This is a genomic window from Pseudomonas sp. 1928-m (assembly GCF_029269135.1).
In the GTDB taxonomy this organism is placed as follows: domain Bacteria; phylum Pseudomonadota; class Gammaproteobacteria; order Pseudomonadales; family Pseudomonadaceae; genus Aquipseudomonas.
In genome coordinates this window covers 228,086-340,778 of sequence record NZ_JARIXO010000004.1, presented here as the reverse complement: position 1 = coordinate 340,778, position 112,693 = coordinate 228,086, and the positions used below count along the sequence as shown (strand labels likewise).

At 60.2% G+C, this 112,693-nt stretch carries 104 protein-coding genes and 1 pseudogene (1 of these 105 only partly in view); 57 read left to right on the top strand and 48 right to left on the bottom strand.

Translation table 11 applies throughout. The annotated features are described in order from the left end of the window. Together P3C18_RS15375 and P3C18_RS15370 are read left to right on the top strand one after the other, a co-directional pair. Window positions 1-2,333 (top strand): annotated as a pseudogene (locus tag P3C18_RS15375) (efflux RND transporter permease subunit); the annotation flags it as partial. After that, window positions 2,330-3,733 (top strand): TolC family protein, encoded by a 1,404-nt coding sequence (locus P3C18_RS15370; protein WP_275962718.1) that lies wholly within the window; start codon window positions 2,330-2,332, stop codon window positions 3,731-3,733. The pseudogene P3C18_RS15375 and the gene P3C18_RS15370, both read left to right, overlap by 4 nt. A 155-nt stretch (window positions 3,734-3,888) precedes the next feature. Here the strand turns inward: P3C18_RS15370 and P3C18_RS15365 are convergent, their stop codons facing one another. The 13 genes from P3C18_RS15365 to P3C18_RS15305 form a co-directional block, all read right to left on the bottom strand. After that, a complete protein-coding gene (locus tag P3C18_RS15365) occupies window positions 3,889-4,413 on the bottom strand; it encodes a YciI family protein (RefSeq protein WP_275962717.1) in 525 nt (174 codons plus the stop codon). Window positions 4,414-4,475: 62 nt separating this feature from the next. Further along, entirely contained in the window at window positions 4,476-4,916 is a 441-nt protein-coding gene (locus P3C18_RS15360; RefSeq protein WP_275962716.1) for a hypothetical protein, read from the bottom strand. An 86-nt stretch (window positions 4,917-5,002) separates the two neighbouring features. Further along, the gene (locus P3C18_RS15355; protein WP_275962715.1) at window positions 5,003-5,527 is read right to left on the bottom strand and encodes a GNAT family N-acetyltransferase; all 525 of its coding nucleotides are present in this window, start codon (window positions 5,525-5,527) and stop codon (window positions 5,003-5,005) included. Between the two features lie 49 nt (window positions 5,528-5,576). Continuing rightward, window positions 5,577-6,131, bottom strand: coding sequence for a YdeI/OmpD-associated family protein (locus tag P3C18_RS15350; protein ID WP_275962714.1), 555 nt, complete (start codon window positions 6,129-6,131; stop codon window positions 5,577-5,579). A 53-nt stretch (window positions 6,132-6,184) separates the two neighbouring features. Next, complete coding sequence (locus tag P3C18_RS15345; protein WP_275962713.1) at window positions 6,185-6,403, bottom strand: DUF6500 family protein; 219 nt, start codon at window positions 6,401-6,403, stop codon at window positions 6,185-6,187. Between the two features lie 29 nt (window positions 6,404-6,432). Then, complete coding sequence (locus P3C18_RS15340) at window positions 6,433-6,741, bottom strand: hypothetical protein (RefSeq protein WP_275962712.1); 309 nt, start codon at window positions 6,739-6,741, stop codon at window positions 6,433-6,435. Window positions 6,742-6,822: 81 nt separating this feature from the next. Beyond that, window positions 6,823-7,254, bottom strand: a complete 432-nt coding sequence (locus P3C18_RS15335) for a hypothetical protein (RefSeq protein WP_275962711.1) — start codon at window positions 7,252-7,254, stop codon at window positions 6,823-6,825. A gap of 104 nt (window positions 7,255-7,358) precedes the next feature. Further along, window positions 7,359-8,009, bottom strand: coding sequence for a hypothetical protein (locus P3C18_RS15330; RefSeq protein ID WP_275962710.1), 651 nt, complete (start codon window positions 8,007-8,009; stop codon window positions 7,359-7,361). A 148-nt stretch (window positions 8,010-8,157) separates the two neighbouring features. Next, window positions 8,158-8,508 (bottom strand): hypothetical protein, encoded by a 351-nt coding sequence (locus P3C18_RS15325; protein WP_275962709.1) that lies wholly within the window; start codon window positions 8,506-8,508, stop codon window positions 8,158-8,160. A gap of 90 nt (window positions 8,509-8,598) precedes the next feature. Next, window positions 8,599-9,039 carry a hypothetical protein gene (locus P3C18_RS15320; protein ID WP_275962708.1) on the bottom strand — a complete coding sequence of 147 codons (441 nt, stop codon included), beginning with the start codon at window positions 9,037-9,039 and terminating at the stop codon, window positions 8,599-8,601. An 81-nt stretch (window positions 9,040-9,120) separates the two neighbouring features. Further along, the gene (locus P3C18_RS15315) at window positions 9,121-9,408 is read right to left on the bottom strand and encodes a hypothetical protein (protein WP_275962707.1); all 288 of its coding nucleotides are present in this window, start codon (window positions 9,406-9,408) and stop codon (window positions 9,121-9,123) included. A 110-nt stretch (window positions 9,409-9,518) separates the two neighbouring features. Next, window positions 9,519-9,800 (bottom strand): hypothetical protein, encoded by a 282-nt coding sequence (locus tag P3C18_RS15310; protein ID WP_275962706.1) that lies wholly within the window; start codon window positions 9,798-9,800, stop codon window positions 9,519-9,521. 116 nt (window positions 9,801-9,916) lie between these two features. Then, window positions 9,917-10,228 (bottom strand): hypothetical protein, encoded by a 312-nt coding sequence (locus P3C18_RS15305; RefSeq protein WP_275962705.1) that lies wholly within the window; start codon window positions 10,226-10,228, stop codon window positions 9,917-9,919. Between the two features lie 404 nt (window positions 10,229-10,632). Here P3C18_RS15305 and P3C18_RS15300 point away from each other — a divergent pair, with 404 nt between their 5' ends. Genes P3C18_RS15300 through P3C18_RS15285 form a run of 4 tightly spaced genes read left to right on the top strand, consistent with a single transcriptional unit; the run spans window position 10,633 to window position 13,757 of the window. Then, a complete protein-coding gene (locus tag P3C18_RS15300) occupies window positions 10,633-11,157 on the top strand; it encodes a transporter suffix domain-containing protein (RefSeq protein ID WP_275962704.1) in 525 nt (174 codons plus the stop codon). A gap of 60 nt (window positions 11,158-11,217) precedes the next feature. Next, on the top strand, window positions 11,218-12,348 hold the full coding sequence (locus P3C18_RS15295) for an HlyD family secretion protein (protein WP_275962703.1): 1,131 nt from the start codon (window positions 11,218-11,220) through the stop codon (window positions 12,346-12,348). Then, window positions 12,338-13,381, top strand: a complete 1,044-nt coding sequence (locus tag P3C18_RS15290) for a hypothetical protein (protein WP_275962702.1) — start codon at window positions 12,338-12,340, stop codon at window positions 13,379-13,381. The genes P3C18_RS15295 and P3C18_RS15290 overlap by 11 nt, the downstream gene beginning before the upstream one ends. Before the next feature lie 31 nt (window positions 13,382-13,412). Then, on the top strand, window positions 13,413-13,757 hold the full coding sequence (locus tag P3C18_RS15285; protein ID WP_275962701.1) for a hypothetical protein: 345 nt from the start codon (window positions 13,413-13,415) through the stop codon (window positions 13,755-13,757). A 7-nt stretch (window positions 13,758-13,764) separates the two neighbouring features. Here P3C18_RS15285 and P3C18_RS15280 read toward each other — a convergent pair whose 3' ends face one another. After that, entirely contained in the window at window positions 13,765-15,096 is a 1,332-nt protein-coding gene (locus P3C18_RS15280; RefSeq protein WP_275962700.1) for a sensor histidine kinase, read from the bottom strand. Then, a complete protein-coding gene (locus P3C18_RS15275) occupies window positions 15,093-15,788 on the bottom strand; it encodes a response regulator transcription factor (RefSeq protein ID WP_275962699.1) in 696 nt (231 codons plus the stop codon). The genes P3C18_RS15280 and P3C18_RS15275 overlap by 4 nt, the downstream gene beginning before the upstream one ends. 175 nt (window positions 15,789-15,963) lie before the next feature. Here P3C18_RS15275 and dsbD point away from each other — a divergent pair, with 175 nt between their 5' ends. The 4 genes from dsbD (at window position 15,964) to P3C18_RS15255 (ending at window position 20,173) form a co-directional block, all read left to right on the top strand. After that, window positions 15,964-17,724, top strand: a complete 1,761-nt coding sequence (dsbD, locus tag P3C18_RS15270) for a protein-disulfide reductase DsbD (protein ID WP_275962697.1) — start codon at window positions 15,964-15,966, stop codon at window positions 17,722-17,724. Beyond that, window positions 17,724-18,533, top strand: coding sequence for a TlpA disulfide reductase family protein (locus P3C18_RS15265; RefSeq protein WP_275962696.1), 810 nt, complete (start codon window positions 17,724-17,726; stop codon window positions 18,531-18,533). Before dsbD ends, P3C18_RS15265 begins: the two co-directional genes overlap by 1 nt. Before the next feature lie 29 nt (window positions 18,534-18,562). Continuing rightward, window positions 18,563-19,306: a thiol:disulfide interchange protein DsbG gene (dsbG, locus tag P3C18_RS15260; RefSeq protein WP_275962726.1), complete on the top strand. Its 744-nt coding sequence runs from the start codon at window positions 18,563-18,565 to the stop codon at window positions 19,304-19,306. 117 nt (window positions 19,307-19,423) lie between these two features. Next, window positions 19,424-20,173 carry a 3-oxoacyl-ACP reductase family protein gene (locus P3C18_RS15255; RefSeq protein ID WP_275962695.1) on the top strand — a complete coding sequence of 250 codons (750 nt, stop codon included), beginning with the start codon at window positions 19,424-19,426 and terminating at the stop codon, window positions 20,171-20,173. A gap of 85 nt (window positions 20,174-20,258) precedes the next feature. Here the strand turns inward: P3C18_RS15255 and P3C18_RS15250 are convergent, their stop codons facing one another. Together P3C18_RS15250 and katG are read right to left on the bottom strand one after the other, a co-directional pair. Beyond that, window positions 20,259-20,810 (bottom strand): ATP-dependent zinc protease, encoded by a 552-nt coding sequence (locus P3C18_RS15250; protein WP_275962694.1) that lies wholly within the window; start codon window positions 20,808-20,810, stop codon window positions 20,259-20,261. A 158-nt stretch (window positions 20,811-20,968) separates the two neighbouring features. Beyond that, entirely contained in the window at window positions 20,969-23,179 is a 2,211-nt protein-coding gene (gene katG, locus P3C18_RS15245) for a catalase/peroxidase HPI (protein ID WP_275962693.1), read from the bottom strand. A gap of 221 nt (window positions 23,180-23,400) precedes the next feature. Between katG and P3C18_RS15240 the strand changes: the two genes are divergently transcribed. Both P3C18_RS15240 and P3C18_RS15235 read left to right on the top strand, forming a co-directional pair. Continuing rightward, a complete protein-coding gene (locus P3C18_RS15240; protein ID WP_275962692.1) occupies window positions 23,401-23,592 on the top strand; it encodes a hypothetical protein in 192 nt (63 codons plus the stop codon). A 25-nt stretch (window positions 23,593-23,617) separates the two neighbouring features. Continuing rightward, complete coding sequence (locus P3C18_RS15235; RefSeq protein WP_275962691.1) at window positions 23,618-24,016, top strand: cupin domain-containing protein; 399 nt, start codon at window positions 23,618-23,620, stop codon at window positions 24,014-24,016. Window position 24,017: 1 nt separating this feature from the next. On the opposite strand, the gene P3C18_RS15230 is transcribed toward P3C18_RS15235, so the two are convergent. After that, window positions 24,018-24,518, bottom strand: a complete 501-nt coding sequence (locus P3C18_RS15230; protein WP_275962690.1) for a DUF1203 domain-containing protein — start codon at window positions 24,516-24,518, stop codon at window positions 24,018-24,020. A gap of 158 nt (window positions 24,519-24,676) precedes the next feature. On the opposite strand from P3C18_RS15230, the gene P3C18_RS15225 reads away from it, so the two are divergent. The 4 genes from P3C18_RS15225 (at window position 24,677) to P3C18_RS15210 (ending at window position 28,166) form a co-directional block, all read left to right on the top strand. Then, on the top strand, window positions 24,677-25,081 hold the full coding sequence (locus P3C18_RS15225) for a hypothetical protein (protein ID WP_275962689.1): 405 nt from the start codon (window positions 24,677-24,679) through the stop codon (window positions 25,079-25,081). 74 nt (window positions 25,082-25,155) lie between these two features. Next, window positions 25,156-25,656 carry a disulfide bond formation protein B gene (locus P3C18_RS15220; RefSeq protein WP_275962687.1) on the top strand — a complete coding sequence of 167 codons (501 nt, stop codon included), beginning with the start codon at window positions 25,156-25,158 and terminating at the stop codon, window positions 25,654-25,656. Between the two features lie 316 nt (window positions 25,657-25,972). After that, on the top strand, window positions 25,973-26,977 hold the full coding sequence (locus P3C18_RS15215; RefSeq protein ID WP_275962686.1) for a TRAP transporter substrate-binding protein: 1,005 nt from the start codon (window positions 25,973-25,975) through the stop codon (window positions 26,975-26,977). Between the two features lie 181 nt (window positions 26,978-27,158). Beyond that, the gene (locus P3C18_RS15210) at window positions 27,159-28,166 is read left to right on the top strand and encodes a DctP family TRAP transporter solute-binding subunit (RefSeq protein ID WP_275962685.1); all 1,008 of its coding nucleotides are present in this window, start codon (window positions 27,159-27,161) and stop codon (window positions 28,164-28,166) included. Window positions 28,167-28,223: 57 nt separating this feature from the next. Here the strand turns inward: P3C18_RS15210 and P3C18_RS15205 are convergent, their stop codons facing one another. The 9 genes from P3C18_RS15205 to P3C18_RS15165 all read right to left on the bottom strand — a co-directional run bounded on the left by P3C18_RS15205 (window position 28,224) and on the right by P3C18_RS15165 (window position 45,905). Then, on the bottom strand, window positions 28,224-29,669 hold the full coding sequence (locus P3C18_RS15205; RefSeq protein ID WP_275962684.1) for an efflux transporter outer membrane subunit: 1,446 nt from the start codon (window positions 29,667-29,669) through the stop codon (window positions 28,224-28,226). 71 nt (window positions 29,670-29,740) lie between these two features. Continuing rightward, window positions 29,741-32,848: a multidrug efflux RND transporter permease subunit gene (locus tag P3C18_RS15200; RefSeq protein WP_275962683.1), complete on the bottom strand. Its 3,108-nt coding sequence runs from the start codon at window positions 32,846-32,848 to the stop codon at window positions 29,741-29,743. 133 nt (window positions 32,849-32,981) lie between these two features. Beyond that, on the bottom strand, window positions 32,982-36,074 hold the full coding sequence (locus tag P3C18_RS15195) for an MdtB/MuxB family multidrug efflux RND transporter permease subunit (protein ID WP_275962682.1): 3,093 nt from the start codon (window positions 36,072-36,074) through the stop codon (window positions 32,982-32,984). Continuing rightward, window positions 36,071-37,297 (bottom strand): MdtA/MuxA family multidrug efflux RND transporter periplasmic adaptor subunit, encoded by a 1,227-nt coding sequence (locus tag P3C18_RS15190; protein ID WP_275962680.1) that lies wholly within the window; start codon window positions 37,295-37,297, stop codon window positions 36,071-36,073. The genes P3C18_RS15195 and P3C18_RS15190 overlap by 4 nt, the downstream gene beginning before the upstream one ends. Before the next feature lie 193 nt (window positions 37,298-37,490). Next, on the bottom strand, window positions 37,491-37,991 hold the full coding sequence (gene tpx / locus P3C18_RS15185; RefSeq protein WP_275962679.1) for a thiol peroxidase: 501 nt from the start codon (window positions 37,989-37,991) through the stop codon (window positions 37,491-37,493). A gap of 142 nt (window positions 37,992-38,133) precedes the next feature. Next, window positions 38,134-39,477, bottom strand: coding sequence for a sodium:alanine symporter family protein (locus P3C18_RS15180; RefSeq protein ID WP_275962678.1), 1,344 nt, complete (start codon window positions 39,475-39,477; stop codon window positions 38,134-38,136). Between the two features lie 294 nt (window positions 39,478-39,771). Next, a complete protein-coding gene (locus P3C18_RS15175; protein WP_275962677.1) occupies window positions 39,772-43,440 on the bottom strand; it encodes a translocation/assembly module TamB domain-containing protein in 3,669 nt (1,222 codons plus the stop codon). Further along, complete coding sequence (locus tag P3C18_RS15170) at window positions 43,437-45,164, bottom strand: autotransporter assembly complex family protein (RefSeq protein ID WP_275962676.1); 1,728 nt, start codon at window positions 45,162-45,164, stop codon at window positions 43,437-43,439. The genes P3C18_RS15175 and P3C18_RS15170 overlap by 4 nt, the downstream gene beginning before the upstream one ends. Window positions 45,165-45,263: 99 nt before the next feature. Continuing rightward, a complete protein-coding gene (locus P3C18_RS15165) occupies window positions 45,264-45,905 on the bottom strand; it encodes a GNAT family N-acetyltransferase (protein ID WP_275962675.1) in 642 nt (213 codons plus the stop codon). A 143-nt stretch (window positions 45,906-46,048) separates the two neighbouring features. Here P3C18_RS15165 and xthA point away from each other — a divergent pair, with 143 nt between their 5' ends. The 5 genes from xthA (at window position 46,049) to P3C18_RS15140 (ending at window position 50,540) form a co-directional block, all read left to right on the top strand. Further along, window positions 46,049-46,864 carry an exodeoxyribonuclease III gene (gene xthA / locus P3C18_RS15160; protein WP_275962674.1) on the top strand — a complete coding sequence of 272 codons (816 nt, stop codon included), beginning with the start codon at window positions 46,049-46,051 and terminating at the stop codon, window positions 46,862-46,864. Between the two features lie 104 nt (window positions 46,865-46,968). Then, window positions 46,969-48,351: a phosphate ABC transporter substrate-binding/OmpA family protein gene (locus P3C18_RS15155; RefSeq protein WP_275962673.1), complete on the top strand. Its 1,383-nt coding sequence runs from the start codon at window positions 46,969-46,971 to the stop codon at window positions 48,349-48,351. 106 nt (window positions 48,352-48,457) lie between these two features. Continuing rightward, window positions 48,458-49,210 (top strand): transporter substrate-binding domain-containing protein, encoded by a 753-nt coding sequence (locus tag P3C18_RS15150; protein ID WP_275962672.1) that lies wholly within the window; start codon window positions 48,458-48,460, stop codon window positions 49,208-49,210. A 147-nt stretch (window positions 49,211-49,357) separates the two neighbouring features. Next, window positions 49,358-50,341 carry a TerC family protein gene (locus tag P3C18_RS15145; protein ID WP_275962671.1) on the top strand — a complete coding sequence of 328 codons (984 nt, stop codon included), beginning with the start codon at window positions 49,358-49,360 and terminating at the stop codon, window positions 50,339-50,341. A 4-nt stretch (window positions 50,342-50,345) separates the two neighbouring features. Continuing rightward, window positions 50,346-50,540, top strand: a complete 195-nt coding sequence (locus P3C18_RS15140; RefSeq protein ID WP_275962670.1) for a hypothetical protein — start codon at window positions 50,346-50,348, stop codon at window positions 50,538-50,540. A gap of 169 nt (window positions 50,541-50,709) precedes the next feature. On the opposite strand, the gene P3C18_RS15135 is transcribed toward P3C18_RS15140, so the two are convergent. After that, window positions 50,710-51,939, bottom strand: a complete 1,230-nt coding sequence (locus tag P3C18_RS15135) for an acyl-CoA dehydrogenase (protein WP_275962669.1) — start codon at window positions 51,937-51,939, stop codon at window positions 50,710-50,712. Window positions 51,940-52,098: 159 nt separating this feature from the next. Here P3C18_RS15135 and P3C18_RS15130 point away from each other — a divergent pair, with 159 nt between their 5' ends. From P3C18_RS15130 to P3C18_RS15080, 11 genes are all read left to right on the top strand, one after another. Beyond that, on the top strand, window positions 52,099-53,016 hold the full coding sequence (locus P3C18_RS15130; RefSeq protein WP_275962668.1) for a LysR family transcriptional regulator: 918 nt from the start codon (window positions 52,099-52,101) through the stop codon (window positions 53,014-53,016). Window positions 53,017-53,148: 132 nt separating this feature from the next. Further along, window positions 53,149-53,370 (top strand): hypothetical protein, encoded by a 222-nt coding sequence (locus P3C18_RS15125; RefSeq protein ID WP_275962667.1) that lies wholly within the window; start codon window positions 53,149-53,151, stop codon window positions 53,368-53,370. Window positions 53,371-53,427: 57 nt separating this feature from the next. Continuing rightward, on the top strand, window positions 53,428-53,766 hold the full coding sequence (locus P3C18_RS15120; RefSeq protein ID WP_275962725.1) for a low molecular weight protein tyrosine phosphatase family protein: 339 nt from the start codon (window positions 53,428-53,430) through the stop codon (window positions 53,764-53,766). Between the two features lie 205 nt (window positions 53,767-53,971). Beyond that, on the top strand, window positions 53,972-54,373 hold the full coding sequence (locus P3C18_RS15115) for a MerR family DNA-binding transcriptional regulator (RefSeq protein WP_275962666.1): 402 nt from the start codon (window positions 53,972-53,974) through the stop codon (window positions 54,371-54,373). Between the two features lie 29 nt (window positions 54,374-54,402). Then, window positions 54,403-55,566, top strand: coding sequence for an isovaleryl-CoA dehydrogenase (locus tag P3C18_RS15110; RefSeq protein WP_275962665.1), 1,164 nt, complete (start codon window positions 54,403-54,405; stop codon window positions 55,564-55,566). Between the two features lie 109 nt (window positions 55,567-55,675). Next, window positions 55,676-57,283: a carboxyl transferase domain-containing protein gene (locus tag P3C18_RS15105; RefSeq protein ID WP_275962664.1), complete on the top strand. Its 1,608-nt coding sequence runs from the start codon at window positions 55,676-55,678 to the stop codon at window positions 57,281-57,283. Between the two features lie 96 nt (window positions 57,284-57,379). After that, window positions 57,380-58,174, top strand: a complete 795-nt coding sequence (locus P3C18_RS15100) for a gamma-carboxygeranoyl-CoA hydratase (RefSeq protein ID WP_275962663.1) — start codon at window positions 57,380-57,382, stop codon at window positions 58,172-58,174. 64 nt (window positions 58,175-58,238) lie between these two features. After that, window positions 58,239-60,200, top strand: coding sequence for an acetyl/propionyl/methylcrotonyl-CoA carboxylase subunit alpha (locus P3C18_RS15095; protein ID WP_275962662.1), 1,962 nt, complete (start codon window positions 58,239-58,241; stop codon window positions 60,198-60,200). Between the two features lie 208 nt (window positions 60,201-60,408). Further along, a complete protein-coding gene (locus P3C18_RS15090) occupies window positions 60,409-61,311 on the top strand; it encodes a hydroxymethylglutaryl-CoA lyase (RefSeq protein WP_275962661.1) in 903 nt (300 codons plus the stop codon). A 307-nt stretch (window positions 61,312-61,618) separates the two neighbouring features. Continuing rightward, window positions 61,619-63,574, top strand: a complete 1,956-nt coding sequence (locus tag P3C18_RS15085; protein ID WP_275962660.1) for an acetoacetate--CoA ligase — start codon at window positions 61,619-61,621, stop codon at window positions 63,572-63,574. Window positions 63,575-63,646: 72 nt separating this feature from the next. After that, window positions 63,647-64,378, top strand: a complete 732-nt coding sequence (locus tag P3C18_RS15080; protein WP_275962659.1) for a transporter substrate-binding domain-containing protein — start codon at window positions 63,647-63,649, stop codon at window positions 64,376-64,378. A gap of 28 nt (window positions 64,379-64,406) precedes the next feature. On the opposite strand, the gene P3C18_RS15075 is transcribed toward P3C18_RS15080, so the two are convergent. Next, window positions 64,407-65,642: a PilT/PilU family type 4a pilus ATPase gene (locus P3C18_RS15075; RefSeq protein WP_275962658.1), complete on the bottom strand. Its 1,236-nt coding sequence runs from the start codon at window positions 65,640-65,642 to the stop codon at window positions 64,407-64,409. A 143-nt stretch (window positions 65,643-65,785) separates the two neighbouring features. Between P3C18_RS15075 and P3C18_RS15070 the strand changes: the two genes are divergently transcribed. From P3C18_RS15070 to sph, 3 genes are all read left to right on the top strand, one after another. Continuing rightward, entirely contained in the window at window positions 65,786-66,064 is a 279-nt protein-coding gene (locus P3C18_RS15070) for a peptidylprolyl isomerase (RefSeq protein WP_160014225.1), read from the top strand. An 18-nt stretch (window positions 66,065-66,082) separates the two neighbouring features. Next, window positions 66,083-66,451, top strand: a complete 369-nt coding sequence (locus P3C18_RS15065) for an MmcQ/YjbR family DNA-binding protein (RefSeq protein WP_275962657.1) — start codon at window positions 66,083-66,085, stop codon at window positions 66,449-66,451. Between the two features lie 133 nt (window positions 66,452-66,584). Next, entirely contained in the window at window positions 66,585-68,099 is a 1,515-nt protein-coding gene (sph, locus tag P3C18_RS15060) for a sphingomyelin phosphodiesterase (protein ID WP_275962655.1), read from the top strand. Window positions 68,100-68,203: 104 nt separating this feature from the next. Here sph and P3C18_RS15055 read toward each other — a convergent pair whose 3' ends face one another. Continuing rightward, entirely contained in the window at window positions 68,204-69,400 is a 1,197-nt protein-coding gene (locus P3C18_RS15055) for a type II toxin-antitoxin system HipA family toxin (RefSeq protein WP_275962654.1), read from the bottom strand. Further along, window positions 69,397-69,648 (bottom strand): helix-turn-helix domain-containing protein, encoded by a 252-nt coding sequence (locus tag P3C18_RS15050; protein WP_275962653.1) that lies wholly within the window; start codon window positions 69,646-69,648, stop codon window positions 69,397-69,399. The genes P3C18_RS15055 and P3C18_RS15050 overlap by 4 nt, the downstream gene beginning before the upstream one ends. A gap of 308 nt (window positions 69,649-69,956) precedes the next feature. On the opposite strand from P3C18_RS15050, the gene P3C18_RS15045 reads away from it, so the two are divergent. The 3 genes from P3C18_RS15045 to P3C18_RS15035 all read left to right on the top strand — a co-directional run bounded on the left by P3C18_RS15045 (window position 69,957) and on the right by P3C18_RS15035 (window position 73,883). Further along, on the top strand, window positions 69,957-70,898 hold the full coding sequence (locus P3C18_RS15045; RefSeq protein ID WP_275962652.1) for a LysR family transcriptional regulator: 942 nt from the start codon (window positions 69,957-69,959) through the stop codon (window positions 70,896-70,898). An 89-nt stretch (window positions 70,899-70,987) separates the two neighbouring features. After that, window positions 70,988-72,190 carry an MFS transporter gene (locus P3C18_RS15040; RefSeq protein ID WP_275962651.1) on the top strand — a complete coding sequence of 401 codons (1,203 nt, stop codon included), beginning with the start codon at window positions 70,988-70,990 and terminating at the stop codon, window positions 72,188-72,190. A gap of 106 nt (window positions 72,191-72,296) precedes the next feature. Continuing rightward, window positions 72,297-73,883, top strand: coding sequence for an ABC-F family ATPase (locus tag P3C18_RS15035; protein WP_275962650.1), 1,587 nt, complete (start codon window positions 72,297-72,299; stop codon window positions 73,881-73,883). A gap of 69 nt (window positions 73,884-73,952) precedes the next feature. On the opposite strand, the gene P3C18_RS15030 is transcribed toward P3C18_RS15035, so the two are convergent. Then, the gene (locus P3C18_RS15030) at window positions 73,953-74,561 is read right to left on the bottom strand and encodes an FMN-dependent NADH-azoreductase (protein WP_275962649.1); all 609 of its coding nucleotides are present in this window, start codon (window positions 74,559-74,561) and stop codon (window positions 73,953-73,955) included. A 123-nt stretch (window positions 74,562-74,684) separates the two neighbouring features. On the opposite strand from P3C18_RS15030, the gene P3C18_RS15025 reads away from it, so the two are divergent. Next, entirely contained in the window at window positions 74,685-75,584 is a 900-nt protein-coding gene (locus P3C18_RS15025; protein WP_275962648.1) for a LysR substrate-binding domain-containing protein, read from the top strand. Window positions 75,585-75,588: 4 nt separating this feature from the next. Here P3C18_RS15025 and P3C18_RS15020 read toward each other — a convergent pair whose 3' ends face one another. From P3C18_RS15020 to P3C18_RS15010, 3 genes are all read right to left on the bottom strand, one after another. Then, window positions 75,589-76,308 (bottom strand): DUF1294 domain-containing protein, encoded by a 720-nt coding sequence (locus P3C18_RS15020; protein ID WP_275962647.1) that lies wholly within the window; start codon window positions 76,306-76,308, stop codon window positions 75,589-75,591. 33 nt (window positions 76,309-76,341) lie between these two features. Then, window positions 76,342-77,310: an alpha/beta hydrolase gene (locus P3C18_RS15015; protein WP_275962646.1), complete on the bottom strand. Its 969-nt coding sequence runs from the start codon at window positions 77,308-77,310 to the stop codon at window positions 76,342-76,344. An 86-nt stretch (window positions 77,311-77,396) separates the two neighbouring features. Further along, window positions 77,397-78,227, bottom strand: a complete 831-nt coding sequence (locus P3C18_RS15010) for an undecaprenyl-diphosphate phosphatase (RefSeq protein WP_275962645.1) — start codon at window positions 78,225-78,227, stop codon at window positions 77,397-77,399. A gap of 330 nt (window positions 78,228-78,557) precedes the next feature. Between P3C18_RS15010 and P3C18_RS15005 the strand changes: the two genes are divergently transcribed. The 4 genes from P3C18_RS15005 (at window position 78,558) to P3C18_RS14990 (ending at window position 83,589) form a co-directional block, all read left to right on the top strand. Further along, a complete protein-coding gene (locus P3C18_RS15005; RefSeq protein ID WP_275962644.1) occupies window positions 78,558-80,192 on the top strand; it encodes a methyl-accepting chemotaxis protein in 1,635 nt (544 codons plus the stop codon). Window positions 80,193-80,199: 7 nt separating this feature from the next. After that, window positions 80,200-80,817 carry a hypothetical protein gene (locus tag P3C18_RS15000; protein ID WP_275962643.1) on the top strand — a complete coding sequence of 206 codons (618 nt, stop codon included), beginning with the start codon at window positions 80,200-80,202 and terminating at the stop codon, window positions 80,815-80,817. Window positions 80,818-81,449: 632 nt separating this feature from the next. Next, complete coding sequence (locus tag P3C18_RS14995) at window positions 81,450-83,108, top strand: nitrite/sulfite reductase (RefSeq protein WP_160086800.1); 1,659 nt, start codon at window positions 81,450-81,452, stop codon at window positions 83,106-83,108. Next, window positions 83,092-83,589 carry a DUF934 domain-containing protein gene (locus P3C18_RS14990; RefSeq protein WP_275962642.1) on the top strand — a complete coding sequence of 166 codons (498 nt, stop codon included), beginning with the start codon at window positions 83,092-83,094 and terminating at the stop codon, window positions 83,587-83,589. Before P3C18_RS14995 ends, P3C18_RS14990 begins: the two co-directional genes overlap by 17 nt. 43 nt (window positions 83,590-83,632) lie before the next feature. On the opposite strand, the gene P3C18_RS14985 is transcribed toward P3C18_RS14990, so the two are convergent. Beyond that, window positions 83,633-84,211: a TetR/AcrR family transcriptional regulator gene (locus tag P3C18_RS14985; RefSeq protein ID WP_275962641.1), complete on the bottom strand. Its 579-nt coding sequence runs from the start codon at window positions 84,209-84,211 to the stop codon at window positions 83,633-83,635. Window positions 84,212-84,324: 113 nt separating this feature from the next. Between P3C18_RS14985 and P3C18_RS14980 the strand changes: the two genes are divergently transcribed. After that, window positions 84,325-84,762: a hotdog fold domain-containing protein gene (locus P3C18_RS14980; protein ID WP_275962640.1), complete on the top strand. Its 438-nt coding sequence runs from the start codon at window positions 84,325-84,327 to the stop codon at window positions 84,760-84,762. A gap of 54 nt (window positions 84,763-84,816) precedes the next feature. Here P3C18_RS14980 and P3C18_RS14975 read toward each other — a convergent pair whose 3' ends face one another. Both P3C18_RS14975 and sohB read right to left on the bottom strand, forming a co-directional pair. Further along, entirely contained in the window at window positions 84,817-85,806 is a 990-nt protein-coding gene (locus P3C18_RS14975; RefSeq protein WP_275962639.1) for a YhdH/YhfP family quinone oxidoreductase, read from the bottom strand. Window positions 85,807-85,831: 25 nt separating this feature from the next. Further along, a complete protein-coding gene (gene sohB / locus P3C18_RS14970) occupies window positions 85,832-86,851 on the bottom strand; it encodes a protease SohB (protein ID WP_275962638.1) in 1,020 nt (339 codons plus the stop codon). 210 nt (window positions 86,852-87,061) lie between these two features. On the opposite strand from sohB, the gene P3C18_RS14965 reads away from it, so the two are divergent. The 4 genes from P3C18_RS14965 to P3C18_RS14950 all read left to right on the top strand — a co-directional run bounded on the left by P3C18_RS14965 (window position 87,062) and on the right by P3C18_RS14950 (window position 90,365). Then, window positions 87,062-87,772, top strand: a complete 711-nt coding sequence (locus tag P3C18_RS14965; RefSeq protein WP_275962724.1) for a histidine phosphatase family protein — start codon at window positions 87,062-87,064, stop codon at window positions 87,770-87,772. Window positions 87,773-87,831: 59 nt separating this feature from the next. After that, on the top strand, window positions 87,832-88,143 hold the full coding sequence (locus P3C18_RS14960; RefSeq protein ID WP_090255840.1) for an SCP2 sterol-binding domain-containing protein: 312 nt from the start codon (window positions 87,832-87,834) through the stop codon (window positions 88,141-88,143). Window positions 88,144-88,494: 351 nt separating this feature from the next. After that, entirely contained in the window at window positions 88,495-89,562 is a 1,068-nt protein-coding gene (locus P3C18_RS14955) for a phosphotransferase family protein (RefSeq protein WP_275962637.1), read from the top strand. Between the two features lie 35 nt (window positions 89,563-89,597). Further along, on the top strand, window positions 89,598-90,365 hold the full coding sequence (locus tag P3C18_RS14950) for an SDR family oxidoreductase (RefSeq protein WP_275962636.1): 768 nt from the start codon (window positions 89,598-89,600) through the stop codon (window positions 90,363-90,365). 59 nt (window positions 90,366-90,424) lie between these two features. Here P3C18_RS14950 and P3C18_RS14945 read toward each other — a convergent pair whose 3' ends face one another. After that, a complete protein-coding gene (locus P3C18_RS14945) occupies window positions 90,425-91,072 on the bottom strand; it encodes a hypothetical protein (RefSeq protein ID WP_275962635.1) in 648 nt (215 codons plus the stop codon). Window positions 91,073-91,174: 102 nt separating this feature from the next. On the opposite strand from P3C18_RS14945, the gene P3C18_RS14940 reads away from it, so the two are divergent. Beyond that, the gene (locus P3C18_RS14940; RefSeq protein ID WP_275962634.1) at window positions 91,175-91,960 is read left to right on the top strand and encodes a TSUP family transporter; all 786 of its coding nucleotides are present in this window, start codon (window positions 91,175-91,177) and stop codon (window positions 91,958-91,960) included. Here P3C18_RS14940 and nudC read toward each other — a convergent pair. The 7 genes from nudC to P3C18_RS14905 form a co-directional block, all read right to left on the bottom strand. Beyond that, window positions 91,928-92,755 carry an NAD(+) diphosphatase gene (nudC, locus tag P3C18_RS14935; protein WP_275962633.1) on the bottom strand — a complete coding sequence of 276 codons (828 nt, stop codon included), beginning with the start codon at window positions 92,753-92,755 and terminating at the stop codon, window positions 91,928-91,930. The genes P3C18_RS14940 and nudC overlap by 33 nt on opposite strands. A 2-nt stretch (window positions 92,756-92,757) precedes the next feature. Beyond that, entirely contained in the window at window positions 92,758-94,437 is a 1,680-nt protein-coding gene (locus tag P3C18_RS14930; protein WP_275962632.1) for a ferrous iron transporter B, read from the bottom strand. Between the two features lie 50 nt (window positions 94,438-94,487). Then, window positions 94,488-95,300, bottom strand: a complete 813-nt coding sequence (locus tag P3C18_RS14925; RefSeq protein WP_275962631.1) for a crotonase/enoyl-CoA hydratase family protein — start codon at window positions 95,298-95,300, stop codon at window positions 94,488-94,490. Window positions 95,301-95,539: 239 nt separating this feature from the next. Then, window positions 95,540-97,798 (bottom strand): Orn/Lys/Arg decarboxylase N-terminal domain-containing protein, encoded by a 2,259-nt coding sequence (locus P3C18_RS14920; protein ID WP_275962630.1) that lies wholly within the window; start codon window positions 97,796-97,798, stop codon window positions 95,540-95,542. A 130-nt stretch (window positions 97,799-97,928) separates the two neighbouring features. Further along, window positions 97,929-98,672: a DNA polymerase III subunit epsilon gene (dnaQ, locus tag P3C18_RS14915; protein WP_167144553.1), complete on the bottom strand. Its 744-nt coding sequence runs from the start codon at window positions 98,670-98,672 to the stop codon at window positions 97,929-97,931. Beyond that, window positions 98,665-99,117, bottom strand: coding sequence for a ribonuclease HI (gene rnhA, locus P3C18_RS14910; protein ID WP_275962629.1), 453 nt, complete (start codon window positions 99,115-99,117; stop codon window positions 98,665-98,667). Before rnhA ends, dnaQ begins: the two co-directional genes overlap by 8 nt. 50 nt (window positions 99,118-99,167) lie before the next feature. Then, the gene (locus tag P3C18_RS14905) at window positions 99,168-99,929 is read right to left on the bottom strand and encodes a methyltransferase domain-containing protein (RefSeq protein ID WP_275962628.1); all 762 of its coding nucleotides are present in this window, start codon (window positions 99,927-99,929) and stop codon (window positions 99,168-99,170) included. A 177-nt stretch (window positions 99,930-100,106) separates the two neighbouring features. Between P3C18_RS14905 and gloB the strand changes: the two genes are divergently transcribed. Continuing rightward, on the top strand, window positions 100,107-100,880 hold the full coding sequence (gene gloB, locus P3C18_RS14900; protein ID WP_275962627.1) for a hydroxyacylglutathione hydrolase: 774 nt from the start codon (window positions 100,107-100,109) through the stop codon (window positions 100,878-100,880). Between the two features lie 98 nt (window positions 100,881-100,978). After that, a complete protein-coding gene (locus P3C18_RS14895; RefSeq protein ID WP_275962626.1) occupies window positions 100,979-102,556 on the top strand; it encodes a LysM peptidoglycan-binding domain-containing protein in 1,578 nt (525 codons plus the stop codon). Here the strand turns inward: P3C18_RS14895 and P3C18_RS14890 are convergent, their stop codons facing one another. Continuing rightward, entirely contained in the window at window positions 102,557-103,981 is a 1,425-nt protein-coding gene (locus P3C18_RS14890; RefSeq protein WP_275962625.1) for an HDOD domain-containing protein, read from the bottom strand. It lies immediately after the preceding gene. Between the two features lie 167 nt (window positions 103,982-104,148). On the opposite strand from P3C18_RS14890, the gene P3C18_RS14885 reads away from it, so the two are divergent. The 6 genes from P3C18_RS14885 (at window position 104,149) to fabI (ending at window position 112,502) form a co-directional block, all read left to right on the top strand. Further along, window positions 104,149-105,978: an extracellular solute-binding protein gene (locus P3C18_RS14885; protein ID WP_275962723.1), complete on the top strand. Its 1,830-nt coding sequence runs from the start codon at window positions 104,149-104,151 to the stop codon at window positions 105,976-105,978. Then, the gene (locus P3C18_RS14880; RefSeq protein WP_275962624.1) at window positions 105,975-107,828 is read left to right on the top strand and encodes an extracellular solute-binding protein; all 1,854 of its coding nucleotides are present in this window, start codon (window positions 105,975-105,977) and stop codon (window positions 107,826-107,828) included. The genes P3C18_RS14885 and P3C18_RS14880 overlap by 4 nt, the downstream gene beginning before the upstream one ends. Before the next feature lies 1 nt (window position 107,829). Further along, window positions 107,830-108,903 (top strand): microcin C ABC transporter permease YejB, encoded by a 1,074-nt coding sequence (locus P3C18_RS14875; protein WP_275962623.1) that lies wholly within the window; start codon window positions 107,830-107,832, stop codon window positions 108,901-108,903. A 1-nt stretch (window position 108,904) separates the two neighbouring features. Further along, window positions 108,905-109,924: an ABC transporter permease gene (locus P3C18_RS14870; protein ID WP_275962622.1), complete on the top strand. Its 1,020-nt coding sequence runs from the start codon at window positions 108,905-108,907 to the stop codon at window positions 109,922-109,924. A gap of 1 nt (window position 109,925) precedes the next feature. Beyond that, entirely contained in the window at window positions 109,926-111,533 is a 1,608-nt protein-coding gene (locus tag P3C18_RS14865; protein WP_275962621.1) for an ABC transporter ATP-binding protein, read from the top strand. 174 nt (window positions 111,534-111,707) lie between these two features. Then, window positions 111,708-112,502, top strand: coding sequence for an enoyl-ACP reductase FabI (gene fabI, locus P3C18_RS14860; protein ID WP_275962620.1), 795 nt, complete (start codon window positions 111,708-111,710; stop codon window positions 112,500-112,502). Window positions 112,503-112,571: 69 nt separating this feature from the next. Here the strand turns inward: fabI and P3C18_RS14855 are convergent, their stop codons facing one another. Beyond that, window positions 112,572-112,693: the end of a SurA N-terminal domain-containing protein gene (locus P3C18_RS14855; RefSeq protein ID WP_275962619.1), read on the bottom strand. The gene runs 1,756 nt beyond the window's last position; only the last 122 of its 1,878 coding nucleotides appear in the window; its start codon lies beyond the right edge, outside the window — the gene reads right to left on this strand; it ends in the stop codon at window positions 112,572-112,574.

Below are 112,693 nucleotides of genomic sequence, written 5' to 3'. Positions count from 1 at the left end.
CCATGAGCTGAAAGCCCGCTGTCGCCATCCCGGTATTCCAGCGCCCCGGCTCCAACGCCATCGAGATTTCCGATGCGGTGCGTGAGCGCATGGCCGAGCTGAAGCAGAGCTTCCCGCAAGGCGTGGACTACGAAATCGTCTATGACCCGACCATCTTCGTGCGTGGCTCCATCGAGGCGGTGGTACACACCCTGCTCGAAGCCATCATCCTGGTGGTGCTGGTGGTGATTCTGTTCCTGCAAACCTGGCGCGCCTCGATCATCCCGCTGGCCGCCGTGCCGGTGTCGTTGATCGGCACCTTTGCCGTGATGCACATGTTCGGCTTCTCGCTCAACGCGCTATCGCTGTTCGGCCTGGTGCTGGCCATCGGCATCGTGGTGGACGACGCCATCGTCGTGGTGGAAAACGTCGAGCGTAATATCGGCCTGGGCAAAACCCCGGTGGAAGCCACCAAGCAGGCGATGAAGGAAGTGACCGGGCCCATCGTCGCTACGGCACTGGTGCTCTGTGCGGTGTTTATCCCTACAGCCTTTATCTCCGGGCTGAGCGGGCAGTTCTATCAACAGTTCGCCCTGACCATTGCCATCTCAACGGTGATCTCGGCGATCAACTCGCTGACCCTGTCCCCTGCCCTGGCCGCCATATTGCTGAAAAGCCATGACGCGCCGAAAGACCGCTTCTCCAAACTGCTCGACCGGCTGTTCGGCGGCTGGTTGTTCAAACCGTTCAACCGCGCATTCGACCGTGCCAGCCATGGCTATGTCGGCACCGTAAAGCGCGTGCTGCGCGGCAGCGGCATCGCCCTGTTCGTCTATGCCGGGCTGATGGGCCTGACCTACCTGGGTTTTGCCACGACACCGAGCGGTTTCGTGCCGCCGCAGGACAAGCAGTACCTGGTGGCCTTCGCCCAACTGCCGGACGCCGCCACCCTGGATCGCACCGAAGGTGTGATGAAACAGATGTCGGAAATCGCCGGCAAGCACCCTGGCGTGGCCAACACCATCGCCTTCCCGGGCCTGTCGATCAACGGCTTCACCAATAGCCCAAATAGCGGCATCGTCTTCGTCGCGCTGAAGGATTTCGATCAGCGCAAAGACGAAAGCATGTCCGCCGGAGCCATCGCCGCTGAGCTTAACGGCCAGTTCGCAGGTATTCAGGAAGCCTATCTGGCGATCTTCCCACCACCACCGGTACAAGGCCTGGGCACCATCGGCGGCTTCCGCCTGCAGGTGCAGGACCGTGGCAACCTGGGCTATGACGAGCTGTACCTGCAAACCCAGAACGTTATCGCCAAGGCCCGCCAGCTGCCGGAGCTGGACCCGATGTCGGTGTTCACCAGCTATCAGGTCAATGTGCCGCAGATCGATGCAACCATCGACCGCGAGAAGGCCAAGACCCACGGCGTGGCGATCAGCGACATCTTCGACACCATGCAGATCTACCTGGGCTCGCTGTACGCCAACGACTTCAACCGTTTTGGCCGTACCTATCAGGTCAACGTGCAGGCTGAGCAGCAGTTCCGCCTGGAGCCGGAGCAGATCGGCCAACTCAAGGTGCGCAACAACCGTGGCGAAATGGTGCCGCTGTCAGCCTTCCTCAAAGTCAGCGCTAGCTCGGGCCCGGATCGGGTGATGCATTACAACGGCTTCCTCACCGCCGAGATCAACGGTGCGGCAGCCCCCGGCTACAGCTCCGGTCAGGCCGAGGCGGCGATTGCCAAGCTGCTTAAGGAGGAACTGCCCAACGGCATGAGCTTCGAATGGACCGACCTGACCTACCAGCAGATCCTCGCCGGTAATAGCGCGATCTTCATCTTCCCGCTCTGCGTGCTGCTGGCCTTCCTGGTGCTGGCCGCCCAGTACGAAAGCTGGAGCCTGCCGCTTGCGGTGATCCTGATCGTGCCGATGACCCTGCTGTCGGCCATTACCGGGGTAATCCTGGCGGGAGGCGACAACAACATCTTTACCCAGATCGGCTTGATCGTACTGGTGGGATTGGCCTGTAAGAACGCCATCCTGATCGTCGAATTTGCCAAGGAAAAACAGGAAGAAGGCATGGACCGCGTCAGCGCGGTGCTGGAAGCCTGCCGCCTGCGTCTGCGGCCGATTCTGATGACCAGCTTCGCCTTTATCATGGGTGTGGTGCCACTGGTACTGTCCTCCGGCGCCGGCGCAGAAATGCRCCATGCCATGGGTGTTGCGGTGTTCAGCGGCATGCTCGGCGTAACCTTCTTCGGTCTGCTGCTGACCCCGCTGTTCTATGTACTGATCCGCGCCTTTGTGGAGAAGCGTGAAGCGAAGAAAGTCGCGCGTTTGCAGGAGGTACAGGCATGAAGACCATTACCGCCAAACCTCTAGCTATTAGCCTGTTAGCACTGGCGCTGACGGCATGCGCCGTCGGCCCGGATTACCAGGCGCCGCAGACTGCAGATGCCCAGCTGAGCAGCGCGCAAAGCAGCAGCTACGACCGCTCGCGTTTCGAAACCAGCTGGTGGCAGCAGTTCGACGACCCGATCCTCAACCAGTTGGTGCAACAGTCGCTGCAGGAAAACCGTCAACTGCGCGTGGCCTTTGCCCGCCTGCTGGCGGCCCAGGCGATCCGTGACGACCTCGGCAACGATCAGTTACCGACCATCACCAGCCGTGCCAGCGGTGAATTCGGCAAGACCCAACAACCTGGCGTCACCGAGCAGCGCGTGCGCGGCGAACGTTACGACCTGGGCCTGGACATGCTCTGGGAGCTGGACCTGTTTGGCCGCATCCAGCGTCAACTGGAAGCCAGCGACGCCGAGTTGGACGTGGCCGAAGCGGATTACCAGCAGCTGCAGGTCAGCCTGATCGCCGAACTGGTGGATGCCTACGGCAGCCTGCGCGGCGCACAACTGCGTGAACGCATTGCCCGCGCCAACCTGCAAAACCAGCAGGAATCCCGCGCCATTACCGAGCAACTACGTGAAGCCGGCGTCGGTAGCCAGCTCGATGTACTGCGCAGCGATGCGCGCCTGGCTGGCACCGAAGCCAGCTTGCCGCAACTGCAGGCCGAACAGCAGCGCGCCAAGCACCGCATCGCCACCCTGCWCGGCCAGCGTCCGGACCAACTCAGCGTCGACCTCTCGACTCAGGAGCTGCCCGCCATCGCCAAAGCCCTGCCAGTTGGCGACCCCGGCGAGTTGCTGCGCCGSCGCCCGGATATCCGCGCCGCAGAACGGCAATTGGCCGCCGCCACCGCCAATATCGGCGTGGCCACGGCGGACCTGTTTCCACGGGTGAGTATGTCCGGCTTCCTCGGCTTTACCGCCGGGCGTGGCTCGCAGCTAGGCTCGTCAGCAGCGCAAGCCTGGGGCCTGGCACCGACCATCAGCTGGGCGGCGTTTGATCTGGGCAGCGTGCGTGCWCGCCTGCGTGGGGCCGAAGCCGAAGCCGATGGCGCACTGGCCAACTATGAACAACAGGTGCTACTGGCCCTGGAAGAATCCGCCAACGCCTTTAGCGACTACGGCAAACGCCAGCAGCGCCTGCTCGCCCTGCTGCGCCAATCCGACGCCAGCCGCGCCGCAGCCGAACAAGCCCGCGTGCGCTACCGCGAAGGTGAAGTGGACTTTCTCGTGCTGCTCGACGCCGAACGCGAACGCCTAAGCGCCGAAGACGCCCAGGCCCAAGCGGAAGTCGAGCTGTATCGCGGCATCGTCGCCATCTACAAGGCCCTTGGCGGCGGGTGGCAGCCTAACGCTTAACCTTGAGAACCTGTTTACGATCTCGCGAGCTAGAGACCTGCAAGGCAAAAATAGGCGAGATAYGCAGCGCAGCGGAGTAACAGCCGTAGGTTGGCCCGCTGGGTGAGCGCAGCGAATCAAGCGGAGTTTACTGGTGTAAATGAGCATTACTCGTTTCACTCGCCCTTCGGGTCGCGCTGAAGCGCGTTAGCCGCAAGCGGCTTACCGAGCCTGTTTTTAACGCAGCAGGGCCGAAGCGCAGCAGATTGTAAGCAGGTTCTTACAGACTCTCCCCCCGGTTGGCCTAGCCAACCCCTTCCCGCCCCCACGGCATCCGCTCCTTGCCGTGGGGCTTTTTTATGAGTGAAACGGCCGCACCTCAATCGGTGCCCGGCAGGCAATGGCGGCCTGCGCCCCCAGGCCAGCGCCTCATCCATATCAGCCGTTTCCAGCACCCAGAAACCACCTACGTGTTCCTTGGTCTGCAGGTATGGCCCGTCACTAACAAGCACCTCGCCGTTGGGCTGCGCTCGTAGCGATTTTGCGCAGCGCGCCGGGTGCAGACCGCCGACGAAAACCCAGACACCGGCCGCCACCATCGCGTCATTAAGCACGTCGATATCGCGGGTCATTGCCTCATCCTCGGCAATGGCCGGGTCGTAGTCATCGGGATGGTGGATCGCCACCAGATACTGCGCCATAACGCCTCCTGCTAAGGGCTTTAGTCGCCTGGATAAATATGCTGAGCGCGCTCAGCCCTGCGTCATATGCGCTCTTGCGTCGTGAATGAGCGCAATCCGCCGAGCGCACTTGCAAACAGCAATGCAAAACCGGCATTGAGCAGCGCGTTTTGCCAGAAGCCAGAGAGCAGCGAATAGGCTGTGTCAGGGATAAACCAGGCGAGCAGTGACACAACAAACATCCACCATGCGTCTTGGCTGCCTCTGCGCACGGGGCCAAGCGCGAGAAACATCAGCACAGCGCCCCAGCCGAACATCACCGAGCCCAGCACGGCATGCACCAGGCGGATATAAGCCAAGGCTTCAGGGCCGAATGTATTGAGGTGTGCCGCCGATGCGTAAACCAGCAGGCTGAATGCTTGCAGGGTAAAGCCCGGCATCAACACAAGCGCAAGCCCGAACAACATCAGCCCTGCGGTGGCTGCAACGAGTAAACGCCAGCAAAAAAGCTGAATACGGTTCACGGCTTCTCCAGATATCTAATGCCTGTACCGAGGCCGTAAACACTGGTTTGTGCCCACGCGGTACGGGTGTCCATGGGCATGATTCGTTAGCCCGCCGCGCGAGCGCCACTGAGCCTTTTTTGCATAAACACGCTCAGCGGATGTTCAGGGTAGTCGCCGAATGCGCCGCAGGTCTGGAAGCCATGCTTCCGGTAAAACGCCAGCGCCTCTGCTTGGTAAGGGCCCGTTTCAAGTTGCAACATCCGACAACCGCGCTTTATCGACTCGACTTCAAGCTGTAGCAACACCTGCGCAGCCGCACCTTGCGCGCGGTTGGCTGGGCGCACAAACATGCGCTTTAGCTCCCCCGCCCCATTGCCAAGCACCACCGCAGCGCAAGCAATGGCCGCCCCGTCGTTGCCTCTGGCCACCGCAAACAACACGTTGTCCTGCTCCAGCGTGGTCAGGTCCAGCGCATAGCGCGCTTCGGCCGGGTACAAGGTGTCCTGATRCGCATCCAACTCCGCGATAAGCGCAATAACTTCAGGCTGGTTTGGAGGCTCTAGCTGCACGCGCATGCTTGTATTCTCTGCGGTTTGTACTGTGGTTAAGCGAATGAACGAATCGAGCATGCCCCAATAAGCAAAGCAAACGCGTTAAGCATTCAACGCCATGGCCAATTTATAAATCTGCGGCATCGGGCGCACGGAAGGCTTTGCTGTAGTAGCCCGACTGGTCGAAACAGCAAACATGCTTCTTGCCGGACGCGAGCATATCGCAGGCATCACCAATTCGTTTGCTGCGCGTCTTAAGTTGCTTGGCTGAAGTAATCCAATGTATCCAGTCCAATCGGGCGATGGTCGTCGTATCGGTCCAAACCTTATGGGCCTCAGGTGTGGCTGCCAGCGCCTCCTGAAAATCAGCTGGAATTTCAGGCTCTGGCTCCTTCTCCACCGGGGTTAACTCTACCGTGACGATATCCCCAACCACCGCGCCTGCACCTTCGTACAACGCTCTACTGACCTGCAGCCAATGGCTCAGCTGACCATCAGGCTCAAGAGTCGCCTGGAAATGCTGTCCATTAATTGTGCCCTCAACTGTCGTTCTTCCTCGCCTCGGAAGCTTTTCACTGGCATCTCTCGGCAGTACTACGAACGCCCACGATGTATCACTACCAGGCTTTGCCGGACGAAGAAGCTTTGCTTCAAATCGGGATGTCACATCGACTTTGCTCATTGCCACTCCGCCCAACATATGCGCTTGGTTAAACTGGCCACGGCCTGAATTAATCAGACGCCGGCTTCAATCATTAACTTAATTTTTGTTGCCTTCTCGAAATGATCAAGCTTGTGAGTTTCTATCCACCACGTTGCAGCTTCCATAAGAAGCTCCGGATCATTATTTTTATTTGCGAAGAACGCATAAAAAGAAACGCCAACGACCTCACCTTTGGCAAGTATCTTCTTTGCACAAACCCTGATGATTTTATCTCTTAGATCTTGCCGCATTAACTTGAGCCACCTTTTAATTAACGCTTTTAACTAAACAGGCTAGCTATTGCACTTGCTATGCCCTCGATAACTGCCACCACTCCATCAATCATGGCCTCGAAGGTTCCGACTACCATCTCCCAAATTCCTTCGTTGCTTTGAGCAAGAGGCGCAGCTGCTCCGGCAACGGAAATAGCGATAGCGGCCATAGCAACAGAGTTGAAACCCATCACGACAATGTAAATTGCAGCCCCCATAAACAATGCTGCACAAAGTGAATTTAAGACCCTCAGCAATTTTGACTTTTCTAATTTATTTTTCATTTGCGGCACCATTTGCGGCTGGATGAAAAACATTCCGAGCATGCATAACGTTTGGTTAAGGGGCAGGCTTTAGCCTGTTCCAGTGAGCGAAGCGAACGATTTGTTATACGAGGCTCACAATTTCGCTTCCAGTTTTTGACGTTTTTCCGCAAGCTTTTCTTTGGCCAGCTTTACATTATTTAACCGCGCCAGGGATTTAAAGTATGAGAAACAGCCGGCGGCGGCAGCAGCCCAGGCGGCAACTGCAAACATATAAATAATTCTTTCCAATACATCAGGAAATGGGAATAGTTTTGTTGAGAGGACCATAGAGCCTGACAGCAGCACGATAAAGAGAGCAAGTGATAGAACCCGAAAGCCAGAGCGTATTAGCTCGACGTTACCCCTACTTATTTTATCAATGAATTGTTCCTCATATTCTAGTTCTGCAATAGCGGATTTAATGCGTTTTTCCCTGCCGCGCAGATACCAAAAAAAGGCGAGACTGCCCAAGAAAGATGTGAGCACTGAAAATATAAGAGCGAATAGAGAGAACTGTTGATCCATGGATATTTCTCTTTCGTATAACGTTTTCTAAGGGGCAGGCTTTAGCCCGTTCCAGTGAGCGAAGCGAACGATTTGAGCCTGTTGTCATGTTTCGGCACAACTCTCTAAATTATGCCAGCTTCTTTTTGTAGTTTTTTAATATAGCCATTCAATGATTTATTAAAAACAGGGATGGTATCGCTCACAAAATCCCAGTTAAAAGTCAATAAGGCGCTGCTCCAGCCTACGCTATAAATAACCCCGTCTTCGTCGGGTTTTTTATTGCCATGCGTCATGATAAAACCTTCTTGATCAAAGTGCGCGCCGCGTTTGTTGCGGTAAGCTCTGGCATCTTCTATAAATTTATTGAATTTGACTTTAATTTCACCAGAAAATGCATCTGAAATTATCTCATCAAGAATCGGCTCCCAAAATTGTTTGTTGTTGGCGGCAATAACCCCTTCCTTCCCATAGCCGCCGTTAAAAACAGTGCAAAATTTAATAATTATTTCTTCAGTTGTTAGCTCGTCAATGAGATGGATGTCATGAATGTCAGGAAATAAAGAGCCATGTTTTTCTTCAAAGCTATTTAATTCCTCTCCATCAAGTCGCAAACCAGTTTTCAATCTTCTGCGCTCAATATCATATAGTTCGGTAATATGTAAAGGCCTTCCGGTGTTGAAAAAGCGGTGCACTCGCTGCCTAAGCGCTAAAAGATCAATGATTCTATTTAGGGCTATTTGCCACAGATATAATCTACCAAGAATTTCTTTCACTATTAGCATTGCCTTTATTTAGCATTGATGACGAAATTGAAATAACCCAATCAAACTAAGTAAACATAACGTTTGGCTAAGGGGCGGGCTTTAGCCCGTCCCGGCGAGCGAGGCGAGCGATTTGAACCACTTGCTAGAGCGGGCTAGGCTATTTTTTAACCAGTTTTTTGCCGGCTGGCAGCACAATCGGAACACTAAACTTAACCTTTGTTACGGCCACGCTTTCAGAATCAGAGTTGTTTCTTTTGCCCAAGGATATACTCCCTAGAAACACTCCAATTCCTTCACTTGAACCCGATTTATCAGTTGAAGTTAGGCCGACATCAAATTCTACTTGCTGCGGCATTGCATGATGATAAATGCTCCGCTGTCCATCTTTGAAATAATCCATGCCTGCCGGATTGACTATGCCACCTTTGGCATCAATGCTTTCTTGAGCCTGATAAACTCCTTCAACTATCTGTTCAAGGGTTGCTCTGACAAAATCCTTTAGTTCCATTGTGACCTCGTGCTTTGTAGCTCTAACGTTTGGTTAAGGGGCGGGCTTTAGCCCGTCCCAGTGAGCGAAGCGAACGGTTTGAACCAGTTGTTAGGTGCATTGCTGCTCAAAACCACTGCACCAAAACAACATTGTTTGAATGCTTTTTATAGTTTCTTTATCTTCTATGTCCGGCAGTAGATCGTTTAGGAAATTAACTACAACGTTTGTGCCAAACGCTTTGCACCAATACCATGGTAGTTCTTCAATGCTGTAATCCCAAATTTTTGCTGCTGCATAAATTGAGCCCTCCAGCTCAAGGGCTGATGCGGGCGCCAGTTCAAATAGCAATGTTCCGGCAACTTGTTGTCGTTGAAATTTGTTTACCTGCAGGGATGGGTCGTAAAAGAAAGAAAATAGTGCGAAATACACATTGCGCTCAGGCGCTTTTTGGCAATAGGAGATAAGCTTTTTAATTTCTTGCGGGTTGGACGGGCCAAATCTATCAGCAGTATCTCTGACCATATCCACAATTTTTTTGCGATCCCGCATTTTGAATATGCACCTAACGTTTGGTTAAGGGGCGGGCTTTAGCCCGTCCCAGTGAGCGAAGCGAACGATTTGAACCTATTGTTAGAGCATGTTTTTGTTATTGAGCTTTTTAAACATTAAGCCGCACAAAAAACCAATCAAAACAATAAAAATACTTGAAGCTATCAATGTGTTTTCCGGTCTTTCTTTTGTATTAATCTCGCCAAGCACGCCTGCAAATAATATTAGCGAAAAGCTAGTTGCGATATATATAAGCCATTTTTTAATGTTGGACGTGTGTGACTGATTTTTCTTCATAAGTGCCACAAGCGCTAGACCGCTGATGAGTCCATATAGGTAGCTTGTTACAATATATAAGGTAGCCAGCATGGTGTCTCGATTTTGCTCTAACGTTTGGTTAAGGGGCGGGCTTTAGCCCGTCCCAGTGAGCGCAGCGAACGGTTTGAACCAATTGTTAGAAGCCAACACGCGGTTGTTTTCTAGCTTACGCAACGCCGCGATGCTGTTACTGATATTTCATTGTTTTCGCTAACTTCAGCCTGAGTGCTGAGTTGTACAGTGCTTTTTTCTTTGGTGTCGTAACCGGTGTGGGTAATAACAACAGAATAACCGTTGCGGTGGTATGGGATGACGGAGCCACTTTCGTAGTTCCACCCATACTTGGATTCGAGTGGTTCGTTTTCTTTGACGTGCTTCATGATTGCAGTTGTGGCTTCCGGCCATTCGCACCAAAGATCGTCTAGAGTTTCGTACTTTTGCACCATACTTTCTTTGGCCTTCTAACGTTTGGTTAAGGGGCGGGCTTTAGCCCGTCCCAGTGAGCGAAGCGAACGATTTGAACCTATTGTTAGGCGGAATTGAACAGTAATAGTGAGCATTAAATATGGCGAAAGTAGAAAGAAATTTGTTTGTCGTTTAGCAAATCAATAGCTGGCGTGCTGGGTGACACTTTAAACTCTGGCTCCCTGTTATTGGTAAAGTGCTGGCTGAAGACCACAACAATTTCCTTGCCGTCAATCTCGCCAGTTATGCGGTTGTGGCTTGACGAAAACTGAAGAAAGTTTGATTTAACTACATCTTGGATAAATGAAGAAATAGTTGTATTCGCACCAATGTTAAATTCGGCTTCCAATGGCCCTAGCTGATCATCTTGTGAGCAGCAGGCTTGGCGATACACTGTGGTTTTCATGATGTTGCCTAACTATAATTAGACGACGTTCCCGTCGCATAACACCCCATAGGATGTCGTATAAAGTCCCGGACTAGCACTACCCGTTTGAGCAATCCAAAAAATTGCCAAATGCCAAACCGACACAACTCAACACCAACCAGAACCTACGTCTTTGCCGCCGCACTGTCTAGCAGCCCTCGATCAATTCCTCAGTAGCGTCAGCCCAATGCCAAGCCTCGGTTTTTCACGTTAAAAACAAGCGCCCCCCTTAAGAAATGTTCACCAAGCCAGCAGCGTGCGGGTGTCGAGCAGGCATGGGCTGATAAAGCTGCGCCACGCTGGTTTTGTGCTAGATATTTAGCTGATGGTTTTGCCGTTTTTTAAAACCCCAAAACAATAATCGCAAGGGACGGTACGTGCATATGAGTACAGAGCTGAACACAGCCCAGCCCAAGTCCGCCCATTGGCGGTTTAAGTTGGGTATCGCGATTATCTGTTTGATTCCGGTTTTGTGGCTTCTGGTGCCGCTGGCAGCGGCGGCGGATGTGCCGGGGTCCAAGGTGGCTGCGCTTTCGGGGGCGCTGTTTATCCTTAACAAGATTCTCTTGCTGCTGGTTATCGCCATCATGGGCAAGGCGGGTTTCCAGGAGCTGAAGCAGCATATCTACGGCTATATGTCTTCGATGGTGCCGAGCACTGAGGATGAGATCAGCCCGATGCGCCATCGCATTGGCTTGGTGATGTTCTGTCTGCCGCTGATTTCGTCCTTTCTTGAACCCTATATCGACGCTATCGCGCCGGGCCTGCGGCCTAATAACTGGGCGCTGCAGATGCTCGGCGATGCCATGCTGATTGGCAGCTTCTTTGTTTTGGGCGGCAACTTCTGGGAGAAGCTGCGTGCGTTGTTTATTCGCACCGCACGGGTTAGCGGCCCCGACGCTGCGTGATTTACCCCGCACTGCCGAGTCAACCTTGGTGCTTGCTCCATCTGCCTTACGGGAACCCTTATGTCTGAAGCATTAGAGCAGCCTGACAGCCCACCACCGGCCGAGACGCCGGTGGCCGTCGATAAATCCGCGCCGCCAACCAACCCGCTGCGACGTATTGCGTTGATCGTGGTGTCAGTTGCCGCCGCGCTGTTTGTGCTGTCCATCCTGATGGAGCGCAGCACCCCGTCCACCTCGCAGGCGGTGGTGCAGGGTTATGTGGTGCAGATGGCATCCGAAGTGGGTGGCCGCGTGGTGGAAATCGCGGTGCTCGACAATGCGCGGGTGGAGGCTGGGCAGCTGCTGTTTCGCATTGATCCGCAGCCTTACAAGATCGCCATTGCCGAAGCCGAGGCGCGCCTTGAGCAAACAGGCCAGTCGTTGGGGGCCAACACCGCATCGGTAGATGCGGCCCAGGCTCAGCTCGTTTCTGCCCGCGCCCAGCGTGACAATGTGCGCGAGCAAGCGCGCCGGGTAATGCAGCTGGTTGAACGCGGCGTTTATGCGCGGGCGCGTCTGGATGAAGCCACCGCGTCGCTGAACTCCGCCGAAGCTGCCGTGGTCAAGGCGCAGGCCGATTTGCAACGTGCCCGTCAGGAACTGGGGCCAACCGGTACGGATAACCCGCAGTTCAAGCAGGCCCTCGCGCAGCTGGAGAAGGCCCGACTTGATCTTGTGCGTACGGAAATTACCGCGCCGGCCGACGGGGTGATCACCAATCTGCAGCTCGCCGTTGGCCAGGTGGTCAGCGCCGGCCAGCCCGCGCTGACCTTTATCGACACCGGYACCGTGTGGATTTCCGCAGCCTTTAAAGAAAACAGCCTGGAACACGTGCAGACCGATGATACGGCCGAGCTGGTGTTCGACGTGTTGCCTGGGCGTATTTTCAATGCGCGGGTCGAGAGTGTCGGCTGGGGCGTTGCAACAGAAGGCAGCAGCTCTTCTGCCCTGCCCTCGGTACGCAACCAGAGCGGCTGGGTACGTGACCCGCAGCGCTTCCCCGTGCGCCTGGTGGTGATGGAGCCTTATCCGAAAGGCCTGSGCTATGGCTCACAGGTTACGGTGGTGATTTACACCGGCGATAACCCGCTGGCGAATATGTTTGGCGTGATTACCGCGCGGCTTGTGGCCCTGCTGACCTATGTCAACTGAGGCCTTGGCGGCGCCTTCCCCGTCAATCGATCTGGCGCGCGCCAAGCGCCAAGGCTTGCGTGTGGCTCTGGCAGTAACGCTGGGATTCAGCCTGGGCTTGGTCAACGGCAGTGTGCTGCCCTTTCTCGCGCCGTTATTTGCCACTCAGTTTCTGCTGGCCAGCTACAGCCCGCCCGGTTTGCGTCAGGGGCTGGGCACTGTGTTGCTGATCTTTATCGTGGGCGCGCTGCTGATCTTCCTCACCGGCCTGCTCGGTGAGCGGCCGTTGGTACTGCTGCCGTTGCTCTGGCTGTGCTACTTCAGCTGCTTTTTCGCCCAGGGTCGCCGGGTGGGTGGCGCGGGGCCGGCGTTGATGCTGGTGATTGCGATTGTGGTGCCGCTGCTCGACATCCTCCAGCGTGACCTCGGCGAGTCGATTGTCTTGGTTCTGGCCAAGGCGGTCAGCATCGGCCTGCTGCTTGCCTGGGGCGCTCATGCCGTATTCCCGGATCTCGGCCCAACGCCGGTAACCCCTGCGCCTTTGCTGCGCGCGGAGCTGGGCTACGTGACGCGCCAGGCCATGGTCAGTGGCGCCATCCTGCTGGGCATGGTTGCGCTGTGCTTGATCGACTCGCGCCTGGCCACGGCGATGGTCATACCGATTACCGTGGCCTCGTTGCTCAGCCAGTTCGAGCTGGGGATGAGCAGCCGAACCGCTGCCGCGCTGATCGTCATCAACCTGCTGGGCGGGGTTGTCGCATCCCTGGCATTTACCGTGATCGAACTGCGGCCCAGCCTCTTGTGGGTCATCCTAATCCTGCTGACGGTGAGCCTGCTGTTTGCCGGCCGAGCCGTGATGGGCGCGGTGACGGGCAAGGTGTTTGGCGGCGGGCTGACGACCTTTCTGATTCTCTTTGGTCWGGGCGTCTCGCCATTGCCCGGCGAAACGCCGGAGCTGTTTTCAACGCGAATTGCCTATGTGCTGTTCGCGGTTCTGTATGCCTTGTGCATGGCCAGCCTGTTCTGGCCCAGGCCGCGTAACGCCAGTCATTAATCGCTGTATTGCTGCTAATCAGGTGCCGTCTATGCGCAAGCTCTGGAGCAAATACCTGGCGCTGCTGGATGCAGATTTAAGCGCCAAGATCTTCGACAACATCAAAAACCTGCTGGTCTGCGCGCTGCTGTTTGCCGCCGGCACTGACGCGTTGCATGGCAACCATCAGATCTTTATGGGGCTCTGGGGCTCAACCCTGGCAGGTTGGGGGTTGATCATCGTGTCGGCGCTTCTGCTGCTACTGAATATCAGCGACGCCCTGCGGCGCCTGGCCAAACTGCGCCATCACGTGGTGCTGCAGCTCATCCTGTTTCTGCTTTACCTGATCCTGGCTGTGCGCGTGGTGGAAATCGTCTGGAGTTTCAGAAGCACATAGCGCCCCACTACACCTCAGCGGCCGCGCGGGTAACGACCAGCAAGCTCACGCAGAACCCATTGCCCGTATTGGCAAACTCAAGTTCGCATCCACAGCGTTCGGCAATCGCCTTGACGATGGACAGCCCTAGGCCGCTGCCTTCGCCGGTGGAGTTGCGCCAGAAGCGCTCGGTCAGCTGGGCGAGCTTGTCCGCAGCGACGCCTGATCCCGAGTCGCGCACGCTGAAACAGACCTTATCCCCACGCATTTTCACGCTCAGGCTGACGGCAGTGCCGGGCGGGGTATGCCGTTGGGCGTTGTCCAGCAGGTTGCGCAAGGCAGCAATCGCCAGGGTTGGTGGCATATCCAGCAAGCGCTGGGCGCTGGCGTCGAGCAGCTGCAGTTCGATGATGGGCTGGCCCTGCTGCTGAGCATCGCCGATGGCCATCTGCGCCACGTGCTCGGCGCTGTATTGCAGATTCTCGTCAAACGGCAGTCGACCCTCGACCCGCGCCAGGAGCAACAACTGCTCCAGGGTCTGATGCAGGCGGTCGGCACCGGCTTCRGCGTTGKCCAGTGCCTGGCGGGCGGTCTCGCCCTCGGTCATACCGGCCACTTGCAGGTGGGTCTTGATCGCGGTCAGTGGGCTGCGCAGTTCATGGGCGGCATCGTCGGTCAGGCGGCGTTCACGCTCGATGGCCTGGGCGATACGCTGAAACAGCTGATTCTGGGTAGCCACCAGCGGTTGCAGCTCTTGCGGCAGGCCTTCAATTTGCAGTGGTTCGATGCAGTCGGCACGACGCTGGGCCAGTGCTTGGCGGATGCGCTGCAGAGGCGACAACTCACGGCTAAGGCCAAACCAGAGCACCAGCAGACTGCCGACCAGGGCCAGCAGCACTGGGGCGGCGGCGGCCAGCAGAATGGAACGTTTGAGCGTGTCACGCTCGTCCAGTCGGTCTGCCGTGGTCACCCGCATATCGCCTTCAACCAGGGTGAAGGTGCGCCAGGTCAGATCACCAATGGTGCGTTCATGAAACCCCGTTTCCGCCATGCCCAAGGCGCTGTCCGGTGCGGCGCGACTGCTGGCGAGGATCTCGCCACGTACCGAACTGATCTGGCAAGCGATGCCTTCGGGAATGCCCAGCTGTTCGGTGCTGAGCGGTGCACCGCCCTCCCCCTGTTGCGGTGGCGGCAGCTGGGCGAGCAATCCGGCGACCATGCGCGCGGAAGACGCCAAGCGCTGATCGAGCGAGAGGGTCAGCTGGTTGCGCAGGTCGAACAGCATCCACACGGCGGCCAGCGACCAGAGCAGCACGAAGGCCGAGCCGAGAATCAGGGTCAGGCGCAGACGCAAACTCATGGGGCGTTGCTCTCGTCAGGGGTGGTTGCATGCCCGGCCGGCCCCAGGCGGTAGCCCATGCCGCGTACCGTCTCGACGATGCCGTTGCCCAGCTTGCGCCGCAGGTGATGGATATGCACGTTGAGGGCGTTGCTTTCGACCTCGCCATCGAGGCCATAGACCGCATCCTTGAGCTGTTCGCCGCTGAGCACCCGGCCTGGGCTGTGCAACAGCGCCTGCAACAGCACCTGCTCGCGGCGCGACAGGTCGACCGGCTGCTCATGCAAAAACGCCTGGCAGGCCACAGGGTCGTATCGCAATGGGCCATGCTCGACCTGCGGGATGGCGCGTCCGGCAGCGCGACGCAGCAAGGCATGCAGGCGCGCGGCGAGCTCGCGCAGGTCGAAGGGTTTGACCAGGTAATCGTCGGCGCCGTCCTGCAGGCCAGACACGCGGTCGGCTACCGAGTCACGGGCCGTCAGCAGCAACACGGGCAACGTCACACCGCGCTGGCGCAGGCGGCGCAATAGACTTAAACCGTCTTCGTCCGGCAGGCCCAGATCCAGCACCAGGGCGTCGAACTGTACCGTGCGCAGCAGCGCCTCAGCCTCGGCCGCAGTCGCGGCGTGCATCACGCGAAAGCCCTGGGCGGTGAGCCCAGCCACCACGCCGCTGGCGATCAGGGCGTTGTCTTCAGTCAGCAATATGTACATGGAACCAGTCCGTGGAGGAGATTGAAGTATCCGTTGTCAGGATTAAGCCGACGTTATCGCTAGGCACGAAATGATAACCGGCGACTGCAATTTGCGCCGATTATCACATCGTTAATCCTGACTTAACCGCCAACTGCGATGCTCTGCGCCTCGACATTCACAGACGTGGTTATGCATGCGCACGCTTCTACTGTTCTCTCTGATGTGGGCCTGGCTACTGCAGCCGGTACAGGCCTCCAGCTTTTCAACCAGCCCATTGCTGACGGGTAACAGCCAGCAGGCGGACTTTCTCCCCGCCGAGCAGGCGTTCGAGCTTAGCGTCGAACCTCAGGCCAATGGTGAAACCCTGCTGCGCTGGGATATTGCCCCCGGCTACTACCTCTACCAGCACCGCTTGCAATTCAACGGTCTGCCCGCCGGAGTTAAACCCGAGCTGCCACCTGGGCTGCCGTATAGCGATGCGTTTTTTGGCGACTCGCAGATCTATCGCGACCGCCTTGAGCTGATTCTGCCTGCCGGCAACACCGGCAGCATTCAGATTGGCTGGCAAGGCTGCGCCGATGCAGGGCTCTGTTATCCACCGCAGACCCAACAGATCGACCTGTCTGGCAGTGCTGCGACAAGCCAGCCGGACACCACCCTGGCTGAAGACCAGGCCCTGGTCGGCGGCCTACAGAACCAGACCCTGGCCTTGAGCCTGCTGGTGTTCTTCGGCCTGGGCCTGCTGTTGGCCTTTGCACCCTGCTCCTTGCCGATGCTGCCGATCCTCGCCGGTATTGTGGTGGGCAGTGGTGCCTCGCCGCGTCGCGGTTTGGCACTGGCCTCGGCCTATGTGGTGAGCATGGCGCTGGTGTATGCCGCGCTAGGGGTGGTCGCTGCACTGATGGGCGCCAACCTGCAAGGCCTGCTGCAGCAACCCTGGTTGCTGGCCAGCTTTGCCGCACTGTTTGTACTGCTGGCCTTGCCGATGTTCGGCCTGTTCGAGTTGCAGCTGCCGGCGGCCCTGCGTGACCGCCTGGAGAATGCCGGACGCAAGCAGCAAGGTGGCAGCCTGATGGGTGCCAGCATGCTCGGCCTGTTCTCAGGCCTGCTGGTCGGCCCGTGCATGACCGCGCCGCTGGCCGCCGCCCTGCTGTATATCGCCCAGAGTGGCGACGTGCTGCACGGTGGACTGGTGTTGTTTGCCCTGGGCCTGGGTATCGGTACGCCGCTGGTATTGCTGGTGACCCTGGGCAACCGCTTCCTGCCGAAACCGGGCGCGTGGATGGACCGGGTCAAGGTGGTGTTTGGTTTCCTGTTCCTGGTGACTGCGTTGCTGGTGATCCGTCCGCTGCTGGACGAGTCGGTCTGGCTGGGCCTGTGGGGTGCGTTGCTGATTCTGCTGGCCAGTGCCCTGCTGCAACTGGCGCGTCAGGTGCAGCAGCACACCAGCCTGAGCAAGGCCGCTGGCGCACTACTGGGTCTCTGGGGCATGGCGATGCTGTTGGGCGCCGCCGGTGGTGCCAGCGATCCACTGCAGCCGCTTAAGGTGTTCACCGGCACCGCTGTTGCCGCTGCACCGAGCGAGCAACACTTTATTGACCTGAACGAGCCGGCAGCGCTGGAGTCTGAGCTGGCCGCTGCCAAGGCCGAGGGCCAATGGGTGCTGGTGGATTACTACGCGGACTGGTGTGTGTCGTGCAAAGTCATGGAGAAGACCGTGTTCGGTAACCCCGAGGTGCAGGCCAGCCTGCAGGGCGTGCGCGTACTGCGCCCCGACGTGACCGAGAGCAACGCGGCAAGCCGCGCGCTGCTCAGCCGCTTTGACGTAATGGGCCCGCCCACCCTGCTGTGGATCGGCCCGAATGGTGAGGAACGCCGCTCGCAGCGCATCACCGGCGCGGTGGATGCCAAGCAATTTCTGCAGATTTGGACGACTACCCAGGAGCGTGGTTGATGTTAAYGATCAATGTCGGGCCGCTGGCACTCAGCACCGCCCATGTGCTGTTGCTGCTCAGCCTGCTGCTGGCGACGTTTACCGGCTGGTACGTCGGCCGGCGTGGCGCGGTAAACCCCGAGAAACAGCTGTTTCGCTTGCTGCTGGTGGCCATGCTGGTCGCCCGAGTGGCGTTCGTGGCGGTGTATTTCGAGCACTACCGCGAGCAACCCTGGCAGGTGTTGGATATCCGTGACGGCGGTTTTATCGCCTGGCCTGGTTTGTTGGCTGCCCTGCTGCTGGGTGCCTGGTTGGCCTGGCGCACGCCAACTATCAGAACCTCGCTGGTCAGCGCGCTGGCTGTCGGCGTACTCAGCTGGGGCCTGGGCAGCCTGACCCTGCACGGCCTGGAACAAGGCACGCGCCTCCCAGAGCTGTCCTTCCGCGACAGTAACGGTGCCACCGTGGCGCTGGAGGATTATGTCGGCAAACCACTGGTGGTCAACCTCTGGGCCACCTGGTGCCCACCGTGCCGCCGCGAAATGCCGGTACTGGCCGAAGCACAACGCGACAACCCCGAACTGACCATCCTGTTCGTCAACCAGGGCGAAGGCCAGGCCGTGGTCAACCWGTACCTACAGGCCGAGGCCCTGGGGCTGGACAACGTACTACTCGACAGCGGCGGCCGCCTGGGCCAGCACGTCGGCTCCATGGCCCTGCCCAGCACGCTGTTCTACGACGCCGAAGGTCGCCAGGTAAGTAGTCATCTGGGCGAACTCTCCCGCGCCAGCCTGGCTCGCGCGCTTGAAGTATTTAACAAGGAACAGTAACCGTGAAAAAACTGATCAATCTCCCCGTAATGATTTCAGCCTTAACCCTGCTGACCGTGCCCTTGTTGCATGCAGAGGATTGGCCAGCTCCGATCAAAGCCGTTGAGGCGCGCGGTGCCGAAATTATCCAGCGTTTCGATGCCCCGAGTGGCCTCCAGGGTTATGCCGCCCGCTACAACGGGCAGGGTGTCGCCCTGTACCTGACGGGCGATGGCCAGCACGTACTGGTCGGCAGCCTGCTCAATGCCCAGGGTGAAGACCTTTCGCGGCAGCCGCTGGACAAGCTGGTGTACGAGCCGCTGGCCAAGGAAATGCTCGGCAAGCTGGAGCGCAGCACCTGGATCGCCGATGGCAGCGCCAAGGCGCCGCGCATTCTCTATATGTTCTCCGACCCCAACTGCCCGTACTGCAACATGTTCTGGAAACAGGCGCGGCCCTGGGTCGAGGCCGGTGATGTGCAAATCCGCCACGTGATGGTTGGCATGCTGCGCCAGGACAGCGTCGAAAAGGCCGCAGCCCTGCTCAGTGCCAAGGATCAGCAGGCGGCGCTTCATCAGCATGAGTCCGCCGGCAAAGCCAGCCAGCTGCAAGGGCTAAAGAAGATTCCAACGGCTATCCAGCAGCAGCTCGACAGTAACCTTGGACTGATGGCAGAAATGGGCGTATCGGCTACGCCAGCGATTTTCTACCCGGACGAAAACGGCCAGATGCGCCAGCAGCGAGGTGCGCCAAATCCCGATGTCCTCAAACAGATCATGGGGCCGCGCTCCTGATCGCAACATCGCGCGCTGAGCGGTTTCGCTCGATAATCCGAGTCCCAGGCGCGCTGCAATAGATTGCTCACACCTTAGTCAGACCGACTGACTTAATTTTTGTAATGGAGATACAGCATGACCTCTACCCAAACACTGCAAGGCAAAGTGGCTTTCATCCAAGGCGGTTCGCGCGGTATCGGCGCGGCCATCGTCAAACGCCTGGCCGCTGAAGGCGCAGCAGTGGCCTTCACCTATGTGTCCTCCGCCGAGCGGGCCAATGCCCTGGCCAGCGAAGTCACCAGCGCTGGCGGCAAGGCCCTCGCCCTCAAGGCCGACAGTGCCGACGCAGCCGCCGTGCAACAGGCCATTCGCGCTGCGGTCGAGCACTTCGGCGGCCTGGATATTCTGGTTAACAACGCTGGTGTGCTGGCCTGGGGCAGCACCGAAGAACTGACCCTGGAACAGCTGGATCACACTCTGGCAGTCAACGTGCGCAGCGTGTTCGTCGCCAGCCAGGAAGCCGCCAAGCACATGGTCGACGGCGGGCGCATCATCAACATCGGCAGCACCAACGCCGACCGCATCCCGGTGGCCGGCGGCGCGGTATATGCCATGAGCAAGTCGGCGCTGGTCGGCCTGGCCAAAGGCATGGCCCGCGACCTGGGCCCACGCAACATCACCGTGAACAACGTACAGCCCGGCCCGGTGGACACAGAGATGAACCCAGCCGATGGCGAAGGTGCCGAGTATCTGAAAGGCCTTATGGCGCTTGATCGTTACGGCAAGGCAGAAGAAATCGCCGGCTTTGTCGCCTACCTGGCCGGCCCGGAAGCGGGTTACATCACCGGGGCCAGCTTGATGATTGATGGCGGTTTCTCGGCCTAACCTCTGACTGAAACAAGGGCATGTGCGGCTCACCACATGCCCCGATCAGCTGGCGAGGCCTTCGAAAAATTCGATCAATTGCGCATCAGCTGGTCTGGGTGCAACTTGGCTGCCCAGCCGAGTAACGCACGCCGGGGCTGACTGCGGCGTTGAATTCTTTCAGGGCCGATGAGCCGATCAGCAGCGGAAATTCAAAGGCGCTGCGGTCGGTCAGGTTGACCTCGATATTCTTCAGCTCATCGCCCACGCAGATGTCCATCTCGATCACCGGGCGCGCGCTGTATAGCTGCTTGTCGCCGGGCTTGCGGTCATCCGCGCGGCGTTTGATATAGCTCATGCGCGCCAGCGGCTTTTCAATGATCTGCGCTTGCTTGGCGTTTTCCATACCCAACTGAAAGCGCACCCACTCGCCGMCATCACGTTTGAACATTTCAATATTCTTGGCGCTCAGCGAGGCGGTTTCAGCGCCGGTATCGAGTTTGGCGGGCAGTTCCAGGGCCAGTTCATGCAGCGAAACCTTCTCGTGCAGGCCGTAGATCTGCGGCTGGTTGGCCATCGCACCGGTGGCGAACAGAGCGGCGCAAAGTGCAAAGGCGGCCGGAACCTGTTTAAGCGGTACGCAGGCGATGTTGGACATAAAGAGACTCCCAAGGCATTTAAAAAGATGGGGCAAGGTTAACCGCGCTGGCTGAATTCAAACTTAATCAAGCACTTATAAAAAACTTCGCCCCACCATGAGTGACCATGGCGGGGCGAAGTGGTTTCATCTGAGGCCTATTAAGCCTCTATAGTGGGTCACTTGAGATCGAAGCGATCCAGGTTCATCACTTTGGTCCAGGCGGCGACGAAGTCCTGCACAAACTTCGCGGGTGCATCGCTGGTGGCATAAACCTCAGCCTGAGCGCGCAGCTGCGAGTTGGAGCCGAACACCAGGTCAACCTGGGTGGCGGTCCATTTCAGGTCGCCAGTTTTACGGTCGCGGCCTTCCAGCACACCTTCGCTGGCAGACTTCTGCCACTTGGTACCCATGTCGAGCAGGTTGACGAAGAAGTCATTGCTCAGGGTTTCCGGGCGCTTGCTGAACACCCCATGCTGGGCTTTGCCGGCATTGGCATTCAGCGCGCGCAGACCGCCGATCAGCACGGTCATCTCCGGCGAGGTCAGTTCCAGCAGCTGCGCCTTGTCGACCAGCAACTCGGCAGCAACGTTTTCGTAACCCTTGCGGGCGTAGTTACGGAAGCCATCGGCCTTGGGCTCCAGCACCGCGAAGGATTCGACATCGGTCTGATCCTGCGAGGCGTCGGTACGGCCTGGGGCGAACGGCACCACTGCATCCACACCGCCCTTCTTCGCCGCGGCTTCCACCGCTGCGGAGCCGGCGAGAACAATCAGGTCGGCCAGGGAGATTTTCTTGCCGCCGGCGGCCGAGACGTTGAAGTCCTTCTGGATGGCTTCCAACGCTGCCAGCACCTTGGCCAATTCGGCCGGCTGGTTAACTTCCCAGTCCTTTTGCGGCGCCAGACGAATACGCGCGCCGTTGGCACCACCACGTTTGTCGCTGCCACGGTAAGTGGAGGCTGACGCCCAGGCCGTGTTGACCAGTTGCGCAATCGACAGGCCGGATGCCAGCACCTTGGCCTTGAGGCTGGCGATGTCCTGCGCATCCACCAGGGCATGGTCGACGGCCGGAACCGGGTCTTGCCAGATCAGCACTTCGGCAGGTACCAGCGGACCGAGGTAACGAGCACGCGGGCCCATGTCACGGTGGGTCAGCTTGAACCAGGCGCGGGCGAATGCATCGGCGAATTCCTGCGGGTTCTGGTGGAAACGGCGAGAAATCTTCTCGTAGGCCGGGTCCATACGCAGCGACATATCGGCGGTGGTCATCATCGGCGGGTGTTTCTTCGCCGGGTCGTGAGCGTCCGGGATCAAGTGCTCGGGTTTGACGTTCTTCGGTGTCCACTGGTGGGCACCGGCCGGGCTTTTGCTCAGTTCCCACTCGTAGCCGAACAGCATGTCGAAATAGCCGTTATCCCAGGTGGTGGGGTTAGGCTTCCAGGCGCCTTCGATACCGCTGGTGGTGGTGTGCACGCCTTTGCCTGTGCCGAACTTGTTGATCCAGCCCAGGCCCTGTTCTTCAAGCGGTGCGGCTTCGGGCTCAGGGCCGACCAGTGATGGATCACCCGCACCGTGGGCTTTACCGAAGGTGTGACCGCCGGCTACCAGGGCCACGGTTTCTTCATCATTCATGGCCATGCGGGCGAAGGTTWCGCGCACATCGCGGCCCGACGCCAGCGGATCAGGGTTGCCATCCGGGCCTTCCGGGTTGACGTAAATCAGGCCCATCTGCACGGCGGCCAGCGGGTTTTCCAGCTCGCGGTTGCCGGTGTAACGGCTGTGCGGTTTGTCGCTGGTGGCCAGCCACTCGGTTTCCGAACCCCAGTAGGTGTCTTCTTCCGGCTCCCAGATGTCCGGACGGCCGCCGGCAAAACCGAAGGTCTTGAAGCCCATGGACTCCAGGGCGACGTTACCGGCCAGAACGAACAGGTCAGCCCAGGACAGCTTGCGGCCGTACTTCTGCTTGATCGGCCAGAGCAGGCGACGGGCCTTGTCCAGGTTGCCGTTATCCGGCCAGCTGTTGAGCGGCGCAAAACGCTGGTTACCGGTGCTCGCACCGCCACGGCCATCGTGGATGCGGTAAGTGCCTGCAGCGTGCCAGGCCATACGAATCATCAGGCCGCCGTAATGCCCCCAGTCGGCTGGCCACCAGTCTTGCGAGTCGGTCATCAATGCCGTGAGGTCTTTGATGACGGCATGCAGATCAAGGGTTTTGAATTCATCGGCGTAATTGAAGCCCGCACCCATGGGGTCGGACTTGGAGGAATGTTGATGGAGAATTTTCAGGCTGAGTTGGTTAGGCCACCAGTCGGCGTTCTTCGGTGCGCCGCCAGCCACACTGTTGGTTCCGGCAGCACCCGAGAACGGGCATTTCGCATCGTTTGACATGTCTCTCTCCTGTTGTTTTTACCTAACGGGGTGGACTCAGCTTGGTAGCTGGACTGCGAACGAGCCAATAGGATTTGGGTATGACCTTTATAGTAGTCAGGGTATATGACTCAGTGACTATAGAGTCATCGCCGTAAAACAGCTGATAAAGTGGCAGGTGTCTGCGCCCTGTTCGCGCCGAAAAACACCGCGTTAAATCACCCCAAATGAGCGCTTGAACCGTGGAAGATACCCGCCAAACAGCAGCCGCCAGCGACGCCGAAGTACTGGCTTATATGCAGCGTCAACTGCGCTCCGGCCGCGTGAAACCGAGCGTGCTGGTGAGCCTGACGCAAAAGGAGTTCGCCGATGTCAGCCATGAGCGCATCGTGCAGTGCTTCAATCAGTTGGACTCTTCGTTGCTTAAACGCTGATCCAGAACAGGACAAGGAGCACAGCATGCCCGCCAGCCGCGTCGAGGAAATTCTACATACGTATCTGCATGTTCAAGATGGCGGAAAAACCCAGCAGGTTGCCGTCACCGAACAGTYCTGGAGTGATATTGCTGGCGGGGCCAAGCCTGAGTTGGACCAGGGCAGGTTGATGTCCGCCTTCAGCTTTTCGGCAGACTGGCCCAGTTGGGAACGCCACCCGGCTGGTGAAGAGCTGGTCATGCTACTAAGTGGCAGTGCAGTGCTACTGCTTGAAGAAGCAAACGGCGAGCGCGAGCTACTGCTGGATATGGTTGGCAACTACGTGCTGGTGCCACAGGGTGTGTGGCACACGGCCAGAACCACACAACCCACTACCCTGCTGTTCCTCACACCCGGCGCCGGCACCGAGCATCGCCTTGTTTGATCTAGCCCTCGCTTGCCCGCTCGACCCGGCACTGGAAGCAGTTGAACTTGGAGCGGATATGCACGTAGGCCACGCTGGGGTCGCGAAGAATCTGCTGACAGACCGCTGTTAGCTCTTTGCCTGGCACCACCTGGCCGGTGTCGTAACGAATCCAGTCGTCGCTGCCGTAGCCACGCACAATCGCCGGTTCCAGAAACGCAAACCAGGCAGGCAATGTCGCCTGTTCATACCGTTCACAGGGTTGCTGATGCAGAAAGATCGGTCCAGTTTCGGCATAGGGTTGTAGCGCCGCAAAGGGCCGGTAAGCCAACACCAGTTTGGTCGCGCCGGGGGTAATCAGGTTCAAGCAGTGMCTGCAGGGATTGGCCAGGCCTTCAGCCGGCCGTTGTACGGGTAACTGGCCGTTGGCATCCAGCCCGCCCTGCCAGATATGCATGGCCTCGGCACTGGCTATGCCGCGAACGCGCAACGCAATGGGTGCTGCATCAGTGGATGGGTTCATCGCCAAGCTCCTTTGTCCGGGGTGTGCGACAGACCTTAGCCAGCTGAAATGCTGCCCGCTATGCACTTCTGGCTTTCAAACTTCAGGGCTTTTGCTCAACGCCTGGTACGCCGTTATGCTCGCGCAATTCCAATGCCGTTCTACAGGGAGCGTTACCCATGCTTGGCAAACTGCTGGTGACCCTTGGCATCGTGTTTTATGCCGTGGTGGTGCCGATCTTCGAGCTGAACGACTCGCATGTGTTTAACCCAAGCTGGGAGGCGCATGCGCGTTTGCATGAGGTCTGGCAGCTGGCGACCAATTGCGCGATTGGCGCATTCTCGTTCTGGCTGGTGTGGTTTAGGGCCAACCTGCGCCTGAGCAGCCTGATGACCCTCTTCGTCACCGGCGGATTTCTCCTGGCCTATGCCTTGCGCGGCAGCTATGGCGGCTCGATGGTGTTGTCCGATGGTTCGGAAAAAATGATCCTGGGCATCAATCTGGGCTTGTTTGCCTATTCGCTGGCGATCATCCTTGCGCTGCTAGCCCTGTATCTGGATCGCTCAAACAGGCCTGCAACTTAAATTCGCGCCGGGCATCTGATGCCTCGGCAGAGTATCTGCCTCAGTCAATGCGAACGCCTCTACCGGAGATTCAGATGTCCCGCGCCACCTCAATCAAGCCTCTGCTCGCCCTGATTGCTCTCGCCTGCTTTGCCATGCTCGGCGGTGCCTTGCTGCTGCAGCATCTAGCCGGTTGGGAGCCTTGCACCCTGTGTATTCAGATTCGCCTGTGGCTGCTCTGTGGTGGCGTTGTCAGCCTGTTGATTCTGGCCGCTGAAGCCCTCGGCCTGCGCTGGCTGACCTTGCCGCTCTGGCCGTTACTACTGGCCGCTGCAGGTATGGCGGTGTATGACAACACKCACCTGGTACTGATCGAAACCGGCGTGCTGGAAAGCTCAAGTTGTTCGCCCTTCCCCTTCTATGCCTTCTACCTGCCACTGCATGACTGGCTGCCCAGCGTATTTATGAGCGCCGGCGTGTGCGGGCAGAACGWCTACAGCATCCTCGGTCTGTCGTTTACCCACTGGACCCTGCTCAGCGTCGCCCTACTCTTGGCTTTGTGTCTGTTTACTGCCTGGCGCGCTGCACGCCGCTGATCCGCCGATAGCACTTCCCCCGCAGGTGGCGGTAAAACGCCACCCACGCCCTCAATAAGCGGTTTTTTGCCGATTTTTGCGCACAAATGGCGATTTCTCGCCAGCCGCTGTGCGTTCGATCACGGCCACTTTGTGGCCGCTCAAGCCCTGCAGCCGTTTTGCCACTCTGGCATAGGCATTGCGATATAGCCGGTGCACTGCGCACGGCAACCTAGCGTGCTGCCGCGCCAACCTGACAGCCCGCACCAGCCAGCCTGCTGAAACGTACCCTGGCACGCCGTCAACACAACAACATAAGAAGAATAGGAACACCGCTATGTTCAAGTCGATCTGCGCTATTGCCGCTGGCAGCCTGCTGCTGGCGTCTACCACGCTTCRCGCGGCAACCGACAAGGGGCCAATCGTGATCAAGTTTGCCCACGTGGTTGCAGACAACACCCCCAAAGGCCAAGGCGCATTGCTGTTCAAGAAGCTGGCCGAGGAACGCCTGGGCAACAAGGTAATAGTCGAGGTGTACCCCAACTCCACGCTGTATGGCGATGCCAACGAACTCGATGCTTTGGCTAAAAACGAAGTGCAACTGCTGGCACCGTCGCTGGCCAAGTTCGAGAAATACACCAAGCAGCTGCAGGTGTTCGATCTGCCGTTTCTGTTCGATGACCTAGATGCTGTCAACCGCTTCCAGAAGCGCGCCAAAGGCCGCCAGCTGCTGCGCTCCATGGAAGACCACAACATCGTCGGCCTGGCCTATTGGCACAACGGCATGAAGCAGCTTTCGGCCACCAAGGCGCTACTGGTACCGGGCGACGCAGCCGGTTTGAAGTTCCGTATCCAGCCTTCCTCGGTGCTTGAAGCGCAGTTCAACCAGCTCGGCGCCACGCCTTTGGTCATGCCATTTGCCGAAGTCTTCGACGCGCTGAAAAGCGGCAAGGTGCAGGGCGCAGAAAACCCCTGGTCGAACATCTACAGCAAGCAATTGCACAGCGTGCAGCCGTTTATCACCGAGACCAACCACGGCGTGCTCGACTACATGCTGGTGAGCAACCCACGCTTCTGGTACGCCATCCCGCACCAGATCCGTATGGAGCTGGAAGGCATCATCGACGAGGTGACCTACGAGGTGAACCGCCAGGCCGAAGCCGCCAACCAGGCCGACCGCGACCGCATCGCCGCTGCCAGCGGCACCCAGGTGACCGCCCTCAGCGACGAACAACGCGACGCCTGGCGCAAAGCCATGCAGCCGGTGTGGCAACAGTTCGAAAGCGTGATTKGGGCTGACGTGATGAAGGCCGCGCAAACGGTTAACCGCAACAAGCGTTAAGACGTGCGCCATCGCACTCCACGTCCTCACCAAGTGCAGTAACCTGCGCGCCGCTCTAACTAGCCCCTCGCCCATCCCTGGTTGATCACCAGGGATGCCGGCAAAAAGCCGCTACGCTTTAACCTGGGTTTAAACCCCGACTATTCAAGACTGCTCGCCTGCCTCAACCAAGGACTCACCTATGTTCAAGTCGATTGCTGTTATAGCCGTTGGCACCCTGCTGTTCAGTGCATTCAACCTCTGCAACGCTCAAGAACAGGAGCCCATCCTGATCAAGTTTGCCCATGTCGCCGATGAGCACACGCCCAAGGGCCAGGGCGCACTGCTGTTCAAACAGCTGGTCGATCAACGCCTGGCAGGCAAGGTCAACGTCGAGGTTTACCCGACATCCAGCCTATTTGGCGATGACAACGAATTGCAGGCTTTGGCTAACAATGAGGTGCAATTGCTGGCGCCGTCGCTGGCCAAGTTCGAGAAATACACCAAACAACTGCAAGTCTTCGACCTGCCCTTCCTGTTCGATGATCTGGAAGCCGTAACGCGCTTCCAGAAACGCGCCAAGGGCCGCCAATTGCTGCGCTCCATGGAGGCGCATAACATCATTGGTCTGGCGTATTGGCATAACGGCATGAAGCAGCTCTCGGCAACCAAAGCGCTGCACGTGCCCAGCGATGCAGCGGGTTTGAAGTTCCGTATTCAGCCCTCCAGCGTGCTGGAAGCGCAGTTCTATCAGATCGGTGCGACGCCACTGGCCATGCCTTTTGCCGAAGTCTTCGACGCGCTGCAGAGCGGCAAGGTGCAGGGCACCGAAAATGCCTGGTCAAACATCTACACCAAGCAGTTGCACACCCTGCAGCCGTTTATCACCGAGACCAACCACGGTGCGCTCGACTACATGCTGGTCAGTAATCAGCGTTTCTGGTTTTCCATTCCTCACCATATCCGCAGTGAGCTGGAAGCCATCATCGATGAAGTGAGTTTTGAGGTGAACCGCCAATCCGAGGCCGCCAATCGTGCTGATCGTCAGCGTATCGAGGCGTCGGGCAGCAGCCAGATCATCAGCCTCAGCGACGAACAACGTGCGGCCTGGCGCGCCGCCATGCAACCGGTTTGGCAGCAGTTTGAAGCCGACATCGGTGCAGACATCCTCAAAGCCGCGCAAACGGTTAACCGCAAAAACCGCGAATAGCACTCCCTGAGCCTTGAGCGTCAATACGGCGGTAGTCCGTACTGACGCTTGGCTTRTTTAGCGGTCTTCTTGCTTTTGCTCTTGCACCTCTAAATCACCCTGCCAACCACCACCCAGCGCAGCGATCAGTTGCACGCTGGCGGTCAAACGGCTGCCCAGCAGGCTGAGATTGCTGCGTTCGTTGTTCAGCGCCGTGGCCTGCACGTTGACCACGCTGTTGAAGTCCACGGTGCCGGCGCGGTACTGGTTTTCGATCAGGCGCAGGGATTCACGGGCGGCGTCCAGCGCTTCCTGCTGGATCACGGCTTCCTGCTGCAGTACGCGCAGTTGCACCAGGTAGTCCTCCACCTCACGGAAGCTGTCGAGCACCGACTGGCGGTATTGCGCCACGGTCTGGTCGTAGGCTGCTTCGCTGCGTTCCAGCTCGGCGCTGCGCGCGCCGCCATCGAACAGGGTCAGTGCCAGCTGCGGGCCGAGGGACCAGAAGCGGTTGGGCAGATCAATCCAGTCGGCAAAGCTGCTGCCACGGTAGCCGCCGCTGGCGGAGAGGGTCAGATCCGGGTACCAGGCGGCTTCGGCGACGCCGATCTCGGCGTTGGCGGCGATCACCCTGCGCTCGGCGGCGGCCACATCCGGACGACGCTCCAGCAATTGCGATGGTRGGGCCACAGGGATCTCGGGCAACGCCGGGAGTTGTTCACGTGGCGCGATGCTGAGCTCGCTGGGCGGTACGCCGACCAATACGGCAATCGCATGTTCCAGCTGAGCGCGCTGCCACTTCAGGTCAATGGCCTGGGCCTGGGTGCTTTTCAGCTGGGTCAGGGCCTGGCTGACATCGGATTTCGGCACGATGCCGGCGTTGTACTGGTTTTCCGTGAGCTTCAGCGAACGCGCATAAGCTGCGACTGTGGCATCGAGCAGGCGTTGCTGATCATCCAGCACGCGCAATTGCAGGTAGTTCTGCACCAATTCCGCCTGCAGGCTGAGTTTTAGCGCGGCGAGATCCGCGGCGCTGGCCTCGAAGCCGGCGCGACTGGACTCCAGCGAGCGGCGCAGCTTGCCCCAGATATCCAGCTCCCAGGCGGCATTCAGGCTGAGGTTATAGCTCTTGCTGATATCGCCCGTGCTGCTCGTGGTGCTGCTGCTATTGGCACCGCTGCCCTGACTGCTGCGGGTGGCTCCGGCGCTACTCGACAGGCTCGGATAAAACGCCGCGCGCGCGCCGCGCACCAAGGCGCGGGCCTGGCGATACTGTGCCTCGCTGGCGGCGAGGTTCTGGTTAGAGATATTCAACCGCTCAACCAGAGCATTCAGCTCAGCATCGCCATACAGCTGCCACCAGCTGCCGCGCTCCAGTACATCGCCGGGCTTGGCCTGGGTCCAGCCTTCTATCTGTTTGAACTGCGCCGGGGTTTGCAGCTGCGGGCGCTGATAATCCGGGCCGATGGCGCAGCCGCCTAACAATAAGCTGAGTGTAAGCAGCCCCATGTAGGCGCGGGCCATGCCCGCGAATGGCTTCGCAACAGAACAGGTTTCGCGAGCACGGCTCGCTCCTACGGGTATTGGCAGCAGGGTCATAACGGGGTTTCCAGAGCAGCGTCAGTGCGCACACCGCGCCAGCGGTTGACCCGGTGGCGCAGGCGGTCGAAATACAGGTAGATCACCGGTGTGGTGTAAAGGGTCAGCAATTGGCTCAGCACCAGCCCGCCAACGATGGTGATGCCCAGCGGCTGGCGCATTTCCGAGCCTTCGGCGCTGCTCAGCATCAGCGGCAATGCGCCGAGAATCGCCGCCAGGGTGGTCATCATGATCGGCCTGAAACGCAGCAGGCAGGCCTGGCGGATCGACTCCTCCGGGCTCAGGTGTTGTTGGCGTTCCAGCTGCAGGGCCAGGTCGATCATCAGAATGGCGTTCTTCTTGACGATACCGATCAGCAGAAACAGCCCGAGCAACGAAATCAGGCTGAACTCAATGCTCATCAGCTGCAACGCCAGCAGCGCGCCGACGCCGGCCGAGGGCAAGGTGGAGAGAATGGTCAGCGGGTGGATATAGCTCTCGTAGAGCACGCCGAGCACGATATACACCACCACCAGAGCCAGCAGGATCATCCACGGCTGGTTCTGCTGGGTTTGTTTAAAGGCCCCGCCGGTGCCGCCCATCATGCCTTGCACCTCGGTGGGCAAACCGATCCGGGCAATAGCGTTGTCGATGGCCTGGCTGGCCTGATCCAGGCTGACGCCTTCGGCCAGGGAAAAGCCGATGTTTTCTGCGGCGAACTGGCCCTGGTGGTGCACGCGGTCCTCTTCCAGGCTGCGCTCCCAACGGGCGAAGCTGGACAGCGGCACCCGCGCGCCCTCGGCGCTAATCAACTGAATCTGGTCGAGGGTTTCCGGGTACTGGGCGAACTGCGGGTTGATCTCCATCACCACGCTGTACTGATTCAGGCTGTCGTAGATGGTCGACACCTGGCGCTGGCTAAAGGCGTTGTTCAGCACGGCGGTGATCATGTTCATGTCCACGCCCAGGCGTTTGGCCATATCGCGATCAACCACCAGGCGGATCTGCTGGGTGCCTTCGGCTTCCTTGGCGTCGATATCGGTCAGTTCCGGCAAGGCCCGCAGCGCCTCACGCACCGGTGGCAGCCACYTGCGCAACTCGTCCAGGTCACCCGACAGCAGCATGTATTCGGTTTCCGAGCTGCGCCCTTCCCGCCCGCCGATCTGCAGGTCTTGGTCGGGCATCAGGAACATCCGCCCGCCGGGCACTTTCGGCACCGAATGGCGCAGGCGGTTGATCACCTCCTGGGAGCTGACCTTGCGCTCGGCGWCCGGCTTGAGGCGCACGATCATAAAGGCGTTGTTGATCCCGCCGCTGCCGCCGATAAACCCGGCCACACTGTCCACCGCAGGGGCGGCCAGCACCGCGCGGCGGAAGATTTCCATCTTCGGCTGCATCACCTGAAACGACAGGCCGTTGTCGCCACGGATCATGCCCACCAGCTGACCGGTGTCCTGCTGCGGCATAAAGGTCTTCGGCACGCTGACAAACAGGAAGATATTCAGCGCGATGGTCGCCAGAAGGCTAAATAACATCAACAGCGAATGGCGCAGCGCCCAGTCCAGACCACGCGCGTAAAACGCCAGCACGCGCGTCTGCACGGCCCCGCCCCAACRCTGCATGGCGCTGGGCTGGTGCTCGGCGGTTTCAGACTTGAGCCAACGCGCGCAGAGCATGGGCGTCAGGGTCAGCGACACCAGCAGGGAAATCACGATGGCCACCGCCAGGGTGATAGAGAACTCGCGGAACAGCCGCTCGACGATGCCGCCCATAAACAGGATCGAGATAAACACCGCGACCAGCGACAGGTTCATCGCCAGCAAGGTGAAGCCCACCTCGCGCGCGCCCTTGAACGCCGCCGCCATGGGCGTTTCACCGGCCTCGATATGCCGCGAGATGTTTTCCAAAACGACTATGGCATCGTCCACCACCAGACCGGTGGCGATAATCAGCGCCATCAGCGACAGGTTGTTCAGGGAGAAATCCAGCAGGTACATCACCGCAAAGGTGCCGACCAGCGACACCGGCACAGCCAGGGCTGGAATCAGCGCCGCGCGCCAACGGCCAAGAAAGGCGAACACCACCAGAATCACCAGCACCACGGCGATCAGCAAGGTCTGCTCGGCCTCATGCAGGGTGGCGCGAATCACTGGCGAGCGGTCCATCGCCACTTCCAGTTCGATACTGGCGGGAATCACCGCACGCAAGGCCGGAAGCTGCTCGCGAATGCCAGCGATGGTTTCGATGATATTGGCCCCGGTCTGGCGGTTGATCACCAGCAGCACCGCCTGCTCATCGTTGAAGAAGCCGCTGTTGTAGCGGTCCTCAACGCCATCTGTGACGCTGGCCACATCGCCCAGGCGCACGGCCGCGCCGTCCTGATAGCGAATGATTAGCGGCAGGTAATCGGCGGCTTTTTCCAGCTGATCGCTGGCCTGCACCTGCCAGTGCCGCTCGGCATCTTCCACCGCGCCTTTCGGTCGTTTGGCATTGGCTGCGCTGATGCTCTGGCGCACTTCATCCAGGGCGATGCCGTACTGATCAAGCAGGCGCGGCTCCAGCGCCACGCGCACAGCGGGCAAGGAGCTGCCGCCAATCTGCACTTCACCAACGCCGGTTACCTGGGCCAGCTTCTGCGCCAGAATGGTCGAAGCCACGTCGTACAACTGGCCCTTGTTGAGCACGTCGCTGGTCAGCGACAGCACCATGATCGGCGCCTGCGACGGGTTGACCTTGCGGTAGGTCGGCATGCTGCGCATGCCGCTGGGCAATAGCTCGCGCGAAGCATTGATCGCCGCCTGCACCTCGCGGGCGGCGGCGTTGATGTCGCGGTCCAGATCGAACTGCAGCATGATCCGCGTACTGCCCTGGCTGCTGCGGCTGTTCATCTGGCTGATGCCGGCGATGGTGCCGAGCGAACGCTCCAGCGGCGTGGCCACGCTGGAGGCCATGATCTGCGGGCTGGCCCCCGGCAGGCTGGCCTGCACGGTAATCGTAGGGAAATCCATCTGCGGCAGCGGCGCCACCGGCAGCAGGCCGAAGCTGACGCCGCCGAGCAGCAGAATCGCCAGGCTCAGCAGCAGGGTTGCCACCGGCCGGCGGATAAAGGGCGCGGAGAGGTTCATGGATGCATGCCCTGCTCCCTCTCCCATTTATGGGAGAGGGTTGGGGAGAGGGTCAAGAACGTCACGCGATCTCCACCCTCCCCCCCGGCCCCTCTCCCGCAAGCGGGAGAAGGGAGGAAGAGCCAGATACCACTCATACCGTCACCCCTGCCGCGCTACGGCGGCTGACCCGCCGCGACAGGCGGTCGAAGTACAGGTAGATCACCGGCGTGGTAAACAGCGTCAGCACTTGGCTCAGCAACAGCCCACCAACCATCACCAGGCCCAGCGGCTGGCGCAGTTCAGCCCCGGAGCCAGTGGCCAGCATCAGTGGGATCGCGCCGAACAGCGCGGCCAAGGTGGTCATCAGAATCGGCCGAAAGCGCAGCAGCGCCGCCTGGTAAATCGCCGCTTCCGGCTGCATGCCCTGGTTGCGTTCGGCGTCGAGGGCGAAGTCGATCATCATGATCGCGTTCTTCTTGACGATGCCGATCAGCAAGATGATGCCGATGATCGCAATCAGGCCCAGTTCGTTCCCGCTGATCAGCAACGCCAGCAGCGCGCCAACCCCGGCCGAGGGCAAGGTAGAGAGAATGGTGATCGGGTGGATATAGCTCTCGTAAAGCACGCCGAGCACGATATACATGGTGACGATGGCCGCCAGAATCAGCAGCAAGGTGCTCGACAAGGAGGCGCGGAAGGCTTCGGCCGCACCCTGGAAGCGGCTCTGCACCGCCTGCGGAATGCCGATCTCCTGCTCAACCCGCTCGATCACCGCCACTGCCTCACCCAGGGATACACCACTGGCCAGGTTGAATGACAAGGTAGCCGCCGGGAATTGACCGATATGGTYGATCAGCAGGCTGGCGGCGCGCTCCTCGACCTGGGCCAGGGTCGACAGCGCGACCTGCTGACCATCAGCAGCCTTGACGTGAATCTGCCGCAGCGCGGCTGGGCCGATGCTGCCGGCATTCTCGCTTTCCAGCACCACGCGGTACTGGCTGGCCTGGGTGTAGATGGTGGAAATCTGCCGCTGGCCAAAGRCGTCGTACAGCGCGTTGTCGATATCGGCAATGCTTACGCCGAGGCGCCCGGCCATGTCGCGGTCGATCTGCAGAAACACCTGCAGGCCACGGTTCTGCAGGTCACTGGCCACGTCAGTCAGCTCCGGCTGCTCGCGCAGCGCGCTGACCAGCTTGGGCACCCACTCTTCCAGCAGGCTGATATCCGGCGACTCCATGCTGAACTGGAACTGCGTGCGACTGACCCGATCCTCGATGGACAGGTCCTGCACCGGCTGCAGGTACAGCTCAATCCCGGGAATCCGCGCCAGTTCTGGGCGCAGACGCTCGATGATCTGACTGGCGCTGACATCGCGCTCGGCCCGTGGCGTCAGATTGATCAGCAGACGGCCGCTGTTCAGCGTCGGGTTGTCACCGTCGAYGCCGATATAGGACGRCAGGCTGGCCACCGCCGGGTCCTGCAGAATGACTTCGGCCAGGCGCTGCTGACGCTCGCTCATGGCGCGGAAGGAAATCGACTGCGGCGCCTCGGAAATGCCCTGGATCACCCCGGTGTCCTGCACCGGGAAAAAGCCCTTGGGCACCGCCAGGTACAACAACACGGTCAGCGCAAGGGTGCCGATGGCCACCAGCAAGGTCAGCGGCTGGTGCTTGAGCACCCAGGTCAGCCACACGCCGTAACGGGCGATCATGCCGTCGATCACCGCCCCGGCGGCGCGGTAGAAGCGCCCTTCTTCTTCGGGCTTTTCCGCCTTGAGCAGGCGCGCGCACATCATCGGCGTCAGGGTCAGCGACACCACCAGGGAAATCAGAATGGCCACCGCCAGGGTGATGGCGAATTCACGGAACAGCCGCCCGACTACGTCGGCCATAAACAGCAGCGGAATCAGCACGGCGATCAGCGAGATGGTAAGCGAGACCAGGGTAAAACCGATCTGCCGCGCGCCTTTCAGCGCTGCATTCAGCGGCGTTTCGCCCTCTTCCAGATGGCGGGCGATGTTCTCCAGCATGACGATGGCGTCGTCCACCACAAAGCCGGTAGCGATGGTCAGGGCCATCAGCGTCAGGTTGTTGATGGTAAAGCCGGCCAGGTACATCACGCCGAAGGTGCCAACCAAGGACAGCGGCACGACGATGGACGGGATGATGGTCGCCGATACCTTGCGCAGAAACAGGAAGGTCACCAGCACCACCAGGGCGATGGCCAGCAGCAGTTCATGCTGCACACCCTTGACCGCCGCGCGGATGGTTTCGGTGCGGTCGGTCAGCACACTGACCTCGACGCTGGCCGGCAGACCCTGGGTCAGATTGGGCAGCAGGGTCTGGATACGGTCGACCACATCGATGACGTTGGCCCCGGGCTGGCGCTGCACGTTGACCAGCACCGCCTCGTTACGGTTGGCCCAGGCGGCCAGGCGCTGGTTTTCTGCGCCGTCGATGATGGTCGCGACATCTTTCAGGCGCAGGGTGGCGCCGTCCTTGTAGCCGAGAATCAGCTCGCGGTATTCGTCGACGGATTTCAGTTGGTCGTTGGCGTCCAGTTGCGACACCCGGGTTGGGCCGTCGAAGTTGCCCTTGGGCTGGTTGACGTTGCTGGCGGTAATCAGCGTGCGTACATCGCTGAGGTTCAAGCCATAGGAGGCCAAGGCTTCCGGGTTGACCCGCAAACGCACCGCCGGGCGTTGCCCGCCGGCCAGGCTGACCAGGCCTACGCCGCTGGTTTGCGCGAGTTTTTGCGCCAGGCGAGTATCGACCAGGTCAAACACCTGCGGCAGCGGCAAGGTTTTCGAGCTGATGGCCAGGGTCAGTATCGGGGTGTCAGCCGGGTTGACCTTGTTGTACACCGGCGGTGCCGGCAGGTCGCTGGGCAGCAGGTTGCTCGCGCCATTGATCGCGGCCTGCACTTCCTGCTCGGCGACATCCAGCTTCACCTCCAGGTTGAAGCGCAGGGTAATTACCGAAGCACCGCCCGAGCTGGTCGAGGACATCTGTTTCAGCCCGGCCATCTGGCCGAACTGACGCTCCAGCGGCGCGGTGACCGCACTGGTCATCACGTCCGGGCTGGCGCCGGGATACAGGGTCATCACYCGGATGGTCGGGTAATCCACTTCCGGCAGCGCCGATACGGGCAGCATACGGTAAGCGATCAGGCCGCTGAGGAAGAYCGCCAGCATGATCAGCGTGGTGGCGACCGGACGCAGGATAAACAGGCGGGAGGCGTTCATTGGACGCGCGGCGCTCCTTTGCGCTCAGGCGTAAGTGCTTCGCTCTGAGCAGCAACCGGTTTATCGCCAATCACTTCGACCGGATTGCCCGAACGCAGGCGGTCGGTGCCTTCCAGCACCAGGCGATCACCCGCTTTGAGGCCCTGCTCGACCACGCTGAGCTGGCCGTCGCTGGCGCCAACGCTGATCGGCGTCAGCTGCACCTTGTCTTCAGCGTCCACCACGTAGGCGAAGGTGCCGCTGGCGCCGAACTGCAGCGCTGCGGCTGGCATCAGGGTGACGTTCTGCAGGGTTTTCACCCGCAGGCGCACGTTGACGAACTGATTGGGGAAGAGCATTTCTTCGGCGTTGGCGAAGCGTGCCTTGAGCTTGACCGTGCCGGTGGCGGTGTCGATCAGGTTGTCGACGCTTTCCAGCTCACCGTCGGCCAGTTTGAGCTTTTCACTGCGGTCCCAGGCCTCGACGGCCAGGGTTGCGCCGCTACGCAGCTGCTGCACCACCGCCGGCAATTCGGCTTCGGGCAGTGTAAACATCACGGCAATCGGCAGAGTCTGGGTAATCACCACCAGCGGTAATGCATCGCCGGAGCTAACCAGGTTGCCGACATCGGCCTGGCGAATGCCCAGGCGGCCGCTAATGGGCGCGCGTACCTGGGTGAAATCCAGATTTAGCCGCGCAGTGGCAACATTCGCCTGCAGGCTTTTGATCCCGCCACGGTATTGGTTGACCAGCGCTTCCTGGGTGTCGAGGGTCTGCTTGGCAATCGAGTCTTCGGCGAACAGACCGCGGTAACGCGCCAGGTCCAGCTCGGCATTACGCAGCTGCGCCTGGCTTTCCTGCAACGCGCCTTGAGCTTGCTGCAGGGCGATCTCGTAAGAGCGCGGGTCGATCACTGCGAGCAGGTCGCCGGCCTTAACCTGCTGGCCATCCTTGAACAGCAGCTTGACCAGCTCACCCTCCACCCGGCCACGCACATTCACCGTGTTGTAGGCGGTCACAGTGCCCAGGGCCTTGAGCTCAATCGGGAAATCACCCTGGCTGACGGTCGCCACGCGCACCGGCACCGGTCCGCCATCGCGCCAAGGGCCACCACGCTTGGGCGCTTCCGGCGGGCTGGGCCAGAACCACCACAGCAATAAGGCGAGAACAGCCAGCGCGAGCGAGCCGACCAGCCATTGGCGCGACAGGTTGCGAGGACGGGGGGCGAGCTGTGTATCAGGCATGGCAACGATCACTTCCTTGGGGAGCGTGAACGATATGCAGTATCAGCCGGCCTGCAAAGCTTCTTTACCGCCTATTTACCTTTTCCTTACGTAACTAAATATCTGATCCACATATGAAAAGTGCTTGTCATAAAAACCTTCATCAACAAAAACGGCCTGCAGAGCAGGCCGTTGGACACGCATTAAGCGGGTGTTACTTGAGCGCAGCAATCGCGGCGTCGTAGTTCGGCTCATCGGCAATTTCGCCAACCAGCTCGCTGTGCAGCACCTTGTCGTTTTCATCCAGCACCACGACCGCACGGGCGGCAACACCCACCAGCGGGCCGCTGGCAATGGCCACGCCGTAGTTCTGCAGGAAGTCAGCGCCACGCATGGTCGACAGGTTGATCACGTTTTCCAGACCTTCAGTACCGCAGAAACGCGCCTGGGCGAACGGCAGGTCGGTGGAGATACACAGCACCACGGTGTTGGCCAGTTTGCTCGCGCTGGCATTGAACGTACGCACGGAGGTGGCGCAGGTCGGGGTGTCGACGCTTGGGAAAATGTTCAGAACTTTGCGCTTGCCGGCCAGGCTGGCCAGGCTCACATCGCTGAGGTCACCGGCAACCAGGCTAAACGCCGGCGCTTGCTGACCAACTTGCGGCAGTTGACCGGTGACTTCAACCGGGGAACCTTTGAGGGTGACTTGTGCCATGGGAACGATCCTTATCAACGAAATTGGAGAGGGCTAACAAGTAAGGGCGCGAACCCGCCAAATGGCAAGCCCGCGCCCTCTTGAAGGGAGGCCGGCATAGCTGACCAAAGAGTCAGACTACCCTGCCCGCCCAGGCGACACATCAATTTTTTGCGAAGTGATCCTTGGTCAGCTTGACCACGATCGGGCTGAGCAACAGCAGCGATAGCAAGTTAGGAATCGCCATCAGACCGTTGAGGGTATCGGCCACCAACCAGGCGAAGTCCAGCTGGGCAATCGCACCAAACGGCACGGCTACAACCCAGAGAATGCGGAACGGCAGGATCGACTTGGTGCCGACCATATATTCCCAGCACTTCTCACCGAAGTAGCTCCAGCCGAGGATGGTGGTAAAGGCAAACACCACCAGGGCGATGGTCAGAATATAACCACCGACGCCCGGCATGGCCTGCTCGAAGGCTGCCGCCGACAGTGCCGCACCGCTGGCACCGCTGGTCCATACGCCGGAAGTAATGATCGCCAGGCCAGTCATCGAGCAGATGATGATGGTGTCGATAAAGGTCCCGAGCATGCCGATCATCCCCGAACGTACCGGGCTATTGGTGGTGCCGGCCGCCTGAGCGATACCTGCAGTACCCAGGCCTGCTTCGTTGGAGAAAATACCGCGCGCCACACCGAAGCGAATCGCTGCCATTACCGCTGCACCGGCAAAACCACCGGTAGCCGCAATCGGGGTAAAGGCGTAGGTGAAGATCATTTCAAAGGCTTTCGGGATTTCCGAGGCGTTGACCACCAGCACCACCAACGCGGCGATGATGTAGGCCACACACATAAACGGCACCAGAGTCGCCGCCACCTTACCGATACGCTTGATACCGCCGAGGATCACCATGCCGACAAACAGCATGGTCACCACACCGGTGACCCACAGCGGAATGTTGAAGGTGGTGTGCAAGGCGGCGGCCATGCTGTTGACCTGCACCATGTTGCCGATGCCGAAACCGGCAAAGCCGCCGAAGATGGCGAACGCGGTACCCAGCCACAGCCACTTTTTGCCCAGGCCGTTTTTAATCGCGTACATCGGGCCGCCGACGTGTTCGCCGCGCTTATCCTTCTCGCGGTAATGCACCGCCAGCACCACTTCGCAGTACTTGGTGGCCATGCCGACCAGTGCGGTACACCACATCCAGAACAATGCACCTGGGCCGCCGAGGAAGATTGCGGTGGCTACACCAGCGATATTACCGGTACCCACAGTGGCGGCCAGGCAGGTCATCAATGCCTGGAACGGGCTGATCTCGCCGCTCTCGGCATCGCCTTTCTGGCGGCCTTGCCACATCAGTTTGAAGCCGGCGCCGATCTTGCTCAGCGGCATGAATTTCAGGCGCAACATGAGGAACAGACCGGTGCCGAGAATCAGCACCAGCATGGGCGGGCCCCAGACCACGCCATTGAGTTGATTGACCAGGGTGTTGACGAATTCCATGCTCATTTCCTTATTCTTGTAGTGAACGCGAGGTGGGTAGCCTTCGCTTGTCCGATTGCCGGGTAGGCCAGGCTGTTACGCAGAACGCGAGCCGGGTTGGCGCGTCTGCAAACAACGGATCGGGCTATACCAGTCAGCGCAACGACTGCCCGGTGATCAGCGGCGGTCAGTATATGAAGACTGTGATAGTGGTTTTCACTGTTTAGATTTCAACGCTCAGACGTTTTGAGCGAGGGGCGCAATTTAAACGCGAATTAACTGGGTTAATCCAGCGCTGCCCCGCAGAAACATGGCCTAGAAATCGCGTCGATAGAACAAATCCAGAGAACTGGCCAACCCGCTGGCAGCCTCTAGGTAGAGCCGTCGGCTCAGTTCATAGCGCAAGGCGATGGTATTGGCGGGCTCGAATACCCCCACGCCGTAACGCAGGCTCAAACGCTCGGACAGGTTGCCGCTGGCCACCACGCTGGTAGTCACCCCCGAGCCCTGGGTGTCGAGTTGAAAATCGCTGATGCCCAGGCCCTGCGCCAATGTATTGACCAGCGGTGCACTGCCGGCCATGCCCAGGGCCAGTGCAGCTTGCGCCAGCATGCTGTTGTCACCACCGCCCTGCCCCAGCGGCCGCCCCATAACCAGGTAGGACAGTGCTTGCTCCTGGCTCATGGCCGGCTCGGAAAACACCGTACTGGTCGGTTGCGCTGCATTGCCACTGAGGCGCAGGCCGGCAGTCACGTCATCGACCTGACGCACCGCCTCGATATCAAGAAACGGCTGATCGATAGGCCCGGCAAATAGCAGGCGCGCGCGGCGCACATTCAGGCGCTGACCATAGGCGCGGAATCGGCCCTTGTTCAGGCTCAGCTCGCCACGGGTATCCAGGTCATTGCCGATGTGCACGCGGCCGAGCAGCTCGGCCTCTAGGCCAAAGCCGCTGAAGGTCAGGCGCTGCTGGCCGACTTCAACATCGATATCCATGGCGATTGCCGTGGCCTGCTGCTGCGTGCTGTCGCGGCCCACCACCACGGCATCGCTGGAAACCTGCACGGTTGAGGGCGGCAGTTCGCGCACTTCTATCTTGCCGCTGGGGATCAGCACCTTGCCAGCCACCGCCAGCTGTTCACCACGCAGGCTCAGACGCAGATCCGGCGCGACTTCCAGCGCGGCGTAGGGCTCCACCGTCACCGGCAGACGACTGCCGCGCAGCTGCATATCCGCGAGCAATCCATCGGCCCAGCTCAGCTCGCCATTCAGGCTGCCCTGGCCCTGCTCGCCACTGCGCCAATCGCCCTCCAGCTGCAGCCGTTCACCCTCGATGCGCGCCTGCAGTTGCAGCTGCTCGATATTCATCGGCAGCTCGCCACCGCTGATTTCGCCATTCAACACGCGCAGGTTGCCGTTGATCTGCGGCGCCAGCAGCCCGCCTGACAAGGTGCCCGCGCCATTCAGTTGCCCGGCGATACGCTCGACCATCGGCACAAACGGGCGCGCCAGCGCCAGGTCCAGGCCGTTGAGACGGAAGCTGCCGGACAGCGGCTTGCTCACTGGGCGCGGATCAAGTTGAGCCTGCAGGGATAGTTCGCCGATAGCCGGGCCACGCAACTCCAGCAGGCTGTCGATGCGTTGCGGGCGCAATTGCGCGCTCAGGCGCAGGCTGTCGTAAGCAAAATCCAGCCACTGTTGTTGATCACGAATACGCCAGATACCGCTGCCGGCATCCAGCTCCAGGCTGCCGTTCGGCCCGCTGGCCGGCAGATCCAGCTGCAGCCGGCCATTGAGCTGGCCTTGCCAGGCGAAGTCCTTGGGCCACCACTGCGCCAGGCTGTCCATGGGGAAGTTGCTTAGCTGGTAGTTCAGCTTGGGCTGCGGCAGCAGGCGCTGCTCCGCGCCACACATGCTGGCATCGCCAGAACGCCAGCAATGCGCGCCCAAGCTGAGCTGCCCATTGGCCAGCCGCACCAGCGTGGCCGGCTGTTGCAGGCGCCAATCCTGGCCGCCGCTTTGCACCTCGCCACGGCTCAGGCTGCCGCGCCAGTTGCCCTTATCCAGCTTGCCGGCCAGGGCCAGCTGACTTTGCAATAAAGGACCTTGCAGTTGCAGCTCCAGGCTTTGTTGCTGCTGATCACCGGCGGCAGTGACATCCAGGCGACCCAGTTCGGCTTCACCCAGCTGAATTCCCAATGCCTCCAGGGTTACTCGGCCGCGTTGGGCACTGTTCAGGCTGGCATCGAGCTTGAGCTGTTGCAGGCGTTGGTCATCAAAGGCCAACCGCAGGCCTTGCAGCTGCAACTGTCCCTGGGGTGCTTGCAGACTCCCAGCCAGATCCAGCTGACCATTGAGTTGGCCCTGCAAGCCCGGCCATAGCTGGCCCAGCCGCGGCATTGCCAGCAGCAATTGACCGCTCAACTGTTGACGCAGCGCCGCTTGGCCACTGATGCGGTTATCTCCCAGGCGGATATCCAGGGCACTCAACTCGCCCTGCTCCAAGCCGCCGGCAAACTTCGCCAGCAGCTTGGCCGGCTGCCCGCGCAAACGACCGCTGAGATCGATATCGGCGTTGAGATTGAGCTGCTGATTAATCAGGCTGCCGGAGCTATTTAACGGGCCGGCCAGGCTGCCGGGCAATTCGGCCAGCCAGTATGCGGGGTCAAGCTGACTCAACTGCAAACGCACATCCCAGCTCAACTGCTCGGCAAACCCCAGGCTGACCTGGCCTTCGGCGCGGCCCTGGCCGGCCTGCAGGCGCAGCTCAGGCAAATACAGCTTCTGTAGATCGCCACTCAGCGGGCTTTGCAGGCTAATGGCGCCAGCGGGGCCATCCAGCTCGGCGGCGAAATGCCCGAGGTAGTTGCCATCCTGATAGGCCAGCTCACCATTAAGTACCCGCAGCGCCACAGGCGGCTCTTCATCCAGAGGATAGAGGCGCTGCCAGGGAAAGTTCTGCCAATTAAAGTGGCTGTCCAGGCTCAGGCCCTGTTGCCAGCTCAGCTCGCCGCTAAGCTGCACCTGCTGCTCCGGGCTGGCGGTCAGGCTCAAGTTGCTGATCGCTGCGCCGTCGGCCTTAAGCAACCCCGCCAGCGCCAAGGCAATCGGTCCCTCGGTTGCCGGCAGGCTGGCGCTGCCGACGACCTGATAGCCGTCCTGCAGATCGCCCTGGGCATTTAGCTCAAGCTGCTCAAGATTCAAGGTATCGGGCAACTCGGCGCTGGCCTTGAAGGCGGCAACCTGCAAACGCAGTTGCGCCGGCAGGTGCTCCGCCAAAGGCTGCAGCCAACCGCTCAGTTCGCCAGTCAGATAACCGCTGCTGCTGGCCGTGATCTGCACCCGCTCGCGCAGCTCACCTTCGAGCTGCAGTGCCAGCGGCCAGGCCTGCTGCTCGGGCGCTGGCAATTGCAGCTGTCCACTGAGCTGCAGCGGCCAATTGCCGGTGGTTTGCACCCGACCCTGCAGCGCCAGCTGCAGATCGGCGGTGTGCAGGCTGAGGTTGTCGACCTGAATACCCTGCGCAGTCCAGCGTGCGGCCAGCTGCAGGCCTTGCAGCTGCTCGACGCCATTAAGCTGCAGGCTGTCGATCCGCACCTGCCCCAGTTGCAAGGTCAGTGGCAGGCTCAGGTCCGGCAAGCTGAACGGCTCGCTGCTGGGCTGCTGATCATCCGGGAACACCAGGCTGATCGGCCCGCTGTGCAGCTGCTCGATACACAGGGCCAGGCGCAGCAGACATACAGGCGACCACTCCAGGCGAGGCGCCATCACCTGCACGCTGTCATCGCCCTGCTGCCAGCGCAGCTGTGTCGCGCTCCAGCTGCCGCCCAGGCGGCCGTTGAAATCGTCCACCTGCAAGCCCGGCACCTGCGTCAATAACCAGCGGCTGCCAGCCTGGGTGCCCAGCAGCAAGCTCAGGCTGATGACCAGCACCAGCAGCAGCCCTAGCAGACTGAACAGCCCATTACGCAGCCCGCGCTTCACAGTTCCGGCCCCATGGAGAAATGCAGGCGCACACCGCCCTGATCATCCAGCGGATGCGCCAGATCGAGGCGCAATGGCCCCAGTGGCGACACCCAGCGCACGCCAACGCCCACCGCGCTTTTTAGCGAGGGAATCTCCAGCGAATCGAAGGTATTGCCCTGGTCGAAGAAGCTTGCCAGGCGCCAGCGCTCGGTCAGGCTGTATTGGTATTCCAGGCTGCTGGTAAACAGATAGCGCCCGCCGATCTTGTCGCCGGCACGGTTCTCCGGCGACAGGCTCTGGTAGTCATAACCGCGCACACTCTGGTCGCCCCCGGCGAAGAAGCGCAGCGACGGCGGCACCTTGGCAAAGCCATCGGATTCAGTGCCGCCCACTTGCACCCGGCCGAGCAGTCGATGGCGGTTAAAGACAGTGGTCAGACCCTTGAGCTGGATATTGCCGTGCAGCACATTGGCATCGGACAACAGCCCCTTAGCCGCACCAGACAGATCGAGCTGCAGGCGATAGCCGTGGTTGGGGTCGATCTGGTTGTCACTGTGCAGATAGGAATAACTCAGGCCCGGCATCAACAGCGTGCTGGTGCCGGCGTCATCACCGAGGTCGTACTGTTCGTGCCGCCACTTCAGCGAGAGCACGCGCTGCCAGCCGCTGTCGAGTTTGCTGTGCCATTCCGGGCCGAAGGTCAGCAGGCGGCTGCTGCTGTCGGTATTGGCCAGGTCTTCGGCCTGGTAACCGCCGGCCACGCGCAGTTTGTCGGTCAGCGGTGGATCGAGCGGCACGTCGTACCACAGGCCGACATTCTGCCGCGGCGCCGATAGCTCGAACTCCGYGCCATAGCTGTGCCCCTGCGGGTTGGCCCAGTGCCGCGTCCAGTTGGCCCGGCCACGCGGGCCAACGTCGGTGGAAAACCCCAAGCCCAACCCCATGCTGCGTGGCTTGCGCGCCTGTAACTGAACCTGCACGGGGATCTGTTCGGCGGCAGCGCTGCCAGGGTTGGCATCCACCTGCACCGACTCGAAATAGCCGCTTGAGCGCAGCGCCTGATACAGCTCGGCAATCAGCGCCGAGTCGTAGGGCGTGTCGGCCGGGAACGGCACCATGCGCTGCAGCAACTGCTCATCGAACGGCGCATCGCCGACAAAACTCACTTCACCCAGTTGATAACGCGGCCCGCTGAGATAGATCAGCTCGATATCGGCAACCCCGGCGGCGGGATCGATGCTCAGTCGCTGCTGACTAAAGCGCCCGGCGAAGAAGCCATAGCGCGAGGCCTGATTCTGAATCTCGCGCTTGGCCGTGTCGTAACGCCCGTGATTGAGCTGCGCGCCGCTGCGCAGCAGCGGGTCATTGGGCGTGCGAAAGGCGCGCAGCTGTGCGGCAGGCCCTTCGACGCGCACTACCACATCACGCAGACGCACCGGTTCACCGGGCTGAATGCGCAGGGTCAGGCGCGGTGTCGTGCCCTCGCTGACTTCGCTGCTGATCTGCGCCTGGTAGTAGCCCAGGGCCTGGGCGGCTTTTTCCGCCTGGTTCTCGGCGACTCGGCGAAAACGCTGCAGGGCCTCGGCATCGCGCTCGCCCAGGCTGCCGATATAGCCCTCGATATTGCTTTTCAGCGCGCTATTAGCCGGTTCAACCCGCACACGCAACTGCGCTTCGGCCAGGGCCGTAGCACTCAGCAGCAGGAGAAACAGCCCGGCGAGAAGGTTGGGGAAAACACACATGAGGGCGATGCTAGCACGAGCTCAGGGCCGACTTAGAGCACCAGGGCGGGCAAATAGTTGCGACTCGATGTGTCGGTAAACACATCGAGTCGGCCATTCTCAGGCGCTGGCCTTGATTGCTTCTTGCGGGCTGGGATGGAAAAACACGTGCTCGATAATCGGGCCAATGGCCACTTCGCCGATTTCCTCGTAGCCCTGACGCTTATAGAAATCCAGGTAATGTCCATTGCCCGTATCCAGTACCACGCCTTGGGAACTGGCGTCTTCGGCGCACCAGTTGTGCAGCGCCTCAAGCAGTTGCTCGCCGAGGTGCTTGCCCTGGTATTCCGGGTGAATGCCCAGCAGTGGCAGTACGTGATACGGCCCCGGCGGCAGGCAGGCGATCACTGCGTCGTGATATTCCAGATAACGCTTGGTGCAGCGAAAACCAGCGGTCAGCAGCATGCGCATGCGCCAGCCCCAGCTTTCGGTGATGTCCATGCGTCGTTGCGGCGGTGCAATCAGCGCCATGCCGATCAGGCGGTCGTCGATCAGCAGGCCAATGGCCGGCAGGTCCTCATTAAAGTGCTGCTGCACCAGCTCGCGCACAGTGGCGCGCACACGCTGGTCATAGCCGGGACGCTCGGCTTCAAACAGGTAGGCGAAGGTGGGGTCGTGGCGGTAGGCGTGGTACAGCAGCGAGCGTGCTTCGCGGGCGTAACCGCCATCGAGCATGCGTACTTCGGCGAGACTGTTGGGCATCTGCTTGACCTCTGTTGTTCTTGATTTACTGGGCCTGCAGCCACGTTAGCACCGCGCACCCAGCACCGCCACAGGCTGGCCGGCAGGGCCGCTAATCGGCTAGCATCGCTGGCTTTCCAGAGCCACAGCCAGGACTGCCGCCCATGAAGATCGTCTCCTTCAATATCAATGGCCTGCGTGCACGCCCGCATCAACTGGCAGCATTGATCGAGAAACACCAGCCGGATGTGATCGGCCTGCAGGAAACCAAGGTGGCCGACGAGCAGTTCCCCGAGGCGGATATCCGCCAGCTCGGTTACCACGTGCATTACCACGGCCAGAAAGGCCACTACGGCGTCGCCCTGCTCTCGCGCCAGGAACCACTGAGCCTGCACAAGGGCTTTCCCGGCGATGCCGAAGATGCGCAGCGGCGCTTTATCTACGGCACCTTCGCCGATGCCCAGGGCAACCCGGTCACGGTAATGAATGGCTACTTCCCGCAGGGTGAAAGCCGCGACCACCCGACCAAGTTCCCAGCCAAGCAGCGCTTCTATGCCGACCTACAACAGCTGCTGCTTAGCCAATTCAGCCCCGAGCAGGCGCTGGTAGTGATGGGCGATATCAATATTTCGCCGGAAGACTGCGACATCGGCATCGGTGAACCCAATCGTCTGCGCTGGCTGAAAACCGGTAAATGCAGCTTCCTGCCGGAAGAGCGCGAGTGGCTGGCCACCCTGAAGAATTGGGGTCTGGTCGACAGCTTCCGCCACCTCAACCCGGCGGTAAATGACCGCTTTAGCTGGTTCGATTATCGCAGCCGCGGTTTCGAGGACGAACCCAAGCGCGGCCTGCGCATCGACGTGATTCTCGCCTCTCAGGCGTTGCAGGCGCGGATCAAGGATGCTGGCGTCGACTACGACCTGCGCGGCATGGAAAAGCCATCGGATCACGCGCCGATCTGGCTGGAGCTGGCGCAGTAACCCTGTACTAGAGCGCTCAATCGAAAAAGTGACTGTCATATTGCAGTCACTTTTTTGTCTTATCGTCGCGGCACTTTCACTCACCCATATAAGGTGTTTGCCGCATGTTGCGCGCCTGCTCTGCCTTCGAACGTGATACCTGGATTCGCACCGTCAGCTTTCTGCTGCTCGGCTCCATCTGCTATGCCCTGCCCTGGTCGGTATTTGCCGCCCTGCCCATCCCCAGTGACAACAGCAGCGTGCTGCGCATTCAGGGCTCCAACACCATCGGTGCGCGCCTTGGCCCGGCGCTGGTCAAAGGCCTATTCGAAGAACAGGGGCTGAGCGCCATTCGCATCGAAGCGGGCGCGGCGGAAAACGAGCAGAAGATCATCGGTAAGACCGCCGATGGCCGCAGCGTAAGCATTGAAGTGGCGGCTCACGGTTCGGGCACCGGCTTTACCTCATTAGCCGATGGCAGCGCCGAACTGGCCGCCTCGTCCCGGCCGATCAAGGACAGCGAAGCCACCAGCCTGCTAAGCCTGGGTGACCTGAAAAGCGCCAGCGCCGAGCAGATCATCGCCCTCGACGGCCTGGCTATCATCCTGCATCCAAGCAATCCGCTCGCCGCACTTAATACCGCGCAGCTGGCGCAGATATTTGCCGGCGAGATCACCAACTGGGCGCAACTCGGCGTCCCAGCTGGCGCCATCACCCTGTACGCCCGCGATGACAAATCCGGCACCTTCGACACCTTCAAGGAGCTGGTACTCAGCGCCAACGGCAAAACCCTGGCCCCTGGCGCCAAGCGTTTTGAATCCAGCGAAAAGCTTTCCGACTCGGTCAGCCAGGACCCTAAGGGCATCGGCTTTATCGGCCTGCCGTATATCCGCCAGGCCAAGGCCGTGGCGATTGCCGCCGGCGACTCGCAACCGATGCTGCCGAGCCTGACCCTGGTGGCCACCGAGGATTACCCGCTGTCGCGCCGGCTGTTTCTGTATAACCAGCCGGAGCTGAGCAACCCCTGGGGCCGTGCGCTGGTGCAGTTCGCCCACAGCACACGCGGTCAGGCGATTGTCGACCAGAGCGGGTTTATCGCGCAGACCGTACAAGCGGTGACAATCCCCGCCAACGCGCAAATGCCGGCGAACTATCAGGCTCTGGCGAAGAACGCTCAACGTCTGTCGGTGAACTTCCGCTTTCAGGAAGGCAGCGCTAACCTCGACAACAAGGCCCTGCGCGACCTCAACCGGCTGATGGCCTACCTGCAGGAGCAGAACAAGCTGCACGACAAGGTGGTGCTGGTCGGCTTCGGCGATGCCAAGGCCGACACTGCCCGCGCCGAGCTGTTGTCCAAGCTGCGCGCCATGGCCGTACGCCGTGAGCTGAACAAGGGCGGCGTGATCTTCCGCGACATCATCGGCATGGGCGATGAACTGCCGGTGGCCGCCAACAGCGGCGATGACGGGCGAATCAAGAACCGCCGGGTGGAAGTCTGGGTTTACTAAACCTGACTCAGTCCCGGCGTTGTTTGCAGGTATTGCAACATCAGGCAGTGATTAACAGCGCCGAGTGGCTAAGCTGAACACACCCCCAACGCCCTGAGGTTTTGTCATGCCTGCAAGCAAGCCTCTGCACCTGATTCTGCTGCTGGTTATGCTGTTCGGGCCAACCGCCCAGGCTGAAGTGTTCCGCGTATTTGGCGCGCATGATGGCTTCCCCAAGTACTTCGAGGAGGATGGCGAGGCCAAGGGCATTGTCGTGGACATCAGCAAACATTGCCTGAACCAGATGCAGGTGCCTTATCAGATCCAGCTGCTGCCGTGGAAACGCGCTTACACCATGGCCGAGCGCAGTGAAGGCGGCGTAATTGGTTTGTCGATCAGTGATGAGCGCCTGACGCTGTTCGATTTTTCCGAGCCGATCTTTACCGAACATATCGTGCTGGTGGTGCAGAAAGGCCGCGAGTTTGCCTACCAGAACATCACAGACCTGAAAGACAAACTGATTGGCGCCACCATCGGCACCAGCTATGGCACTGCGTATGACGAGGCTGTGGCCAACGGCACCCTGACCATCGTCGGCTTCAACGACACCCGCAGCGGCCTGGGCATGCTGCAGCGTGAGCGCATCGACGCGATCCTGATCGGCTCCAGCGTCGATATTCGCAGGCTCGCCCAGAGCTGGCCTGGCCTGCATCCGGATGCCTTCACCACCTTACCGGTGCCATTCAAGAGCGACAGCAAGCACATGGGCATTGCCAAAGCGCTGAAGATGGGCTGGTTCCTGGAGCAGTTCAATCAGTGCCTGAAAAATGGCCACGACACCGGGATTTTTGCCCCGATCATCTACCAGTACAGCAACTGAATCCCCCACTCCTGCGCTTGCCAAGTTCGCCGCCAAGGCCTATTGCTTAATCAGCGTGACGCCGGGCCCCTCTGGCGGTGAGCCTTCACCGTGATGTCGGAGTCACTGAGTTGATTTTCAACTTAGGCAGACATTCGAGGTGGCTCCATGGATAGCCTGACAAGCATGCTCACGACCCCACTGTTCGGCACCCCCGGCTGGTTTTGGCTGGCCTTTCTGCTGATCATTCTCGGCCTATTGATACTCGACCTCGGCGTGCTGCACCGCGATCAGCACGAGATCGAGATGCGCGAAAGCCTGCTGCTGTACAGCGGCTATTTCAGCGTTGGCCTGGCCTTTGGCGGCTGGATCTGGTGGCAGCTGGGCGCGACCAAGGCGCTGGAGTTCTACACCGGCTTTCTGGTCGAGCAATCGCTGTCGATGGACAACGTGTTTGTCATGGCGGTAATTCTCAACTTCTTCGCCATCCCCCGGCGCTACCAGCACCGCGTGCTGTTCTGGGGCATTCTCGGGGTGATCGTGCTGCGCGCAACGATGATCGGCCTGGGCACGGCGCTGGTGCAGAACTTCGAGTGGGTGCTGTACCTGTTTGGCGCGTTTCTGCTGTTTACCGGCGTGCGCATGCTTTCGGCCAAGGAAGAACAGCACCCGGACCTCAGCCAGAACCGCCTACTGCAGTTTCTGCGCAGACACCTGCGGGTAACCGAGGATATGCACGACGGGCGCTTTCTGGTTCGCCAGCCGGATAGAAAGACAGGCAAGCACCTGCTGCATGCCACGCCGCTGCTGCTGGCGCTGGTACTGATCGAACTGGCCGACCTAGTGTTTGCCGTGGACAGCGTGCCGGCGGTGCTGGCCATCTCCCAGGACCCGTTTATCGTCTACACCTCGAACATCTTTGCGATTCTCGGCCTGCGCGCGCTGTACTTTGCCCTGGCGGCGTTGATGCACCGTTTTATCTACCTGAAATACGCCCTGGCATTGGTGCTGATGTTTATCGGTGGCAAGATCTTTCTCCACGACATGATCAAGGTGCCCGCCCTACTCTCGCTGTGCATGACCCTCGGTTTGCTGGCGGGCGGAGTGGTACTGTCGCTACTGAAAACCCGTGCCCCCAGACAGGAGCATTGATCGTTTGAGTTCCCCGAGCATCGTTATTGAACCGCTGCTGCAGCGCGGCAAGCTGCGCTGGCAAGTACGCATGGGCCGCCGCAGCCTGATCTTCCACCAGGAACAGGCCGCGCGCGCCTTCGCGGCGCAGTTGTATATGCGCCTGCTCTGGTTGCAACAGAGCGCGAGTCCAGATGATCAACAAGCTCCGCCGGGCTAAACACACGAACAGACTGCACTATTGTGGGAGGGGCTTTAGCCGCGCCGCTTTCACGATCAATCGCGGCTAAAGCCCCTCCCACACAGCCAGGCATTGCAACCTGAAACTGCATAGGCCACAACGCACAAGGCCCGCAGATGCGGGCCTTGTGGTTTTTCAGTGACGCGCTTTAGCGGCTGGCGTTCATCACTTCTTTCGACACGTACTTGCCGATTTCGAACTTGCCGATAGCCGCGCGGTGCACTTCGTCCGGGCCGTCGGCCAGGCGCAGGGTGCGCTGCATGGCGTACCAGTAGGCCAGCGGGAAGTCGTTGGACACCCCGGCGCCGCCGTGGATCTGGATCGCCCGGTCGATCACTTTCAACGCGACGTTCGGCGCAACCACCTTGATCTGGGCGATTTCACTGGCGGCAATCTTGTTGCCCACTGTGTCCATCATATAAGCCGCGTTCAACGTCAGCAGACGGGCCATATTGATCTCCATACGCGAGTCAGCGATGTGATCGATATTGCCGCCCAGGCGGGCCAGCGGCTTGCCGAAGGCGGTGCGGTTGATCGAACGCTCGCACATCAGTTTCAGCGCGCGCTCGGCCATGCCGATGGAACGCATGCAGTGGTGAATACGGCCTGGGCCAAGGCGACCCTGGGCAATCTCGAAGCCACGGCCCTCACCCAGCAGCACGTTCTCGTAAGGCACGCGGACGTTTTCGAACAGCACTTCGGCGTGGCCGTGCGGCGCGTCGTCGTAGCCAAATACCGGTAGCGGGCGCAGCACTTTCACGCCTGGGGCGTCCATCGGCACCAGAATCATCGAATGCTGGGCGTGACGTGGGCCATCCGGGTTGGTCAGGCCCATAAAGATCATGATCTTGCAGCGCGGATCACAAGCACCGGAGGTCCACCACTTGCGGCCGTTGATCACCCACTCATCGCCCTGGCGCACGGCGCTGGCCTGCATATTGGTGGCATCGGAGGACGCTACGCCCGGCTCGGTCATGGCGAAGGCGGAACGGATGGTGCCGTCCAGCAGCGGCTTGAGCCACTGCTCTTTCTGCGCGTCGTTGGCATAGCGCACCAGCACTTCCATATTGCCGGTGTCCGGCGCGGCGCAGTTGAACGGCTCGGCACCGATCAACGAGCTGCCCATGATTTCCGCCAGCGGCGCGTATTCGGTGTTGGTCAGCCCGGCACCCAGTTCGGACTCCGGCAGAAACAGGTTCCACAGGCCTTCGGCTTTAGCCTTGGCTTTCAACTCTTCCATGATCGCGGTGGGCTGCCAGCGGTCGCCTTCATTGACCTGTTGCTCGAACACGGCCTCGGCTGGATAGACATGGCTCTCCATAAACGCGGTGACGCGTTCACGCAGCTGCTGAACCTTGGGGGAGTAGGCGAAATCCATGATGGCTACCTTCTGACGCTGATTTTTGGGGAGTTCGGTGAAGTGGAAATGATGCTAGAACAGGGCTTAGGATTTATCTAATCTATTCTCACCGTGTATTAACATTCATCACCGATATATGTTCCACTGATAGCGATCATCACTCGGAGTGAGCGTGCAATGAATCTGAACAAGGTCGACCTCAACCTCTTTGTCGTCTTCGATGCCATCTACACCGAGGCCAATCTGACCCGGGCCGGGCAGATCGTCGGCATTACTCAGCCCGCAGTATCCAACGCCCTCGCTCGCTTGCGTGAAACCTTCAATGACCCGCTGTTTGTGCGCACCGCTCAGGGCATGGTGCCCACGCCTATGGCACAGAACATCATCGGCCCGGTGCGCAACGCGCTGCAGCAACTGCGCATCTCCGTGCAGGAAAGCCGCATCTTCAACCCGGGGCAGGCCAACAAGACTTTCCGCATCAGCATGACCGACCTCACCGAGGCCATCGTCCTGCCGCCGCTGTTTCAGCGCCTGCGCCGCCTGGCGCCGAACGTGAATATCGAGAGCATGCTGGCCCGGCGCCGCGAAACCACTAAAGAGCTGGCCGCTGGCCGTCTGGATTTTGCCGTGGACGCGCCGCTCAACACCGACCCGCAGGTACGCCACGTCAAGCTGATGGAGGACCGCTACGTGTGCGCCATGCGCCGTGGCCATCCGCTGGCCAAAGAGAAAATCAGCCTGGACGAATACATGGGCATGACCCATATCCATATTTCCAGCCGCCGCAGCGGTCTGGGCCACGTCGACCTGGCCCTGGGCCGCATGGGCATCCAGCGCAAGATCGCCCTGCGCTCGCAGCATTACCTGATGGCCACCACCGTACTGCAAGGCACCGACATGGCCATGACCGTACCCGAGCGCTTCGCCCGGCGTAATGACCTGCACTTTGTCGAGCTGCCGATCAAGGACATGACGCCGCTGGAAACTCACCTCTACTGGCACGAAAGCACCGACCAGGACCCGGCCAACCGCTGGATGCGCGAGCAGATCATCGAAATTTCCCAGCAGGCCACGGCTCAGGAAAAGAAAGCCTGACGGCGAATAAGCCGCGCTATGTGTGATCAAGTAAATCGCCTGCAAAACGCCAGCACTGTGTTTCAATGGCCTGGACGGCCCTGCCTATGAAACCGCTGGCGATTAGCTCAGGCGCTGCACGAGGATCACAGCATGAATTCAATCCGGATTATCTCTATCGCACTGGTCGTGGCGGGCCTGTTGGGGCTGCTGTATGGCGGTTTCAGCTACACCAAGGACACCACCGCAGTGAAGCTCGGCCCGCTCGAACTCTCGGTGCAGGAGAAGGAAAGAGTCAACGTGCCAGTTTGGGCGGGCATCGGTGCCATACTCGCCGGTGGTTTGCTGTTTGGCTTTGCCGGTAGAAAGCCGTAAACCTTCCATTTATCCATAGCGCTTAGCTCGGCGCCGATCAGGGACGATTGTTTGCCACTGAAACTGCTGTTTATCTGCGCCAAGAACCGCCTGCGCAGCCCCACTGCCGAACAACTGTTCGCTGACTGGCCTGGCGTGGAAACCGCATCGGCCGGCGTCAACCACGACGCCGACACGCCGGTCTGCCCCGAGTTGTTGGCCTGGGCGGATCTGATTCTGGTGATGCAACGGGTGCATCGCAGCAAACTCACCAGCAAGTTCAAGGCCCAGTTGGGCAACAAGCGCATCGTCTGCCTGGATATCGCCGACGACTATGGGTTTATGGACCCGGCGCTGATCGACCTGCTAAACGCAAAGGTGCTGCGCTATTTGCCTGCGCGGCAGCCGATCAACTAGCCAAGCGCTTATCCCTAGGCGGCCAGACTCCGCGGTTAGCCAGCCTCAATACTTTATGGCGTGTTTAGCTAAGAGCGCTAAGCGACTGTTTTTAAAGTGATCAAGCCCCGCTAACAACTCCACTCGCAAGGCGCTAAATCAAGCAGGTTGACTAAACCGGCTTGCAGCATTACGTTAACGTAAAGGTAAACAAGAGCGCTGCCGTATGTCCGCCACCACCTACTCCATTTCCGAACTGGCCCGCGAGCTGGATATCACCACCCGCGCCATTCGCTTCTATGAAGAACAACAGATGCTCTGCCCCGAACGCCGCGGCCAGGAACGCATCTACACGGCCAAGGACAAGGTCACCCTCAAGTTGATCCTGCGCGGTAAACGGATCGGTTTCTCGCTGGCCGAGTGCAAGGAACTGATCGAGCTGTACGACCCGGTACACGGCAATCACAAGCAGCTGCATACCTTTATGGCGAAGATCGCCGAGCGCCGCGCCCAGCTGCAGCAGCAACTGCTGGACATCGAGCAGATGCAGCTTGAGCTGGATACTGCCGAAGAGCGCTGCCTGGCCGCGCTAGCTGAAACTGATAAAAAACAAACTGTTATCTCCTGAACTTAATTCGAACAATTACAGGTGGAACCATGAGCTACCCATCCCTCAACTTCGGTCTCGGCGAGACCATCGACATGCTGCGCGACTCGGTGTATCAGTTCTCACAGGCCGAACTGGCACCGCGCGCCGCGCAGATCGACCGCGACAACGAGTTCCCCATGGACATGTGGCGCAAGTTTGGCGACATGGGCCTGCTCGGCATGACGGTTGAAGAGGAGTACGGCGGCACCAACATGGGCTACCTGGCGCATGTGGTGGCCATGGAGGAGATCAGCCGCGCTTCGGCTTCGGTCGGCCTGTCCTACGGCGCGCACTCCAACCTGTGCCTGAACCAGATCCGCAAGAACGGCACCCACGAGCAGAAGGCCAAGTACCTGCCCAAGCTGTGCTCCGGCGAACACGTCGGCGCGCTGGCCATGAGCGAGCCAAATGCCGGCTCCGATGTGGTGTCGATGAAGCTGCGCGCGGAAAAACGCGGCGACCGCTACGTGCTTAACGGCAACAAGATGTGGATTACCAACGGCCCCGACGCCCACACCTATGTGATCTACGCCAAAACCGACATCAACGCCGGCTCGCGTGGCATGACTGCGTTTATCGTCGAGCGCGACTACAAGGGTTTTTCCCGCCATCAGAAACTGGACAAGCTGGGCATGCGTGGCTCCAACACCTGCGAACTGGTGTTCGAAGATTGCGAAGTTCCGGAGGAGAACATTCTCGGCGCCGAAGGCGCTGGCGTGCGCGTGCTGATGAGTGGCCTGGATTACGAACGCACCGTGCTCTCGGGCGGCCCGACCGGGATCATGACTGCCTGCATGGACGTGGTGCTGCCCTACGTGCACGAACGTCAGCAGTTCAAGCAGTCAATCGGCGAATTCCAGCTGGTACAGGGCAAGCTGGCCGATATGTACGCTGGCATGAACGCCTCCAAGTCCTACCTCTACAACGTGGCCAAGGCCTGCGACCGCGGCGAGGAATCGCGCAAGGACGCCGCCGCAGTGATCCTCTACACCGCCGAAATGGCCACCAAGATGGCCCTGGACACCATCCAGCTGCTCGGCGGTAACGGCTACACCAACGAATACCCGGCCGGCCGCCTGCTGCGCGACGCCAAACTCTATGAGATCGGCGCGGGAACCAGCGAAATCCGCCGGATGCTGATCGGCCGCGAGCTGTTTAACGAAACGAAATAACCCTACGCCGCAAGAACCGTAGCCCGGATAAGCCTTGGCGCAATCCGGGAGCAGTTGGCGCGATACAGAGTCCCCGGATTGCATCCGGGCTACCAATGGAGTGAGCCGAATGGCCATCCTGCATACCCAGATCAATACCCGTTCACCGGAGTTCGCTGCCAATAGCGCGGCGATGCTCGCCCAGGTTAACGACCTGCGCGCCCTGCTCGCCCGCATCCATGAAGGCGGCGGTGCCAAGGCCCAGGAGCGCCACACCTCGCGCGGCAAACTACTGCCGCGTGAACGCATTAACCGCCTGCTGGATATCGGCTCGCCGTTTCTGGAGATCGGCCAGCTAGCCGCCCATGAGGTGTATGGCGAAGAAGTCCCTGCGGGAGGCGTAGTGGCCGGTATCGGTCGGGTCGAGGGTGTGGAATGCATGATTGTGGCCAACGACGCCACGGTAAAAGGCGGTAGCTACTACCCGCTGACGGTGAAAAAACACCTGCGCGCGCAGACCATCGCTCAGCAGAACCGCCTGCCGTGCATCTATCTGGTGGATTCCGGCGGCGCCAACCTGCCGCGCCAGGATGAAGTGTTCCCGGATCGCGAGCACTTCGGGCGGATCTTCTTCAACCAGGCCAATATGTCGGCCATGGGTATCCCGCAGATTGCCGTAGTCATGGGCTCTTGCACTGCCGGCGGAGCCTACGTACCGGCCATGGCCGATGAAGCAATCATGGTGCGCAACCAGGCCACCATATTCCTCGCCGGCCCGCCGCTGGTAAAAGCCGCCACCGGTGAAGTAGTCAGCGCCGAAGACCTCGGCGGTGCCGATGTGCACTGCAAAACCAGCGGCGTGGCCGACCATTACGCCGACAACGACGAACATGCCCTTGCCTTGGCCCGGCGTAGCATCAGCAATCTCAACTGGCGCAAGCTCGGCGTGCTGAACAACCGTGCTCCGATCAACCCGCTGTACAGCGCTGATGAGCTGTACGGAGTGATTCCAGCAGATGCCAAACAGCCGTTCGATGTGCGTGAAGTGATCGCCCGCACCGTCGATGGCAGCGTATTCGATGAATTCAAAGCGCTGTTCGGCACAACCCTGGTCTGCGGCTTTGCGCATATCCACGGCTATCCAGTGGCGATCCTCGCCAATAACGGGATCTTATTTGCCGAGTCCGCGCAAAAAGGCGCGCACTTTATCGAACTGGCCTGCCAGCGCGGCATCCCGCTGCTGTTTTTGCAGAACATCACCGGCTTTATGGTCGGCCAGAAGTACGAAGCCGGCGGCATCGCCAAACACGGCGCCAAGCTGGTCAACGCGGTGGCCTGCGCCAAGGTGCCGAAATTCACCGTGATCATCGGCGGCAGCTTCGGCGCGGGTAACTACGGCATGTGCGGCCGCGCCTACGATCCACGCTTTTTGTGGATGTGGCCGAATGCGCGCATCGGCGTGATGGGCGCCGAACAGGCCGCCGGCGTCTTGGTGCAGGTCAAACACGAACAGGCCGCTCGCGCCGGGCAGCGCTTCTCCGCCGAAGATGAAGCTGCACTCAAGCAACCGATCCTCGAACAGTACGAGCGCCAGGGCCACCCCTACTACTCCAGCGCCCGCTTGTGGGACGACGGCGTGATCGACCCGGCGCAAACCCGAGACGTACTGGGCCTGGCGCTGTCCGCCAGCCTTAACGCGCCGATTGAGCCGACCACCTTTGGCGTGTTCAGAATGTAATCAGGACAAACCGTAGGATGGGTGCAACCCATCGATATCGTTTGATGGGTTAGCACCCATCCTACAGGTGCAACGCACGCGCCCCAGTGAGTGACCATGACCGACTTCAACACCCTCGAACTGCAAACAGACCCACGCGGCTTTGCCACGCTCTGGCTCAATCGCGCGGACAAGAACAACGCCTTTAACGCCGAGATGATCCGCGAGCTGATTCTCGCCCTCGACGCGGTGATGGCCGACAAAAGCCTKCGTTTCCTGCTGCTGCGCGGCCGTGGCAAGCACTTCTCCGCCGGTGCAGACCTGGCCTGGATGCAGCACGCGGCGACCCTGGACTACAACGCCAACCTGGCTGATTCGCGTGAGCTGGCCGAGCTGATGCACAACCTTTATCAGCTGAAGATCCCCACCTTGGCCGTGGTGCAAGGCGCGGCTTTTGGCGGTGCACTGGGTTTGATCAGCTGCTGCGACATGGCCATCGGCACCGTTGACGCCCAGCTGTGCCTTTCCGAAGTGCGCATCGGCCTGGCGCCGGCGGTGATCAGTCCCTTCGTCGTGCAGGCCATCGGCGAACGTGCTGCACGGCGCTATGCCCTGACCGCCGAGCGTTTCAGCGGCGAACGCGCCCAGGAACTGGGGCTGTTTGCCGAATGCTATGCCGCCGATGCCCTGGAGCCGGCAGTGGCCGAGTGGGTCGACACATTGCTGCTCAATAGCCCGCAGGCGATGCTCGCCAGCAAGGATCTGCTGCGCGAAGTCGGCAGCGGCGTGCTGACGCCGGCGCTGCGCCGTTACACAGAAAACGCCATTGCCCGTATCCGCGTCAGCCCCGAAGGTCAGGAAGGGCTGCGTGCCTTTCTGGATAAACGCAAACCCGCCTGGCAGGAGCAATAAGCATGAATATCCCCCGCAATAGCCGGCTGGATAAACGCCCATACCTCCGGCAGGAGCCACAAGCATGAGCCTTAAGCCTATCGACACCCTGCTGGTGGCCAACCGTGGCGAAATCGCCTGCCGGGTGATGCGCACGGCCAAAGCCATGGGCATTCAGACCGTGGCGGTACACAGCGCCATCGACGCCAGCGCCCGCCATGTGCGCGAAGCCGATCTGGCGGTGAATCTGGGCGGCGCCAAGCCGGCGGACAGCTACCTGCGAATCGACGCATTGATCGCTGCAGCCAAGGCCAGTGGTGCCCAGGCGATCCATCCCGGTTATGGCTTTCTTTCGGAAAACGCCGGCTTTGCCCGCGCCATCGAAACCGCCGGTTTGATCTTTCTCGGCCCGCCCGCCTCGGCCATCGACGCCATGGGCAGCAAATCGGCCGCCAAGGCCCTGATGGAAGCCGCCGGCGTACCGCTGGTGCCGGGCTATCACGGCGAAGCGCAAGATGTAGAAACCTTCCGCGCTGCCTCGAACGCAATCGGCTACCCGGTGTTGCTTAAGGCCGCAGCCGGTGGTGGTGGCAAAGGCATGAAGGTGGTCGAGGTTGAGAGCGAACTGGCCGAAGCCCTGGCCAGCGCCCAGCGCGAGGCGCAATCGTCGTTCGGCGACTCACGCATGCTGGTGGAAAAATACGTCCTCAAGCCGCGCCATGTGGAGATTCAGGTTTTTGCCGACTCGCATGGCAACTGCCTGTACCTGAATGAGCGCGACTGTTCGATCCAGCGCCGTCACCAGAAGGTGGTCGAAGAAGCCCCTGCCCCCGGCCTGTCAGCCGAACTGCGCCGCGCCATGGGCGAGGCGGCAGTCAAGGCCGCCCAGGCCATTGGCTATGTCGGCGCCGGTACCGTGGAGTTTCTGCTGGATGAGCGCGGCGACTTCTTCTTTATGGAGATGAACACCCGCCTGCAGGTCGAGCACCCGGTTACCGAGCTGATCACCGGTCTCGATCTGGTGGCCTGGCAGATTCGCGTCTCCCGTGGTGAAGCGCTGCCGATCAGCCAGGAGCAGGTGCCGCTGATTGGCCACGCCATTGAAGTGCGGCTGTATGCGGAAGATCCGGACAACGACTTTCTCCCGGCCACCGGCACCCTCGCGCTGTACCGCGAAGCCGCCGCCGGCCTAGGTCGCCGGGTAGACAGCGGCGTCAGCGAAGGCGATGAAGTCTCGCCCTTCTATGACCCGATGCTCGGCAAGCTGATCGCCTGGGGCGAAAACCGCGAGGAAGCACGGCTGCGCCTGCTGGCCATGCTTAAGGAAACCTGTGTGGGCGGAGTCAGAACCAATCTGGCCTTTCTCACCCGAGTGCTGGCCCACCCGGCCTTTGCCGCCGCCGAACTGGACACCGGCTTTATCCCACGCCATGAAGCGCAGCTGCTGCCGCCAGTGAGCGAATTGCCCGCCGAATTCTGGCAACTGGCCGTCGAAGCCTTTGTGCAGAGCGAAGCGCCACGGCAACGCCACGACGATTTCCATTCGCCCTGGTCACGCAACAACGGCCTGCGTCTGGGCCTGCCGGCAGAAACCGACTTGCACCTGAGCTGCCAGGGCGAGCGCCAGGTGGTACGCCTGCGCCATGCCTCGACCTCCACCGTGCACCTACAGGGCGAAGTCCTGCAGGTAGAGCGCGATGGCCTGCGCCAGCAGCATCTGGCAATTCGTCGCGGCGATGCCCTGTATCTGCACTATGCCGGTGAGCTACGCAGCATCCAGCGCGTCGATCCGATTGCCGAAGTGGAAGCCAGCCACAGCCATCACGGCGGCCTGACGGCACCGATGAACGGCAGTATCGTGCGGGTGCTGRTGGAAGCCGGCCAGCAGGTCGAAGCCGGTACTGCGCTGGTGGTGCTGGAGGCGATGAAGATGGAACACAGCATCCGCGCGCCACATGCCGGTACGGTCAAGGCGCTGTATTGCAATGAAGGCGAGATGGTCACTGAGGGCGCCGTGCTGGTGGAGCTGGAGGACGCCAGCGCGTAGGGTGGACATCGCTTTTTATGTCCACCAAGGCATTCACAGCCGATGGCCATGGCGGATGTATAAAACGACATCCACCCTACAACCACCCGAGCCTCAGCATCCGCGCAATGATATGTAGGGTGGAAAACCGCGTAGCGTTTTCCACCAGGCAACGGTGGATCGAAACAGCGTCAGCTGCGCCCCCCGATCCACCCTACGGAGAAGATGCATGAACCTACCCAAACAAGTGCGCCTGGTCGAAGTCGGCCCGCGCGACGGTTTGCAGAATGAGAAACAGCCGATCAACGTGGCCGACAAGGTGCGCCTGGTCGATGACCTGTCTGCCGCAGGCCTGAGCTATATCGAGGTCGGCAGCTTTGTCTCGCCCAAGTGGGTGCCGCAGATGGCGGGCAGCGCCGAGGTGTTTGCGCAGATCCAGCAGCTGCCAGGCATCACCTACGCGGCCCTGGCACCCAACCTGAAAGGTTTTGAGGGCGCGCTAGAAGCAGGAGTCAAGGAAGTTGCGGTATTTGCTGCGGCTTCGGAAGCCTTCTCGCAGAAGAATATCAACTGCTCGATCAGCGAGAGCCTTGAGCGCTTTGTCCCGGTAATGGACGCCGCCAAGCAGCATGGCATTTGCGTGCGCGGTTATGTTTCCTGCGTGCTGGGTTGCCCGTATGACGGCAGCGTGCCGCCCGAACAGGTGGCCAGCGTAGCCCGTGAGCTGTACGCCATGGGCTGCTATGAGGTTTCCCTGGGCGACACCATCGGGGCCGGCACTGCCGGAGCAACCCGTCACCTGTTCAACGTGGTCGGCCACGAGGTGCCACGCAATCTGTTGGCCGGGCATTTCCACGATACCTACGGCCAAGCTTTGGCCAATATCTACGCCAGCCTCTTGGAAGGCATCAGCGTATTCGACAGCTCAGTCGCGGGGCTGGGTGGTTGCCCTTACGCCAAGGGTGCCACCGGCAATGTCGCAACCGAAGATGTGCTGTACCTGCTTGAGGGTCTGGGTATCAAAACCGGCATTGATATGAACAAGCTGATCGCAGCCGGTCAGCGGATTTGCACAGTACTGGATAAACCCAATGGCTCGCGGGTCGCGCGGGCCAAACTGGCCAACGCCTGATTGGTAGACGGCGTAGCCCGGATAAGCCGCGGCACGCGGCGCAATCCGGGAAGCATCTCCGGATAAGCCCCGGATTGCGCCAGGGCTTATCCGGGCTACGTCGGCTGTAAGGTTTTATTTACGTACTGTAAAGCGCCCCCATCAGGTTCGCTGCAGGTTGCCTGGGAGCGTTGCACAGTGGCTACAGGCGCGGCGGCTGCCGATCAGGATCAGCCCCGCGCAGCTCGACGCAAGCCATCCGCCAGCCAGTAGGCTTGCAGCAATAAGCCCGCATTGCGCAGGCATAACAAGAGTTCGAGGAACCAACATGCAACAGCCTTTGTGGACGCCTTCTGCCGAACGTATCGCGGCGACGCGGATGGACAGCTTCCGCCACTTCGTCAATCAGCGCCACAGCCTGCAACTGGCCGACTATCCAGCCCTGCACAGCTGGAGCGTGACGCAGCGCGAAGCTTTCTGGCAGGCCGTTATCAAGTTCTTCGAGATCCGCTTTAGCGCGCAACCCGAGCGCATATTGCAGGAAAGCAGCGCCATGCCCAGCGCTCACTGGTTTCCTGGCGCAACGCTGAACTTTGCCGAACACCTGCTGCGCCGCCGTGATAACCACCCGGCCCTGGTCGCCATTGGCGAGGACGGTTCGCGCGAACAGCTGAGTTACGCCGAGCTGGCGGCCCACGTCGCCGGCCTGCAACGCAGCCTGCGCGCTGCTGGCGTCGGTAGTGGCGACCGCGTTGCCGCCTTTATGCCCAACACCTGGCAAACCCTGGTCGGCATGCTTGCGGCCAGTAGCCTGGGCGCGACCTGGTCGAGCTGTTCGCCGGACTTCGGCACCCAGGGCGTGATCGACCGCTTCGGCCAGATCGAACCCAAGGTGCTGATCGCCGCCGCTGGCTATCGCTACGCCGGTAAGAACCTTGACCTGACTGCCAAGCTCAATGRAATCCTCGAACGCCTGCCCTCGCTTGAACAGCTGATTGTGGTGCCCTACTCCAATACCCAGGCCAAAGCCGCCGACTTCCATTCGGCGGCCAAGGTCGCGCTATGGCAGGACTTCCACCAGGCCGGCGGCGAGCCCGAATTCACCCAGGTGCCGTTCGATCACCCGCTGTATATCCTCTACTCCAGCGGCACCACCGGCGTGCCCAAATGCATCGTGCATGGCAGCGGCGGTACCTTGCTGCAGCACGTCAAAGAACTCGGCCTGCACACCGATCTGCACGCCGACGATACGCTGTTCTACTACACCACCTGCGGCTGGATGATGTGGAACTGGCTGGTTTCCGGCCTGGCCCTGGGCGCCACCCTGGTGCTGTTTGACGGCTCACCCTTCCACCCCGGTGCCGAGCGACTGATCGACCTGATCGATGCGGAAAACATCAGCATCTTCGGTACCAGCGCCAAATTCCTCGCGGCCCTGGAAAAAGCCGGTGCAAAGCCGGGCAGCACGCACAAGCTGCAACGGCTCAAGGCGATTCTGTCCACCGGCTCGCCGCTGTCCCATGAGAGCTTCGAGTACGTCTACCGCGAGATCAAAGCCGATCTCTGCCTGTCATCCATCTCCGGCGGCACCGATATCGTTTCCTGCTTTGCCCTCGGTAACCCGGTGCTGCCGGTGTGGCGTGGCGAGCTGCAGTGCAAGGGTTTGGGCATGGATGTGCAGGTCTGGAATGACGCCGGCCAACCAGCGACCGGCGAAAAAGGCGAACTGGTCTGCGCGCAGCATTTCCCCTCGATGCCGATTGGCTTCTGGAAAGATGCCGATGGCAGCAAGTTCCAGGCGGCTTACTTCGACACCTTCCCCGGTATCTGGGCCCACGGTGATTACGCGGAAATCACCGCCCATGGTGGGCTGGTGATTCATGGCCGCAGTGACGCGGTACTTAACCCCGGCGGCGTACGTATCGGCACTGCGGAAATCTATCGCCAGGTGGAAAAGGTCGAAGCCGTGCTGGAGTCCATCGCCATCGGCCAGGAGTGGGACGACGACGTGCGCGTGGTGCTGTTTGTCCGTCTGCGCGAGGGCGTCGAACTAACCGACGCGCTGCAAACGCAAATTCGTCAGGTGATCCGCGCCAACACCACGCCGCGCCATGTGCCGGCGAAGATCATCGCCGTGGCGGATATCCCGCGCACCATCAGCGGCAAGATCGTCGAACTGGCGGTGCGCAACGTGGTGCACGGCAAACCAGTAAAAAACACCGATGCCCTGGCCAACCCGCAGGCGCTGGAGCTGTACCGCGACCTGGCAGAACTACGGGACTGAAGTACCAAAAACTCCAGCCGAGCCCGGCGCGCAGTGCTTATACTCCAAGCCAGTCGTTGTTGGAGTGCTGCCGTGGCTGTGCGCTGGATCTGTCTCGCTGTACTGCTGACCTCGCTGAGCCTAAGCGCAACAGCACAGGAACCGCTGGAGCTGCATATGCCAGACGCGCCGCCGCTGACCTTTGTCAGCTTTCAGGGCGGCTACGGCATGGTCGGCGATGTGGCATTGGCCGCGATTGCCCGCGCGGGCTACCTCAGCCATATCCATGTAACCCCCTGGGCCCGGGCGCAGCAGCGGGTCAGTCGCGGGCAAAATCTGCTGATCATCCCGCTCTCGCGTACTCCCGAGCGGGAAGCGCTGTACACCTGGATCGCCCCTATTTCGCCACTTGAGCGCGCCTTCTTCAGCCTCGATGCGCCCGTGGCTGACTTTGCCGAGGCGCGTCAGCGTTACCGGCGTATTGCCGTCGGTCATGGCACAGCACAGATGGAAATCCTCAAGCGCGAAGGCTTTAGCGAAACGCAGATTGTCAGCCTTAAGCTTGGCGATAACCCTGCGCGCATGCTCGAGCTGGGCCGCGTCGATGCCTGGTTTACCGGCGTGCCGGAAGGGCTGTATCTATGGCCGCAAAGCAACAACAAACTGCAGATGAGCCCCGTGCTGGCCAGTACCGATATGTACCTGGCCTGCTCGAAAGACTGCGATGCGCAGTTGCAGGAAGATCTGCGCAAGGCCGTTGAAGCGCTACGCGCCGAAGGCATGATCCAGCGTATTCAGGACGCCTACCGCCCCGAACAACGCTAGCGGTAAGCCGCTCTATCGGCGCCGGTGTTCAAATACCTTTGCGCCCTGGGTCCTCTGGCAGCTGTTCTTCTTCAATATCTTCCAGCTTCAACTCCAACCCCCACTCTCCCGCCGAAGTAGCGGGCGCCGCAGGTGCAGCAGGCGTCGGTGCGGCGGCCGCTGGCGCGGGCGCGGGCGCAGCGGCAGGTGCTGAGGTGCCTGGGTTGTCGCGATAGAGTTTGAGCTTGAGGCGTACGTTGTTCGCCGAGTCAGCGTTTTTCACCGCTTCTTCTTCATCAATCGAGCCATCGTTGACCAGGTCGATCAGCGCCTGATCGAAGGTTTGCATGCCGAGGTTTTTCGACTTTTCCATGATCTCCTTGATCTCGGAAAACTCATTGCGCTTGATCAAATCACGAATGGTCGGCGTGCCCAGCAGCACTTCCACCGCTGCCCGGCGCTTGCCGTCGATGGTCTTGACCAGGCGCTGGGAGACGAAAGCCTTGAGGTTGTTGCCCAGGTCATTGAGCAATTGCGGGCGGCGGTCTTCCGGGAAGAAGTTGATGATGCGGTCCAGCGCCTGGTTGGCGTTGTTGGCGTGCAGGGTGGAGATTGCCAGGTGGCCGGTGTCGGCAAAGGCCAAGGCATGCTCCATGGTTTCGCGGTCGCGGATTTCGCCGATCAGGATTACGTCCGGCGCCTGACGCAGGGTGTTCTTCAGTGCGGCGTGGAAGCTGCGGGTATCCACCCCCACCTCACGCTGATTGATGATCGACTTCTTGTGCTTGTGCACATACTCCACCGGGTCCTCGATGGTGATGATATGGCCGCCGCTGTTACGGTTGCGGTAGTCGATCAGCGCCGCCAGCGAGGTCGATTTGCCCGAACCGGTGCCGCCAACAAATAGCACCAGGCCGCGCTTCTCCATCACCGTCTTGAGCAGCACTTCCGGCAGTTTGAGGTCTTCGAATTTGGGAATTTCCATCTTGATATTGCGCGCGACGATCGACACCTCGTTGCGCTGCTTGAAGATATTGATGCGAAAACGCCCAACGCTGGGAATGGAAATCGCCAGGTTCATCTCCAGCTCACGCTCGAATTCCTCGCGCTGCGCGCTATCCATCACCGAATCAGCAATGGCTGCCACCTCACCGGCCTTGAGCGGCTCGGCACTGAGCGCCTTGAGCACACCATTGAACTTGGCGCAGGGCGGCGCACCAGTGGAAAGATAAAGGTCGGACCCGTCCTGGCTGGACAGGATTTTCAGCATGGCGTTGAGGTCCATAACGAGATTTCCCGCGAGTTGGATTTATTACGTTAGGCCAAGATTACGCATCGCTCCCGAGAAAATCGGCGCGTGCCCGGCTCAAGCGCTAAGCGGCTGAAAATACTGGCACAATACGCCCCTTGAAATCCGAGGAGCCCGTCATGCCGAAGGCAATGGCCCGCCATATTCTGGTGAAAACCGAAGCAGAAGCCGCCGCGCTGAAAAAACGTATTGCCGCCGGCGAGGCGTTTGACGTGCTGGCACGTAAATACTCAACCTGCCCATCCGGCAAGAAAGGTGGCGACCTGGGTGAAGTGCGTCCGGGACAGATGGTGCGCGCCATTGATCAAGTGATCTTCAAAAAGCCGGTGCGTGAAGTCCACGGCCCGGTGAAAAGTCAGTTTGGCTATCATCTGGTGCAGGTTTTCTACCGCGAGTAACACAGGAGCGTCCCCGGCATGACCATCGAGCAAATCGCCGCGTTCTGCCTAAGCCTGCCGGGTGCCCGTGAGGACATCAAATGGGGCGGCGTGCGGGTGTTCTCGGTGGCAGAGAACAAAATGTTCGCCCTGTTCCACCTGGGTAGCCATGACGGCCTGGCCTTCAAGGTCGATGCCGACCTGTTTCTCGGCTATTGCGACCGTCCCGGCATCCGCCCTGCCCCGTATCTGGCGCGCGCTCGCTGGATCAGCATGGCCGCGCCTTACCCGCTAAGCGATGGCGAACTGCGCGAGCTGCTAACGCGCTCCCATCAGCTGGTGGTGGCAAAACTGCCCAAACGCCTGAAACTGGCTCTGTTGCTCGACCCACGAGCAGCGGATTCGTAACAGCCGCGTCATGCCGATGTAACCCTCGCCAAGCAGACTGCGCTGGCGCTGGTCTAGCCCACCCACCTTTCGATCATTCTCGCGTTTAACGGTGACTGGAAGACTGGCCATTCCCCTACCCGGAGGCCACCCCATGCATCGATGCCTGTTGCCACTGTTGTGTTTTAGTACGCTTGCCCTATCCGCCCCGACGTTTGCCCAGGCAAGCCCGGATGAGCAGTTCAAACTGCTGGCACATAACGTATTCCTGCTGCCCAGCACCATAAAGCCGGGTTGGGGCCAACAGCAGCGCGCGGCGTTGATCGCTGAGGCGGCGTATATCAAGGGCCAGGATGCAGTGATTCTCAACGAGCTGTTCGACAACCCAGCGTCGGCCATTCTGCTCAATGGTTTGCAAAGCCAGTACCCGTTTCAGACGCCCGTGCTCGGTCGTAGCCGCACGGGCTGGGATGCCACTCTGGGCGCCTATTCGGACACCACCCCGGAAGACGGCGGCGTGGCCATCGTCAGCCGCTGGCCAATCGAGCAACGCGTGCAATATGTCTACAGCCAGGGTTGCGGTGCGGATTACCTGTCCAACAAAGGCTTCGTCTACGTCAAACTCAATCGCAATGGTCAGGCCGTGCATATCATCGGCACCCACGCACAGGCAGCGGACACCGGCTGCCCAGATGGCAAAGGTGCAGCGGTACGGGCCAGCCAGTTTGATGAGCTGCAGAACTTCATCAGTGCCCGCGGCATTAGCCTTGATCAGCTGGTGTTTATTGGTGGCGACTTCAACGTCATCAAGGACAGCAGCGAGTACCACGACATGCTCGCCCGCCTGCAGGTCAACGCGCCGGATAGCTATGCCGGCAGCGACACCACCTTTGATACCAAACGCAATGGCATCGCCAACTATCAATACCCCAACCACGCCCCGGAATACCTGGATTACATCTTCCTTTCGCGCAACCACCGGCAATTGCCGTTCTGGCACAACCAGGCCCTGGATACACCGGCGCCCCGCTGGACAGTCAACCTGGCGGGCGCGACCTGGCAATTTCAGGACTACTCCGATCATTCCCCGGTAGCCGGCTTTACCCGCGCCGACAGCACGACGCCAACCCGCGCCAGCAAGCCGCAGCAAAACCTCTACGGCGAAGTGGTCTTGCAAAGCACCACCACCGGCAAAACCCTGCGCGCCGGCAGCAGCAAGGCCAACGACTGGGTGAAGATCAACGGCAACGGGCTGGAGCCAGAAAGCCTGTTCAGCCTGCGCAACTGGTATCACCCGGAGAGTTTCTGCATCCGCAGTGGCGACTACATTGAAGTCGAATCGCGCCGCCACCCGGGCTATTGGCTCAACTGGTGGCTGGGCGGTGGCGGCGGTAACTACGCCTATTACATGAAAGCAGGCGACTCCTCCAACCAGCTACGCATCGAGCTAGCCAACAACAACGGCTGCCTCAAAGATGGCGACAACATCCGCCTGCGCGACCGCGACACGGTGCGCGGCACTGACTACTACCTGCAGAACTGGGCGTCCGGCAGCTGGAAAGAGCACCTGTACCTGTGGAGCAGCTCACCCGCCAATGCTGAACAGTTCCGCGTGCACCTCAAACGCCCGGCGCACTACCCGGACTGGAGCAGCAAACTGCACTACTGATAGGCAGAAGGCGGCAGTAATAAGCCGCCGTTCGTGACGGGGCCTGTTTGGCAGCCAGGGGGGTATCTCTGAACGACCCATGCCCCGTCATCTGCTCTGAGCGTTTAGCCAAACGTCTGGCTAAACGGCTGAGCGCTTGCCCGGATGGCTGCGGCCACCTGGGGAGCTTGCTCGCAGAGTTCGGGAAAGCGCGCGAGCACCCTTTCATGAGCGGCTAACAAGCGCAGAATGCGCGCCTTGGGCTGGTCGACATCACAGGTTTTGGCGAACTCCAACAGCCCTTGCCGTGAAGCGAACAACGACTTGTTACCGAGCAGATCCAACGCCAGCACATCGTCTGGGATATAGGCGGTGGTATTGACGATGTCATAGGCCGGGGCCAAGCGCGCATCACGCTGCGTCGGGTCGCAATAGAGCAAGCCAAAGTTCTTCAGGTGCGCATCACCATTGCCGACGATGCAGCTCAGGGCCACGCTGTCGAACAGCTGATCAAGCGAACTGCGCAGGTGCTCAGTCGGGCAAAACAGGCGGATGGCTTTGGCGATGGCGGCGTAGCTTTTGCTGTATTTCTGCTCGGCAGAAAGCCCCATCAGTGCCGCCATATCTTCAAAGCCAATCGGGTTCTGCTGCTCATCACGGTCAAAGCGGCGCATGACAAACAGCCTGGCGTTATCTGACAGGTAGAATTCCGGGGTGGGAATGCCGGCTTCTTGGGCAATCGACATGCAGAGAAACTCATTGATCGCCAGGCCGGGAAACTCATCGCGGCCACTCTTGATGATCAAGTCAGAGGTTTTGCTTGTGAATTTATGCGGCACAGACGCCGCATGTTCCGGCACCAGAACCTTGGGCTGAACGCCAGAAATGCCGGCGCGCAGAATGTAGCGGTCGACCAAATCGATAAAAATATCCTCAGCACCGTCCCAGGTGAGAATTTCCTCCAGGCGTTCACCGGGAAACTGCTGGCGCAGCAATAACGCATCGACGGCCTGAGAACTTACGAAGACCCGACCAATAGGGGCGCTGCTGCCTGAAAGCGCCAGCAACAGCATCGGGTCGACATTAACGGTCTTGGCCAGACGGTTACGCAGCTGTTCCAGCACATAGCCTTCAGGAAGATTCATCTGGAAAATCGGGTGCAGCTCGCGGCGGCGATACTCATCCATGCGCACAGGCATCAGCAGGCTGATCGCGGCACGGGCAGTCGCTTGGTCGGCATAGCGGAAAATATAATCCTCGGCGCTGGTGAAGATTCGCCCGCTATCCCCTGCCGGCGTGCTGACCCGCAATGGCGTGCTCACTCAAACACCCCCTGCACTTCTTCCAGCGTCGGCATGCTGGCAGGCACAACCGACAGCTCACAGCCAAGGGCACCCAGCACGCGGGCATAGGCCGTCATACCCACAGAAATGCTGCCCTTTTCCACGGCAATGACTTTTTGCCGCGTAAGCCCGGCAATATCCGCAAGCCTGGCTTGAGTCAGCCCACGGTTAAGCCTCCGCGCGCGGATCTGCTGGCCTAAACGCTGAGTAAGAAGTAGATAGTCCATGTTACGTATACGAGACCTTTATTGATAAATGTAACGTATACGAAACCAAAGCTAAGATCAAATCGCCCGCTAGGAGGCATATGCCGCCGAATGACCTCTGCACGCAGCAAGCCTGCGGTTATTCAAACGGCGCCATTACTGCTGAGATTGGAAGGCGCAGAGTTCTGATCAGCAGGCTGTGGCAAACGGCTGTCACGTTGCACACAGGGGTAGCCCTGCGCAAAGGCTGTACCTGGCAGCCTTGATCAACGACCATTGGCGAGGGCCAGGTTTGCCTGCCCCGCCCCACAGCTATTCAAGGCCATACCGTGTTCTCCTCTGAGCGTTTGAAAGGCATCGATGTATTCGTCTGCGTCGCCGAACTCGGCAGCTTTACTGCGGCGGCCGAACGCCTGAGCCTGACCAGCTCGGCGGTGAGCAAAGGCGTCGCGCGCCTGGAAGCCCGCCTGGGCATACGCCTTTTCGAACGCACCACGCGCCGGCTGGCGTTGACGGATGCGGGTACAGCCTTCTACCAAACCTGCACCCGGGTGCTCGCCGATCTGGAAGAGTCGGAGCTGGCACTGCATGCCGAGTTCTTCGAGCCGCGCGGACGTATCCGTATTGATCTACCAGCCTCCTACGGGCGCATGCACGTGCTACCGGTGATTCTGCAATTCGTAAAGCAGCATCCGCTGCTGATGCCGCATATTTCCTTTACCGATAGCTTTGTCGACCCGGCCGATCAGGGCATCGACATCCTGGTGCGGATTGGCGGTACGGATGTTTGGCCAGCTAGCTTGGGCYATCGCTACCTGGGCGCTGAACGGCTGATCTACTGCGCTGCTGCCGAGTACCTGTCCAGGCGTGGCACGCCGGCAAGCGAAGCAGAGCTTGAGCAGCACGACTGCGTGCTCTACGGCCATAACGATGGCCAGATCAGCCCCTGGTATCGAGAAGGCCCTGAGCCTAGCGACAAGAAGCGGCGAATCATGCCGGCGCGAATCGCTGTCGGTGATGGCGAAGGTGAGGTGCTGGCCGTTCTCGCTGGCTACGGTATTGCGCAATTGCCCACCTGGCTGGTGCAAGAACATCTGGATAGCGGCGCATTAGTCGAGGTGTTGCCGCAGCTGGCCACCGACGGCCTGCCCATGAACCTGGTCTGGCTAAAGAAGCGCGAAGCGCTGCCCAAGGTCAGCGCCTTGCTGGAAGCCCTCGCGGCCTGCCTCTCTCCCGCAGGCCACTCCTTGCCCGCGCTAACAGATAAGTGAATTCAGCTCAGTAATAGCCAGAAAAAACGCCAGCAATCGCCATCTAAAGAATCAATACCATGACGCCCTCCTTCACGAAGAGCGGCGTCATGAGTGCTATCGAATCACCCCGACCACTGGTTATATCTGCTGCTGGCTCCACGCTGAGCATCACCATCCTGGCCATCTCGGCCTTTCTGATCGTGACCACGGAGTTTCTGATTATCGGCCTGCTGGCGGCCTTGGCCCGTGACCTTGGCATTTCAATTGCCGCAGCCGGTCAGTTGGTCACGCTGTTCGCCTTCACCGTCATGCTCTCTGGCCCACCGCTGACCGCCGCCCTCGCCCACCTGGACAGGAAGAAGCTGTTTATCGCGATCCTGCTGGTCTTTGCCTGCGCCAACGGTCTGGCGGCGCTGTCGTCAAACATCTGGGTACTGGCCATTGCGCGCTTTATCCCGGCGCTGATGCTGCCGGTCTTCTGGGGCACCGCCAGTGAAACGGCAGCGCAACTGGCCGGCCCGGCAAAGTCCGGACAGGCGATTGCAAGGGTCTATCTGGGTATCACCGCAGCGCTGCTGCTGGGTATTCCCCTGGGTACAGTGGCGGCCAACGATATCGGCTGGAGGGGCGCCTTCTGGCTGCTGGCGGGTCTGTCACTGGTGATGGCCGTTGCCATGGCAATCTATATGCCCAAAGTCGCGCGCACTGCGCGGGTCGATTTCCGCAAACAAGCACGCATCTTCAAAGAGCCGCTGTTTCTGGCCAACATCGCGCTGTCGATCATCATCTTCAGCGCCATGTTCGTTGCCTACACCTACCTGGCCGACATGCTTGAACGGGTGGCCGGCGTGGCTCCTGCTCATGTCGGCTGGTGGATGATGGGCTTCGGCGCCATAGGCCTGATTGGCAACTGGATCGGCGGCAAAGCAGTGGATCACTCGCCACTCAAGGCCACGGCCTTGCTCGTCGGGCTGCTTGCGCTGGGTATGGCGGCAGTCACCCCACTGGCAGGAGCAGGCCTACTCGTCTGCGCCGCACTCGCGCTCTGGGGCATCGCTAATACCGCGCTGTACCCCATCTGCCAGGTGCGGGTGATGAACTCGGTGAGCCATTCCCAGGCACTTGCAGGGACAACCAACGTTTCTGCGGCCAACGCCGGAATCGGCATCGGCGCAATTGTCGGAGGTTTGGCGATCCAGGCCATAGGCATCGCCAGCGTCGGCTATGTAGCGGCGGCCGTGGCCGGCCTTGCGCTAGTGCTAATGCCGTTAGTGAGTCGCCTGGCCACACCCAAGCAAGGCATAAACTAAGCGGAGTTGGCTTCCCGCCAGTCCCATGCCCTGCCCTTTGCGCCCGTAAACCGCTACAATCGCGCCCCTTTCGCGCCCGTGCGCCCGTTTATCTGGACCAAGATTCGTGATCTCCACCGCCAATATCACCATGCAATTCGGGGCCAAGCCCCTGTTCGAGAACGTTTCCGTGAAGTTCAACAACGGCAACCGTTACGGCCTGATCGGGGCCAACGGCTGCGGTAAGTCGACCTTTATGAAGATTCTTGGCGGCGACCTGGAACCGAGCGGTGGCCAGGTGATGCTGGAGCCGAACGTGCGCCTGGGTAAGCTGCGCCAGGATCAGTTTGCTTACGAAGAATTCAGCGTGATCGACACCGTGATCATGGGTCACGAAGAGCTGTGGAAGGTTAAGGCCGAGCGTGATCGCATCTACTCCCTGGCGGAGATGAGCGAAGAAGACGGCATGAAGGTCGGCGAGCTGGAAGGTGAGTTCGCCGAGATGGACGGCTACACCGCCGAATCCCGCGCAGGCGAACTGCTGCTCGGCCTGGGCATTCCGCTGGAACAGCACTTCGGCCCGATGAGCGAAGTCGCTCCAGGCTGGAAGCTGCGCGTACTGTTGGCGCAGGCGCTGTTCTCCGATCCGGACGTGCTGCTGCTCGACGAGCCGACCAACCACCTGGATATCAACACCATCCGCTGGCTGGAAACAATTCTGACCGTGCGTAACAGCACTATGATCATCATTTCCCACGACCGTCACTTCCTCAACTCGGTCTGCACCCACATGGCCGACCTGGATTACGGCGAGCTGCGCCTGTTCCCCGGCAACTACGACGAATACATGACCGCTGCGACCCAATCGCGCGAGCAGCTGCTGTCGGATAACGCCAAGAAGAAGGCGCAGATTTCCGAACTGCAGAGCTTCGTCAGCCGCTTCTCGGCCAACGCCTCGAAAGCCAAGCAGGCCACTTCGCGCGCCAAGCAGATCGACAAGATCCAGCTGGCCGAGGTCAAGCCGTCCAGCCGCGTCAGCCCGTTTATCCGCTTCGAACAGAACAAGAAGCTGCACCGCCAGGCCGTAATGGTTGAGAAAATGGCCAAGGGCTTCGACGGCAAGCCGCTGTTCAAGAACTTCAGCTTCCAGGTTGAAGCCGGCGAGCGCGTGGCGATCATCGGCCCTAACGGCATCGGCAAGACCACCCTGCTGCGCACCCTGGTCGGCGAGCTGACGCCGGATGCCGGTAGCGTTAAATGGACCGACAGCGCCGAGCTGGGCTACTACGCCCAGGATCACGCCCACGACTTCGAAGACGACGTGACCCTGTTCGACTGGATGAGCCAGTGGACCCAGGGCGAGCAGATGGTGCGCGGCACCCTCGGTCGCATGCTGTTCTCCAACGACGAGATCCTCAAGTCGGTCAAGGTCATCTCCGGTGGTGAACAAGGCCGTATGCTGTTCGGCAAGCTGATTGTGCAGAAACCCAACGTGCTGGTGATGGACGAACCGACCAACCACCTGGACATGGAATCGATCGAATCGCTCAACCTGGCGCTGGAGAACTATCCGGGCACGCTGATCTTCGTCAGCCATGACCGTGAGTTCGTCGGCTCGCTGGCCACGCGCATCATCGAGTTGTCGCCTAACGGCATCACCGACTTCAGCGGCACCTACGACGACTACCTGCGCAGCCAGGGCGTGATCGTCTAATTCCGCAGTAACGCGTCACCAAGAAAAAGCCCGCTCAATTGAGCGGGCTTTTTGTTTTATGCCGCGCTATCAGGCGGTGGCGAACAGCTCAGCGACTTTCGCCTGCGCTGCCGTGAAGGCATTGGCGCGTGGCTCTTCACCGTAAGCCAGACCTTCAGCGCGGACGATCTCGATATCGGTAATGCCGAGGAAGCGCAGCACCAGCTGCAGATACTCTTCATGGGCCTGACCGCTTGGCTGGCCGGCGTGAATGCCGCCTGCGGTGGAGACGATCACCACCTTCTTGCCGCCCGCCAGGCCCTTGGGGCCGTTCTCGTCGTAGGCGAAGGTTTTGCCGGCGACAGCCACGCGGTCAATCCAGGCCTTGAGCTGGGTCGGTACAGTGAAGTTGTACATCGGCGCACCAATCACGATGGCATCGGCGGCGAGAAATTCATTGAGGGTAGTTTCAGCCAGCTCAACCTCGTGCTGCTGCGCCGCATTGCGCAGTTCGGCGGGCGTACCGCCGGCCACCAGGCTGGCGGCGGACAGATGGCTCAGCGCATCGCTGGCCAGGTCGCGGTAGCTCACCTGCGCCTCAGGCTCAGCAACCAGCCAGGCGTCGACCACGGCGCGGCTGAGTTGGCGGGAAGCGGACGAGTCGCCGAGGATGCTGGAATCGAGGTGCAGTAGTTTCATGACAATCTCCAAATTGAGATCGCCCCACGGCGATCAAGATGCTGGAGATACTATCGATGAAAGCAATAGCCGATTAGTCAGCGCAAATGCGATAGTTCGTCCCACTGATAGGACGATAAAACCATGCACGACCTCAATGACCTGTTCTACTTCGCCAAAGTGGTGGAAGCCGGCGGCTTTGCCGCAGCCGGACGCATCCTCGGCATCCCCAAATCCCGCCTGTCGCGACGGATTGCTGAGCTGGAAAACCGCCTCGGCGCGCGCCTGCTGCAACGCACCACACGCAAACTGGCGCTGACCGATATTGGCGAGCGTTACCTGCGCCATTGTCAGGCCATGCTGCAGGAAGCCGAGCAAGCCGAGGAAACCGTGGCCAGCCTGACCAGCGAGCCGCGCGGCCGCCTGCGGGTCAGCGCGCCGGGCGGGATCGCCCTGCTCTCGGAACTGGTGGTGAGTTTTCTCGCGGCCTACCCCAAGGTGCAGCTGGAGCTGATCCAGACCAATCGGCGTATCGACCTGCTCAACGAGGGGGTGGACGTTGCCTTACGTGTGCGCAGCGCCGAGGATGAAGACCCAACGCTGATCACCCGCCGCCTGCGTCCGGCACAAGCGTTTATGGTCGCCGCACCGGCCTTGCTGCAGCAGGCGCGAATCAACACGCCAGATGATCTGGCTGCACTGCCAGCGCTAGGCGCCCTGGAGGYGGACCGCAAGATTCACCTGCGTTTGCAGCACGACAGCGGGCGCGTGCAGGAAGTGGTGCTGGAGGCGCGCCTGGCCATCGAGGATTTCAACGTACGCAAACACGCCGCCATGAGCGGCCTGGGCTTTACCATGCTGCCCGCACCCCTGTGCCTGGATGAACTGGCCGATGGCCGCCTGATCCGCCTGCTGCCTGACTGGGCGCTGCCCGCCGCTAATCTACAAGCGGTGTACACCCACAGACGCGGCATGCTGCCGGCCGTGCGCGCGTGGATCGAACATATCAGTGAGGCCTTTAGCCGTTGGGATCAGCCGGTCTAGGGCATTACAGCGGCAGATAACGAGCCAGCAGCTCACCGAACAAGCGGCCATTGAGCAGCAACCAGTCAATCCATACCAACTGATGTGCGGCGATGATCAGCCAGACCAGCAGTTGAAAGGAGAACTTGCGCGTTTTGTGCCGAAAGCACTGCTGCGCAACCAGTGCACCCGGCCAGCCGCCAAGCAACTCGACCACATGCAGGCTATTTTCCGGCGTGCGCCAGCGGCCGGCCTGAGCGCTGGACTTGTCCCACCAGTACTGCAAAAAACTGACCAAGCTAGCACAGGGGTAAACCACCAATACCCAGACAAAACCCGACTGCCAGAGCAGCTGCAAGCCGCCCATTACGGGTAGTACGCAGAGTGCTGCCAGTAGCAACAGCTTGGGGCCAAGGTACTGAACGGCTTTGCCGTTGCGCGCAGGTTTTGCCGGGAGTGCCCTGGATTTGCTAGCGGCAGCAGCCGCAGGTTTGCCCGGGCGGGGTTTACGGCGAATAGCCGGACGGTCAAGCGCCAGCTCACCGGCTACGCGGATATGTTCTGCCCGTGCACGGCCCTGGGCATCCTTGCCGGCGATATACATGACGTTATCCCCGGCAACGGGGCGGCGATCACCACGCATGGCCGAGATATGGGCAAACAGCTCAGCGCCACCCTGCTCCGGCTGGATAAAGCCAAAGCCCTTGTCGTCATTCCAGCTGCGTAACAAGCCGCGCTGCTCCATGGCTATCTTGTCCCGGAAAAGAAAACGCGCATTCTAGACCGGGTAATAGCGACTTAGAAACGCCAGCAGCAACTGATTGACCTGCTCGACCTGCTCGTTCTGAATCCAGTGCCCGCAGTCTTGCAGCACATGCTGCTCCAGCTTGGGCACGCGCTTGGGCATCTGCTTGAGGGTGTAGGCCTCCAGGGTGCCGACCGGGTCCTTATCACCGAGCAGAAACAGCGCCGACTGTTCAATCTGCCGCTCAGCCAAGGCCTCGGTGCGCTGCCAGTTGCGCTCGAAATTGCGATACCAGTTCAGCGCGCCATAAAAGCCGCGGCCCTCGAAGGTTTTCAGGTAGTGATCGAATGCTACGCTGTCACACCAGGCCGGCAGCGTACCGGGGTCCTGCATACCATCAAACAGCCCAGCGCCAGCAGGTTTCTCCTGCAGAAAGTGATCCCTGGGCACGGCCGCCGAGGTGTTGTGCATCATCATGCGCAGGGTGCGTGGGATATCGGCATCCATCTCCGCCTCAGCCACACCAGGCTCCTGGAAATGCAGGATGTAATGGAAGCGCCCAGCATACAGCTGGCGCATGATCTCGATGGCCGGTTGCCTGGGCCGTCCACCAAATGGCACTGCCATCCCAACCACCGCTTGCACCCGCTCAGGTTCAAGCAGGGCTAAATGCCAGGCAATCGGTGCGCCCCAGTCGTGGCCGACCACACACACCTGCTGCTGACCAAGCTGATCCATGGCCGCCTGTATATCGGCGCAGATGGTCAGCAGGTCATAGGCTGCAGGATCACGCGGCGCACTGCTCTGGCCATAGCCGCGCATTTCCGGGATCAACACGCGATAACCGGCAGCTGTCAGCGGCGCAATCTGCTGGCGCCAGGAATGCCAGCACTCGGGAAAGCCGTGCAGCAGCCAAACCGGCCGCCCCGTGGCGGGGCCGGCGCTGTACAGGCTGAGGTCGATACCGTTGACCTGAAGGATTTGCTGTTCAAGCTGATGCATAGGCGCCTCCATTTAACCGAGGCCACTATGACAAAGGCGCACCCTGAGGTGCGCCTTTATTTATCCGCCGAATACAGCGCCAGCAATCACGGCTGCGCCGTGCTCCAGTCGATCCACTGCAGCTGCCAGGTCGCCAGAATCAGCAAACCGAAACCGATGCGATACCAGGCAAAGGCGGCATAACTGTGCTTGCCGATAAAGCTGAGCAGCGCCCGCACCGCAATCATGGCGAAGATAAACGAGGTGACAAAGCCGATGGCAAACACCGGCAGGTCACTGGCCTGGAACAGATCGCGGTACTTGTAGCCGGAGTACACCGCGGCACCGACCATGGTTGGCATGGCAAGGAAGAAGGAAAACTCGGTGGCCGCCTTGCGCGACAGGCCAAACAGCAGGCCGCCAATGATTGTCGCGCCAGAGCGTGAAGTACCCGGAATCATCGCCAGGCACTGGGCGAAACCGATCTTCAGTGCATCCTTCCAGGTCATGTCATCCACGCTCTCGGCGTGAACCAGGTGCGTACGCCGTTCAGCCCAAAGCATGATCACCCCGCCCACCACCAGCGCCAGGGCTACGGTAATCGGGTTGAACAGATAATGATGAATAAGGTCGGCAAACAGCACGCCCAGCGCCACGGCCGGCAGAAAGGCGATCAGCAGGTTAGCGGTAAAGCGTTGCGCCTGCGGCTCTTTGGGCAGGCCGACGACAATGTCAAGAATCTTGCGTCGGTACTCCCACACCACCGCAAGAATTGCCCCCAACTGGATGATGATATTGAAGGCCATCGCCCGCTCGCCGCCAAAACCAATCAGGTCGGCGACGATGATCTGGTGCCCGGTGCTGGAGATCGGCAGAAACTCGGTCACGCCTTCCACAATGCCCAGAATCAGCGCCTGAACAGCAACCCAAAGATCCATCCCCACTCCTAAATACGTGCGTTATCCAGCACGAACCGCAAAAATATGATGATGAACGTGTGAGGGCGTCCGACCGATTTATTTAGAAAAGGTTCCTGTCGGACAGAATAAATAAGCAAATCACGCACTTAACTCGCTACGGCGCAAATCCTAGCAGAGAACCTGCGCATTTAGCGCATGCCGCACCGCTCCGTCCCCTATTCACAGCACAGAGAGCCCCACGGCATAGCTCACCTACACTTTGCATATCTGCCAATTAGCCTAAGGTCTAACGTAGCCAATAAACGCTCTTGACCTATAAGAGGCGTAAAACAACAAGGGAGAATACCCATGAATAGCCTGCGCAGCCTGCCCATTAACCGTCGCCTCTGGCTGATTCTGGTCGTTGCCATCGTCATGCTGATTATTCAGGGCGCACTGTTGCTCCAGCAGATCCATGCTGATCTGTACGCCGCCAAAGCCGAGAAAACTCAGCACGTAGTACAGAGCGCCGCCGGCATTCTGCAGCACTATCACGCCCTGGAAGCTGCCGGCAGCCTGCCCCGCGAGGATGCGCAGAAGCAGGCGATGGAAACCATCCGCGGCCTGCGCTACGCCGGCCAGGAGTACTTCTGGATTAATGACCAGACCCCAGTGATGGTCATGCACCCGACCAACCCCAAACTGGAAGGGCAAAACCTCTCAGGTTTCAAAGACCCAGATGGCAAGGCACTGTTCAATGAAATGGTCGCTATCAGCAAAAGCCAGGGCGCCGGCCAGGTCGACTATCGCTGGCCCAAACCGGGCGCCAGCGACCCCGTGCCCAAGGTGTCTTATGTGCAACTGTTCCAGCCCTGGGGCTGGATCATCGGCTCGGGCGTCTACGTCGATGATCTGCAGGCCGAGTTTCAGGCCCAAGCGCTGAAAGCCATGCTGATCGGCCTGGTGATTGCGGCGTTGGTGGCCCTGCTGATCGTGTTGATCGTACGCAGCATCACCCAACCCCTGCAGCAAGCTGTCAGTGCCATGGCCAATATCGCCAGCGGCGATGGTGACCTGACACGCAACCTCGATACCCACGGCAACGATGAGTTGTCTGCCCTGTCCCGCCACTTCAATGCCTTTACCGACAAGCTGCGCCTGGTGATCAAGCAGTCCCTCGACTCTGCCGGCCAGCTCGATGCCGCCGCGCGCAACCTCGGCGAGGTTTCCGGCCAGGCCCAGCAACACAGCGAACAGCAGTCGCAGCAAATGGAGTTGGTTGCCACCGCGATCAATCAAGTGACGTACGGCGTGCAGGATGTGGCGAAGAACGCCGAGCATGCCTCATCCGAAGTGCACTCGGCCGAAGAACAAGCCCTGCAAGGCCAGCAGAGCATTGAAGCGAGCCTGCGGCAGATCAACGAACTGTCCGGCACCATCGACCAGGCCGTGACGGTGATTCAGGCCTTGGCCCAGGAAAGCACGCAGATCGGCAGCGTATTGGAGGTGATCCGCTCGATTGCCGAACAGACCAACTTGCTGGCGCTCAATGCCGCCATCGAAGCCGCCCGCGCCGGCGAGCAAGGCCGTGGCTTTGCCGTGGTAGCCGATGAGGTGCGCCTGCTGGCGCAGCGTACGCAAAAATCCACGGCGGAAATMCAGGTCATGATCGAGCGCCTGCAAGGCAACTCGGAGGCTGCGGTCAAGGTCATCAATGACAGCAGCAAAGCCTCGCAGCTGACCATCGAACAAGCCAGCCAGGCCGGCGCCAGCCTGACGCTGATCGCCAGCGGGCTGCGCAATCTCACCGGTTTGAACGCTTCCATCGCCAGCGCGACACTGCAACAATCGCACGTGGTCGAAGACATCAACCAGAACGTCACCCAGGCAGCCAGCCTGGCCCATAACAACGCCCTGGCGGCGCAACAATCCAGTGATGCCGGGCAACACCTAGGTCAGTTGGCCGAGCAGCTAAACCGGCTGCTTGGGCAGTTCAGGGTATGAAAACGCAATGAGCGATATGGAACACCAGGAAGTCGACCTGAGCAAACCACAGAACCAGGACCTGATCTGGGATCTGGACAGCATCGCCCGCCGCGAGCTGGCGGAACGCTTTATCAAACTGTTCGAGAACCGCCTGTGCGTGTACTCGGAGTCAACGCGCCAGTTGTACACCAACTACGACCTGCACTTCCCCAGCGATATGGGCCGCAAGATGGTGGTGCTGCCCAACCCCTACGCCTTCCACGACACCCTGCATGGCATCGAAGCGCATGCTGTGCGCAAAACCGGATTGTGCGTGCTGCCCGGCGTGGTCCTGCGCAAACCAGGCTTGCTGCTGACGACGATGATCAAGGAAGGCGGCCCGGCACCGAAAACCATGCCGTTCAAACCGGCGTTGGCGCAGATCATCAGCAACCAGAAGAAGGCCGGCGATATCTTTCTGCCGATCATGATGAAGGGCGACCTGCGCGAGTTCGATCAGCAGATGCCCTACATTCACTTGCATCGTCTGCAGGTCGGCCGCCTGACGCGACTATCGACCTTCGAGCGTGACGATATTCAGCAGTCCATTACCCGCAAGCTGCTTATGCTCTATCGCCAGGCCGACAACCTCAGCTGCCAATGAATAGCAGCCCTACCTTGCGGACAATAAAAAACGGGCACTCGTTAACGAGTGCCCGCTGTGTGTTTTAGCCGCTGCTAGGTCTTATTGCTGGCTGACCCAGAACACCGCGGTGACAACGAAAATCACAATCAAGGCGAAAATAGCCTTGGCATCGACCACGCTGTCAGCATTATCCGGTTCACTGTGTTCGCTCATGGACTACCCCTCTTGTTGTGTTTATGGGTGAATCGTCTTGTGCAGTTAAGACCAGCATGCCCGCTTACTCAAGCCGTGGGGCTATGTTCAACGGCCGTCTTATCCCTTTAAGTTCTTTCCATATACTCAAACATCACTTTTGCGCATAACCCTGAGCTGGTATCTTCCTCCGGCTCCGCAGGGAGTGCGCGGCCGTGCGCGCTGATTAGCTGTGAGAACCGGTTTACGATATAGCGAGCTAGAGCCATGCCAGGCAAAAACAGGCGAGGAAGCGCAGTGTACGAGCTGTACATGAGMATTACTCGTTTCACTCGCCCCTTCGGGGTCGCGCTGAAACGCGTTAGCCGCAAGCGGCTTCCGAACCTGTTTTTAACGCAGCAGGGCCGACGCGCAGCAGATCGTAAACGGGTTCTAAAAGCCTGATAACAGGACACCCCATGTACGTATACGACCAGTACGACCAAAAAATCGTCGAAGACCGCGTCAAGCAGTACCGCGATCAAACCCGCCGTTACCTCGCCGGTGAACTGAGCGGTGAAGAATTCCGCCCGCTGCGCCTGCAGAATGGCCTGTACATCCAGCGCTTTGCGCCCATGCTGCGCGTTGCCGTGCCGTACGGTCTGATGTCGTCCGCCCAAGTGCGCATGATGGCCAAGATAGCCCGCGACTACGACAAGGGCTACGCACACATCAGCACCCGTCAGAACGTCCAGTTCAACTGGCCGGATCTGGAAGATGTGCCTGACATTCTCGCCGAGCTGGCTACCGTGCAAATGCACGCCATCCAGACCAGCGGCAACTGCATCCGCAACACCACCACCGACCAGTTCGCCGGTGTGGCCAAGGATGAAATCATCGATCCGCGTCCGTGGTGCGAAATCATCCGTCAGTGGTCGACCTTCCACCCTGAGTTCACCCACCTGCCGCGCAAGTTCAAGATTGCCGTCAACGGCGCAGTCAGCGACCGTGCCGCGATTGAAGTGCACGACATCGGCCTGGAAGCGGTGCAGAACGACGCCGGTGAGCTGGGCTTCCGCGTATCCGTCGGTGGCGGCCTGGGCCGTACCCCGATCGTTGGCAGCTTTATCAACGAGTTCCTGCCGTGGCAGCACCTGATCAGTTACCTCGATGCCATCCTGCGTGTGTACAACCGCTATGGCCGTCGCGATAACAAGTACAAGGCGCGCATCAAGATTCTGGTCAAGGCGTTGACCCCTGAAGTGTTCGCCGAGCGCGTGAATGCTGAGTGGGCCCACCTGAAAGACGGCCCGACTACCCTGACCGAAGCCGAAGTGGCCCGCGTTGCCGCTCACTTTATCGACCCAAGCTACAAAGCCCTCGACGATCAGGATGCCGCACTGGCTGCCCTGGATGCCGAACACCCAGGCTTTGCCCGCTGGCGTCAGCGCAACACCTTCGCCCACAAAAAGCCCGGCTACGTTGCTGTCACCCTGTCGCTGAAACCGACCGGTGTGGCGCCAGGCGATGTCACCGACAAGCAGTTTGATGCGATTGCCGACCTGGCCGACCGCTACAGCTTTGGCGAGGTGCGTAACAGCCACAACCAGAACATTATTCTGGCGGATGTCGAGCAGGCGCAGCTGTTCACCCTGTGGGGCGAGCTGCGCGAGAATGGTTTTGCTACGCCGAACGTCGGCCTGCTGACCGATATCATCTGCTGCCCGGGCGGCGACTTCTGCTCGCTGGCCAACGCCAAGTCGATCCCGATTGCCGAAGCCATCCAGCGCCGTTTCGACGACCTGGATTACCTGTTCGACATCGGCAATATCGACCTGAATATCTCCGGTTGCATGAACGCTTGCGGTCACCACCACGTTGGCCATATCGGCATCCTCGGGGTGGACAAGAAAGGTCAGGAGTTCTATCAGGTGTCGCTCGGCGGCAGCGCCGGTCGTGACGCCAGCCTGGCGCAGATCCTCGGCCCCTCCTTCGCCGAAGCGGACATGGCCGATGTGATCGACAAGATCGTCAAGGTTTATGTCGAGCGCCGCACCGAAGAAGAGAGTTTCCTCGACACCTTCCGCCGTATCGGCGTCGACCCGTTCAAGGAGCGCGTATATGCAGCGAATCATTAAGAACGGTCAGCTGATCGACGAAAGCTGGCACCTACTGCCCAAGGACGCAACGCTGGACGGCATTCCCAACTGCGACGACCTGATTGTGCCGCTGGGTTTGTGGGTTGAGCACAGCACCGCGCTCAAGGCCCGCGATGGCGGCCTGGGCGTGTGGCTGGATGCCGGTGAGGAAATCGAGGAAATCGCCGATCAGCTGGATAACTTCCAGGTCATCGCGCTGAACTTCCCGGCCTTCACCGATGGACGCCATAGCTCCACCGCCTACCTGCTGCGCAACCGCTACGGCTACAAGGGCGAAGTGCGCGCCATCGGCGATGTACTGCGCGATCAGTTGTTCTCCTACCTGCGCGTGGGCTTTGATGCCTTCGCCCTGCGTGAGGACAAAGACCCGCTGGATGCTTTGAAAGCCTTCGAGGAGTTCAGCGAGGTTTATCAGGCCTCCACGGACCAGCCGCTGCCGCTGTTCCGCCGCCGCGCCTGATTGACTCAGCACTGAAAAGCCCCGCTCTGCGGGGCTTTTTAATTCAGGCTTTCACACTGTCCCAGGCCACCTGAGCCAATAGTTCGCGACAGTCCGCCAGCTGTGTCTGCGTGCGCCCCGCCAGCCAGTTGCGCGAGAAGTCGTGGGTCGGTCCGATGATCACCGAAGCAAAGCAGTCCATCGGCATGGCCTTGAATAGCCCCTCTTCGCGGTAGCGCGAAAGTGCGGCAAATATGCGCTGAAAGTGCTCGCGGTTGGCTTCACGCATCTGCTCCCCCATTTCACCCGCCTCTACCCGGCTGCGGCTGTGCAGGACAAAACGCGCCCAGTCGGGGTTGGCCGCCACCCAATCGATATAGCTGGTGACCAGCAGCTTGACGCAGGCCTCGGCGCTGTCAGCCGTGGCAAAGCCCTCCTCCAACATCGCCGCGTACTCAGCCGTACCTGCCAGATAGAGCGCAGCAATGATTCGCTCCTTGTTGCCGAAGTGGTGATACAGGCTGCCGATGCTGGCCTCGGAACGATCACGGATCATTTCGATGGTGGTGCCATCGACTCCGACCTCGGTGAAACAGGCCAGCGCGGCCTGGAGGATTTCATCTTTGCGGGAACGACGGGCCATGCTTTCCTCGGCGACAACTTAACTAGAATATATTTCTAGAATTGAATTCCAATGCTCGTATACTGCCCTGGCGCGCACGTCTCTTCAATCAGTAAACAGGCCAGGAGAACCCCATGAGCCAGATGTTACAGATGTTCCAGCAGGCAGGCCCGGTGCAGTTCAGCGCCATGATCGGCCAGGTCGCGCCCTACTTCGCCAGCATCGCCCCGCAATTCGTCGAGCTGCGCCCAGGCTACGCCGAAGTCACCTTCCCCAAACGCCGCGAGGTGCTCAACCATATCGGCACCGTGCACGCGATTGCCCTGTGCAACGCAGCCGAACTGGCCGCCGGGACCATGACCGACGCCTCCATCCCTAAAGGTTGCCGCTGGATTCCGCGCGGTATGACGGTGGAATACCTGGCCAAGGCCGATGGCGATATACGCGCCGTGGCCGATGGCAGCGCCATCGACTGGAGCCAACTGGGTGACGTAACCGTGCCTGTACAGGCCTTTGTCGGCGACAAAGCGGTGTTTCGCGCAGATATCACCATGTACGTCAGTCAGGCCTGAACCCCAGAAACACAAAGGCCCGGTAATACCGGGCCTTTTTAGTCGCGCAACCACTCAAGCCAGGTTAACCAGCACCCGACCGACCTGCTTGCCAGCGAGGATCTGCGCAATCGCATCGGGCAACTGCTCAAGCGTCACTTCGGTGACCAGTGCATCGAGCGTGACCTTCCACTGCAGCGACAGCTTGTCCCACATCGACGCCTTAACCACCAACGGCAGCTCAACCGAATCAACTCCGAGCAGATTCACCCCACGGAGAATAAAGGGCAGCACACTGCCCTTGAAACCGACACCAGCCGTCAGGCCACAGCAGGCGGCGCTGGCGCCGTAGCGCAGCGACTTGACCACGTTGAACAGGATATCCCCGCCCACGCAATCCACCGCGCCGGCCCACTGCTCCTTGAGCATCGCTTTGTCGGTGCCGTCCAGCAGTTCGGAGCGCAGCACAATCTGCTGCGCGCCCAGTGCCTTGAGATAATCACCCTGCTCCACCTTGCCGGTCGATGCCGCCACGCGGTAACCCAGGGTGGTCAGCAACGCCACTGCGACACTGCCAACACCACCGGTGGCACCGGTCACCAGCACGCTGCCAGCATCCGGCGTCAGCCCGCTTTGCTCCAGCTTGTCCACACACAACGCGGCAGTCAGCCCAGCGGTACCAAGCACCATGGCCTCGCGCAGCGACAAACCCTTGGGCCGCTTCAGTGCCCAGCTGGCGGGAATACGAATGTACTGAGCAAAGCCGCCCGAGGTGTTCATGCCCAGGTCATAACCGGTGACGATCACCTCATCACCGGCGCTGAACTCGGCCACGCTGGACGCTTCCACCACACCCGCAGCGTCGATGCCCGGGGTATGCGGAAAGTTCTTGGTCACGCCGCGGTTGCCACTGGCGGACAAGGCGTCCTTGTAGTTGAGCGAAGAATACTTGACCCGAATCAGCAGCTCGCCGGCCGRTAAATCGTCGATCTCGCGCTGCACAATCACCTGTTCGAAACCGCCCGCTGCGCTTTCACGGGCTTGCAATGCGTTGAACTTGCTCATGTTCTTCCTCTATATGGCGAACCGATTACCAGAAGCGCTGCTGATTCAAACGACTCAACCAGCTCAGAACGAAGCGATCCAACGCCACGCTACCCGCCAGCCCAACGCGCTCCTGCAGGGTTTTCTTCTCGGCATAGTGCAAATGAAACAGCTCGGCGCTCTTGGCGCGTTCTGCCAGGTATTCGTCACTGGTCTTGAGTTCATCGACCAGTTGCTTCTCCAGCGCCGCCAGACCCAGCCAGACTTCGCCGGTAGCAATCTGGTCAATGTCCAGCTGCGGGCGGTAGCGGGCAACAAAACCTTTGAACAACTCATGGGTGGTTTCCAGGTCTTCCTGGAACTTCTCCCGGCCCTTCTCGGTGTTCTCACCAAATACGGTCAGGGTGCGCTTGTACTCACCGGCGGTAAGCACCTCGAAATCGATGTCATGCTTTTTCAGCAAACGGTGCACGTTGGGCAGCTGCGCCACCACGCCAATCGAGCCGAGGATGGCGAACGGTGCGGAGATTATCTTCTCGCCAATGCAGGCCATCATGTAACCACCGCTGGCCGCGACCTTGTCGATGCAGATGGTCAGCGGCACGCCCGCCTGACGAATGCGCGCCAGTTGTGATGAGGCCAAACCATAGCTGTGCACCATGCCGCCGCCGCTTTCCAAGCGCAGCACCACTTCATCCTGCGGCGTTGCCATAGTCAGTAAAGCAGTGATTTCGTGGCGCAGGCTGTCGGTGGCTGAGGCTTTGATATCGCCATCGAAATCCAGCACGTAGACGCGCGGTTTGTGGATACCGGCCTTTTTCTCCTGCTTGGCGGCCTTGGCTTCGGCTTTGTTCGCGGCTTTCAGCTGCTCCTTGTCGAGCACCGCGTGCTCCATGCGCTGATGCAGCTGCTTGAAGAAGTCATTGAGTTTGTTCACCTGCAGCTGGCCCGTGCTCTGCCGGCCTTTGCTGCGCAGTGCGGCAATCGTCACCAGCACCACCAGAATGGCCACAACCAGGGTCACTGTCTTGGCCAGAAAGCCGATGTACTCTGCAAAAAACTCCACGTATTCCCCCTTGTCCCAATGGCAGCGCGCGCTCATCGACCGCGCGTAATAGTGCCCAAGCATACCGAGGCCATGGGTTGGCGGCCAGCAAGCAAGGTCTAGACATTCAGCGCATCCATGCAATTCAAACAAGCGTATGTTTTTACGTTGACAGCTCCTGAGCTTCCTCATACCCTCGCGAAACTTTCAACGTACCGGAATCGAGCGGACGTGGGCAGCATCTACCTGATTCGACATGGCCAAGCCTCCTTCGGTGCAGACGATTACGATGTGCTATCGCCCATTGGAATTCGCCAGGCCGAAGTGCTGGGCGCGCACCTCACGCAACTCGGCACGCGTATTGATCGCAGCGTCAGCGGTGATCTGCGCCGCCAGCAGCACACGGCCAACAGCACCTTGCAGCAGCTGCACGAGGCCGGCATTGGCATACCACAATTGGAGATTGACTCGGCCTTTAATGAGTTCGATGCCGACGCGGTGATCCGCAGCCTGCTGCCGGGCATGCTTGGCGAAGAACCTGAAGCCCTGCACATCCTGCGCAATGGCGCGCAGAACCGCGCTGAGTTTCAACGTCTGTTTGCCAAACTGATTGGCCGCTGGATTTCCGGCGAGCACGACACGCCGGACCTGCAAAGCTGGCAAGGCTTCGTCAAACAGGTTCAGGGCGGCCTCAGCCGTCTTCTGGAACAGGCCGACAGCAAACAGAACATTGCCGTCTTCACCTCGGGCGGCACTATTACCGCTCTGCTGCACCTGATTACCGGTATCGCGCCTGCGCAGGCGTTCGAGCTGAACTGGCAAATTGTTAACACCTCACTAAGCTGCCTGAAGTTTCGCGGCAGCCAAGTGAGCCTGGCTTCCTTCAACAGCCATGTGCATTTGCAGCTGTTGAAGGCGCCGGAGCTCATCACTTATCGCTGAGCTGCGGCCCACTGCACCCATCACGGGCGCTAGAAAAACCTGAGAAAAAGGAAGAAACCATGAGCGTTGCAGACATCGTCAATACCATGCAGTCCAAATTCAACGCCGGTGCCGCTGCAGGCCTGGACCTGGTGTTCCAATTCAACATCGAAGACGGCGAGAACTACGCGCTGATCGTCAAGGACGGCACCTGCGCCGTTGAGAAAGGCGACAACGCCAACGCCAACGTGACCCTGATCATGGACACCGAAACCCTGAAAGGCATCACCAGCGGCGAAACCGACGGTATGCAAGCGTTCATGTCCGGCAAACTGCGCGCCGAAGGCGACATGATGCTGGCCATGAAACTGGGCGAGCTGTTCCCGGTTTAAGCGGCAAGGCAACGAAGATACAAAACAAACCGGAGTCCTCGACTCCGGTTTTTTTATGTTCAGCACATCCATGTGCTTCTCCCCCTTGGGGCTTACGCGCAAAAATGCTCCTGGCGTTTTTGTGGCCTGCCATCCATGGCGGCCACCCTACGGGCCGTCGCTACGCGACGTTAACACTGGCTCCCGGCCATTGTTTTATGTCTTGCAGCGCACACCAGAATGACCAATCAGGCAGCTTGATTGGGTAGCAACACGCGCGCCTATAACGGCGGGTAATCCTTGTGAGCCGCAGGTTGCAGCATTAGATTAGCTAATTATCTTAGGCACCCATCATAAGCAGAAGGGATAAACATGGCGCTTACTGACCAGTCCACCCGAATCCGCGAAGGCGAAGAGCTCGACGCCGCGGTCATCGACCAGTACCTCAAGGCGCATATCCCCGGTTTGACGAGCGAGCCACGCATCAGCCAGTTCCCTGGCGGCGCCTCGAACCTGACCTACCTGCTGGAATACCCAGACAAAGAATTCGTCCTGCGCCGCCCGCCCTTTGGCCATAAGGCCAAATCCGCCCACGACATGGGCCGCGAGTACCGCATCCTCAATCAGCTCAACGCCGGCTTTCCCTACTGCCCGAAAGCCTACGTGCACTGCACCGACGAGTCGGTGATCGGTGCCGAGTTCTATGTGATGGAGCGGGTCAACGGCATCATCCTGCGCTCAGACATGCCAGCCGAGCTGAACTTCAGCGCCGAACAGACCCGCGAGCTGTGCAAGAGCTTTATCGACAAGATGGTCGAACTGCACAACGTCGACTATCAAGCCTGCGGCCTGGGCGACCTGGGCAAGCCCGAAGGTTATGTACAGCGGCAGATCGGCGGCTGGAGTGATCGCTACGACAAAGCCCTGACCCCCGACGCGCCGCTGTGGGAGCCGGTCAAAGCCTGGCTCAAGGACAAGATGCCGGCCGATCACCACAAGCCTGGGATCGTGCATAACGACTACCGCTTCGATAACGTGATTCTCAACCCGCAGAATCCAAGCCAGATCATCGGCGTACTGGACTGGGAGCTGACCACCATCGGCGATCCGCTGATGGACCTGGGCAACACCCTCGCCTACTGGATCGAAGCTGGCGACTCGGCACCGATCCAGCTGATGCGCCGCCAGCCAAGCAATGCGCCGGGCATGCTGACTCGCCAGCAGTTCGCCGATTACTACGCCGAGCGCTCGGGCATCGAAATCAAGAGCATCGATTTCTACTACACCTACGGCCTGTTCCGCCTGGCCGGCATCGTGCAGCAGATCTACTACCGCTATTTCCATGGCCAGACCCAGGACAAACGCTTCGCGCAGTTCATTCACATGAACAAGCTGCTGGAGCAGATGAGCCTGCAGGTCATCAATAAATCGCAGCTGTAAACGGCCGAACAGGCCCTACCTTAAAAGGAAATCCCATGTCCAAGACCCAACTGTTCGACCTCGACGGCAAGATCGCTTTCGTTTCCGGCGCCAGCCGTGGCATCGGCGAGGCCATTGCCAAACTGCTGGCCCAGCAAGGCGCACATGTCATCGTCTCGAGCCGCAAGATCGATGATTGCCAGAAAGTTGCCGACGCGATCATCGCCGACGGCGGCAAAGCCACCGCAGTGGCTTGCCATATCGGCGAGATGGAGCAGATCAGCAACGTCTTCGCGCAGATCAAGGAACAATTCGGCCGCCTCGACATCCTGGTCAACAACGCCGCCACCAACCCGCAGTTCTGCAACGTGCTCGACACCGACCTGGGCGCGTTCCAGAAAACTGTCGATGTGAACATTCGCGGCTACTACTTTATGTCCATCGAAGGCGGCAAGCTGATGAAGGCCAATGGCGGTGGCAGCATCATCAACGTGGCCTCGATCAATGGCGTTTCGCCAGGCGAGTTCCAGGGTATCTACTCGGTCACCAAAGCGGCCGTGATCAGCATGACCAAGGTCTTCGCCAAGGAATGCGCACAGTTCGGCATCCGTTGTAACGCCCTGCTGCCAGGTCTGACCGACACCAAGTTCGCCTCGGCGCTGACCAAGAACGACGCCATCCTCAAAATCGCGTTGCAGCGCATCCCGCTCAAGCGCGTGGCTGACCCGAGTGAAATGGCTGGCACCGTTCTGTACCTGGCCAGCGATGCCTCCAGCTACACCACCGGTGTGGCGCTGAATGTGGACGGTGGCTTTCTCTCCTGAGAAAAACTGTCCACTAAAAAAGGCGACCCAAGGGTCGCCTTTTTTACATCCACTGGCAGTTATTGCCAGTCTTTCAGCGCCTGCTTGGCTGCCGGGTTCATCGGTTCAGCAAGCAAACCGGCGGGCGTCAAGTTGATGCTGTACACCGCCTCATCGGCCAGCGGCAGGTAAGTCACCCGGCGCGCCTGCGGATCGAAGATAAACAGGTCATGCTGGCCCAGTCGCAGCCAGCGCCACAGATCGATGCCGTAAGGGCTGCGCGCCAGTTCGACGCGGGTGTGCTGCGCTAGGCTTTGCTGCTCGATGGAGAGAAAACGCCCCGAGAGCTTTTCCAGGCGATAACCCGGTTGTAGACCGATCAACGCAGCCAGGCCCTTCCATTGCAGAAAGCGCGCATCCAGCTGCCAAAGATCGCCTTCCATGGTCAGCGTGCGCTCACGGCCGCCCTCCAGCACACTGACGCGATACAGCGGGCCGTCCGCCTTGAAGCTCAGCGTGGCCAACGGCTTTCCTTCAGGAATGGCTGCATAGCTGCGCAAATCGTTGGCCAGCAAGCCAATCAGCGCCGCCAGGGCGAGAAATGCCAGGCCGCAGGTGCCACGCAACCAGCCGAGAAACCACTGCCGATTGAACAGAATGCGCGCCGCAATAAACGCCGCCAGTAACCCCAGCAATGCCGTTGCCCATGCCAGTCCGCCGTATTGCATCGCCGTGCATTCCTTATGCTTGAAATTGCCGGCATTATGCGCAGCTACCTGGCTGTAGAACAGCAAGAGAACACCACAATTAGACACAGGACGTGTTTTTAAATGGCTTTCCCGTTTGAACTCAGTGTTGACCTGACCACCCTGGCGATTCTCGCCCTGGTCGCGTTTATTGCCGGCTTTATCGATGCAATTGCCGGCGGTGGCGGCTTGCTGACCATTCCCGCGTTGCTGACTGCCGGCCTGCCGCCGCACCTGGCCCTGGGCACCAATAAACTCAGCTCGACCTTTGGCTCGGCCGCCGCCAGCTACACCTTTTACCGGCGCAAACTGTTTGACCCCAGCCAATGGCGCAATGCATTGATCGGTACGGCGGTCGGCGCCCTGCTGGGCGCCGCGATGGCGCAATGGCTGCCGTCGGAGTGGTTGAACCAGTTGTTACCAGCCGTGGTATTTGGCTGCGGTCTGTACCTGCTATTCGGCAAAACCCCGGATGCGCCGCTGCTCGCCGAGGCGCCGATTGCCAAAGGCCGGCAGTGGCCACAAAGCCTCAGCCTGGGTTTCTATGATGGGGTTGCAGGGCCGGGTACTGGCGCCTTCTGGACGGTCAGCAGCCTGCTGCTCTACCCGCTCGATCTGGTCAAGGCCAGCGGCGTGGCGCGCAGCATGAACTTCGTCAGCAATATCTGCGCGCTGACGGTGTTTATCATCAGCGGGCAAGTGGCCTGGCTGCTGGGCATCTGCATGGGCTTGGCGTTGATGATCGGCGCGTTTCTCGGCGCGCGCACGGCGATCAAGGGCGGCTCGAAATTTATCCGCCCGGTGTTCATTCTGGTGGTTTTGGCGTTGACCGTGCGCCTAGCCTGGCAGCACTGGTTCGGGCAGGCCTAGGCGGCGCGCCACATAAACGTCGATCAGATAGCGGGCAATCGAACGCGAAGCCGGCAATGGCGGCAGGTCATGTACGCTGAACCACTGCGCATCCTCAATTTCATCGACCTGCATAACGATATCGCCACCGGCGTATTCGGCATGAAAACCTAGCATCAGTGAATGTGGGAACGGCCAGCCCTGGCTGCCGAGGTACTGCAGGTTGCTGATCTCGACCCCGACCTCTTCGCGCACTTCACGGGCTACACAGTGCTCGACTGATTCACCCGCTTCAACGAAGCCGGCCAAGGTGCTGTAGACCCCAGCAACAAAGCGCGGCGAGCGCGCCAGCAGAATCTCATCGCCGCGGGTCACCAGCACAATCATGCTCGGTGAAAGCCGCGGGTAATGCTGTAGCTCGCAGCGCACGCAGTGCATCGCGCGTTCACCCGGCACATGCTGCATCGCTCCCCCGCAGCTACCACAGAAACGGTGCTGGCTGGCCCAGGTGCCAATCTGCGTGGCGTAGCTGAGTAACTTGAAGGTATCTGCATCGCCCTGCAGCATAAATTGGCGCAGGCTCTGCCAGGCACAGCCCGGCATATCGAAAGGCTGGCTCAGCTCCAGCAGGTAGACCGCATCACCATCAAAATGGCCGAGACCATGCTCGGCGATAATCGGCAAATCCTGCTTTTTCAGCCATTCACGGGGAAACAGCACACCGTTGCTGTCCGCGAGAAAGTGCTGCTTGCAGTGCGCGACCACCCAACCACCAGGTTGCTGACTATCAAGCAGAGTGGGCTGCCAGCGTTGCATGCTCAAGCCCCCAGCGGCATGCCCAGGGCCCGCACGCTTTCTGCGGCGAGATCAAGCACACTTGGCTGGGTTTCCGGACGCATCACCGCACCTGCTTCGAGGTAGTACTCAAGACTGCTCAAGGCATCGGCGAGGGTTTCCAGCATCTGCTCGGACGGCATCTGCGGCGCATCGAACATATGCTGCTGGATGTAATCGGCGCAGGCACCGACCAACAACGCAGCGCGCTCCTGACCGAGGAACCACAACCCGCCGCGCACGGCTTGCAGGCTGAACGGTACATTGGACAGCTGCATGCGCTCGCCACCCGACTCCAGGTACGCGGTAATCGCTCGCTTGGCCAGGGCCAGGCCAGCCTGGGCCTCATCAACGACGACGATGCGTGCTTCATTAAGCTGATGCAGGGCGAAGGAGTCAGCCTCTTCGCCTGGCTGCGCCTGGGCAGGACGCGTTTCACGGCGCTCGCCGCGCTCCAGGCTGGCAACCATGCCTTCAACGTACAGCACGGCATCGGCCAGTTTGTGCAGCTCCTGAGGCGCTGGTGCACTCTCCTCACTCCAGCTGGCAACGATTTGCAGCTGAGCGTTGAGGGAGTTGCCAGCCGAACTCAGGCCGACCATGCCGAGGGTCTTGCTCAGCTTGCCGAGCAGGGCGTGCAGGCTATTGAGGCTGTCGCTTTGCAGAGTGCCACGCTCGATCAAGTCGAGCATGTCCTTGACGCTGTTGAGCTCTTCACGGATCGCCGAACTCAGCGAACGCATGACCGCCTGCCCAGGCCCTGCCAGACGCTGGTATTCCTCTTCCAGCAGGTGATCGGTAAAGGGCAGCGGCGTCAGGCCGAATACTTCACTGAGGGCTGTTGCCAGCGGCCCACGGCTGTCCGCCAAGGCCACCAGGTAGAGCAATTCCTTGAGCAGGCCACGAGGCGCTTCGTACTGCCCATTGACCAGCATCTGCTTGAGTTCGCGATCAATCCGCGAAAACAGCTGTTTACGCGATTTGCGCGCCAGCAACTGCCCCTCAACCTGCGCCTCAACGGCCGCCGCACCGACCCAGCACAGGCGACCGCGCGGCTCGTTGGCAAACAGGTTATCGAGCCGCGTCAGCGCGCGGCCCATCAGCTTGAGGCTGGCCTGCGGGTTTTGCTCACGGATAAAGCCCAGCAAACCCACTTGATACATGTGGCGCAGACGGCGCCCTTCWCTTTCACGCGCCGCACCATCGACCGATGGCGGCGAGGTACGCGGACGAGCGTGATCGAGGCGCACGCTGAAAAAGAAGCTTTCCGGCAAGGCGGGCTGACCGCCGGCCAGACGTAGATCGTTGATCGCCGGTAGCAGCAGTTCCGGCATTTCCTGGCGATGCGCCTCAACGTTTTCCAGATAGCGGCGCAGTACGTGCAGCGCGTTGCTCAGGGCGGAAAGCTGTACATCACGCTCTTCGCCGGCACCGGCGGGAATGTCGGTGGCCTGGTCCAGCACTTCCTGGGCCAGCAGCTCGGCACCGGCCAGTTCGATCAGGTTCAGCGTGCCGCGTACCTGATGCAGGTTTTCCACGGCCTGTTGCAGCAGACTGCCGTTGTGGCGGTCGGCGATAAAGTGTTCGAGGCTCGATTCTGCCTCTTCCATGGTGGTGAACAGTTCATCGCGCACCAGATTAAGCGACGTGGCTCCAGAAACCATGAGCTATTGCGCCTCCCGCGTCGGTGATAAAAACAGGTGGAAGGACAGCATCAGTCAGCGAACTCCGGTTTCTGCTTGCTCATATGAGCCGTCATGGCCACTCGCAGATCCGCCGATTGCAGCATGGCGGCGTTCCAGGTGGCGATATATTCCAGGCCGTCATCGACCCGGTGATCACGCATGTAGCGAATCATTTCCTTGGTGCCACGGATGGCGACAGGCGACTTGCTGGCAATCTCGCGGGCAATGCCCATCACGCCATCAAGCAGTGCATCGGCATCGGCGTAAGTGCGGTTGACCAGGCCAATGCTGCGCGCTTCTTCACCATCAATGGTGCGGCCGGTAAAGGCCAGTTCGCGCATCATGCCGTCACCGATAATGCGCGGCAGACGCTGCAGGGTGCCAACGTCGGCGGCCATGCCGATGTCGATTTCCTTGATCGAGAACTGCGCGTCAACGGTCGAGTAACGCATATCACAGGCCGAGATCAGATCAATCGCGCCACCCAGGCAATAGCCTTGAATGGCTGCAAGCACCGGCTTGCGGCAATTGTCCACGGCATTGAACGAGGCTTGCAGTTCGAGAATCTTGCGCCGCAGTTTTTCGGCATTACGGCCAACATCCGGGCCCAGCTGGCTGCCGACGGAGGCCAGCATCATCAGGTCGATGCCAGAAGAGAAATGCTTGCCCGCACCGGAGATCACCACTGCGCGCACTTCATCGGTGGCGTCGATCCAGCGGAAAATCTCGATGATCTCGCTCCAGAAGTCCGCGTTCATCGCGTTGACTTTTTCCGGGCGATTGATCACCACATGGGCGACCTTATCTGCCAACACGACATTAAAGGCTTTGTAGTCGGACACGGCAGTCATCCTCAGCTGGGGCGCAAGCGCACAATGAAAATCTTCTTATGCTAAAAATCGAGCAACTATAACAACCAACCGACAAATGTCGATGCTGGCCACTGTGACGCAGACCACGTCATCAAAGTTAAGCTCAATTTTTACTTATCGGCGATAAGCGCTTGATCTACTGAGAAAGACTGGCGGCAACCGATGAATAACACCGGTGCCGCCTAGCAAAGCTGCAAGCCAGAGCAGGGTCAGGCCTTGATGCAGTCCACGGTGTAGACACCGTCCTCACGCTGCAGGCCATGCACATCGGCATCGAAACCGGGGAAGCTGCGGTCAAAGGTGCGGGCAAAGTCCAGATAATCGATGATCGAGCGGGTCTGCGCAGTAAAGCGCTCGCCCGGCATGATCAGCGGAATACCTGGCGGATATGGCACCAGCATCACCGCAGCAATGCGGCCTTCCAGTTGCTCAATCGGCACCGCCTCGACTTCACCACGCACCAGCTGGTTATAGGCATCGGCAGGCTTGATCGCTACTTCCGGCAGCACCGTGTACATACGTTTGAGTGCCTTGGCCGTGGCGTTCTCGCGGTAGCAGGCATGCAAGGCATCGCACAGGTCACGCAGGCCCATCCCTTGATAGAAGGTCTTGCCAGCCTGGGCAATCGAGGGCAACACATCGCTTAACGGCAAGTTGGCATCGTAGCTGCGTTTGAACTCCAGCAGCTCGGTCAACAGCGTGCTCCACTTGCCCTTGGTAATGCCCATGGAGAACAGCACCAGGAAGGAATACAACCCGGTCTTCTCTACTACCAGGCCACGCTCCCAGAGGAACTTGCTAACCACTGCGGCCGGAATGCCGCGCGCGTCCAGCTTGCCATCGGCGGTCAGCCCCGGCGTCACCAGGGTTACTTTGATCGGGTCGAGCAGCACGTAATCTTCGGCAACATCGCCAAAGCCGTGCCAGTCGGCTTGCGGCTGTAACAGCCAATCCTGGGTCACCACATCATCGGTGCCTTCGGCCTTGGCTGGCTGCCAGATGCTGAACCACCAGTCGTCGCTGCTGAGGTTCTGCCGCAGGTTGGCCAGGGCGCGGCGGAAACTCAGGGCTTCATCGAAGGTTTCCTGAATCAGCGAGCGCCCTGCCGGCCCTTCCATCATCGCCGAGGCCACATCCAGCGAGGCGATAATGCCGTACTGCGGCGAGGTGGAGATGTGCATCATAAAGGCTTCGTTGAAGCGATCCCGATCCAGTTGACGCACACCGCCATCCTGTACATGGATCATCGAGGCCTGGCTAAAGGCCGCCAGCAACTTGTGGGTGGAGTGAGTAGTGAACACCAGCGGCGCCTTCTCGGTGCGCGCGGTGCCCATGCCGTAACGCCCGGCATAGAACTCGTGAAACGCCGCATAGGCGTACCAGGCCTCGTCGAAATGCAGCACCTCGACGCTATTGCCCAGGGTCTGCTTGATCAGCTCGGCGTTGTAGCAAAGACCGTCGTAGGTCGAATTGGTCACCACCACCAGCTTGACCATCGCCCCGCTACTGCTCGGCATACGGCCACGCGCCAGCGGGCTGGCATCGATCTTGGCCTGGATCGACTCACGGCTGAATTCGCTCAGCGGAATCGGCCCGATAATCCCCAGCTCGTTGCGCTCCGGGCACAGGTACAGCGGGATCGCGCCGGTCATGATGATCGAATGCAGGATCGACTTGTGGCAGTTGCGATCGACCAGCACTAGATCATCGCGGCCGACCATGCTGTGCCAGACGATCTTGTTCGCCGTCGAGGTGCCGTTGATCACGAAATAGGTGTGATCAGCGCCGAAGTTACGCGCCGCGCGGGCTTCGGCTTCGGCCAGTGGGCCGGTGTGATCGAGCAGCGAACCCAGCTCCGGTACCGATACAGAGAGGTCAGAACGCAGAGTGTTCTCGCCGAAGAACTGGTGAAACGCCTGCCCCACCGGGCTTTTGCGATAGGCCACACCGCCGCCATGGCCAGGTGTGTGCCAGGAATAGTTGGACTGTGCGGTGTGCTGCACCAGCGCCTTGAAGAACGGCGGCAGCAGGCAATCCAGATAATTGCGCGCGGCACGGGCCACCTGGCGGGCGAGGAACGGCACAGTGTCTTCGAACAGATAGAGAATGCCGCGCAACTGGTTGAGGTCGACCATAGCCTCGGCCGGCGCGTTCTCGATGGTCACCTGTTCACCGAGGGCGAAAATCGGCAACTGCGGCGCACGACGGCGAGCGATACGGATCAGCTCGACCATGTCCTGCAGCAGGTTCTTGTTTTCACCCGCACCTTCGGCGGCGACCAGAATGCAGGCCAGGCCATGGTGGGTGGAGGCAACGATGCGCCCCTCGGCGGAGCTGGCGGTGGAAAGAATGCTGAAGCCGTCCTGCTCCAGTTCTTGGGCGATGGCGCGAACCCGGTCACCGGCCACGGTATCGGCCTTGATGTCACGGTGCACGATCAGGACGGGGAACTTAAGGTCTTTATACATTGTGGCGTCCCTGAAGAGTGGCAAGTACTGGCCTGCCTATCGCCTCAGGGTAGAGGCTGACTCCGCCAGGCGGAACCCCCTCTGCGTGACGCTGTACGAAAAGGTCGCGAGTGGATAACTCGCGACGTTCCTACACCTCAGCCTTGGGCTGCTCCATCTGCACCCAGAGCGGCGGTGCGCCAGCGGATTTTTCGATGATCGCCAGGCGCGCGGCATGCTCAGCAAGCTCTGCAGCGCTGGCCTGGATCACCCGAGTACGTGCGCGCTCAGCGGGCAAGCGGCGGATCGCACTGGGCTGTTGACGGCCATTGCTGTCGCCTTCCGAACCATCGCCAGCCAGGGATAGATTGGTCTGCCCGCCGGTCATGGTCAGGTAGACGTCGGCAAGAATCTCGGCGTCGAGCAAGGCACCGTGCAGGTCACGACCGGAGTTGTCGACGCCATAGCGTTTGCACAGGGCATCGAGGTTGTTGCGCTGCCCTGGGTGACGCTCGCGGGCCATCATCAGGGTGTCGAGAATCGAGCAGTGCTCGCTGATATCGGCGCGGTCGTCCTGCTTAATCAGGGCAAATTCGTTGTTGATAAAGCCAACGTCGAACGCTGCGTTGTGGATGATCAGCTGCGCGCCCTTGATGAATTCGAAGAACTCATCGGCGACTTCCTTGAAGCGCGGCTTGTCTTTAACAAAGTCATTAGTGATGCCGTGAACGGCGATGGCGCCTTCGTCGATCTCACGATCAGGCTGCAGGTACACATGGAAATGCCGCCCGGTCAGGCGTCTGCCGATCAGTTCGACACAGCCGATTTCGATGATCCGGTGGCCATCGGCCACCGGCATACCAGTGGTCTCGGTATCGAGTACGACGCTACGCATGCTTCTTTGCCCTCACTTCATCAACACCGCGGTTGGCCAGTTGATCGGCCTTCTCGTTACCCGGATGGCCGGTATGACCGCGCACCCACTGCCAGGTAACGTCATGCCGATTGACCTGTTCGTCCAGCGCCTGCCAAAGGTCGGCGTTTTTCACGGGTTCCTTGGCGGCGGTCTTCCAGCCACGCTTCTTCCAGTTCGGCATCCACTCCTGGATGCCTTTCATCACATACTGCGAGTCGGTCACCAGACGTACCGAGCAAGGCCGAGTCAGCGCAATCAAGGCACAAATCGCCGCCATCAGCTCCATGCGGTTATTGGTGGTGTTGGGCTCACCGCCCCACAGTTCCTTCTCCACACCTTTGCAAACCAACAATGCGCCCCAGCCACCAACGCCAGGATTACCCTTGCAGGCGCCGTCGGTGTAGATCTCGACCTGTTCACTCATGTATCTGCAATCTCTCGCTCAATTAATCTGGCCGGTTGTGTTTCCGCCAGCTACTTCTCAGGTGTTTCGCGGCGGCTGACCTTGGCCACGGGCATCGGCAGCAGCTTGCCTACCGGTTGCCGGCTGGGTTGGCGCAACGGCCGCAGCCCTACCACCAGCTTGCGGGCTACCAGCACGTAAAAACCGCCACCGGGTGGTTGCCAGGCCGCACCCAACCGCTCCAGTCCAGCCAGCCGCGCCTGCCAGGCCGGCGCAGAAAGCGGCGGACGATAGCACCCGAAGCGGCGTTTCTCCAGCGCGAAGCCCAGCAGGTGCAACCAGTCGCTGACCCGGCTGGGCGCAATACAGCGGGCTTGGCGCAGCGCGTCGCGGGTAAACAGATGGCGGATGCCCCAACTACTCATCGGATTGATCCCGACGATCAACAGATGACCGCCCGGGCGCACGCTGCGCGCCGCTTCACGTAGCAGACCATGGGGCGACAGGCTGAAATCCAGCCCATGCTGCAACACCACCACATCGGCGGCGTGTTCGGTCAACGGCCAGGACTGCTCCTCACAGACGATCTCCACGCCCTTGAACGGCGCCCCCAGGCGCACACTGCGCTGAATTTGCTGAGCATCCGGCGGCGTGTCGGCGGCTGGACCGTAATGCACTAAATAGCCGCCAAAGAAACGCGCCAGCTCTTCCTCCAGCAATTGCCGCTCCTGCTCCAGCAGCAACTGCCCGAGCGGGCCGCTCAGCCAGCTGCGCGCGGCGGCGATAAGGTCGAGCCATTCACTGTCTGCGAGGGCAAAAGGGTGATCGGACATAAGGGGCTACTCCCGTATTATTCACGACCGAGCGGGGGCTTAGAACCTACTCACGATCTCGCGAGCTAGAGCCTGTTTTTAACGCAGCAGGGCCGACGCGCAGCAGATCGTGCTGCATAGCCAGCACCGCCATTGCGTCCTAAGATGCACCTTTGTGCCCTGCTTAGCGACCCACTGATGATTAAAATCGACGCCCTGCCTGCATTCTCCGACAACTATATATGGCTGCTGCAAGACGCCGAACAGCGCCGCTGCGCTGTTGTCGACCCGGGCGACGCCGCCCCGGTAGAAGCCTGGCTGGCGGCCAACCCCGGCTGGCAGTTGAGTGACATTCTGATCACCCACCATCATTTCGATCACGTCGGCGGTATCGAGCGCCTCAAAGCCGCTACGGGTGCACGAGTGCTCGGGCCGGCCAATGAGAAGATCCCTGGCCGTGACCTGGCGCTGCGCGACGGCGACCAGGCCGACGTGCTGGGCCAGCGTTTCGACATATATGAAGTACCGGGGCACACCCTTGGGCATATCGCCTATATCCAGCCCGAGCAGCACTGGCTGTTCTGTGGCGACACACTGTTTGCTGGCGGCTGTGGTCGCCTATTCGAAGGCAGCCCCGAACAGATGCACAACTCGCTCAGCCGCCTGGCCGCCCTCCCCGAACAGACTCAGGTGTTCTGCACCCATGAATACACCCTGAGCAACCTGCGCTTTGCCGCCGCCGTTGAGCCGGATAACGCGGAAATCCAACAACGCTTGGCGCAGGTCAGCCAATGGCGCGAAGCCGGACAAATCAGCCTGCCGTCATCGATTGCTTTAGAGCGCGCGACCAATCCTTTTCTACGCAGCGCACAACCGTCGGTCGGCGCCCGCATCAGCGAGCGCGAAGGGCCTGCAAGCCGCTCGCCAGCGCAGGTGTTCGCCGCGTTACGCGCCTGGAAGGACCATTTCTAAACCTCGACAACCACACAAAAGACTGGTTAAAACTTGACCAAGGGCAGGCTGGTTCCTAGAATCGCCCGACCTTTTCGCCGGGAAGTACATCGCCGCCAATGCCTCTATCACCACGCAAGACCTTGAATTTAAAGGCATTGGCACAAAGCGCTCAGACGCTTGTGGTGATCATGTGCGTAACCCTGGCCGGTTGCCAGACCAGCAACCAATACCGCCCTGACAGCGGCCGCGACACCGACCGCGCGGTCGGTCTTGAGCAAGAGCCGGAATGGCTGAACAGCAGCGTGGCACCAACCCCCGAAGAACCCAAAGACATCTGGGAACGGGTGCGCAACGGCTACCAGCTGCAAGACACCATCACCCTCAACCCGCGCATCGAGCAACAACGCCTGTGGTTCGTCAGTAACCCTTCGTTTATCGAGAAAGCCGGCGAGCGCAGCAGCCCCTATATCCACTTTATCGTTGAGCGCTTGGAACAGCGCAATATGCCGATGGAGCTGGCGCTGCTGCCGATGATCGAAAGCTCGTACAACCCGCTGGCCTACTCCCATGCCCATGCTGTCGGGCTGTGGCAGTTCATCCCGTCCACGGGGCGCAACTTCAACCTGCGCCAGACCAACTGGTACGACGGCCGCCGCGACGTGATGGCCTCGACCGATGCCGCGATCAGTTACCTGACGCGCCTCAAGGAAATGTTCAACGGCGACTGGCTGCTGGCCTTGGCGGCCTATAACGCCGGTGAAGGCCGCGTCAGCCGGGCGATTGAGCGCAACCAGAAGCTCGGCCTGCCAACCGATTACTGGAACCTCTCGCTGCCGGTGGAAACCCAGAATTACGTGCCCAAGCTGCTGGCCCTCTCGCAAGTGGTAATGACGCCGCAAGCCTATGGCGTCAGCCTCGCGCCGATTGCCAACGAACCGTATTTCGAGAAAGTTGCATTCACCCAGCGCATGGACCTTTCGCGCGTCGCCGCCATGGCCGACCTGGATGAGGACGAGCTGTACCTGCTCAACCCTGCGTTCAAGAAAGGCATAACACTGGATGGCCCGCAGCACCTGCTGGTGCCAACCGACAAGGCCGAACTGCTGACCGCCAACCTGTCGCTGATGAAACCGCAGGAGCGGGTCGACTGGCAGCAGTACCGGGTGCGCTCAGGCGACAGCCTGCACAGCATCGCCAACCGCCATCAGCTGACGGTGAACACCCTCAAGGACATCAACAAGCTCTCCGGCAACAACCTGCGCATCGGCCAGATGCTCAGTATTCCCGCGCAGCCCGGTGTGCCGGCGCGCGAGCCCGTGTTCCAGCGCAGCGTCGCACACAGCGCGCCAAGCCGTACCTACCGGGTGAAAAACGGCGACAACCTCTGGCTGATCGCCAAGAACCACAATGTTGCCGTCAAGGATGTGCAGCGCTGGAACAAGCTGTCTGGCAACAGCCTGCGGGTCGGCCAGGTGCTCACCTTGCAAGCCAGTGCACCCAGCCGTGGTGCGAGCGGTAGCAGTGGCGGTGCCCCCCGGCAGAGTGCGACTTATTACAAAGTACGCCAGGGCGACTCGCTGTACCTGATCGCCAAGCGTTTCAAGGTGCCAATGAAAAGCCTGCAAAGCTGGAATCCAAAAGCCGGCAAAGCGCTCAAGCCAGGGCAGACCCTGACCCTGTACAGCCTCAACTGATCAGGCCTTCTTGCTCATCGCCTCCAGGCAGCGCCCGGTCAACTGGGTAAAGCGTTGAAAGGCGACAAACTGCTCATGCTTCAACGCCCGCCCAGACACCCGGCTGTCGGCATACAGCAGGCCAATTTCGCGGGTGCCCGCCAATAGCGGTGCAATAAAGAACATGCCCTGCCCCAGGCGCTGGCGAATCGGCTGGGTGACCAGCTCATTAAGGTTGTAACTGGCGGGCACGCCCATCCAGAGCGCTTCTTTATTACGCAGCGCGTAACTGAAGATATGCGGCTGCTCTTGCTGCGCCACGGGCAAGACGAAGTCATGGTTCCAGCCCTCAGTGCCTTCACCAATCACCCGTTTGGCACGGAAACAACTCTGCCCGTCCGCCAGCACCACCAGCATGATGCGCTCCAGCCCTGCGCCCTGATGCAGGCCCTTGAACAGCGTATCGAGCACCAGGCCGAGATCGGCACGGCGCGAGACCATTAGCCCAAGATCCTGCAAAGCCTGCTGCAATATCAGCAGATTGGGCTGTAACAGGCGCGCCTTGCGCTGCTCCTGCTGCAGGCGGATCTGTTCCGGGTCGGTATTGGGGATCAGTTTGCACAGCTGGCTGGCACCGAAGGTCGCCGCCATCTTCACGGTTTCCTCGGCGCTGGCCAGCACCTGTTGCATGGCCTCCTGCGGAGTCACCCCGATAAAGCTGGCCAGCTGGCCGACCAGAGCCTCCATGGCCGGGGTATCCCAGCCATCCAGCGCGGCCTGACTGATCTTCGCCCCTAGGGTCACGGCTTTGACGGCCGGGTCATTCTGGCTGGTCGACTGATGCGCCAGGCTGACGGTGTCGCCCAGGTTCCAGCTTTTCACCAACGCCAAACTCAGTTGGCGAAAACTGGTGCCCAGCAGCTGCATGACCACCTCATCCTCATCGACACCCGACTGAGCCAGGGCGCTGGCCAGATCATCCGCCGCATCGCCGGCGCAGCCCCAGAACGCCAGCTCACCGACGTTATGTAACAAGGCGGCGATAAACACTTCCTCATCATTTTTCGTCAGCACGTAGCCGGCGATATTGCGCGCCTGCACGGCGGCATGAAACGAGCGTGCCAACAGTTCGGCAAGCTGATCGCGGGAGCTGCGTGCCAGCAGACCATCGATCAGGCTGACCGACAGGCCGATCTGCCGTACGTTGTCGAAGCCAATCAGCACGATGGCCCGGGAAATGGTGCGGATAGGCTCTTGAGAGGGGTTGTAGTACACACTGTTGCCGATACGCAGCACCTTGGTGGTCAAGGCCGCGTCGCGTAGCAGAACGTCTGCCAGTTGCTGCACAGAGGATTTGTCGCCCAGGGTCAAACGATGCAGATCCTGCACCACCGCGGCCAGGGCGGGTAATTCGGCTTGGTTGAAGCGATCGATCCATGACTGCAAACCATGGCAGGCTGTTACCAAAATGATGCCCTCGCAGTGGATAGCTTGAGTGTAGTCAAAGTGCCGCTATTGCTTGGCCGCGAGCCTACCCTTTTTCCAGCCGATACAAGCTGTTAATGTGCCTGACCAGCAGCCCACAAGACGCCACGGATCGGATATTTCACTTGATACGTCCCCTCCTCTCGTTACTTCTCTGCATGGCCATCAGTTCATCTGCCTGGGCCACTCTGTATAAAAGCCACGGTTACGCCCAGTTTGGCGAGCTGAAGTATCCCGCCAGCTTTACCCATTTTGCCTGGGTCAACCCGGAAGCCCCCAAGGGCGGCACACTGCGGATGATGGCCAACGGCACATTCGACACGCTCAACCCTTACACCCTCAAGGGCAGCAGCCCGATCAGCACGGCCAACTTTCTGCAGTACGGGGTCAACGAGCTGAATGCGCCGCTGATGGTCGGCACCGGCGCCTATGACCCTTCCGGTGACGAGCCGGCCTCCAGCTACGGCCTGATCGCCGAGTCGGTTGAGTACAGTGATGATCGCAGCTGGGTGGTGTTCAACCTGCGTCCCGAGGCGCGCTTTCACGACGGCAAGCCGATTACCGCCTATGACGTGGCCTTCTCCTACCGCCTGCTGCTCAAGGAGGGTCACCCGCAATACCGCACCAACCTGCAGGAAGTAAAACGGGTCGACATCCTCAATCGCCACAGCATCCGCTTTGTGCTCAAGCGTGCCGGCAATTCCCTGCTGATCCTGCGTTTGGGCGAATTGCCGGTGCTGCCGCAGCACTACTGGAAAGACCGCGACTTCAAGGCCACCACCTATGAACCGCCGCTGGGCAGCGGGCCCTACCGGATTACCCAGGTCAGCCCCGGGCGCAGCCTGAGGTTTGAGCGGGTCAAGGACTGGTGGGGCGCCAAGCTGCCGGTCAATCGCGGCAAATACAATTTCGACCGGGTCGATGTGGAGTTCTACCGCGACAGCCATGTCGCCTTCGAGGCATTCAAGGCCGGCGAATTCGACGTTTATATCGAACAGCAAGCGAAGAACTGGGCCAACGGCTATCGCTTCCCGGCATTGAGTCGGGGCGAAGTGATCCGCGCCGAGATCCCCCACCAGATCCCGACCCAAACCCAGGCGCTGTTTATGAACACCCGCCGCGCGGTATTTGCCGACCGCCAGGTGCGCGAAGCCCTGGGCCTGATGTTTGATTTCGAATGGGCCAACCGTGCGCTGTTCAACAGCTCCTACACCCGCGCCCAGAGCTACTACCCCAACAGCGAGTTTGCCGCCACTGGCAAACCGGAAGGCGCCGAGTGGCTGTTGCTCTCGCCCTATCGCAAACAGTTGCAGGCGCGCCTGTTCAGCGAGCCGTTCAGCATGCCGCAGACCGATGGCCGGGGCATCCCACGGGAAACCTTGCGTCGTGCCCTCGGTCTATTGGCCGAAGCCGGCTGGAAGCCCTCCGGCCAACGCCTGCTCAACAGTGACGGGCAACCGCTGCGCTTCGAAATATTGCTGGTCAACCCAAACCTTGAACGTATTCTCCAGCCCTTTACCGAGAACCTCGCCAGCATTGGCATCCAGGCCAACCTGCGCACCGTCGACCGCGCGCAGTACAAGCAGCGCCTCGATCAATACGACTTCGACATGATTTTGCTGACTCTGCCGCAAACCCTCAGCCCCGGCCTGGAACAGTCGCTGTATTTCCATTCATCCCAGGCCAAGATCAAAGGCGGCAGGAATTACGCCGGCGTTACCCATCCGGTCGTCGACGCCATGATCGAAAAACTGCTGTCGGCACAAAGCCGTGACGAGCAGGTCGCCGCCACCCGTGCCCTTGACCGGGTACTGTTGTGGCAGCACTACAGCATTCCAAACTGGTATATCGATTACCACCGCCTGGCTTACCGCAACCGATTTGCCTTCGTCACCACGCCGCCCTACACCCTGGGCCTGCGTACCTGGTGGCTGAAATCCATGGAGAACGCTGAATGACCCATGCATTGCGCGCCCTGTTTATCCACGTCAGCAGCATTGCCCTGCTTGGCGTTGCCAGCCTGGCCCTGGCCGGCCCCAAGCACGCGCAAACCCTGTATGACGAACCGCCCAAGTACCCGGCCAATTTCAAGCACTTCGACTACGTAAACCCGGATGCACCCAAAGGCGGCAGCTTGCGCCAGGCCGGCTTTGGCGGCTTCGACAGCCTCAATCCCTTTATCAACAAGGGTGTCGCCGCCGAAGATATCGGCATGATCTACGACACCCTGACCCGCCACGGCCTGGACGAACCCTTTACCGAATACGGCCTGCTTGCCGAGAAAATCGAGAAAGCACCGGACAATGCCTGGGTACGCTTCTACCTGCGCCCCGAAGCGCGCTTTCATGACGGCCAGCCAGTCACCGCCGAAGATGTCAAATTCACCTTCGATACGCTGATGAGCAAAGGCGCACCGATGTACCGCGGTTATTACGCCGACGTCGACAAGGTTGAAGTTGAAAGCACGCACCGCGTGCGCTTTATCTTCAAGCAGGCCGGCAATCGCGAACTGCCGCTGATTGTCGGCCAGTTGCCGGTACTGCCAAAACACTGGTGGGCCGAGCGCGACTTCAGCAAGGGCAACCTGGAAGTCCCGCTGGGCAGCGGCCCCTACAAGGTGGCGAATGTGCAAGCCGGCCGTTCGATCCGCTATGAGCGGGTCAAGGACTGGTGGGGCAAGGACCTGCCGGTCAACCGCGGCTTCTACAACTTCGACACCCTGGAAATCGACTACTACCGCGACAACACTGTCGCCCTCGAAGCACTCAAGGCCGGGCAGTTCGACTACTGGCTGGAAATCAGCGCAAAGAACTGGGCCACCGCCTACAACAACACCGCCGTGGCCAACGGCCAGCTGATCAAGGAAGAGATTGCCAACCACAACCCCACCGGCATGCAGGGTTTTATCTTCAATACCCGCCGCCCGCTGTTCAACGACCGCCGCGTGCGTGAAGCCCTGGGCCTGCTGTTTGATTTCGAATGGGCCAATCGCCAGCTATTCAATGGCGCCTACACGCGCACGCGCAGCTACTTCGACAACTCTGAACTGGCCTCTGTCGGCCTGCCCTCCGCAGATGAGTTGAAGCTGCTAGAGCCTTTGCGCGCGCAGATTCCGCCCCAGGTATTTACCGACGAATACCAACCTTCGCTCACCGATGGCAGCGGCATCATTCGTGAGCAGCAGCGCCGCGCTTATCAGTTGCTGCAGGAAGCCGGCTGGCGCGTGGATGGCGACAAGATGCTCGACAGCACCGGCAAGCCGGTGAGCTTCGAATTCCTCCTGGCGCAAACCGAATTCGAACGCATCCTGCTGCCGTTCAAGCGCAACCTGGCCGATCTGGGCATCGATCTAGTGATCCGCCGCGTTGACGTGTCCCAATACATCAACCGCCTGCGTTCGCGTGACTTTGACCTGATCGTCGGCGGCTTTGGCCAGTCCAACTCCCCCGGCAACGAGCAGCGCGAATACTGGCACTCCAGCAGCGCCGACAACCCCGGCAGCCGCAACTTTATCGGTCTGAAAGACCCTGCCGTGGACAGTCTGGTCGAAGGCCTGATCAATGCCGACTCGCGCCAGAGCCTGATCAGCCACACCCGCGCCCTTGACCGCGTGTTGCTGTGGGGCCACTACGTGGTGCCCAACTGGCATATCAAAACCTGGCGCGTGGCCTACTGGAACCGTTTCGAGCATCCCAAGGTCAGCCCGAAATACGACATAGGCCTGCACACCTGGTGGGCCCGCGGCAAATCACCAGAAGCAGCGGCTGACGAAGCGGCCGCCCAGCCCACCACCGACGTGGAGCAATAACATGCTGGCGTATATCTTTCGTCGGCTGCTGCTGATCATCCCCACGCTGTTCGGCATTCTGCTGATCAACTTCATCATCATCCAGGCCGCCCCCGGTGGCCCAGTCGAGCAGATGATCGCCAAGCTGGAAGGCTTTGACGGCGCTACCAGCCGGATTGCCGGTGGCGGTGCAGAAGTCTCGGTGGCCGGTTCCAACTACCGCGGTGCCCAGGGACTGGACCCGGAGCTGGTGGCGGAAATCGAACGCATGTACGGCTTCGATAAGTCCGCCCCGGAACGCTTCTGGCTGATGCTCAAGAGTTACGCGCAGCTGGATTTCGGCTCAAGTTTCTTTCGCGATGCCGAGGTCATCGACCTGATCATCGAGAAGATGCCGGTATCGATCTCCCTGGGGCTGTGGAGCACGCTGATCATGTACCTGGTGTCGATCCCGCTGGGCATCGCCAAGGCCACCCGCCATGGCAGCGCCTTTGACGTCTGGACCAGCTCACTGATCATCGTCGGCTACGCCATCCCGGCCTTCCTCTTCGCCATCCTGCTGATCGTGCTGTTTGCCGGGGGTAGTTACTGGGACTGGTTCCCGCTGCGCGGGCTGACCTCGAACAACTTCGACGAGCTGAGCTTTACCGGCAAGCTGCTCGACTACTTCTGGCACCTGGCACTGCCCGTCACTGCCCTGGTTATTGGCAACTTCGCCACCCTGACGCTACTGACCAAGAACAGCTTTCTTGATGAGATCAACAAACAGTATGTGGTCACTGCTCGCGCCAAGGGCCTAAGCAACAACCGCGTGCTCTATGGCCATGTGTTCCGCAACGCCATGCTGATCATCATCGCCGGCTTCCCGGCGGCCTTTATCGGCATCTTCTTTACCGGCTCATTGCTGATCGAGGTGATCTTCTCCCTCGACGGCCTCGGCCTGATGAGCTTCGAGGCTGCGATCAACCGCGATTACCCGGTGGTGTTCGGCACCCTGTTTATCTTCACGTTGCTGGGCCTGGTGGTGAAATTGATCGGCGACATTACCTACACCCTGGTCGATCCGCGTATCGACTTCGAAAGCCGGGAGGGTTGAGATGAAACTGTCGCCAATCAATCAACGCCGCTTCCAGCTGTTCAAGGCGCACAAACGCGGCTGGTGGTCGCTGTGGGTGTTTCTCGCGCTGTTCTTCGTCACCCTCGGCGCCGAGATGATCGCCAACGACAAACCGTTGGTGGTGAGCTACGACAGCGAACTGTATTTCCCGGTCTTCAAGCGCTACCCGGAAACCACCTTCGGTGGCGAATTCCCGCTGCAGGCCAACTACAAGAGTCCGTATATCCAGGAACTGATCAAGGAAAAGGACGGCTGGATGATCTGGCCACCGATCCGCTACAGCTACTCCAGCATCAACTACGACCTGCAGGTGCCCGCCCCGGCGCCGCCTTCGGCGGAAAACCTGCTGGGCACCGATGACCAGGGCCGCGACGTGCTGGCGCGGGTGATCTATGGCTTCCGCATCTCGGTGCTGTTCGCCCTGATCCTGACCCTGGCCAGTTCGGTAATCGGCGTGTTTGCCGGCGCCCTGCAGGGCTTCTACGGCGGCTGGGTCGATCTGGCTGGGCAGCGCTTTCTGGAAATCTGGTCCGGCCTGCCGGTGCTCTACCTGCTGATCATCCTCGCCAGCTTCGTGCAACCGAACTTCTGGTGGCTGCTGGGCATCATGCTGCTGTTCTCCTGGATGAGCCTGGTGGATGTGGTGCGCGCCGAGTTCCTCCGTGGGCGCAACCTGGAATACGTGCGCGCAGCCCGTGCCCTGGGGATGCAGAACGGCTCGATCATGTTTCGCCATATCCTGCCCAACGCGATGATTTCCACCATGACCTTTATGCCGTTCATCCTCACCGGCGCGATCGGCACCCTCACCGCGCTGGATTTCCTCGGTTTCGGCCTGCCGCCTGGCGCGCCGTCACTCGGCGAGCTGGTGGCCCAGGGCAAATCCAACCTGCAGGCGCCCTGGCTCGGTATTAGCGCCTTTGCCGTCCTCGCCCTGATGCTCAGCCTGCTGGTGTTTATCGGCGAAGCGGCACGTGATGCCTTCGATCCGAGGAAATGACATGACCGACTCCAACACCCTCATCGAAGTCCGCGACCTGGCGGTCGAGTTCGTCAGCGGCAGCCTCAAGCAGCGTGTGCTGGAAGGCGTCAGCTTCGACATCAAGCGCGGTGAAACCCTGGCCCTGGTGGGCGAAAGCGGCTCGGGCAAATCGGTCACCGCGCACTCTATCCTGCGCCTGCTGCCCTACCCGCTGGCGCAGCACCCCAGCGGCAGCATTCACTACGCCGGGCAAGACCTGCTTAAACTGAACGAGAACAAGCTGCGCGGCATTCGCGGCAACCGTATCGCCATGGTCTTTCAGGAGCCCATGACCTCGCTCAACCCGCTGCACAGCATCGAAAAGCAGATCAACGAGGTGCTGGCCCTGCATAAAGGTCTGCGCGGCAAGGCCGCCACAGCGCGCACACTGGAGCTGCTGGAGCTGGTTGGTATTCCCGAGCCGCACAAGCGCCTCAAGGCCTATCCACACGAGCTGTCAGGCGGGCAACGCCAGCGTGTGGTGATCGCCATGGCCCTGGCCAATGAGCCGGAACTGCTGATTGCCGACGAGCCAACCACCGCGCTGGACGTCACTGTGCAGCTGAAGATTCTTGAACTGCTCAAGGACCTGCAGGCGCGCCTGGGCATGGCGATTCTGCTGATCAGCCACGACCTCAATCTGGTGCGACGGATTGCCCACCGCGTCTGCGTCATGCAACACGGGCATATCGTTGAACAGGCGGCCTGCGAAACCCTGTTTAAAGACCCACAACACCCCTACACCCGCGAGCTGCTGGGCGCCGAACCCACGGGCGACCCGGTCGATCAGCCGCCGGGCAAAACCATGCTGGAAATCGACAACCTGCGCGTCTGGTTCCCGATCAAAAAGGGCTTGCTGCGCCGCACGGTCGACCATGTCAAAGCCGTGGACGGCATCAACTTCAGCCTGCCGCAGGGCCATACCCTGGGCATCGTCGGCGAAAGCGGCTCGGGTAAATCCACCTTGGGCTTGGCGATTCTGCGCCTGCTCGGCAGTCAGGGCAGTATCCGCTTCCAGGGCCAGACCATCGATCAACTCTCGCAACACGACGTGCGCCCGCTGCGCCGGCAGATGCAGGTGGTGTTTCAGGACCCCTTCGGCAGCCTCAGCCCGCGCATGTGCGTTGGCCAGATTGTCGGCGAAGGTTTGCAGATTCACCGCATGGGCAGCGAGGCCGAGCAGGAACAGGCGATTATCGCCGCTCTGGTGGAAGTGGGCCTGGACCCGGAAACCCGCCATCGCTATCCCCACGAGTTTTCCGGTGGCCAGCGCCAACGCATCGCCATCGCCCGCGCCTTGGTGCTGAAACCCGCACTGATCCTGCTGGATGAGCCAACCTCGGCCCTCGACCGCACCGTGCAGCGCCAGGTGGTCGAGCTGCTACGCTCGCTGCAGGCCAAATACAATCTGACTTACCTGTTTATCAGCCATGACCTGGCGGTAGTCAGGGCCTTGAGTCACCAGGTGATGGTGGTCAAACAGGGCAAAGTGGTCGAGCAAGGCCCGGCGGCACGTGTCTTTGCCGCGCCACAGGACATCTATACACAGCAGTTGCTGGAAGCGGCCTTTATGGTCCCAGCTGACTAACAGGCTATTGAAAAGCGTTGGCGAGGCAGCCAGCGCAAGGCAAAAGCAGGCGAAAAAGCGGAGTTTACGCGCTGTAAATGAGCATTTTTCGTCTGTTTTTAACGCAGTGATGGCAACGCAGGTAGCTTTTCAACTGCCTGCCAATCCTTGTAGACAGGAAGAGGAACAACACCCATGGGTTTTCTAAGCGGCAAGCGCGTACTGATCGTTGGCGTCGCCAGCAAACTGTCCATCGCCTCCGGCATCGCGGCAGCCATGCACCGTGAAGGCGCCGAATTGGCCTTCACCTACCAGAACGAAAAGCTCAAAGGCCGTGTCGAAGGCTTTGCCGCTGATTGGGGCTCAGGTCCTGAGCTGTGCTTCCCTTGCGATGTAGCCAACGATGAGGAAATCGCCTCGGTATTCGAAGCCCTGAGCAAGAAGTGGGACGGTCTGGATTGCATCGTTCACTCGGTAGGCTTCGCCCCTGGCGACCAACTGGACGGCGACTTCACCGACGTCACCACCCGTGAAGGCTTCCGCATTGCTCACGACATCAGCGCCTACAGCTTCGTTGCCCTGGCCAAAGCTGGCCGCGAGATGATGAAAGGCCGCAATGGCAGCCTGCTGACCCTGTCCTACCTGGGCGCAGAACGCACCATGCCGAACTACAACGTCATGGGCATGGCCAAGGCCAGCCTGGAAGCCGGCGTCCGTTACCTGGCCGGCAGCCTCGGCCCAGAAGGCACCCGCGTCAACGCCATCTCCGCTGGCCCGATTCGCACCCTGGCGGCTTCCGGTATCAAGAGCTTCCGCAAGATGCTCGCGGCCAACGAGAAGCAGACCCCACTGCGCCGCAACGTGACCATCGATGAAGTCGGCAACGCCGGCGCCTTCCTCTGCTCGGATCTGGCCTCGGGCGTCAGCGGCGAGATCATGTACGTCGACGGCGGCTTCAACACCACCGCCATGGGCGCCATGGAAGAGTGAGTGGTTAAACCGCAGCAATGAAAAAGGCCGCTTAATCAAGCGGCCTTTTTTATACGTCAGCGATATCGATCAGAAGCGCTCGATATCAGCCTTCTCTTCCAATAGCTTGCGGAACGCGGCGAAGTCCTGCTGACCAACGCGCGAGGCGAGGAAGCGGCTGTACATGGCCTTGTCCTCATCCGACAGCGCTT

Excerpts from the sequence above, each read along its gene's own strand:
- P3C18_RS15365 (WP_275962717.1), bottom strand. The coding sequence starts at position 4,413 with ATGGCGCAGTATCTGGTGGCGATCCACCATCCCGATGACTACGACCCG.
- P3C18_RS15350 (WP_275962714.1), bottom strand. The coding sequence starts at position 6,131 with ATGAGCAAAGTCGATGTGACATCCCGATTTGAAGCAAAGCTTCTTCGT.
- P3C18_RS15345 (WP_275962713.1), bottom strand. The coding sequence starts at position 6,403 with ATGCGGCAAGATCTAAGAGATAAAATCATCAGGGTTTGTGCAAAGAAG.
- P3C18_RS15340 (WP_275962712.1), bottom strand. The coding sequence starts at position 6,741 with ATGTTTTTCATCCAGCCGCAAATGGTGCCGCAAATGAAAAATAAATTA.
- P3C18_RS15335 (WP_275962711.1), bottom strand. The coding sequence starts at position 7,254 with ATGGATCAACAGTTCTCTCTATTCGCTCTTATATTTTCAGTGCTCACA.
- P3C18_RS15325 (WP_275962709.1), bottom strand. The coding sequence starts at position 8,508 with ATGGAACTAAAGGATTTTGTCAGAGCAACCCTTGAACAGATAGTTGAA.
- P3C18_RS15320 (WP_275962708.1), bottom strand. The coding sequence starts at position 9,039 with ATGCGGGATCGCAAAAAAATTGTGGATATGGTCAGAGATACTGCTGAT.
- P3C18_RS15315 (WP_275962707.1), bottom strand. The coding sequence starts at position 9,408 with ATGCTGGCTACCTTATATATTGTAACAAGCTACCTATATGGACTCATC.
- P3C18_RS15305 (WP_275962705.1), bottom strand. The coding sequence starts at position 10,228 with ATGAAAACCACAGTGTATCGCCAAGCCTGCTGCTCACAAGATGATCAG.
- P3C18_RS15300 (WP_275962704.1), top strand. The coding sequence starts at position 10,633 with ATGAGTACAGAGCTGAACACAGCCCAGCCCAAGTCCGCCCATTGGCGG.
- P3C18_RS15285 (WP_275962701.1), top strand. The coding sequence starts at position 13,413 with ATGCGCAAGCTCTGGAGCAAATACCTGGCGCTGCTGGATGCAGATTTA.
- P3C18_RS15275 (WP_275962699.1), bottom strand. The coding sequence starts at position 15,788 with ATGTACATATTGCTGACTGAAGACAACGCCCTGATCGCCAGCGGCGTG.
- dsbD (WP_275962697.1), top strand. The coding sequence starts at position 15,964 with ATGCGCACGCTTCTACTGTTCTCTCTGATGTGGGCCTGGCTACTGCAG.
- dsbG (WP_275962726.1), top strand. The coding sequence starts at position 18,563 with ATGATTTCAGCCTTAACCCTGCTGACCGTGCCCTTGTTGCATGCAGAG.
- P3C18_RS15255 (WP_275962695.1), top strand. The coding sequence starts at position 19,424 with ATGACCTCTACCCAAACACTGCAAGGCAAAGTGGCTTTCATCCAAGGC.
- P3C18_RS15225 (WP_275962689.1), top strand. The coding sequence starts at position 24,677 with ATGCTTGGCAAACTGCTGGTGACCCTTGGCATCGTGTTTTATGCCGTG.
- P3C18_RS15210 (WP_275962685.1), top strand. The coding sequence starts at position 27,159 with ATGTTCAAGTCGATTGCTGTTATAGCCGTTGGCACCCTGCTGTTCAGT.
- P3C18_RS15190 (WP_275962680.1), bottom strand. The coding sequence starts at position 37,297 with ATGCCTGATACACAGCTCGCCCCCCGTCCTCGCAACCTGTCGCGCCAA.
- tpx (WP_275962679.1), bottom strand. The coding sequence starts at position 37,991 with ATGGCACAAGTCACCCTCAAAGGTTCCCCGGTTGAAGTCACCGGTCAA.
- P3C18_RS15180 (WP_275962678.1), bottom strand. The coding sequence starts at position 39,477 with ATGGAATTCGTCAACACCCTGGTCAATCAACTCAATGGCGTGGTCTGG.
- P3C18_RS15165 (WP_275962675.1), bottom strand. The coding sequence starts at position 45,905 with ATGCCCAACAGTCTCGCCGAAGTACGCATGCTCGATGGCGGTTACGCC.
- xthA (WP_275962674.1), top strand. The coding sequence starts at position 46,049 with ATGAAGATCGTCTCCTTCAATATCAATGGCCTGCGTGCACGCCCGCAT.
- P3C18_RS15155 (WP_275962673.1), top strand. The coding sequence starts at position 46,969 with ATGTTGCGCGCCTGCTCTGCCTTCGAACGTGATACCTGGATTCGCACC.
- P3C18_RS15150 (WP_275962672.1), top strand. The coding sequence starts at position 48,458 with ATGCCTGCAAGCAAGCCTCTGCACCTGATTCTGCTGCTGGTTATGCTG.
- P3C18_RS15145 (WP_275962671.1), top strand. The coding sequence starts at position 49,358 with ATGGATAGCCTGACAAGCATGCTCACGACCCCACTGTTCGGCACCCCC.
- P3C18_RS15135 (WP_275962669.1), bottom strand. The coding sequence starts at position 51,939 with ATGGATTTCGCCTACTCCCCCAAGGTTCAGCAGCTGCGTGAACGCGTC.
- P3C18_RS15130 (WP_275962668.1), top strand. The coding sequence starts at position 52,099 with ATGAATCTGAACAAGGTCGACCTCAACCTCTTTGTCGTCTTCGATGCC.
- P3C18_RS15125 (WP_275962667.1), top strand. The coding sequence starts at position 53,149 with ATGAATTCAATCCGGATTATCTCTATCGCACTGGTCGTGGCGGGCCTG.
- P3C18_RS15115 (WP_275962666.1), top strand. The coding sequence starts at position 53,972 with ATGTCCGCCACCACCTACTCCATTTCCGAACTGGCCCGCGAGCTGGAT.
- P3C18_RS15110 (WP_275962665.1), top strand. The coding sequence starts at position 54,403 with ATGAGCTACCCATCCCTCAACTTCGGTCTCGGCGAGACCATCGACATG.
- P3C18_RS15105 (WP_275962664.1), top strand. The coding sequence starts at position 55,676 with ATGGCCATCCTGCATACCCAGATCAATACCCGTTCACCGGAGTTCGCT.
- P3C18_RS15090 (WP_275962661.1), top strand. The coding sequence starts at position 60,409 with ATGAACCTACCCAAACAAGTGCGCCTGGTCGAAGTCGGCCCGCGCGAC.
- P3C18_RS15075 (WP_275962658.1), bottom strand. The coding sequence starts at position 65,642 with ATGGACCTCAACGCCATGCTGAAAATCCTGTCCAGCCAGGACGGGTCC.
- P3C18_RS15070 (WP_160014225.1), top strand. The coding sequence starts at position 65,786 with ATGCCGAAGGCAATGGCCCGCCATATTCTGGTGAAAACCGAAGCAGAA.
- P3C18_RS15065 (WP_275962657.1), top strand. The coding sequence starts at position 66,083 with ATGACCATCGAGCAAATCGCCGCGTTCTGCCTAAGCCTGCCGGGTGCC.
- sph (WP_275962655.1), top strand. The coding sequence starts at position 66,585 with ATGCATCGATGCCTGTTGCCACTGTTGTGTTTTAGTACGCTTGCCCTA.
- P3C18_RS15050 (WP_275962653.1), bottom strand. The coding sequence starts at position 69,648 with ATGGACTATCTACTTCTTACTCAGCGTTTAGGCCAGCAGATCCGCGCG.
- P3C18_RS15040 (WP_275962651.1), top strand. The coding sequence starts at position 70,988 with ATGAGTGCTATCGAATCACCCCGACCACTGGTTATATCTGCTGCTGGC.
- P3C18_RS15030 (WP_275962649.1), bottom strand. The coding sequence starts at position 74,561 with ATGAAACTACTGCACCTCGATTCCAGCATCCTCGGCGACTCGTCCGCT.
- P3C18_RS15020 (WP_275962647.1), bottom strand. The coding sequence starts at position 76,308 with ATGGAGCAGCGCGGCTTGTTACGCAGCTGGAATGACGACAAGGGCTTT.
- P3C18_RS15015 (WP_275962646.1), bottom strand. The coding sequence starts at position 77,310 with ATGCATCAGCTTGAACAGCAAATCCTTCAGGTCAACGGTATCGACCTC.
- P3C18_RS15010 (WP_275962645.1), bottom strand. The coding sequence starts at position 78,227 with ATGGATCTTTGGGTTGCTGTTCAGGCGCTGATTCTGGGCATTGTGGAA.
- P3C18_RS15000 (WP_275962643.1), top strand. The coding sequence starts at position 80,200 with ATGAGCGATATGGAACACCAGGAAGTCGACCTGAGCAAACCACAGAAC.
- P3C18_RS14995 (WP_160086800.1), top strand. The coding sequence starts at position 81,450 with ATGTACGTATACGACCAGTACGACCAAAAAATCGTCGAAGACCGCGTC.
- P3C18_RS14990 (WP_275962642.1), top strand. The coding sequence starts at position 83,092 with ATGCAGCGAATCATTAAGAACGGTCAGCTGATCGACGAAAGCTGGCAC.
- P3C18_RS14985 (WP_275962641.1), bottom strand. The coding sequence starts at position 84,211 with ATGGCCCGTCGTTCCCGCAAAGATGAAATCCTCCAGGCCGCGCTGGCC.
- P3C18_RS14980 (WP_275962640.1), top strand. The coding sequence starts at position 84,325 with ATGAGCCAGATGTTACAGATGTTCCAGCAGGCAGGCCCGGTGCAGTTC.
- P3C18_RS14960 (WP_090255840.1), top strand. The coding sequence starts at position 87,832 with ATGAGCGTTGCAGACATCGTCAATACCATGCAGTCCAAATTCAACGCC.
- P3C18_RS14955 (WP_275962637.1), top strand. The coding sequence starts at position 88,495 with ATGGCGCTTACTGACCAGTCCACCCGAATCCGCGAAGGCGAAGAGCTC.
- P3C18_RS14950 (WP_275962636.1), top strand. The coding sequence starts at position 89,598 with ATGTCCAAGACCCAACTGTTCGACCTCGACGGCAAGATCGCTTTCGTT.
- P3C18_RS14945 (WP_275962635.1), bottom strand. The coding sequence starts at position 91,072 with ATGCAATACGGCGGACTGGCATGGGCAACGGCATTGCTGGGGTTACTG.
- P3C18_RS14940 (WP_275962634.1), top strand. The coding sequence starts at position 91,175 with ATGGCTTTCCCGTTTGAACTCAGTGTTGACCTGACCACCCTGGCGATT.
- nudC (WP_275962633.1), bottom strand. The coding sequence starts at position 92,755 with ATGCAACGCTGGCAGCCCACTCTGCTTGATAGTCAGCAACCTGGTGGT.
- P3C18_RS14920 (WP_275962630.1), bottom strand. The coding sequence starts at position 97,798 with ATGTATAAAGACCTTAAGTTCCCCGTCCTGATCGTGCACCGTGACATC.
- dnaQ (WP_167144553.1), bottom strand. The coding sequence starts at position 98,672 with ATGCGTAGCGTCGTACTCGATACCGAGACCACTGGTATGCCGGTGGCC.
- rnhA (WP_275962629.1), bottom strand. The coding sequence starts at position 99,117 with ATGAGTGAACAGGTCGAGATCTACACCGACGGCGCCTGCAAGGGTAAT.
- P3C18_RS14905 (WP_275962628.1), bottom strand. The coding sequence starts at position 99,929 with ATGTCCGATCACCCTTTTGCCCTCGCAGACAGTGAATGGCTCGACCTT.
- gloB (WP_275962627.1), top strand. The coding sequence starts at position 100,107 with ATGATTAAAATCGACGCCCTGCCTGCATTCTCCGACAACTATATATGG.
- P3C18_RS14895 (WP_275962626.1), top strand. The coding sequence starts at position 100,979 with ATGCCTCTATCACCACGCAAGACCTTGAATTTAAAGGCATTGGCACAA.
- P3C18_RS14880 (WP_275962624.1), top strand. The coding sequence starts at position 105,975 with ATGACCCATGCATTGCGCGCCCTGTTTATCCACGTCAGCAGCATTGCC.
- P3C18_RS14875 (WP_275962623.1), top strand. The coding sequence starts at position 107,830 with ATGCTGGCGTATATCTTTCGTCGGCTGCTGCTGATCATCCCCACGCTG.
- P3C18_RS14870 (WP_275962622.1), top strand. The coding sequence starts at position 108,905 with ATGAAACTGTCGCCAATCAATCAACGCCGCTTCCAGCTGTTCAAGGCG.
- P3C18_RS14865 (WP_275962621.1), top strand. The coding sequence starts at position 109,926 with ATGACCGACTCCAACACCCTCATCGAAGTCCGCGACCTGGCGGTCGAG.
- fabI (WP_275962620.1), top strand. The coding sequence starts at position 111,708 with ATGGGTTTTCTAAGCGGCAAGCGCGTACTGATCGTTGGCGTCGCCAGC.